Below are 115072 nucleotides of genomic sequence, written 5' to 3'. Positions count from 1 at the left end.
CGATGAGAATCCACCCAAGTTAATGTATAATAATCCCCACCAAGTAACATTGGATTCCACACCTGATCGCTTCCCAAAATGAAAGCATCAAATTTCTTTGTGTAGTCAACAAGCTGTTTTCTGCCACTTAAGCACGGTGTAAATACAAAATTATCTTTGAGAAAATTCGAAAAAGCTCTATTCCTTCCAGAAATAATCGGTTTTAATTTCGGATTAGTTTTTCCTTCAAGTACACGCCAGACATCTTTCGTCTTTGCCATGAGGAGCGGCAGATTAAATATTCTAAGAGCCTGCTTAACAACATTACGCTTTTTATAATAGATCAATTCATTATCAATCCCTGCTGCAAACAGCTCCTGCTGCAAGGCATATGCTTGCAATATACTTCCATAGTTATAGTTTCTCACCGAAACTAGACCAACTTTTTTCATCTTTCCGCCCTCTAGCTTTCTTAATTCTCCAAATACTTCTTTATATAAAACTCTTGTAAATATTCCGCAACATCATGCACGTCATATCCCGCAGCTCGAATTTTATCGATTTCTGCTTTTCTCTTCGGCTTCGTCACTTCGAGAATTTTTTTTGCCCATGCATCTGCCGAATAATCCAGCGACATATAATGGAATTGATTCGTTACCGCAGCTTCTTTTGGAATAACATCAGATCCAACTACTGGCAAACCAGAACACTGTGCTTCTATTGCAACAATACCAAGCCCCTCAAAAAGTGATGGAAACACAAAACAATCCATCACCTGATACAGGCTTGCAATGTCTTTTCTAACCCCTAGAAAAGAAACACGTTCTTCCAAACCATACTCTCGAACTTGTTCCTTTATCCTTTCAAAGGTTTCTCCAGCACCAATCAACAACAAAACCGCATTATTTTCTATATCAGCGATTTTCTTGAAAACATCTATTAAAAATTTATGATTTTTCTGTTCGCAGAACCTTCCTGCATGACCAATGACTATTTTATCCTCAATACCGAGTTCTTTTCTCAGCCGATTTCTTTCATCTTCATTGTAAACAAAATTATTTACAATGATTGCATTCTTCAGAACAATAAACTTTTTATTTGCAAACATAAACTCACCTGCTGTTTGTGAACAAGCAAAGTAATCTGTTGCAAATACTTTATATCGTTTCAAGAGAAGTCCCTTAATTTTCCCCTTGAGTGTATCTTCTGTTGCTGAATTATGACTGTGTGCAACACGCACAGGAACTCCATTCCTTTTTGCAGCCTTAAAATAAAACTGTCCTAGACTTTCCATATGTCCATGTACAATCTTATATTCTGGATGTGCCTTAAAAAACACATCCAGATCTTTCAAATATTTTATAAAATTGTTGTCGTCGCGCACTGATAACTTATATATTCTTCCGCCCAAACTTCTGATTTCATCATCATAAAAGTAGTTTCCGGTATAATGAACCAGAAAGTCAAACTGGACTTTAGTCCTATCTATATTTCTATAGATGTTCATAATTAATGTTTCAAGTCCGCCTGCCTGCATATTAGGCACAATATGTAAAACTCTTATCAGTTCCTTTTCCATAATTGTCCTCAATCTATTTTTATCGCAACAACTTCAAATAGACAGCTTTACGTAATGTATTCGGTAGAACACATACAAATGCCTGCCCCAAACCACTAATGCAAAAATCTGTCAGCGACATATATCCTTTTTTGTGCTGGTTCCATTTAAAGTTCAAAACTGTTCTTGCGTATTTTAATCCACCGCGTCTTTTAAAGAAATCCTCACTTGTTCTAATATAGTACAAATTTTCTTGAATATTATAACTATGCACATTGTATTCCAGCACCATTCTTGCAAAAAGATCATAGTCTTCATATAATGGAACAGAGTGATAGTTTCCGCTTCTGATTACGGCACTTTTCTTGTACATTACTGTTGGATGCAGAATAGCACACCTACGGCGCATAAATTTTGTGATTTCATCATGTGTTTCAGGTACTCGATGAACTGACACAATGTTGTCTTTTTCTCCAATAAATTCCGCCTCGAATGACCCAACCATCTCTAACTTTGAATCCTTTTCAAAGGCAGCAAGTTGTTTTTCGCATCGAGTTTTTTCTGATACATCATCAGAATCCATTCTCGCAATCAGTTCATTTTTGGATACAACAACACCTTTTGCAAGTGCTGGTCCAAGTCCAAGATTTGTTTCATTCGAAATTATAGTAAATAAGCCTGGACATTTCTGATCGTAATATTCCACAACTGCTTCCAGTTCTGTTGTTAACGGACCATCTTTAACAAGAATAAACTCATCAGGCGGAATCGTTTGGTCGAGCATACTCTGAATGCTTAATTTTAAATACTCAGCCTTTTCTTTTATGTACACAGACATTAAAACTGTATATGGGGTATTTTTCATAGTTCTATCCTACCTTCTAGTTTTTTTTTGCTTTAAATCAAAACTTGAAGGTATCCTTCAGTCCCAGCCACTTCTGGTCCTTATCACTCAAATTCAATGCAGTACCATCTTCCAGCATGTAGCCTTCTGCACTTGCACTGCCCTTGTATTCGCCCTCCAGTTTCGGCCACTGGATACCGATCTCAGGGTCATTCCAGCCCAGGCCGCCTTCATCACCAGGATGATAAAAATCCGTTACCTTATAGCAGAACTTCGCTACGTCTGAGAGCACCAGGAATCCATGTGCAAATCCTTCAGAGATATAAAACTGTTTATTGTTTTCCTCGCTTAATTCCACACCAAACCACTGACCATAAGTCTTACTGCCTGATCGCAGATCAACGGCCACATCAAATACTGTTCCCTGGATTACACGTACCAGTTTGCCCTGCGGATACTGCTTCTGGAAGTGTAAACCACGCAGCACACCTTTCGTACTCATTGACTGATTATCCTGAACAAACACCATATCCAGGCCAGCTTCATGCATATCATTCTGATTGTATGTTTCTACGAAATAACCCCGACTGTCTCCATGTACTGTAGGCTCAATCACATACAGCCCATCAATGGGGGCTTTCGTCACTTTAATCTGTCCCATATTTCAATTTTCTCCTTACAATTTTGTCTCTTTCGGATAGCGGCCGACGGCATCACGCCAAGTAAGAAGTGGGGTAAATCCATTCTCTACCAGTTTTTTCTTGTCCAAACGACTGTTAAAGGGTCTTGCCGCTTTACTCAGACCATATTCTTCCGTGGTTACAGGAATTATCTTTGTTTTTAAGCCATACTGCTTATAAAACTCACAGCAGAAGTCATACCAACTGATGTATCCGGATTTGCTTCCGGACTGTTCGGCTTCCTTTTCGCTCAATTCGGCATTTGTCGCATGATAATAGCCATACTTCTCTGTCTCACATATATCGACCAGAAGACGAGCCAGATCATAGGTGTAGGTCGGAGTTCCGATCTGGTCGTTGACCACCCGCACCTCATCATGGGTTTTTCCCACGTTTATCATGGTCTTGATGAAATTCTTACCATTCAGACCAAATACCCAGGCGATACGGACAATGAAGTATTTTTCTAAGGTGCTGCTAACAGCCAATTCTCCTTCCAGCTTGGTCTGGCCATATACATTCAGCGGCTTGTAATCCTTGCAGTCTGGCTCTCAAGGCTCAGTACCCTTGCCGTTGAACACATCAAAAACTGCTTTTTATTTTCCTCGGTCAGCTCAATGCCGTACCACTTACCATAGGTATCGCTGCCAGAACGTAGATCAACTGCTACATCGAACACGCTGCCCTTGATCACACGCACCAGCTTGGTCTGGGGAAAGTTTTTCTGGAAATGCAGACCACGCAGCACCCCCTTAGTGCTCATAGACTGGTTGTCCTGCACAAAGTTAATAATGATACCGTTCTCTTCCATATCCCGCTGGCTATAGGTTTCCATGAAATATCCACGGCTGTCTCCATGCACAGCAGGTTCAATTACACACAGGCCCTCAATGCCTGCAACATTCTTTTCGACTTTAATCTGTCCCATTGTCTTACCTCTATATAAAGCTTTTAATACTCAATTTCCTTCAGATAACGGCTCAGCGCATCCTGCCAAGTAGGAAGCGGCTCAAATCCAGCTTCCACCAGCTTGCTCTTGTCCAGTCGGCTGTTAAACGGACGAGCTGCCTTGCTTAGACCATACTCCTCTGTGGTTACCGGCACCACATTGGTGGTATATCCTGCCTGCTTGAAAATCTCGCAGGTGAAATCATACCAGCTGATGTAACCGCCCTCGTTGGTAGCATGGTAGTAGCCGTACTTCTCGGTTTCGACCATGTCCACCAGCAGTCTGGCAAGGTCATAGGTATAGGTCGGAGTACCAATCTGGTCATTGACCACACGGACAGTTTCAAACTTCTTACCCACATTCAACATGGTCTTGATGAAGTTCTTTCCGTTGACACCAAAGACCCATGCAATACGGACAATGAAGTATTTATCCAGCGTATTAGAAACCGCCAACTCGCCTTCCAGCTTGGTCTGACCATATACATTCAAAGGCTTGTAGTCCTTGCAGTCCGGCTGCCAAGGTTCTGTACCCTGTCCGTCAAACACATAATCGGTGCCGATATAGACCATCTTGCTGTCCAGCTTCTTGCAAACATTGGCAATATTCTGCGTACCACCGGCGTTGATGGCACGAACTTTTTCTACCTTATCGTCATCCTCAGCCATATCTACGGCAGTCCAGGCTGCACAGTGAACCACTACATCCGGCTTTACTTCGGCAATGACCTTTTCTACCATTTCAGCATCGGTAATATCCATCTGAACATAAGGCATAGTGGTCACAGCAGTACCATCCTGTGCGCCGCTGTATTCCGGGGCGATATCCGTACCAACACCCTCATAGCCACGCTTTGCCAGTTCATTCATTACATCGTGTCCGAGCTGTCCGCCGACACCTGTTACGAATACTTTCATTCCACAATCCCCCTCAGACTTTAGCGATTACCGTACATTTTCTCGTAGTAGTTCTGGTACTCGCCGGAAATAATGGTTTCCCACCATTCCTTGTTATCCAGATACCACTGGATAGTCTTCTGAATGCCGTCCTTGAACATAGTCTCCGGCAGCCAGCCCAGTTCATTGTGGATCTTAGTCGGGTCGATGGCATAACGCATATCGTGACCCTTACGGTCGGTAACATGAGTAATCAGGGAATAAGGCTTACCCAGCGCATCACAGATGATCTTAACAATGTCGATGTTCTTCATCTCATTGTGGCCACCGATGTTGTAGACCTCGCCCACACGACCCTTATGGATAATCAGGTCGATTGCCTTGCAGTGATCCTCCACATACAGCCAGTCACGGACATTCAGACCTTCACCGTAAACAGGCAGAGGCTTATCTGCCAGAGCGTTAGCAATCATCAGAGGAATCAGCTTCTCAGGGAAGTGATACGGACCATAGTTATTGGAGCAACGGCTGATGGTCACAGGCAGACCATAGGTACGGTTGTAAGCCATAACCAGCAGATCGGCCGCAGCCTTGGAAGAAGAATACGGACTGCTGGTGTGGATCGGGGTTTCCTCGGTAAAGAACAGGTCAGGACGATCCAGCGGCAGGTCACCATACACCTCATCGGTAGAAACCTGATGATAACGGGTAATGCCGTACTTGCGACAGGCATCCATCAGAGTAGCCGTACCCATGATGTTGGTCTGGAGGAAGATGCCAGGATCTTTGATAGAGCGGTCAACATGGCTCTCAGCTGCAAAGTTGACTACGATATCGGGATGTTCTTCCTCGAACAGCTTGTACACACCCTCACGGTCGCAGATATCCAACTTCACAAAACGGAAGTTAGGATTCTCCATCACAGGAGCCAGCGTGGACAGGTTGCCAGCATAGGTCAGCTTGTCCAAACAGACAATGCGATAGTCAGGGTATTTCTTCAGCATATGGAACACAAAGTTGCTTCCGATAAATCCGGCACCGCCGGTAACAATAATAGTCATAATATGTATCCTCTCTTAATAACGCCTTGCGCGGGTATTTTTTGATTTTTTGTAGTTTAATAATATATGTGCTTAATACAGATGCTCCTGGTACTTACCATCCAGAACATCTTTCAGGTACTGGCCGTACTGGTTCTTCTTGAGCAGTTCATAAACTTCCAGAACTTCTTCTTTGGAAATCCAACCATTCAAGTAAGCGATTTCTTCCAGACAAGCAATCTTACGATGCTGGTGAGTTTCCACCGTCTTGACGAAATTGGTTGCATCCACCAAGCTCTCGTGCGTACCGGTATCCAGCCAAGTGAAGCCCTGACCCAGCAGCTCCACGTTCAAACTGCCATCTTCCAGATAGATACGGTTCAGATCAGTGATTTCCAGCTCACCACGGGCAGAAGGTTTCAGGTTCTTTGCATACTCGACCACACGGTTGTCATAGAAGTACAAACCAGTGACACAATAGTTGCTCTTCGGCTTGACAGGCTTTTCTTCAATAGAAACTGCCTTACCGTTTGCATCGAACTCCACAATACCGAAACGCTCTGGATCATCCACATAGTAGCCGAACACAGTTGCACCCTTGCCGGACTCTGCATTCTCGACAGCAGCCTTCAAACGCTTCTTCAAACCATGCCCTGCAAAAATATTGTCACCCAGAACCATTGCTACCGTATCGTCACCAATGAAATCTGCACCGATGATGAATGCCTGTGCCAGACCATCCGGGGAAGGCTGAACTGCATAAGTCAGATTTACACCAAACTGGTGACCATCGCCCAGCAGATCCTGGAAACGAGGGGTATCCTGCGGTGTAGAAATAATAAGGATGTCGCGGATGCCCGCATTCATCAGAACCGATATCGGATAATAAATCATCGGTTTATCATAAATCGGAAGCAGCTGCTTCGAGGTCACTCTGGTCAGAGGATAAAGACGGGTACCAGAACCGCCTGCAAGAATAATGCCTTTCATGTTGCATTCCTCCTAATTGTTTATGTTTTTACATTTGTGAATTTCAAATTCATTTCTATATAAACTCCCCGGCTGTTAACCGAAGAGAAAACTCTCAAATTTATTGTTTCCTACAAACGACATTGGAAACCAGCGATATTTAAGCTCTGTTTCATCGGAGGTTTTCTATTATTTCTCATGCTGCTACCTCCATATTTTGTGTCCCTATTATCACTCCGGCACCATCCGGATTCAGATAAACCTTTCCGCCCAGCTTATGTATCTTCTTATAAAAATGCCCTATGAACGGTCCAATTCGGCAGGCCAGTATATAGACAATCGGATTCTGAATCCCATTCTTTTCAATGTATTTACAACAATATTTAAGTGCCACTACATCGTAGTAGATTGCCACCGCCGAGCCGATGTTCAGCACAGGAATCTTAAAACAGTGAGCATTCTGAAATTCAAATTCAGAATCGCTTATTTTGGTCACACCCTCAAGTTTACTTTCATCCATGCAACCATCTCCATTTGCCTTACAAGCTACATGGTATTTAATTTTTTCATTATTCTGATGATATTCCGTCAGCTTATAAACAAACGTCTCATACCCACCGTAAGCTCCAAGTGACTTGGAGCCAACTATAAACACATGCTGCATTTCTTTTCTCCTCTTAGCTCTTTATATTTATTTTTTCATTACATTCATCCATTCTCTTCACACTACCTTATCCCTATATGTGTTGCATAATTTTGAGGAATTGATCGCTAGTTGAATTTTCAATCTACGAGTCAACTTCAAAATTTTTCTCCTGACACGGCAAAAAGCCCATAACGGCTGCTATAAAACAGACCGCCACAGGCTCAAGTCAACCTCCCTCTTTTCTATTTTCATGCTCATTTGATTGGGTCAAAACAGAGCAACCAGAAGCCTGCCTCTATCTCAGGTCTCAGCGGCTCTGTTCTTTCCTTGCATGAAAAATTGAAACAGGAAATCAACTTAAGCCGCTGAAACCTTTGTAAATAAAGGCTTTCTTGGATTTGTCCCTATTATAACTCCATCACCAAGCATTGCGATATTTAGTTGTCTATTTTATTCTGCTTATTCATTTTCATCCCACCTAGTATTTTCTATTTTCAGTTTTTACCAACTAAACTTTCTCGGATACACCTACCCACTTGTTGCTATCTTCCTATATTTCTTTCTCCGCAATAAATCATTTTGGATAAACTCCCTGTCGCAGTGAATCCTATTTTTATACACTTCCAAACTGTCCTCATCCGCCAAAACTCTTGATTTCAAGCCATTTTCCAGTCCTCATATGAACATTATCACTATGCTCAATCCTCTATCCAAAATGCAGATTTTCCACGTACTAAATCACTTTGGATAGACCTAAGATACACATAACCACCTGTATCCACCGTCAGAAGATCAATTTTTACCGTTATTTACTGATTCCCCTGTGAAGATGATGCTGAATTACGTGTTCAAATGACATTATCACTATCCACTCTATGTCTATCCAAAATACCAATTTTCACCCATTCCAGCCTCATGAGCACCTCATCCCCCATGATTCTTCCTGTCATTTCCCCTCACTAATATCACAGGGCAGACATTTGTAGGTGCTGCTATTACAACAAAATCCGCATCAGCGTATGCGGTCTTCGCATCCAGCGTTGCGGTCAAATTCAATTTTTTCTTTGCGAGGTACTTCTCAATATAATCATCTTGAATCGGAGACTTGCGGTTGTTAATCAGATCAACCTTCTCCGGAACAATATCAACTGCGGTTACCTGATGGTGCTGAGAAAGCAATGTGGCAATCGACAAACCAACATAACCTTTCTTCTCAATGGTCGGAACAGTTTTCAGTTTCACGCCTTTATACTCAGACTTGACCTCTCCATCAAACTCGGCACCAGAAACATGGTGTCCTTTCCGGTTGTAACAGGTAACGGAATGACCCAGCTGAACCATCCTTGTGGACAGCTCTTCCACAACTATCTCAATTCCACCCTCGCGTGAAGGAATGCGTTTGTGGCCGAGCATCGCAATTCTCAATTTGTCCGTAGAATTCTTACCCGTCATGCTGCACCTCCTGTAATGAGGTTCAAGGCTCCATTGAAAGAAAAGAATGAGCTTTTTTGTGTCCCTATTATGCCTCCAGCACCATGAATCGTTGCGATACATCTCTTACCGAACATCTTCGGCAGCCACAGCACTGCACATGGACCCTCTGCGTGGAAATGAACCACATCATATCTTCCAAATGCAGCTTTTAAAGCGGCAAAAAAAGATGAACTTATTGCAGCAAAGCCCTTCTTATCAATCGTACAGACTGATTTAAGGCGAACACCCTTGTACTCGCTCAATGCACTGTCATCGAATTCTTTGCCACTTACATGATGTCCCTTACGGTTATAGCAGGTCACATGATGTCCCTGTTCAACTATCCGGGTAGATAATTCTTCTACAACGATTTCAATTCCGCCTTCTCTTGACGGAATACGTTTATGGCCCAACATCGCTATTTTCAGTTTTTTGCTGTTTACTTTTCCATTCATCATTTACTATACTCTCCCTCAAATATTCCCACGATGGGAGCGTCTTTATTTCATCCAAACTCCAGTCAAAACCGGTTTTGAAACTTTTTCTTCTTCAGCCACGACAAACAGCGGGTAGATTTTTTATATGCGCTGCGGCATACCTACCCTCCTTATGTCGAACAAAAGTCCCGTGTTTACGGGCTTTTTGTTTATTTTCGGGTAAGAAAATATGAACTAAGAGACGAGCCTTTCTTTCTCTGCTATCTCTTGCTCCAATTATGCCACATCAATATTTACCATAGTCATAATTATATTAAGATTACTGCTGGCTATATGGAGAAATACGAAATGGATTACACGAATTAAGAAAGTGTCAATTGAACACAGATAATGAACAAGTTACTAAATAAAAAGGCCTACTTGCCAAAGTAGACCATTAAACAAATTTCTTTGAACTCTGGTAAATTTCGTTAATTTTTTGAATAATGAAAGATATACGCAATAGTATGACCGGAATCAATGTCAGGAATAAAATATTTTCAAATTTAATTTTCGTTTCTTTTTCTGAATTTTCTTAATCTGATAATGAAAAGTTTTTCCATTGTCTAAAATTTTTCTTGGATTTTCCTCAATCAATTGGAATGCTATGGTATTTCCAAATTCTTCTTCAAGAAATGCTTTTGCTTCTGAGAGTACGCAAGGTCGATGTTCGTTATGCGCGTCGCTGGCTACAAAGCTGACAAAGCCATGTTCGATCATAGAAACAAGAACTTTCTTTGTTTCTTTCTTAAATAAACTATTTTGGTTTGCTTGTAAATAATATCCTTCGTTCAGCCACCGCAAACAGAAGTTCGGGTCTCCCTGAACATAACTATACCGTTCTGGATGCGCGATAATGATTCGATATCTTAGTGCCAGCTCATAAAGAATTTCATCATATTCATCTTTATAATTTTGAAATGGAAACTCGACTAGGATATAATCTGATTCAGCTAAGGTTAAGATTTCACCTTTTTCTAACAGTTCTGGTAAGTCAGGATGAATATAGAGCTCATTCCCAAGATGAAGCTTAATTGGCCCTTTATAAGCCTGTTTCAATTCATTGAATCGTTCTACAAGCTCTGGCGTTTTCATCCGGAACTCTCCATTCTTCATAAAATGAGGAGTAACGATGAGTTCTGTGATTCCATCCATTTCTGCTTGCTTCAATAAAAAAAGTGATTCTTCTATGTCCTGACTTCCATCGTCAACTCCTGAAATCAAATGACTATGAATATCGATCATTTCTTCTTATCACTCTTTTTCGTGATGGATGAAATGATTGAATTCTTCTTTTTCTTCTGTGTTGTCTTTTTCTGCGTATCACTATATCGATAACCATAGCTGTTATAGTATTTTCGATGAACCGGCATCATCGTCATGACGATTCCAATGACATTCACTTGTGTCTGTTCTAATTGATCCTTGACTCGAAGTAATTCTTTCCGGTCATTCCGATTCGAGGCACAGACTAAAATCGTACCATCGCAATACGAAGCTGCCACAATGCCATCGGTAACCAATCCAACCGGAGGGCAATCCAAGAGGATTAAATCATATTCTTTCTTTCTCTCCTCGATGAATTCTTTCAAGGCGTTCGACTGGATAAACTCAGAAGCAAATGGAATCTTCGTTCCTGCGGTAATGACATCCACATTTTCATAAGGTTGTAAAACAACTTCCTCAAATTCAGCTTGATGACCGATGATATCCGAGATTCCTTTTTTATTCTTTAACTTCAGTTTCTTATGAATCGTTGGCATACGTAAATCTAAATCAATGACTAAGACTTTTTTCTGCAACTGAGCGTAAACCATGGCTAAATTGAGGACACAGGTACTTTTTCCTTCTTGAGCTGTTGTTGATATAATATTAATGACCTTCATATCCCGATCAAAGTTCCGCATCAAAATATTGGTTCTCAAAGTTCGGTAAGCTTCGGAAGCGGGTGCATCCGGATCAATTAAGGTAATCAGTTCGTCGCCGACTCTTAACATTACTCTGCACCTCCTGTCCCATGCGTCATATCGGGGATTAAACCGATAATCGGATAATCAAAAATCTGTTTCATTTCTTCTTCGGTCCGGATATTTCGATCATTCAATAAGAGATATACTACAATACAGCCGTCAATAACACACCCAAGTAAGAAACCAATCAATGTATTTTTAATATTCGAAGGACTAGATTTTTTTTCTGGAATCTTTGCGGTATTTAAAACGGTGATATTCTCAATGTTCATAATGGAATAAATCTTATCTCGAAAAACGTCCACAATCTCATTCGCAATCACTGCGGCTTCTTTGGGATCCTTTGACGTTACCGCAATCGTAATGACTTCCGTATCTTTCACAGAGCTGATCTTAACGATTTTCTGATATCCTTCCGTATCTAAATCTTCTAATTTCAGATTCTGAATCACCTCATCACTGATCGCTTCACTCTTCAAAATCTCGCTATAGGTATTCACCAGCTTTTGTGATGTTTGAAGATCGTTATAGCTAATCTGTTGACTGTCCGGATTGGATTTCTGGACAATAATCAGCTTTGCTTCCGCTGTGTATTTCTTAGGTATCAGAAACAGTGTGATCAAAGCAGCCACAATCGAAGCGGCCACGATAATCAGCGCGAAGGGTTTGAAATGTTTTTTGATGATTTCAAATACTTGCGACAGATCAATTTCAATTTCGTCGTTCTCGTTCATTTTTCTTTTCTCCCTTTTCTCTTCTCACTAAAAAAGAACCTTATTCAGGTCCTCCAAATTTCTCATAGATTGACTTCTCAAGTTCAATTACCTTTGTACTTGGCTGATAATTTTCCATTTCATAGATGTTCTCATGAATATCCTTCACCATCTGTTGATAACTATCCATTACATACAAAGGACTGAAATCATTATATTCTACAGTTTTGTAGATAGCTTCCATTCCGGTAGAAGGAATCTGGTATTGATCAATATGCTTTAAATCAAAGGTCAGTAAATTCATAATATAATTCTTAATTTGATCGTTAGTCAGATTCGTTTCGATCCAAGGCATCATGTCTTCGACGATATCCATCAGTTCCCAAAAGTTTTTCGTTCTGAGTTCTGTCAGGATGGCCATAATGACGGTGTTCTGACGTTTCATGCGATGGAAGTCATCATCAATGGTCCGGATCCGGCAATACTCTTTCACTTGTTGACCATTCAGATGATAAACCCCGTCATCGCCGTCAATTTGTAAATCACGAATCTTTTGATGCGTTTCTTCGGCTGTCAGATAAAGATCAATTCCACCGACTAAATCGACCAACTTTACCGTTGCTTCAAAGCTGAATCCAACATATTGCGTAATATCCATATCAAAATTCAAATTGATCGTCTGAATCGCTAACTCAGGACCTCCGCGCCAATGGGCGTGATTCAACTTATCATAATCATTGTAAGGTTCCGGAAGATAGACTAGAGTATCTCGTTGTAATGAAGTGATTTTAATTTTCTTCGCGTTAAAATCTAAAGAGACAATCTTTGTCGCATCTGACCGTTGCATTTCAGTATCAGTCCACTCGTTCCAATCCTGATTGTCGGAACCGAATAAAGCAATATTCACAATTTTATGATCCTGCACTTGATCTTTAACTTCCTGATTCACCATTGCTTGTTCATCGGTCAGTTTCTTTGAACGGTTAGTCTTATTTAATAAAGAATCTACATACAAATTTCCGCTGATGCCAATCACAGCGATTAAACCTATTAACGTACCCGCCACAATCAACAAAATCTTTGTTTTGTTTCTTTTCTGTTTTTTCTTCAATTTTGTCACATCCTTGTCGATTAATAAAAAAAGGTAGGCTTCGCCACCTCAAGCTTCCGATGAGTTTGTAAAAAATAACCATGAAAGTGAATTGGAAGTGCCCATGCAACTATCCAAATCAAATTCAATCATTTTGTTTAACAATCAATCCAAGGTAAAGCAACATCATCTGGCCGCAGATCTGAAACTGAACCTGCGCGGTTCGTTGATGCCGGTCAATCTTCTTTATCCGCGATTCCAATCCTTGCAAAGGTCCGGATTCGACAATTAATTGCCTCTCGTTTAAGACACCGGTTGAAATCGGAATTACATGCTGCTCATTCATTAATGAATTCAGGAAAAGTCGTTCATCTTCCTGCAAGGAGAAATACACTTTTCCTTCTAAATGAATCCGCCGGGATAAATTTGAATGCTGAGAAAGCCATTCGTTGAACTGCTTTGTAAATTCAGCTTGAGGGAAATCGCTGGCAATCATGATCGTTCCTGGAAACAACAGCCGTTCTACCCAGATCACCAATTCCTGCTTTTTGAAATAACGTTGTTTCTTTGGTAAGAAAGCTTCGAAAGGCGAGCTTTTCATTAATTCCAGGACATCTTCTTCATGATGCTTTTCAACTTCAACAAAATACCAGCGCATCACATTGCCCCCTTTCTTAAAAGGACAATCCGCAATGTTTTCAACAAGATCTTGAAATCCCACAGCAAGTTCCAGTTTTCGACATATTCTTTATCCAGCTCGCAGCGGTTGTGGAAACTGAGATCACTTCGCCCTCGGACTTGCCACAACCCGCCCAAGCCAGGTTTGACCTGAATAATCTGATTATAATATTCACCCATATCTTCTTTCTCCCGCGGCAGATAAGGACGGGGGCCAATCAGCGTCATTTCACCCTTCAAAACGTTGATTAACTGTGGAAATTCATCGAGCGACGTCTTTCTTAAAAATTCTCCCGCGGCGGTGATGCGCGGATCCTGTCTTAATTTTTTATGTATTGTATATTCTTCCCGGATCTTGGAATCCGTCTTCATCAACTGTTCAAGGACGGCTTCTGCATTTGGAATCATCGATCGAAATTTGATCATTTCAAACGGTTTGCCATCCTTGCCAATTCGCGTCTGTTTAAAGAACACCGGATCATAATCGCCTTCCTGATGATTTTTATGACGGACATAGAAGTAAAGTGGAATCAGAAGCAGACATCCGACAATCCCCGCCAGGATATCAATGAGACGCTTAATCCCTTTGCTGATCCATTTTTTAATTGATAATGATACCGATATCCTTGTTCTAAGCTCGATGCTTTCTCCTTTGGTCATGCTGCTCCCCCTCTCTCGATGGGAATCAGTTCATAAAAAAAGAACTGCTTCCTTCGCCCCCTGCGAAATCTCTAACAGTCGCTAACCGTCAGATAATATACACTTTTTTTGACAATCAAAATTGAATGAAAAAAACTGATAAAATCGTTTATTTTTAATACATGTCTCATTATAAATGGCTTATTTCCTCATGTCAATAATAGTGTGATTTTTTTGCCATAAAAAAGGGTTTAAATGTAATCAACTGTTAAATTTATGTCCTAAACAGTTATTCATAAGAGATTTTATAACAAAGTAAATCCTAACAAAAATACAAAAAAAGACTCAGAAAAATATACTGAAGTCTCATATAACGCGCTCTAACCTTGAACTAATTCATTCTGAATTTCAACGCGATTGGATTATGAGCAGAATACCGATAGTCCTTCTAGATATTCTCCGCTGTCGCCATAAGATTATCCGAAACTAAGAATTCGTCGACAATTACCTGGTACATGACACCCGCGTCTCAAATGGAATAACCGCGCCACGGCAAGCCGCAGTTTCATCGACGTTATCTACCCGAACAAAGTGATACCCCTCTGCCAGAGATGCAGTGTTCATCACAAAAATCCAATCCGGAACCTGCTTGTGGGAAGGAAAGAAATCCAGCGTATCGGTGATATTGTGATTGAAATCACCTCTCGCGATCATATAATTTCTCTGTTCGCGCTCCTGGATCAGCACCTGGTTGAGCAAAGCCAACTACTTCATGTGAAATTCACATCGACTTCCTGCAAGAATATAAAATCTGGCGATGATTGTTGGATCAGAGCGAGACTGCCCTGCGTATTGGCAATCACTGCTTCCTTGCTTAAAGCCCGGCCATGCTTTCCCCGCGTCGCTTTCCCGTCTTTCATCTTTCCGGTATCCATGAAGAAAGAATAGTCGTCCGAATACGCTCCAAAGCCGAGATTGTACGTCATCAGCGTATACTCCTGATCAACATCGAGCCGCGCCGGCGGATTGTTCACCGTCTCCACGCTTTGAAAATCCGCGATCCGGTAGTAATTGACCTGCATGAAAATCCCATAGCCAATGATCAAAGCGATCAGCCCGGCGATCACCGCGCCGACACCTTTTACAATCTTTTTCAATGTCCCGCACTCCTTCCGCAAAAAGCGAAAGAAGGAAAAACATGAAGTCCTTCCCTCTTTGCCTTATCTTTTAACAACTGTCTTATTTGAAACGTTCTTTTTTGGAATACGTCGTATGAAGCAGCTCATGCGCCAGCGGACTTCCCGGTTCTTTCAGAAATTGATCATACAGCGCGATGATCTGCGGATTCTCATGCGATTTACGCACACTCTGCAGCGCGTCCTCATCATATAACGCCTTTGCCCGTTCCTTCTTCCAGTCAATCGGCTTAAAGCCGTTGCGGATCGACGCGTTGATAATCGGCTGACCGCCGCCGTTGATGCAGCCGCCCGGGCAGCCCATGATCTCGATGAAATGATACGGCGAGGTGCCGGCGCGGATTTCATCCAGCAGCGGCTTGGCACAGCTCATACTGGAAGCGACCGCGACTTTAACCTGCATCCCCGCGACCTCCAGCTCCGCCGTCTTCACACCTTCCATACCCCGGACAACCGTGAAGTCCAGACTATCCAGTGGTTTGTTTTCCAGCGTTTCCTTGACGGTTCTTAACGCCGCTTCCATGACCCCGCCGCTGGCGCCGAAGATCACGCCGGCTCCGGAATATTGTCCGAACATATCCTGATCAAAATCTTCATCCGGCAGATTCTCAAAATTGATTCCATACATCTTGATCAGCCGCCCTAATTCTCTCGTCGTCAGGACAACGTCCACATCCGCCACGCCATCCTTGCGCATTTCCGGGCGGACGACCTCCGCCTTCTTCGCGGTGCACGGCATGATGGAAACGACCGTGATCTTGCGCGGATCCAGATTATGCGTCTGCGCGTAATAAGATTTCAGAATCGCGCCGAACATCATGTGCGGCGACTTGCAGGAACTCAAATGCTCCAGCAGATCCGGATATTCAAATTCACAATACCGGATCCAGCCTGGCGAACAGCTTGTGATCATCGGCAGCACACCCTGATGCTGGACGCGCTCAATGAACTCATGGCCTTCCTCCATGATCGTCAGATCCGCGGCATAGTTGGTATCATAGACGCGGTCAAACCCGATCCGCCGCAGCGCTGCGGCCATCCTGCCGGTAACGCGCGTGCCGATCGGCAGGCCGAACTCCTCGCCTAACGCTGCGCGTACCGCCGGGGCCGTCTGGACGATGACATGCTGATCCGGATCGTTCAGCGCTTCAATGACGCGGTGAATGTCTTCTTTTTCAAACAAAGCGCCGACCGGGCAGGCGTTGACGCATTGACCGCACTGCATGCAGTTGACATCGTTGAAGCTCTTATCAAAGACCGGCGCGACCTTGGTGTTGAAGCCGCGGTTGATAAAGCTCAGAATGCCCAAACCCTGAACCTTCTTGCAGGTTTCAATGCAGCGTCCGCACAGCACGCACTTGGACGTGTCGCGGACGATCCCCGGCGCAACCTCATCAAACGTCGGCGGTGTTTTCTCCCCTTCATAACGCACCTTGCGGATCCCCAGCTGCTGTGCCAGCTTCTGCAGCTCACAGTTCTGGTTGCGGATGCAGGAAAGGCAATCGCCGCAATGGTTGGACAGAATCAGTTCGACGGTGTGCTTACGCGCTTCCAAAGCGCGTTGGGAATTGGTGAAGACCTCCATTCCCTCGCTGACCGGATATACACACGCGGCGCCCAGGCTTTTCGCGCCTTTGATCTCAACTGTGCAGACGCGGCAGGCGCCGGTTTTGTTGACGTCTTTTAAATAACAGAGCGTTGGGATCTGGATGCCTGCGGCCCGCGCCGCTTCCAGGATGGTGGAACCCGGCTCGGCCTGAACCGGGATATTATTGATCTTTAAATTGATTTTCGTCATGTTTCCGCGGCCCTCCTTAATCGCGCTTGACCGCACCGAAGCGGCAGGTCTCCATACAAGCGCCGCACTTGATGCACTTGTCGTGGTCGATCACATATGGTTTCTGGCCCGGAACGCCGCTGATCGCGCCGACCGGACAGTTGCGGGCACACATCGAACATTTGCGGCACTTCTCCGGATCGATCGAATAATGCAGCAGCTTCTTGCAGACGCCGGCCGGGCAGCGTTTTTCTTTGACGTGCGCTTCATATTCGTCGCGGAATAAGCGCAGCGTCGACAGCACCGGATTGGCGGCGGTCTGACCTAAACCGCATAACGCGGTATCCTTGATCATCTTGCCCAGCGTTTCCAGCTCGTCCAGCGTTTCCATCGTTCCGCGGCCTTCGCAGATATCCGTCAGCAGTTCCAGCATGCGCTTGGTGCCGACGCGGCACGGCGTACATTTGCCGCACGATTCGTCGACGATAAACTCCATGTAGAAGCGCGCGACGTCGACCATGCAGTTGTCCTCGTCCAAAACGATCATTCCGCCGGACCCCATCATCGAGCCCAAAGCGATCAGATTGTCAAAGTCAATCGGCGTATCCAGATCCTCTACGGTCAGGCAGCCGCCGCTTGGGCCGCCGGTCTGCACCGCTTTGAACTTCTTGCCGTTCGGGCAGCCGCCGCCGATTTCATAAATCACCTCGCGCAGCGTCGTACCCATCGGAATCTCAACCAGTCCGGTGTTGACGATTTTACCGCCTAACGCAAAGACCTTGGTACCCTTGGATTTCTCCGTACCGATCGCACTGAACCAGCCGGAGCCCTTCAGGATAATCTGTGCCACATTGGCGTAGGTTTCAACGTTGTTGATAATCGTCGGCTTGCCCCAGACGCCGCTGACCGCCGGGAACGGCGGCTTCGGCACCGGCATGCCGCGCTTGCCTTCGATCGACTGGATCAGCGCGGTTTCCTCACCGCAGACAAACGCGCCCGCACCCAGACGGATCTCAATATCAAAGCTGAAGTCCGTACCTAAAATATGCTCGCCGAACAGACCAAGTTCCTTCGCCTGTCCGATCGCAATCTGCAAGCGTTTTACCGCGATCGGGTATTCCGCGCGGATATACACATACCCCTGCTGGGCGCCGATCGCATAGCCCGCGATCGCCATCGCTTCCAACACGGCATGCGGATCGCCTTCCAAAATCGAACGATCCATAAATGCGCCCGGATCCCCTTCGTCGGCGTTGCAGATAACATACTTGTCGCCCGCCGGCTGATCTGCCGCAAACTGCCATTTCACACCGGTCGGGAATCCCCCGCCGCCGCGGCCGCGCAGGCCGGATTTCTTAATTTCGTCGATCACTTCCTGCGGCTGCATTTCATGCAGCACTTTCGCCAGCGCTTCATAGCCGTCGCGGGCGATGTATTCGCGGATATTCTCCGGATCGAGCTGACCGCAGTTTTTCAACGCGATCCGCTGCTGCTTGGCATAAAAGCGGATCTTGTCGATATCAAAGATCTTTTCCTGCGTGATTTCATCAATGTCGTTCATCTCCAGCCGTTTTACCGGCTGACCGCCGATGAAGTGCTGTTCGATGATCTCGCCGACATCGTCCGGTTTGACATGGCAGTAGAAAATTTTATCGGGATAGACCGCGACGATCGGCCCTTTCTGGCACAGACCGAAACAGCCGGTCTTGATGACGCGGACTTCCTGATCCAGACCGCGGGCGGTTAACTGCTGCTGCATCTGCTCCATGATCAGCGCCGAAGATGACGATGTGCATCCGGTGCCGGCACAGACTAAAACATGCAGCCGTTCCGACCCCGCTGCGGCCGAAGCTCCCGGATTGCGCAATGCGATTTCCTTCGCCGCGCTCGCCCGGAGTTCGCGAAGTTCATTCCATGATTTCATGTGCTTCTCCTCTTTCTTCTTTTACTGAACGCCGGACTCGGTTTTAATGATCGCTTTGATCCGGTCCTCCAGCGCGGTGGAGCTGGTCGCGTTGCCGTATACCTGATCGTCCAGAATCGCTACCGGCGCTAATCCGCATGCCCCCAGACAGCGCGTCGCATCGAGCGAAAACAGACCGTCGGCGCTCGTCTGGTTGACCTTCGTTCCGGTCAGATCGCAAATCCGCTGCAGTAAATCCGCCGATCCTTTGACATAACAGGCTGTGCCCATGCACACATTGATGACATGCTTGCCCTTCGGTTCGGTCGTAAACTGCGTATAGAACGTGACGACACCATACACCTCGGCAGCTGAAACGCCTGACGCTGCGGCAATTTTCTCCATTGCTTCAAACGGAATATAGCCCAGCTCTTTCTGGACGTCGTGCAGCATCAGCTTCACCGGTCCCAGCCGGCCGCGATGCCGATCGACGATCCGATCGATGACCTGCACCGACTGTTCGTTGAGTTTCCCCATCCTTTCACCTCCACGTGTTATTTGGGTTTCTATATTGAAAACATCACAGGGATGATTCAACCTTTTTCTGCAGCCAGCTGAACAAGCCGTCCGCCGCCGCGCTGATCAGAATAATCCACAGCGTCCAGGCGAACAACCCCGTCATATCCAGCGCGATCCGCGCCGCATACGACATCTGCCGGCCGATTCCAATTCTCACCTGCGTCAGCACCTCCGCCATGACGCAGACCCGCAAGCCTAAGCCGAAGCCGGTTTTCATCGCCGACAACAGATGCGGCAAAGCCTGCGGAAGACGTACTTTCCAGAAAACAGACACGGATCTTTCCGGGTAGCATCGCAGCACATCCTGCAGCTCGCTGTCCAATAGATCCTGGCTTAACAAAACCGCTGTATAAAAGACCGGGAACAGCACGCAGAAGCTGGTGACCATGACGCTGCCTTCGCTGCCCAGCCAGATCAGGAAAATCATAATGTAGGACAAATTGGGAATCGTTTTGACAATCACCTCAAGCGGTTCGATCAAGCGCCGGATCACCGGCTGCGTCGCCGCCGCAAACCCGCAGACCAACGCGAGGATCAGCGAAATTCCAAAGCCCTTGAGCATCCGCCCCAGAGTACTCAGCGTCTGTGCGTAGAAGGCCGGCTGCGATACATCCGCAAGCATCCGCCGCGCCACGTCCAGAGGCATCGGGATCAAAATGTCGTTATTGACGCTCATCGCCAGCAGCTGCCAGAGGATCATCAGGATCACGATCGTAAGGAATTGTTCTTTTTTCAAACCGGTTCGCTGTTTTCTCATGGATTTATTATATCATCAGTCTGAATGAAAACGCTATCTTTATTTCCCATTTTTCGTCCTTTCCCGACCTTGCGGATCAATGCACAAAAAAGGCGGTCAGCTCCGCCCTTTTGCGATATTTTTCACACTTTATCCAGCCTGAAAACAACATGATTGCTCGCGCCCAGCATCGCCGGCTTCTCGCACATCGCCCAGTGAAACGCAAGCCATTGCTGAAACTGTTCGGCGCTCAGCGCATTCACTTTGTCCGCCAGCAGCTCGGCCATGCCGTCCGCGGCGAAAACCTGAGCCGGTTTCCAGCCGAGCGTAGCCAGCCAGCGGCGAACCTGATCCAGCGTCAGAAAAACAAACGGGAGATCCGCCACCTTAAACGTGCTGCGGTCATACCGGCCGTTGTCCAGAAAATCCGGATTGTAGACCATCGCTTCCGTTATGAACACCATATCGTTATTGATAAAAGCGAAGAATACGGATCCGCCGGGTTTCAGCACGCGCAGCACCTGTTCAAGACAGCGTGTCCGCTGCGCTTCATGCTCAAGATGATAGAGCGGTCCCAAACACAGGACGACGTCGAACGAAGCGGCTTCCAGCATCGTCAGATCGAGCGCGTTGCCTTCCAGGATCGTCAGATCCATGGCCGGCCGGCGTTTCGCCTTCATGAGCGCACAGTGCTTTTTCACCGGTTCCACCGCGGTGACCGCATAGCCCTCCTGGGCATAAGCCAGACTGTAGGCTCCGCTTCCAGCCCCCACATCCAGAATCCGCATTCCCGGTTTCAGCACTTTCGCAATCTGCATTCTCGTCGTCAACAGTTCAATGCTGCGGGCCGGCGTCGCGGTTAAGCGATGTTCCTCGTCAAAATAATCGTAAATCAGATCCAGCTCCATACGCGTCCCCCCTGCCAAGCAAAAACTAATCAGAATAAAGCATTAATCTTCCAGGCTTGCCAACAGCTCGCAAAGCAGGTCGTATGTCCGTTTAAACGACGCCAGGTTCAGCTTTTCCTGCGGCGTATGCGCACCGCTGGCTTCCGGTACGATCGTCACGATATCAATCCCCGGAATCATTTCACAGAACACGCCGCATTCCGTGCCGCCATGGCCGGCTTCCGTTTTTAATTCCTTCCCGGTTTTCTGTTGAACCAGGGCCGCCAGCTTCTGCCGCATCGCGCTCTTTTCACAATAATCCCATGCTGGATAGCCGTTAGCAAAGCTGCAGGTCCAGCCATACAATCCCGACAGAATCGTCAGTTCATCGCTCATTTTTTCAATCCAGCTCTTTTGCGCTGAACGCATCGAGATCGTGACGATCAGACTGGATCCGCGCCGCTTGATCGAGGCCAGATTTTCCGAAGCCCAGGTCAGGCCCGGAATTGCCATGCTTTTGGCACGCAGACCGCTTGGCAGGACGGTGATGAAATTGATGAACGCTTTCGAATCCTGTGCGGAGTAAACCGCGCTGATCGTGGAATCGGCTTCCAATGTAATGGCAACATCCGGATCACTGGCCTTCAGCTCCGCCTTTACCTGTTCCGCTACCTGCTCGACGCACTTCTGAACCTTGCGCGAATCCTGGCTGGCGAACCGAATCCAGCAATCGCGCGGAATCGCGTTGTCCTTATTGCCGCCATCCCAATCCGCGATCCAGACCTCCAGCTCGTTTTTGACCAGTTCCCGCAGACAGCGAACCGCGATTTTGTTCGCATTGCCCAGCTCTTTATCGATATTCGAACCGGAATGTCCGCCTTTCAGTCCGGAAACCGTCAATTTCCAGCCGCTGCCTTCAAAACTTTCCTGCGGCCGCACCATCGTCATCGTACAGACTAACCCGCCCGCGGTGGAAACTACGGTTTTATCTTCGCCGCCGCAGTCCATGTTGATCATCCGTTTCGCCGTAAAATAGTCTTTCTTTAACCCTTGCGCGCCATTCAGGCCGATCTCTTCCATCACTGTGAACACGCATTCCAGCGGCGGATGCGGTTTCTGATCCGCTTCCAGTAGCGCCAGCATCATCGCGACGCCCACGCCGTCGTCCGCCCCCAGCGTCGTGCCGCGGGCTTTCAGCCAGCCGTCTTCCACATAAGTATTCAACGCCTGCGTTTCAAAGTCAAAATCCACGCCCGCTTCCTTCTCGCAGACCATGTCCATATGCGCCTGCAGAATCACCGCGCCCGCCTTTTCCAGACCAGCGGTACCGGCTTTATAAATGATGACGTTGTTCATCTCATCCTGAATCCAGCGCAGGCCGTGATCCTTCGCAAATTGAACGAGCCAGTCGCTCAGCTGTTTTTCGTTGCGGGAACCGTGCGGGATCTTTGTCAGTTCGTTAAAGTAATAAAAAATCCGTTCGTTTAAGTCCATCGTCATTGGTGTACCACCCTTTCTCTGATTTCTATTATATCGCTTTGTTTCATTCGTTTTCAACACATTCTGAAAATTATTTCTTTTCTTAACGAAATTTTTACAATTCATAAAAAAAAGAAGGCCGGCTTGACCTTCTCTCAGTGAATCTCTTGTTTTATTCCGCCAGTATGCCCGCGAGTTCTGTAATCCCAAACAGCGTAAGGAAGGATTCCAGCTCGCTCTGAACTTCCCGTGCGTTAACGATGTTGAGATTCATCCGCGTCCATGTCTTAGCGATCACAGCGCCGCCAGGCACGCCCAGCGTCTGAGCACCCAGTGTTTCAATATCCGCTTCAACGATCGACGAATCCTGTTCCGCCTGATCCAGATAATCGCGCATCGACTGCAGCATGGTTTCAACGGCTGCTTTCTTTTCTTCCGGCAGATCCTGACGGACAAACAGCGCCGCCTGCGGATAGCCCTGGGTTCCGGTGGCCGTCTTCCATTGTTCCTGCAGATCCATGACGATCTTCAGCTCCTGACCGTTCTCCTTCGCCTTGGCGATCGTCGCCGTCGCCGCCGGTTCCGCCATCAGCGCTACGTCGGCTTTTCCCGCCAGCATAGCGCCCTGAACTTCCGCCACACTGGTATACCAGGTGATTTCCGGCGTAACCGGATTAGCCTGCAAAACGGTTTCCAGCACCTTGCCCGGCACCGCACCCTCGCCGAAGGCCGCAAAGACACCCGCGTTTTCCAAGGCCGCTTCATCCGCCGCGACCAGATACAGATTTCCCCAGGTTAAGACGCTTTCCATCCGGTAGGTTGTCTTGCCATTGGCGGCCAGCTTCGCACCCAGGTTGCTCGGCGCGACGATCACGTCATATTCCGGATTCGGATTGACGAACGCGGCCTGCAGCACATCCGTACCGTCGACAAGCGTCACATCCTGTCCCGCCTTCATCGGCGCGATCAAGGTCAGCGCCGGAGCTCCGGTCGGACCCAGGATCGACAAGGAAACCGGCGTGGTTTCCACAGTCGGCTCCGGCGATGTTTCCGGAGTTGCTTCGAGTGTTTTAGGATTGGCGGCGCACCCCGCCGTCAGCGCAAGAACGCTGAGAAAACAGAGCCATTTCTTCATACGCGCGCCTTCGTTTCAATTTCGTTGAGGATGCTTTCCAGCAATTCCTCTTTGCCGAGCGTCACAGAGTCTTTCTTGCCATACCGGCGAACCGTCGCCGTGTTGTTTTCAACCTCGCCGTCGCCGACGACAATCTGCATCGGAATCTTATGCGTCTGCGCTTCACGAACGCGATAGCCCAGCTTTTCGTTGCGGCCGTCGACCTTCACGCGCACGCCCTTGGCCAACAACATCGCTTCCAATTCTTTCGCATAGTCCAGATGCCGTTCATGATGCACCGGAACGATGACGACCTGCTGCGGCGCCAGCCACATCGGGAAAGCACCGGCGTAATGTTCGATCAGAATGCCGATAAAGCGCTCGATCGAGCCAAAGATAACGCGGTGCAGCATGATCGGACGTTTCTTGGAACCGTCCGCGTCGACATAAGTCAGATCGAAACGTTCCGGCAGATTCATATCCAGCTGGATTGTGCCGCACTGCCAGACCCGTCCCAGACTGTCCGTTAAATGGAAGTCCAGCTTCGGTCCGTAGAACGCGCCGTCGCCCGGATTAATCTTGCAGGCCTTGCCCGCCGCATGACACGCCGCTTCCAGCGCCGCCTCCGCTTTATCCCAGATTTCAATCGATCCGATATATTTCTTTTCCGGCCGCGTGGACAGCTCAATTTCATAACTTAAGCCGAACACCGAATACACGCGGTCGATGAAGTTGATCAGGCGAACGACTTCGCTCTCGATCTGATCCTCGCGCATGAAGATATGCGCATCATCCTGAGTGAACGTTCTGACGCGGAACAATCCGTTCAAGGCGCCGCTGGCTTCGTGACGGTGGACCTGTCCCAGCTCGCCGACGCGCAATGGCAGATCCTTATAGGAATGCAGGCCGTTTTTATACACAAGCATTCCGCCCGGACAGTTCATCGGCTTGATCGCGAACTCGCGGTCGTCGATCATCGTCGTATACATGTTTTCCTTGTAATTTGCCCAGTGTCCGCTCAGCTCCCACAATTCCTTGGAAAGCATGATCGGCGTCTTGATGAACTGATAGCCTTCCTTAGTGTGTTCTTCGTACCAGTAGTTTTCCAACACATTGCGCAGGATCATACCGTTCGGTAAAAAGAACGGGAACCCCGGGCCATACTCGCTCATCATAAACAGATCCAGCTCGCGGCCTAATTTCTTGTGATCGCGCTTCTTCGCTTCTTCCAGGAAATTCAGATAGTTCTGAACTTCCTCGTCGGTATCGAAGCAGATGCCGTAAACCCGCTGCAGCATCTTGTTGTTGGCATCGCCCTTCCAGTACGCGCCGCTGACTTTCAGCAGTTTGAAATGCTTCAGCTCCTTGACGCTCTCGACATGCGGGCCGCGGCACAGATCCGTGAAATCCCCCTGGGAGTAGCAGCTGATCACCGTATCGTCTTCGTCCATGTGCCCGATCAGATCGAGCTTGTACGGATCGTCCTTAAACATCTCCAGCGCTTCCGCTTTCGAGATTTCATGCCGGACAATACGCTTGCCATCCTTGGCGATCTTCTTCATTTCTTTTTCAATCTTCGCCAGATCTTCCTCATGCAGCACATCGTCGCCCAAGTCGATGTCGTAGTAAAAGCCGTCGGTAATGACCGGTCCAACCCAGAATTTTGCGTGCGGATACAGATGTTTGACAGCCTGCGCCAACAAATGCGCACAGCTGTGGTTGAGCACATGCAGATGCTCGTCTTCTTTAATGTTGATCATAGTTCCTTCCTCCTGTTTTTCCAAGACCACAAAAAAACGCCCTTGATTAAGGACGTTGTTCAACGCGGTACCACCTTATTTCCTGTTTCTTCCATGAAACAGGCACTCAAGCTCAATAACGATGAGAATCGTCGCTTTTTCAAAAGCGATACTCGCAGGCGGTAACCGTTTCCCTTTTCAGCTTCCTCGCACCTTCCGGAAACCTCTCTGATCCAAGTTCTGAAACGATCATGTCCTGGTCTTTGTATGTACCTCTTTTATACACCGGTTTTCCTGCCTTGTCAATGGAAATGAATTTTTTCCAGAAATTCAGAACGATGAACAGATTTAAGGCTGCACCCAGGTCGTTTGGTCGATCTGTGAAAAATCAACCTGGATATGCAGCTGATCCAGCGTCATCGACAAATCGCCGGAAAGCTCCTCCGTTCCGCCGCTGTCCAGCGTTAAGCGGACGGGTTCCCCGGTTTCCTCCTTTACCGCGAACCGAACAGTCAGCGTTTTTTGACTTTCGATCATCGCGGCAATCGGATCTTCCAGACCCCACTCTTTGAAATAAGCTGCGGCCGTAACTGCATCCAGCGTCAGACTGACCTCGGCACAGCGGACATTCCCGATCGTTTCCTGCATCGACCAGCGGCCGGCTTTCAAAACAGCCAGAATGGCTTTCCAATCCGGCAAGGCTGGTTCGGCCCCCGGCTGATCAACCCATTGTTTCTGATTCAGATCATATTTTTGCCAGCGGTCCTCTTGCCAGCGCCACTGAGCTTGAACATGCAGCGGAATCTGAAACACGCCGCTGCCGCCCTGCCAGCGCAAATCCAGATTGACTGCGGGTTCTTCCATCCGTCCCTGCAGCACACCCTGTCCGGCAACATGATAGGGCAGCCATAGATAGCGGTTGCCAGCCTTGCCTTCAGCCTCAATCGTGATGTCTGCGGTCACGGATTCCATCGTCGTCAGCGCCCGGCTCGTCTTGGCCAGAATCCACAGCTGATCCAGCCAGCCGCAAGCGCTCAGCATCGCCATCATCGCAAGCAATGCGACGATAAAGCTTCCTTTTCTGCGCATCGTCATCCCTGCCTTCTGCTTTCTGCTTTCTGCTTTCTGCTTTCATTATATCACGGGAAAGAAAAGGCAGAGTCTTATTGACCCTGCGTTGTGGAATTGCGGTATTGCGAATAGATTTCCTTCAGGTCTTCGATCATTTCCTTACTGTCGTAGATCAAAGCCGTATTGCCGTTGACATATGCATAGTATTCGGTTTCCTGACCGTTTGCGTTGACCTTCATCCGGCCGTTCTGACTCGCATAATTCAGCATTTTCTGACTTTCCTCGTTGGCCGGATCAAAACGATAAAGGTAATAGACCTGATCGTTGTATTGAAACGAGGTGCCTTCCAGCGCGTTGAAATCCGTGTTTTCAATCGGCGTCACCTGGTTGAAGGTGTAATTGTTATTCTGGAAGTGATCCAGAACATCCTGAATACTGGCAATCGGTTCCACCGTTTCCGTCGGTGTCATCGAGCTTTCCGGCGAGGCCGAAGGGGTCATCGACGGCGTGGGTGTGGCTGAATTGTTGTTTCTGCTGCAACCGCCCAAAATCAAAGCAAATCCCAAGCAGACCACAGCGTACCGCAGAATTGTTTTTTTCATCATTAATTCCTCCTGCCAGTATTCTCGGCGTTTTTTTCCGATTTATACCTGCCGGAAAGGAAAAACTACTGGAACTGAATCGGGGAAGCGATGTTGTTGAGCAAAGCCACAACGCTGTATCCGGCGATCGCGCTGGTGCGGGAATAGATCGCAATTCCCGCCTTGATTTCCTCACCTTCCACCCGGATCGTATGGGTATCACCGATAAAGCCCGGCGTACTTTCGATCTTCACACCGGTATGCTCCGGCCCGTTGGTGGCCAGCGACGTGGCAACGGCGACGTTCACCCGGCGGGGAAGCAAAGCGATCGCTTCCTTAGCAGTGCCTTCAAAAGCGGTCAGCGTCGTTTCGCTGGCCGCCATTTCTTCACGATAGACCGGCGTTGTACGCAGATACTGTGGTCCGGTCTCGGAAGTGATGGACGCTTCGATCGGACTCATCACAGCTGCCGTGCGCATTAAATCAAAGCCCCCGATCGCGCCGGAAGCGATATAAACCTTGCGGCCGGCCGCGCGCGCGACCGCCTGCACTTTTTCATAAAAATCAGCGTCCGCAAACGCCCCAATCGCCAGCGTGACGAAATCCGCTCCGCCTTGTAAAACCGCGATCGCATTGGCTTTCACCGCCTCGACGGAAGCGGCTTCCGCGACGATCTGCGGTTTCCACCTCAGCAGCTCTTCCAGTTGAGTTGTCCAGGCCACGCCGACCTCCGCCGCCAGGGCTTGAGCGGAGTCCGCCGTCCGGCTGAGAATGCCGACCAGCTCATATTCCGGCATCTTGCCGGCTTTCCAGGCCCGGGCCACAATGCTGCCCAGCTTGCCAGCCCCTAAAATCGCAAATTTTGTTTTCATGTTTTTCTCCTCTTCTCCGTACTGAAAAGCTGAAGCACGAAACGTCTTTTTCAGAACGCCGGCTCCAGCCTCACGCTGAAATCATCTTTATTGGTTGTTACTGAGCGCGATCTTCCTTCATCGCCTGCAGCGCGGCAACAGAACCGCCGTCATACAGAATATCGACGCCGGTCAGGTAGGAACATTCATCACTGACCATAAACGCCATCATCTTCGCGATTTCTTCCGGTTCGCCCATCCGGCCTAAAGCACCGCGCTCTGCGAAGGAAGCGGCTTCCTTGCCTTCAATTTCACCCATCGGTGTCTTAAAGGTACCCGGCGAAATTGAGACGATCCGAATTCCCTGCTTGCCAAACTTCACAGCCATCCGCGCAGTATACCAGAGAACAAAGTTTTTGGAAAGGGTATAGGCTGTCCCGGTCTGCTGCTCTGGCGGAACTTGGCTGAGCATCTGATTCACTGCCAGACGGAAGGCCTCCGCATCACTCAGACTCAGTTTATATATCTGTTTTGGCTCCTTATCCGCCGGAAGCATGTACGCCGACATGCTGGAAACATTGAGGATGCAGCTGCCTTCCGGCATGATTTTCACGAATTCCTCATCCATGTTCATCGTTCCGATCGCGTTGATCTCGAAGATTTTCTGCGCATCTGTCATATGCGGAGAAACGCCTGCGGCATGGATCAGCACTTTAACCTCACCCTGCTGCGCCGCATACGCCGCCAATTTTCTGACCGATTCGCGATGACTGGCATCAGCCGGGTAAGCCTCGGCGTCGATTCCCACATCACGCAGCTGTTTAACCGCATTCTCCAGTTTAGCCACCGTTCTTCCCATCAGAATGATTTTATGTTTCCGGCCTAAAATCTTCGCTGCTTCCAGACCCATGCCGCTGCCGCCGCCGCTGATCACACAAATACTTTTCATACTTCAATCACCTATCTTTCCTTGCTTTTATTATAAACGTTTTCTAAAGAGAAAGCGAACTCCCTGCCTTGTGTTTTTTCTTTTTTTCAAAGGACTGAATTTTTTGAACATCCCGTTTTTAATCTTCGAACGAGAAAAAGCAGGCCGTAAATCAGCCTGCCTTTTGAGCCTCTTTAAATTTTAGTGCTTATCGTTCTTAATCGCTGCCTGCGCTGCGGCCAAGCGGGCGATCGGAACACGGTACGGACTGCAGGAAACATAGTTCAGTCCAACGCGGTGACAGAATTCGATCGAACTTGGATCACCGCCATGTTCGCCACAGATGCCCAGCTTGATGTTCGGACGGGTCTTGCGGCCCAGCTCTGCCGCCATCGCGACCAGCTTGCCGACGCCATGCTGATCCAGACGGGCAAATGGGTCCTGCTCGTAAATTTTCTTGTCGTAATAATGCGACAGGAATCCGCCGGCGTCATCTCGCGAGAAGCCGAATGTCATCTGCGTTAAATCGTTGGTGCCGAAGCTGAAGAACTCTGCTTCCTCCGCGATCTCATCCGCTAACAGAGCAGCCCGCGGAATTTCGATCATCGTGCCGACCATGTATTTCATTTCAATACCGGAAGCGCTGATGATTTCATCCGCAACCTTGGTAACGATATTCTTGACATATTTCAGCTCGTTGACGTCGCCAACCAGCGGAATCATGATTTCCGGCGTAATGTGATAATCCGGATGCTTGCGGTTGACGTTAATCGCCGCTTCAATGACTGCGCGTGTCTGCATTTCTGCGATTTCCGGATAGGAGATCGCCAGACGACAGCCGCGGTGACCCATCATCGGGTTGAACTCATGGAGCGAAGTAATGATGCTCTTGAGGTCGTCGATATTCAGGTTCATGTCCTGAGCCAGCGTCGCGATGTCATACGAGGAAGTCGGCAGGAATTCATGTAAAGGCGGATCCAGATAACGGATCGTAACCGGGCGGCCTTCCATCGCCTCATAGATGCCTTCAAAGTCGGAACGCTGCATCGGCAGCAGTTTTGCCAAAGCGGCGCGGCGCTGTTCTTCCGTGGAGGAAACAATCATTTCCCGCATTGCTTTAATGCGGTTGGAATCAAAGAACATGTGTTCTGTTCTGACTAAGCCAATGCCCTGAGCGCCGAAAGCGACAGCCTGCTTCGCATCCTTCGGCGTGTCGGCGTTCGTTCTGACCTGCAGCACGCGGCGTTCATCCGCCCATTTCATAAATGTTTCGAAATCGCCGGAGATCTGTGCAGGAACTGTTTTCACGGCTTCGCCGTAAACGTTGCCAGTCGAACCGTCTAACGAAATCCAGTCGCCCTCTTTATAGGTGTGGCCGCCGACAGTAAAGGTTTTTTCTTCTTCATGGATGTCGATTTCACCGCAGCCGGAGACACAGCAGCGTCCCATGCCGCGCGCGACAACCGCCGCATGCGAGGTCATGCCGCCGCGAACAGTCAGGATCCCCTGAGCGACGTTCATGCCTTCGATGTCTTCCGGCGAGGTTTCCAGACGAACCAGCACGACTTTTTTGCCCTTGTTGGCTTCCGTAATCGCGTCTTCCGCACTGAAGACAACCTGACCACAGGCCGCTCCCGGCGAAGCCGGCAGGCCGCTGGCAATCAGATGCGCCTGTTTCAATTCAGCCGGATCAAACTGCGGGTGCAGCAAGGCGTCCAACGCCTTCGGTTCGACCATCATCAGCGCTTCGTCTTTCGTAATCAGGCCTTCCGCCACCATATCGCAGGCAATCTTTAACGCCGCAGCCGCGGTACGCTTGCCGTTTCGGGTCTGAAGCATGAACAGCTTGCCGTTTTCAATCGTGAATTCCATGTCCTGCATATCGCGGTAATGCTTTTCCAGCTTGCCGCAGATCTCCACGAAGCTGTTGTATGCATCCGGCATAACTTCTTTTAATTCGTCGATCGTCTGCGGTGTACGGATTCCCGCAACGACGTCCTCGCCCTGCGCGTTCATTAAGAATTCGCCGAACAGTTTATTTTCGCCGGTTGCCGGGTTACGCGTAAACGCGACGCCGGTGCCGCAGGTGTTGCCCATGTTGCCGAACACCATCATCTGGACGTTGACGGCCGTTCCCCAGGAACCCGGGATATCGTTCATTTTGCGGTAGTAAATCGCACGCGGATTATTCCAGGAACGGAATACCGCTTCAACGGCGCGGATCATCTGTTCTTTCGGATCCTGCGGGAAGTCCTCGTTCAGGTTTTCCTTGTAGAATTCCTTGAAACGCGCAGTCATTTCCTTCATATCGTCCGCATCCAGTTCCGTATCGAGCTTAACGCCCTTACGGTCCTTGAGTTCGTCGATAATCACTTCAAACTTGCTTTTCGGCAAGCCCATGACGACGTCCGAGAACATCTGAATGAAACGCCGGTAACTATCATAAGCAAAGCGCGGATTCTCCGTCTTTGCCGCGATCGTTTCGACGACTTCGTCGTTGATGCCCAGGTTCAGGATCGTATCCATCATACCCGGCATGGAAGCGCGGGCGCCCGAACGAACGGAAACCAACAGCGGGTTTTCCTTATCGCCCATCTTCTTGCCTGTCATTTCTTCCAGCGTTTTCAGATTGCGGTTAATTTCCTCCGTAATCTCCGGCGCAATTTTTTCTCCATCTTCATAGTAACGCGTGCAGACTTCCGTCGTAACGGTAAAGCCCTGCGGAACAGGCATGCCCAAATTGGTCATTTCTGCCAGATTTGCCCCTTTTCCGCCGAGCAGCTCGCGCATTTTACCATTTCCTTCAGAGAAAAGATAAACATATTTTTCGCTCATTGTTCCTCCTTATAGGCGTATTTTCCAGCCAACTTTCATAGACTTATTATAGCGGAAGTGACCAGGAATTTCCATAGTTTTTGTAAACGTTTACATATATTTGGTCTAACCAGATTCCCTCAAAATGACAAAAAAGCCTTTCAGAACTGGTCTGTTAGGCTTTTTTCAGATTTAAACTTTTTTTCAAATTTGAGGGTCGCCTGCCTGCTTAATGCAGGAAACGGCGGATGAAACGGAACAGCCGCTCGTCATAATGCGGACTGCGGCAGGCTTCGCAATGCCCGGCTGACGGCACGGTGTACAGCTCTTTTTCGCTGGCGCACTCGTAATAGTTCTCAAACACCATGTCATAGGGGACAAAATCGTCCTCTTCGCCATGGATAAACAACATCGGAACACGGCACTGCCGCAGCTGTTCCACCGCGCTGGCTTCCCAAACAGAGTAGCCGCAGCGCATTTTGATCAAGGTCGACAGCCCGATCAGAACCGGCTGAGTCGCGATTCCAAACGCACTGCGCACCTGCTTTTCCGCAATCGCCGGGACGCTGGTATAGCCGCAGTCCTCAATCGCACAGACGACTTGATCGCTGAGATCTTCTTCGCCGCAGGCCATCATCACCGCAGACGCGCCCATCGACAGGCCGAACAAGACGATCTGGCTGGCGGGATGCTCGCTTGCGATGCGGTCCGTCCAGGCGATCAGGTCGCGCCGGTCATTCCAGCCCATGCCGACATAATCTCCCTCACTTAACCCATGCCCGCGCAGATCCGGCAGGAGCACGTTAAAGCCGGCTTCGTCAAACGTTTTCGCTCTTGGCAAAAGCGCCAGACTGTCCGCGCCATAGCCATGCGCCATCACGATCCACTTGTCGCTGTCGGGATGGTTGAGAATCTGAGTTGCGTGCAGCCGCAGCCCGTCAAAAGAAGTCAGCGTCAGATCCAGCACCTGGCTGGCCGCAAACCAGCTCTGCACCGCTTCCTGACGCTGCCGGCGTTCCGCCCGCTGTTCTTCAGTCAGCGCGTCTTCCTGCGGACCCATCGCAAAGAATTTCGGACCGCGGCGGATAAACCGGTTATACGCCAGTTCGCAGACGCCGTAATAGCTGGCAGCCGCGCCTGCGGCGGCGCCGGCCGCAATCATCAATTTCGTTTTTGTTTTCATGGTTATCACCCGTTCCTATTATACCATGACTTCCGATCGCCTGCCTCATCTTTTACTATCCCCATTCCGACAGTTCGCGGATTTTGTCACTTCCTTAAAGCGCACTGCGGCGGCGATAGCGCATCACCACGACACCGTCGTCAATCCAGAACTGTTCCAGATGCAGCATGATCGGCGCGAAGCCTTCATGAAATAACCGCCGCCCCTGCCCCAGCAGAATCGGAATGATCCCGACGATGTATTCGTCGATGGCGTCGGCCCGAATAAACGGATCCACTATGCCAGCTCCGCCGAATAGCCAGATATCCTTGCCCGGCTGTTTTTTCAGCGCCAGCACCGAAGCGACCAGATCCCCGCTGATCCACCGGGCTGGCGGCTCTAATGTCAGCGGCTTGGAGGAGGCGACCCAGAATTGCTTGGTTTGCGGCTCTGCGACAAAGTCCAGCCCACAGTCCTCATAGGCTTTGCGTCCCATCACGATCACGTCAACCTGCCTGGCGAAGGCTTCGATGTCGTAATGAGGAACTGTGTCCAGCCGACGGTCTCCCTGACCGCTGATCCAGGCAAAACCGCCCTCCGGATCACAGATATAACCATCCAAACTCATCGCCAGATTTAAAATAATTTTTCTTTCCGCCATGCTTTTTCCTTTCTGATAAGCGCCTTCGCTTATCCTCTTTTCTCAGTTCTCTCTTTTTATCCTTATCTCTGTCTTCTGTCTTCTGTCTTCTGTCTTCTGTCTTCTGTCTTTAGCTTAACCGATTTTCTGTCTTTGCGCGATCAAATCACAGAAAAACCGCGGCATTTCAGCTTTTATTCTGAAATGCCGCGGCTCTTTCATCCTTTATCATTTATTAAAAACTTTCAAGAAAAGAAGCGCTGGATCTCAAACTTTTCGCTTTACCCTTTTCATTTATTTTTTCTGCATCTGACTATAGCGATATAACGCCACCATCGCGTTAACCGCCTGTTCCGCTGTCGAATACGCCGGGATACCGTGATCGCGCAGCTTCATGATCGCCCGCTGGCATTCCTCTCCGCCCTGGCATTCCATGATAAACGGTTTGCCTAAGCGGCGGTAACGGTCGTGGACTTCGATCACAACGTCGACGACCGCATCGACGTTAGTCACCGCAGTCGGACAGATCGAGCCAAGAATTCCGTCGACTGCGGGATCGCGCATCGCCTGCATGAAGGCGCCTTTGTACTGCGTTGGCGAAGCGGTGCCGGAAATATCGACCGGATTGAGCGGCGAGCCGAACATCGGCATGTACGCGCGAATGCGCCCGGCCAGACTCGGCGAAATTTCCTTTAATTCTTTCAGCGGCAGACCGCAGCGGTCAAAGTGGTCGCAGCTCAGAAGGCCGGAACCGCCGCCGTTGGTAATCATCACGACGTTTTCGCCGCGCAGTGCCGGTTGGGTTCCAAGCGCCAGCGAAACATCGAGAAACTCCTGCCATGTCGTCGCCCGCAGCGCTCCGGCCTGAGCGAAGACCTCATCATAATATGCATCATCTTTCACGTTTTCGCTGGCCGTGTGGGCAAACGCCGCTTTCACGCCGATCGGACTGCGTCCGACCTTGATCGCGACGACCGGCTTGGCCACCGACTGACAGGCTTCAATAAACGCCTCCGGGCTGTCCAGCCCTTCCATATAGACGGCGATGCACTTCGTGTTGTCGTCCTTGCCGGCATAGGCGATAAATTCGCTGAAATCGACGTCAGCCTTATTGCCTAACCCGACGAAGAAGCTCATGCCGTAGTGATCCTTCTGCGAGGTGCCTAACGCCGCCAACAGGTTGGCGCCGGATTGAGAAATCATCGCTACCGGTCCCAGCGTTGGCAGATAGGGGATAAAGCCGCAGTTGAAATTCAGCGCCGGCGATCCCATGCCGACTAAGTTCGGTCCGATCAACGGCAGCTCGTTGGCCCGGCAATATTCTGTCAGCTCATCCTGCAGCTCGCCGCGGCCGATCTCCTTAAAGGCGCTGGTCGCGATCACAACGATTTTTACTTCCTTGGCTACGCAGTCTTCCAGAATCGATTTGACCAGATGCGCCGGCACCGCGATGAACGCCAGATCAACCGGCTCCTCAATCTCCCGCAGGGTCGGATAAGCTTTTAAGCCCGCAACCTTCTCCGCGCGCGGATTCACCGGGTAAATTTTTCCCTGATAGCCCCATTTCTGTAAGCCGTCGATAACCTTATGGCCAACCTTGCCCGGACAGCGGCTGGCGCCGATCACCGCGATGCTGGATGGGTTTAAAGCATATTGCAGCCGATCGACAACATACCCGCGGATCGCATTGGTCTTCATCGTTCTTCACCGCCTTTCTCCTGCCATTCCCCCGCCGGTTCGATCGGCAAGCTCGTGCGGTCCTGCAGGAAATCATCAGTAAAAATACATTCCTCCCACATATCCGCGTCTTTATCCAGCCGCGCCGTCCAACGGCGGAACTGCCGCGGACTGTCAGCTTCCCAGATTTCTTCGATCTCGGCGTAACCGTCTAACATTGTGCGCAAGGCGTCCAGATCTGTCAGCTGCGTATAAGCGCTCACCAGAATGTCGTAAATACCATCAGAGAACTCGAAGATATTGTTGAATTCCGGACACCGGGTCAGCTCATCGACAATTTGTTCCTTGCGGCAGCTGGTCACATTCTGGAACAAGCGGATCAGATAACAGTGCATGTTCAGCCCCAGCGCCTGATAATTAAAATAGAACATCGGCACGACATAGCGCTGATGATCGACGATCCAGCCCAGATCCTTCTTCATCGCCGCCGGATCCAGACCGGACAGCTGGCCGAGCACCTCGTAATCAAAGAAATCTTCGATCGAGGTCACATTGTTCAGAATGTCGATGATCGCAAAGTCCGTAGCGTCCATCTCGTTCTGACTGTTTAAAAAGTTGGCTTTCTGCGCGTCCGACCACAGATAGCGGCGGTAATCCGCTTTCGGAGCGTCCCACAAATTGACGTGGGATTCGCGGACGTCGCGGCGGATCGGACAGAGATGAATGGATTCGACCCAGCGGTTGCGCCGGATCGGTTCGATCACGCCGCAAAGCAGATTGTCCAGCACACGCATGTGATTGCCGCAGAAGAAATCGAAATCACCTTCCGTTAAATAACCGGTGCAGATCTCGTCCTTATTCTGAATCCATTCCGCCAACTGCGTCTTTGCCTGCGGCGGGCAGTCCTCTTTCATTTTCACAATCCAGTAATACAACCCAAAACCCAGAGCGGAAACGGAAGAATTCTTCACAAACATGATCAACCGGCGATCGACCATACGTTTCAGTCGGGCTGCGATCTCACTTTCCGCCACGCCGGTCTTCTCCGCCACAAGTTTTAAGTTAAAAACCTCCGGATGCACCTGATAAAACGATTTGGCCACGTTGAACGCTGAGAATTCCTTCGCGTCCATTCCAAGCACACCGGGTTCTTTGAACCCGATGCCGCGCGGGGCAAACGTGTACTCCTGCATCCATTGCTGCTGCTCATCCGTACCTAAAAGATATTGTTTCTCCGTCATCGAATACCACCTCATTTCAATGTATGCTGAAAGTCTTTCGACTTTGACGGAATCTCAATCTGCTTTCTTGTAAGCGCTATCATTTATTTTATTGTAGTCTTCTCCTCGCCAAAAGACAAGCGCCGGTGACAGCGAAGCCCATGACGATAACGACACTTGCCGCATTTTGTCTAGCCCCGGGCGTAAAACTTTCTGAAAGATTTTAGAAAGCCTGTTTTTGTTTTCCGTCTTATGTTCTCGATGGCGTCTGCGGATCATGCCTGCTTTCAGCGCGTGTTTCTGCCGCAGATCCTGCCTCCCTTCAGATTGATCTGTTTTCTTCCATTTTTGATTTAGGCAAGAAACATCCGGCCTTTCTTTGTGCCCCTTGCGGTGAACATCGCTCAACGTGCTGCCGATGCCGATGCTTTTGAAATCGGTCGCTCCACAAGAAAACCCGGTCCATTGGACCGGGTGATCGTTAATTCTGTCTGGAAGATGAAATTCCTTTGACGGCGTTTATTTCTCAATTTCCTGCAAGCGGGTCTGGACGATTTCCAGCTGCTGCTTATAGGTTTCCAGCTTTTTACGTTCCGCTTCGACTTTCTCAGCCGGAGCCTTGGCGACAAAGCGTTCATTGGAAAGCATGCCTTCCGCACGCTTGATTTCAGCGTTCAGATGCTCGGCTTCTTTTTTCAGTTTGGCTTTTTCTTCTTCCAGATCGACAACGTCGCTCATCGGAATACATACAGATCCACCTAAAATCGGACGAATGAGCATTTCCCCGTCCAGCTCCGCTTTCCAGCTGGCCTTGCACATCTTCTCATAAATCGAAGCAATCGGAGCGTCGACAGCGACCGGCTGGTTCTGCGCATTCCGGATCGTCATCGCCAGCGGCGCGGACGGCTTCAGATTGTAATCGACACGGACCTGACGGATCGTCTTGATAACGGAGATCAACTGATCAACTTCCTCGTTATGGCTTAAGTCCAGGCCTTCCACCGGCGCCGGCCAGGCCGCCAGGCAGCATGCTTTTTCATCATGCGGCAGGACGCTGTAAATTTCTTCGGTGACAAACGGCATGAACGGATGAAGCAGACGGATGATCGCGCGCAGGCAGACGATCAGCGTCGACTGGGTCGCCCGCTTAACCTGGGCATCCTCGCTGTTCAATCCAGCTTTGCTTAATTCGATATACCAACTGCAGAAATCATCCCAGATAAAGCTGTACAGCTCGTTGCCGACCAGCGCGAACTCATACTTGTCCATGTTGGCGGTCACCGAGGCAATCGTTTCATTCAACCGGTTGAGAATCCAGGTGTCGGTGATCGACAGTGTGCTGAGGTCAATGTCCGCGAGCGTGAAATCCTCCGGCATATTCATCATGACGAAACGGGACGCATTCCAGATCTTGTTGATGAAGTTCCAGGACGCTTCCAGCTTTTCCTCAATGTAGCGCATATCCTGACCCGGGGTGGAATTGGTCGTCAGGAAGAAGCGCAGGCTGTCGACGCCGTGCTTGGCGATGACGTCCATCGGATCGACGCCGTTGCCCAGCGATTTCGACATTTTGCGGCCCTGAGCGTCGCGGATCAGGCCGTGGATCAGAACATCCTTAAACGGCCGGGACTTTGTGAAGTAGCGGGCCTGGAACGCCATCCGGGCGACCCAGAAGAAAATGATATCATAGCCCGTGACCAGCACGTCATTGGGATAATAACGTTCCAGATCCGGCGTTTTATCCGGCCAGCCCAGCGTCGAGAAGGGCCATAATGCGCTGGAGAACCAGGTGTCCAGAACATCCTCATCCTGATTCCAGTTCTCAAGATCCTGCGGCGCTTCCGTGCCGACGTAAATCTCGCCGGTTTCCTTATGGTACCAGGCCGGGATCCGGTGGCCCCACCACAGCTGGCGGGAGATGCACCAGTCCTCAATGTTTTCCAGCCACTGCGTGAAGGTCTTTTCAAAGCGCGGCGGGTAGAAGTTGATCTTTTCCTCAGCCAATTCCTGATGCTTCAGAACGTCCTCCGCCAGCGGCTTCATGCGGACAAACCACTGCTTGGAAAGCATCGGTTCGACGATGACGTCGGTCCGTTCGGAATAGCCGACCTGATGGATATGTTTTTCGATGTTGATCAAATTGCCTTCCTGACGGATTTTTTCCGTCAGCTGTTTGCGGCATTCAAAGCGGTCCATGCCTTCAAACTCGCCGCAGCGCTCGTTCATCGTCGCGTCCGGATTCATGCAGATGATCCGCGGCAGATGGTGGCGTTCTGCGATCGCGAAGTCGTTTGGATCGTGGGCCGGCGTACATTTCATCGCGCCGGTTCCGAATTCGATGTCGATGTAGTCGTCGCCGATGATCGGCAGTTCATCCCCATTTGCCGGATTGACGGCGTGCAGGCCGATCAGATGCTTAAACCGTTCATCGTCCGGATGCACAACGACGCAGACGTCGCCGAACATTGTTTCCGGCCGGGTCGTCGCAACCTGGAAGCAGTCGCCGGTTTCAACGACCTTGTAGTTGAACGTATACATCGCGCCTTCGGTTTCCTTATGGATAACCTCGATGTTGCTCAGCGCCGTCTTGGCCGCCGGATCCCAGTTGATGATCCGCTCGCCCTGATAGATCAGGCCGTCGTTGTAGTAGTCGACAAAAACCTTGGCGACGGCTTTGCTTAAGCCTTCGTCCAGTGTAAAACGCTCGCGGGTGTAGTCCAGCGACAGCCCCATCTTCGCCCACTGCTGACGAATATGCCCAGCATATTCTTCCTTCCAGTCCCAAGCCCGTTCCAGAAATTTCTCACGGCCCAGATCATAGCGGGAAACGCCTTCTTTTTTCAGGCGCTCATCCACCTTCGCCTGCGTTGCGATGCCGGCGTGGTCCATGCCCGGAACCCACAGCATGTCGTAGCCCTGCATCCGCTTGTAACGGGCGATGATATCCTGCAGCGTCGTATCCCAGGCATGCCCCAGGTGCAGCTTGCCGGTGACATTCGGCGGCGGGATCACGATACAGAACGGATCCTTGCTTTTGTCGCCGGCTGTAAAATAGCCTTCTTTGATCCAGTTGTCATAGCCCTGCTCCACATCCAGATGGTTATATTTCGGGGCCAGTTCCTTTTTCATCAGTTCTTCCTCCTGTTTTTTTATTTTCCTTCGTTGAACAAAAAAAGCGCCCTGCAACAAGGACGCTTGACGCGCGGTACCACCTTACTTCATCTTTGATCAAAGATGCGCTTTCACCAGTAACGACGGCATTCGGATTTTCCTACTTAAAATTCAGAAAATCAACTTCCGGACGACTGTTCACTGCTTCTTCTGACTCCCTTGCACCTTCCGGGAGCTCTCTGATTTCCCAAAGCCGCTACTTCTTCCGTTCAACGTAGATGGCTTTATTATAGGCATTGGATCTCCGCTTGTCAATCGAATTTCAACGAATTCCGACATCTCCGGAAAGGAAAAAAAGCTAGAATACATCGAAAAAGCAAACCAACGAAGTGATAGACGAAAAGTTCAGCCGCGCTTCTTAAAAAAACTGCGGACATTCCCGTTTCAGCATCGCCAGCGCGTTTTTCCAATACGTTTTTTCAACCTCCGATTCCATCGTGAAGTTCAGCTTATCCCTAGTCCAGTTTTCAGCCAGCGGACCGAAAGGTTCCGCCGGCACTTCGAAGCCCAGTTTCTCCATCACCGCTAAGGCAAACTCACGGAACGCCCCGCCGAAAGCCGTCATGATGTTGCCCTCTACGACGATCGGCTCAAAGCGGAAATTTTCTTTTTCCATAAACGGCAGATCGTCCAGCACTTCCTGATAAAATCCACCGCAGTAACAAATCCCATTTAACAACCCCGCCGCCGCTAATAACACCGGGGACACGGAGATCGCGGCAATCAAAATATCCGGCCGCTCCTTGAACCGGGCTAAAAAGTCCAGCTGGCGCTGATCCTTTAACACTTCCGGAAATTCGCTGATTCCCGGAAGAATCAGGCAGTCGATCTCGTCAAGGTTGACTTCATCGTAGCTGAACTCCGGCAGCACGGTAAAGCCTTCTTCCGTTTTCACCGGTTGATGATCCGCCGCGCAGACGATCATCGGTTTGCCCAATCCGACTAACCAATCGGTCAGGCAGCTGATCTCCTGCATGCAAAACGCCCGGTAGATCATGACCGCTGTTTTTTTCATTCAATACCCCTCCCTTACCTTGTTTACTTCACTGTATCTGAATTTCAGCTGAATCGCAAGCTATTTCCTTCTTTTCGTTCTTGTTAAAAAGACAGATAACTCCGGTTTTGTTCTGATATTACTCAAATCCAGAAAAAAAGGACTGTGTCCAGTCCTCCTTACAACCATGATTGACAGCTTGCAGATTGGCCACTTACAGCGGCAGCAGGATCAGCGTCTTTTCCTCCAGCGGCTTGTTGTGATTGACGGCGATCAACTGCTTTTCATTCACCCCGTAGCGTTGGGCAATCGAAGCATAGGTATCGTTGATCTGTGCCAGCATGTACCGGCTGGTCACGATGACATTCTCCGCGTCGTCAAACAAATCTTCGATTTCTCCGACGTCCTCGTTGACGGCCGCTTCCGCCGGATCGTTCGTTTCTTCGTCCATGACCGTATTTTCTTTGACAGCCGGCCCTTCCGCAGCCAGCGCTTTTTCCTCCTGCACAGATGCCGCAGCCGGAAGGATCGGTGCTGCAGCGGCAGCCGGCTCTTCAGTGACCGACGGAGTCAGCGCTGTGGGTTCCGCCGCTGGCTGTGTAATCTCCGGCAGCGGGGTTGGCTCCGACTCTCGTTTCTCCGGCTGAGTTTCCAGAATTGCGGTTGCCCTTTCCTCTTTCATGCCGTATACATTCAGATAGATTGTCACAATCATCCCGCGGGCTTCGATCCGGGCGTCGTAATGATGCAGCCGGATCCGGAATTGTGACGGTTCCTGCAGCTTATCCAAGGGCGCCAGAACGTCCAGCGTGATTTCTTCGTTCAGCGGATAAGCGCCCTGTTCATCGGCCGCCTGCCCCTTGACCCATAAGGAGCCTAAAGCCCGGATCCCGTCGGCTTCAGTATGATATTGAATCTCGTTGGTGATCTGGCATTGCAGAATTTGATCGACCGGACGGCTGAGCTCCAGTCGTTTCTCAATTTTCATTGGTTTCATCTATGGTTCCTCCCCAGCATTCCTGCTTCAATTTCAGTGTATGCCAAACCGAGGAAAATATGAAAAAAGCCCGAATCACTCGGATTCAGGCTCTTCTGGATTGAATAAGGCGTCAATCGCTTCCAGCAGTTCTTCCCGGCCCTGCTTCGTGATGGAAGAGAACGGAATGATCGCTTCCGGCGCACAGGCCAGAGCCTTGGCGATAACGTTGATCTGTTTGCTTTGCTGAGAGCGCGGCACTTTGTCCAGTTTCGTCGCGGCAACCACAAACGGAATTTCATAATAACGGGCGTAGTCCGCCATCGTGATATCATCCTCCGTCGGCGCGTGCCGCATATCGACTAAGAGAATCAGACCTTTTAGCTGTGAACGGCTGGAGAAATAGTCCTCCATCATCTCGCCGAACTGGATCAGCATCTGCTTGGACGCGTTGGCAAACCCATAGCCCGGCACATCGACGAACATGAAGCGGTGATCAATATCAAAGAAATTCAACAACCGTGTCTTGCCCGGGGTGTTGCCGACATAGGCCAGCGCCTTGCGGCCGCACAGCGTGTTGATCAGCGAGGACTTGCCGACGTTGCTGCGGCCGGCCAGCACGATCTCCGGCAGTTCGCTTTCAGGCCAGTGTGCCTTGGACGGCGCGCTGACGACAAGCTCGGCTTCCCTGATCTCCATTTAGCGAACCAGCGCTTCCTGGATAACCTGGTCGACCGTTTCGACCGGAATGAAATGAATGTCATTCTTAACAATTTCCGGAACTTCGTCAAGATCCTTGACGTTATTCTTCGGAATGATGACCGTCGAGATGCCGCTGCGGTGTGCCGCCAGCGATTTCTCACGCAGACCGCCGATCGGCAGCACGTTGCCGCGCAGCGTGACTTCACCCGTCATCGCCAGATTCGCATGAACCGGCATCCGGGTGATCGCGGAAACCAGTGCCGTAGTCAGCGTGACGCCGGCGCTCGGCCCATCCTTCGGCACTGCGCCTTCCGGACAATGGATGTGGATATCGTGTTTATCGAAGAAAGCCGGATCAATCTTGAATTCGACGGCTTTGCTTTTGACATAGTCCAGCGCGATTTCCGTCGATTCCTTCATGACGTCGCCCAGCTGACCGGTAACGATGAGTTTGCCCTTCCCGTCGAAGTAAGTTACCTCAACCGGCAGAATATCGCCGCCGAAGGACGTATAGGCCAGACCGGTTACCACGCCGATCTGATCTTTTTTCTCCTTGACGCCGTATTCAAATTTTTCTTTGCCCAGCCATTCCACGATCAGCTTCTTCGTGATCTTGACCGAACGCTTGCCATCCTTCATGATCGCCAGGACGCTCTTGCGGCACAGCGAAGCAATCACCCGCTCCAGCTGACGCACGCCGGCTTCCCGGGTGTAATGACGGATCAGATAAATCAGCTCTTCTTCGCCCAATTTAAACTGACTCGGCTTCAGGCCGTTGATTTCAGCCTGCTTCGGAATCAGATGTTCCTTAGCGATGCTGACCTTTTCCACCTCGGTGTATGAGGACAGCTCGATGATTTCCAAACGGTCGCGCAGCGCCGCCGGAATTGTGTCGAGCGTGTTGGCCGTCGCGATAAACATGACCTTCGACAGATCGTACGGTTCTTCCAGATAGTTATCGGAGAACAGCTTGTTCTGTTCCGGATCCAGCACTTCCAGCATCGCGCTGGACGGATCGCCCTTGTAATCGCTGGCCATCTTGTCGATTTCGTCGATCAGGAACACCGGATTGACGACGCCGGCCTTCTTCATCCCCTGGATGATCCGGCCCGGCAGCGAGCCTAAATACGTCCGGCGGTGACCGCGGATTTCAGCTTCATCGCGCACGCCGCCCAGCGATGCCTTGACAAACTTCCGATCCAGCGCTCTGGCCACGGACTTCGCCAGCGACGTCTTGCCGACGCCCGGCGGCCCGACCAGACACAGAATCGGCGCGTTCAGCGAATGAGTCATCTGTTTGACAGCCAGATATTCCATGATCCGGTCTTTGACCTTTTCCAAACCGAAATGATCCTCATCCAGGCGCTGCTGCACCAGCTTGAGGTCTTCGTTATCTTCGGTTTCCTGCCACCACGGCACGCCTAAGAGCCAGTCGAGATAAGTCCGCACAACCCCGGCTTCCCCGGATGCCCCCGGCAGCATTTCATACCGCGCCAGTTCTTCCCGGGCCTTTTCCTTGATCGCTTCCGGATACGGGTTTTCCTCGATCATCCGGCGCAGTTCCTCGGAATCGTCGCTCTGATTGGACACATCGCCCAGTTCTTCTTTAATCGCGCGGAGCTTCTCGCGCAGATAATATTCCTTTTGCGATTCGTCGATCCGCTCCTTGACTTTTTCATTGATGTTATTTTCAATGTCGGACAGCTGCTTTTCTTTTTCCAGCTCCTGGATGATCATCATCAGCCGTTCGTTGACATTCAACGTTTCCAGCAGCACCTGCTTCTTTTCCAAAGGCAGCGGGAAATACTGCGCGAACTGATCGGACAGCGTCGGGGCGGAAACGCCCTTGGTCAGCTGCGCGATGATCTCCGGCGGGAAATTGTTGGCGCTGGATGCGATGTTTTCGAATTCCTTGGCCACCCGGCGGATCAAAGCCATCTCTTCGAGATTATCGCCGGCTTCATCCGCGACCGGCAGCACCGTCGCCATAAACATTTTGTCCTCGTCCTGAATCGAAACAAGCTTTGCCCGTTCCAGGCCGCTGAAGGTAATCCGCATAAAGCCTTCTTTACGGCGAATGTTTTTGATCCGGCACAGCGTGCCAAAGGTGTAGAGATCTGAAGGAGCAGGATTGTCAACCATGATGTCTTTCTGGCAGACGAGCCAGACATGACCATCGAACTTTTCTTCTGCTTCCTCAACGGCACGAATGCTCTTTTCCCGGCCGACCTCAATCATGATGTCCTGCTGGGGAAAAACAATGATTCCTCGTGTAGCGATGACCGGAACACTGATTTCCATTTTTTCGTTGTTCATTGACACCCTCCTTGTCTGAAATAGTACGTGTTATAAAGGTCAAAAAAGACGCGAAGCGTCTTATTTGTTGGTGGAATCCTTAATCAGGTCCAGCGCCTTGCGCAGCCGGACGTCGTAGGAGATCGAAGACGCCGGAATCAGTTCCTTGACCTTCTCTTTTTCCATATTGTACTGAGAGGCGATCAGGCCGTATTCCGTATCAATATCTTCCTCGCCGACTTCCAGATTTTCCTGCGTCGCAATCGCGTCCAGAACTAAGCGCAGCTTGACTTTGCTTTCAGCGTCCTTCGCCATCTGTTCGCGCAGCGTTTCCTCGCTCTGCCCGGTGATCTGGAAGAACTGCGTTAAGGAAATACCCTGCTGCTGCAGACGGTTGGCGTAATCCTGAATCATATCGTCCGTTTCATTCTTGATCATGACTTCCGGAATTTCCACTTCGCAGGCGTCGACGACCGTGCTGATCAGCTTGTTGGTCGCTTCGTTTTCCGCGTTCTGCCGCTTCTGTTCTTCCTGGTTCTTGCGGATCAGCGCTTTTAAGTCGTCCATGGTTTCCACATCCGGAGCGTTGACGTCCTTCGCGAGATCGTCGTTCAGCTCCGGCAGCACCTTCGCTTTGATTTCGTGAACCGTAACCTTGAAGACAACCGGCTGTCCAGCCAGCTCAGCAGCCTGATAGTTTTCCGGGAACGTGACGTTGATGTCCTTCGTTTCTTCCTTCTTCATACCGATGAGCTGTTCTTCAAAGCCCGGGATGAAGCTGTTGGAACCGATCTCCAGCGGATAGTTTTCGCCCTTGCCGCCTTCAAACGCAACGCCGTCCTTGAAACCTTCAAAGTCGATGACCGCGGTGTCGCCGTTTTCGACTTCGCCGTCTTCCTTCACTTCCAGCTCGGCGAAGTTTTCCTGGATCCGCTTCAGTTCCGCTTCCACTTCTTCCTCGCTGACTGAAGTTTCTTCTACTTCGTAAGCTAAACCTTTATATTCGCCCAGCTTGACTTCCGGCTTGATCGCGAACGTAAAGCTCATCGTCGCGGCTTCCTCGCTGATTTCCTCAACGTTCAGCTCCGGCCGGGAGATCGGCCACAGTTTGTGCTCTTCGATGCCCGCGTCCAGCAGACCCTGCGCGCAATGCTCGACGGCTTCCAGCATAATCTTCTGAGCCGGAACATATTTTTTCGCCATGGCAGCTGGGACAGAACCCTTTCTGAAACCCGGGATTTCCAGTTCTTTCGCTAATTTATTAAAAGCTTTTTTCTGAGCCGTTTTCCAGTTTTCACCCTCAATGGTGACTTTCAGTTCGCCTGTTGATTTTTCTTTTAGTGTCCAAGTTGACATAAACTTCTTTGTCCTCCTTATGTCTAGCCTTTCTATTATAACAAAAGTTATCTGAATTTCAAATAAATTGGCTTTTTAAATCGAATAAATTGACATTTTCAAGCTGATGCCGGGACGCGAACTGACGCCAGCCCTCCTCATCATGCATACTGCAGTATACGAGATGAACGCAGCTGGCCGCAAGCGATATGCCCTCCGCTTCTTCAAAGCCCAGCGGCAGCGCCAGATACGCCTCGCGGATCAACACCTGCTCGCACAGATTAAATAAGGAAGGGTTTTCGTTTTCCAGCCATTCGCCGATCAACGCGCGGGCCAAAAGAAAGCCGTCGCTTTCCGCCGCCCCTTCCTGGTAACGGGGAATAAACGTATAGCCTATCCCATCCCGGTTCAGCGTCAGCTCCTCGCTGATCTGTTGATCGATCAGCGAATCGATCAGCAGCGCCGAAGCGAGCGGATCAGGATCGGTTTCCAGATACGCGCGGACCAAATCCAGGCAGGAGCGCAGATTCATCCCATGCAGCGCGTCGACCGCCCGCAGCTGCTGCTCGCGATCGCCTTTCAGGCTCTCCTCTATCTCCTCCAGGCTCATCACCCCAACGCCCGGCTTGCGGTTTTCCGCCGCGATTAAGCGCAGCTGCCGATCAAAATCCTGCAGCGCCGGCAGCACGTCGGAAGGCACATAGGGCATCGCCAGCTCCGTATCCACCTTCGTGCGGGCTTCCTGAATGCGGCCCTGGCGGATCAGCTGTGCGATTTCTTCAAGACATTCCGCATAAAATCCTGAGCTCATCGTCATCACCCCTTGTTCAAAAATAAAAGAAGGAATCCTTCTTTTAGCTGATCTTATTATAGCACACCCCGCTTGCAGCGGCATGTTTTTTGCCTGCGATCGTACAAAAAAATCCTTCAACGAAGGACTTTTGTTTTTCCAAAGTGGCGTCCCGGAAGGGACTCGAACCCCTGACCGTGCGCTTAGAAGGCGCATGCTCTATCCAGCTGAGCTACCGGGACATTGTTTTCTATCATGGTTTGAACGCTCAATCATAATATCAAAAAGTGTTGAAGAATGCAAGCGATTTTGGCATATTTTGTTACTGCTGCAGGGACTGCGGCTATGACACAGGAAAGTTTGGTTCCTTATGCGCAGAACCCGGAAACCTTTGATCTTTTTGTAATTCTCCCTGATGGTCCATGAATAGAAGGCAATGAACGGGATTGCCGCACGCTTTTCAGATCCAGTTTGAAGAATATTCACGCTTAAAGCAAAAGGGATCTGGCGATGTTCAAACGGCTTCGCTCCGTTCGTTCCGTTCATGGCGCTCAATTTGATTCGTCATTCTCCTCAACTTCGCTGAAATCTTCAATCTCTTCCAAATTACCACATCGCTTTAAATATTCATGCCCGCCATCCACGGCGACCGCGCCGCAGCGGCAAAACTTAAAGTCATGGACGGAAAAACTTTCGATGATATCGCCGCATTTCCGGCATCTAATTTTATTAATTTTAATTTTTTTCATGATTGAACTTCTTTCCGCATGACCCTTTGATACATCCGGCGCAAATCAAGCAGACCGGTTCGCAACCGGTCAGTCCTGGCCTTCGCCTTTGATCGGCAAACAGGAAAAGTTGAAAATCAGCGCACTCCGGTGATTTTCAACTTCTTCTCTGCGTGATTGTAAGCGCCGAAGGTCTTCAGTCCCGGGGCCGCGTCCAGTTGACGCGGTCAATACTGACGTCGCTCCCGTCGATCGTAATCACCGCGTAACAGGGCGGCGTACCGTCGCGGTTGCGGGACAGCGCGCCCGGATTCACAAGAATCACGCCGTCGCGCTGCTGGCTGGAAAAGATATGCGTATGGCCGTAAAACACAAAGTCGCAGCCCTGCCGCCGCGCTTTGCTGACCAACATGTCAAGCTGGCCCATATACAGATGATGATGACCATGAACGATCATCATGCGATGACCCTCCAGCTCTAAAATTTTCATCTCCGGATATTCATAATAAAAATCATTGTTGCCCCTGACGCACACATACCCCTGTAAAAACTGCGGCGGCAATTCGCTGTCCCCGCAATGGATAAACACATCTGCATCCCGATGAAGCTCTAAAATCTGCTCCAGCGGTTCACTCCGACCGTGGTTATCGCTCACCACTACTATCTTCATTTTACCACCTGTACTTATAATATCAGATTTGCCGCCTTCCTTAAAGCAATATTTGATTGAGAATTAAGGAATTCAGGTCGATCGGATCGTCGTTGACGCCGCTGAGATTGACCGTGACACCATCGACCTGCAGCTGAACCTGACTGACGCCCAGCGAGCTTTGAATGCTCAGAAGCAGACTGGTAACCAGTTCTTCGTTGACCTTCTTCTCCTCGTCCAGAATCTCGCCGCTGACGTTGATCGTCAACAGGTCTTCGTCCAACGAACAATCCAGTACCGTCAGCGGAGTCCCTGCCAACGGCTGCTTCAGCTGGCTGAACACGCCGATGTCCGCCAGAATGGAAGACAGCTTGTCCTGCAGACTCGTCTGATTGCTGATGCGCAGCGTTTTCGGCACGTAGACGCTGGAGCCGTTTTTCTGACGCGTATAGAACACTGTCAACGAATGGCTGTCGTGCAGGCGGTTGACCGTATTCTCAAAATTATTGATTCCAATCTGCCGGTTTAACGGCATCGGCACCGGCGTCGACAGCTGCGGCATGTGCGTCAGCGGTTCACCGGCCAAATAAAGCAGAACCTCGCTGACTTCGTCAAACTGCGTGACCGCCCATGTCAGTCCTTCCAATAACCGCATTTCCGTCTTGGGATCATAATTACGGAAATTCTCCGGGAAGTAAAGTGAAAGCTGGCTGCCCTGCAGCGCGCAGTTTTCCAGCTGAGCATTGTTTGGCAAAAGTCCGCGCACTCCCTGCACCGGCTCGTTGCCGATCGTCATCAACCGCAGAACCTCGGCTACCTTCTGGTTTAAATCCAGCCCTTCCTCAATCCCCAGCGTATAGGGAATCAGCGTCGCGTCTTCGTCCAGCAAGTAGACTTGAACCATATCCCCACTCGTATCGGATCCGCTGACGGTCTGAACCGGCTGCGAGCGGGAAGGCCACAGCACGGTAGTGAGATAAGCGGCTAACGCGACCGCTCCAAACATCAGAGCCGCGCCCTGCTTCAACGTTTCAGGTTTGATTTTCATGAACATCCCCTCCTGTCACAGTCTATGCACCGATGGCATTCAAAATGATGCCGCAGGGAGTTGAATTTTCGGCATTGGAAATTGGCCATGCTTTCTCCTTCAACAAAAAAAGAACGGGTTTTCCCATTCTTCTTCCAGCTTATTCCAAAGCAACAGGGGCTCGTTCGATTCTCCTGATCCCCCGACAAGACCTCGCTCAGATTTCAATCTGGACATGTTCGCAGGGAACATCCCAGTTCATCAAGCCACGCAGCTGCCGATTTAACAGCTCGACGCTGCCAGTCGTCGCGATCCGCAGCGTGCACTGCCCGGGCTGAGCCGGGGCCTCGAGCGCGATGCTTTCCGAATCGATCAAAGGGATTCCCAGCACCTTCGCAAATTGATCGCGGGCAAACGGAAAATGCGTGCAGGCCAGAACCGCAACGTCGTAGCGATCTCGATAAGCATTCAGTTCACCCTTCAGATACGCTTCAATTTCCTGCTTCGGACAGAGATGCTCGATCATAAACGCCAGACAACTCAAGCCGACTTCCTTGACCTCCGCCTGCGGAAGCTGCCGCGCCAGAACCTGCTGGTAGCGATGCGACTGGGCGGTAAACGGCGTCGCCAGCACGAGAATCTTCGCAGTCGAAGCCGGAATTTGTTCACATGTCTTGGAGATAATCTCCACGATCTGCGCCTGACCGCGATAACGGCGGGCGATGCCGGTCGCGCTGGCCGTGTTGCACGCGACCACGATCCGCTCGGCTCCCTGTTTTTCCAGCCAGTTCAGATTCAGCTGCAACAAATCCAGTAATGTATCGCGGTCCAGCGAACCGTACGGGACGTGTGCCTGATCCGCCAGGTAAACAAAATCTTCCTGCGGCCACCGCTGGCGAAGCTTATCCAATAACCGTAGCCCGCCGATTCCTGAATCAAAAACGCCGATCATTCTGTGCCTTCTTTCAATGTGTGATGTTCCTCAACCAGCTGCCGGGCCAGCGCCGGGCCGACATACCGGTAGTGTTCCGGCCGGGCCAGCTTGTTGGTTTCCGTGACCTTGTCTTCCGTATAGGACTGGACGAAGCCAAACCGCCAGGCGTTTTCCTGCAGCCATTGAGACTGCACAGTCGTGCTGAAATCTTCCGACTGCTTGCCTGTTGCGGCAAAATCGACAGCCAGACCGAGCTGATGCTCGCTGTGGCCGGGATAATCGACATACAGGATCGCCGAGGAACCATATTGTTCCTTCGCCTGCTTATACAATTCTTCCTGTTTTGGATAACTGACGTAACCTTCGGTGACGATCAGCCCGCCGCAGGCCCGCGTGCTGACCTCCGCCTCCGCCGCCTCGCACAGCTGCCGCAGCGGCTGCTGCAGCCGCACGTCTACCAGAATCGGCTTTTCCTCGCCGTTAACTTCGACAGTCAGCTGCGGGATGTCCGCTAACGCTTCCAAATGCAGCGGCACATGCGTGGCGATCGTGTGATCGTCGTCCACCAGCGTATCCAGCGCTGACGGATCGAGCACCAGCGTGGCGCTGCGGTAATACGGATCGCCGCGGTCCAGCCAGTCCTTGACTTCCTCGTAGCTGTACACCAGCATCAGCTGCGCCAGATCCTGCACTGCGATCTGATCGCGCGTTTCCTCTACCATCTTGACGATGAGGGCCGGCGCGTAATTGCGGTAGGAGAATGCCTCCTCCATGTAGTTGTATTCCGGGGCATGATAAACGCTGAACCGCTCCGCCTGGATATACGGTACAAATGTCGAAGGGGCAATCGAATATTCGATGATATACTCGATGTCCTCATCGCTTAAGTATTCGTCGATCAGCGCGCGGCTTTTCGGATCCTGATACGGATAGCGGGAAAGCCGGTCATAGCGGATATTCATCACGATTAAACACCCGGCGCATAACGCGGCAACCGCCGCGACAAAAAGCAAGCGTTTGATTTTCAAAAAAACCACCTCATATCTTAGTATAACATAAATCGAAAAGAATAGCCCCCTCTTGGGGGCTAGATTTCAATTTCGCGGCATCGGATCAGCTCCACCACGGCCTGCGCCCGCCCTTTGACGGCAAGCTTCAGGATCACGTTGGAGATGTGGTTGCGGACGGTTTTCTCACTGATGTTCAGCTGTTCACTGATCTCTTTCGTATCGTAATTGCTGACCAACAGATCAAAGACTTCCTTCTCCCGCCGGGTCAGAATCTTTTTCATCGCTGTCCTCCTCTTGGTTTCTAAACCATAGTATGCAGGACAACGGGGTTAAGGTTCCACATGCAGCGTCTCAAAAATTCTTTCCGCGACTTCCTGCGGCACAACCTGGGCGATCTCCTCAACCGTCGCTTCTTTTAACCGCTTAAAACTTTTAAATGTGTTCATCAGCTTCTTCTTGCGGACTTCGCCGACCCCGTCGATTTCATCCAGAATCGACTTTGTCTGGGCTTTCTGACGCAGCTTGCGGTGATAGCTGATCGCGAAGCGGTGGACTTCGTCCTGCATCCGCATTAATAAGAAGAACAGCGGCGATCCCGGTTCGACGTCGACGATCTCCAGACGTTCGTTCATCAGACTGGACGTCTGATGTTTGTCGTTTTTCACCAGGCCGCAGATCGGGATATCCAGATCAAGCGAACCGAGAATTTCCTTCGCCGCTTCAATCTGAGTCAGACCACCGTCGACTAAAAGCAGGTCAGGAAACCGTCCACCTTCGTTCAACAGCCGGAAATAGCGCCGGTACAGCACTTCCTTCATCGAGTCGACGTCGCTGTTTTCAGTATGCAGCTTAAACAGCCGGTAATCGTTTTTACATGGCAAGCCGTCCTCGAATACGACCATGCCCGCAACGGTGAAGGCGCCGGAAATATGCGAGTTATCGAAGATCTCAATCCGGGACAAGCCGGGTATCCGCAGCTTTTGCGCCAGCTGCCGCATTGATTCCTCCGTCGTTTCATTCTGCCGCTCCATCACTTCAAATTTTTGAAGCAAATTGGTCTTGGCGTTATTGGACGCCATATCCAGCAGCTTTTTGCGGTAGCCCTTGACCGGCTGGATCAGCTTGCAGGTGATGACCTCCTGCAGCGCTTCGATATCCAGCTCCAGCGGCACGATCACTTCCTGAGGCAGCGGGTGATTCTGATAATACTGCATTAAAAAGGAAATCAGTTCTTCCTCCGGATCGCCATACAGCGGCGTCAGCGACAGCTGGCGTTCCAGCAGCTTGCCGGAGCGGATGAAGAAGCCCTGGATCGCAAGGTAGCCCTTATCCGCGTAACAGGCGAATACGTCGCGGTCCTTGTTGTCCTCAACCTGAACCTGCTGCTTGTCGGTGATGTGCTCGATCGACGTGATCAGATCGCGGTACTCGCGGGCTTTTTCAAACGCCAGTTCTTCTACCGCGGCGTTCATCTTGGACTTGAGCTCGCTGACCAGATCCTTGACGTCCCCGCGCAGAAAGCGGGTGATTTTCTCGGAGATTTCCTTGTAGATTTCCGGGTCGACGTTCAGCTCGCAGGGCCCCAGACACTGTCCGATGTGATAGTACAGGCACAGCTTCTTCGGCATTTTATCGCACTTGCGCAGCGGATAGAGCTGGTTGAGCAGCTTCATCGTCTGATGCGCCGCCGAAGCGTCCGGGAACGGACCGTAGTATTTCGCCTTGCGGTCTTTCTTGGCGTCGCGCACAACCCGCAGCGTCGGATAGGCTTCATGGGTCAGCTTGATATAGGGATAAGAGGAATCGTCCATGAACATGATGTTGTAGCGCGGACGATATTTCTTGATCAGATTGATTTCCAGCACCAGCGCTTCCTTCTCGCTGGAGGTGACGATGTAGTCGAAGTCAACGATGTTGCTGACAAGCTTGGTCGTCTTGTAATTGTGCGCGCCTACAAAATACTGGTTGACGCGGTTTTTCAGTTTCTTGGCCTTGCCGACATAGATGATCGTGTCATTTTTGTCCTTCATCAGATAGCAGCCGGGCTCTAACGGCAGCGTCTGCAGCTTGGCCTTCAGTGCGGAGCTGATCATTTCGCTTTCCCCGTCTTCAGCGTGACGACGGTTGCTCCGGCGCCGCCTTCACCCGCACCGCCGATCCGCCAGCTCTCGACGCGCTTGTCGCGGTTAAGCTTCTCCTGAACCGCTTTGCGCAGCACGCCGGTGCCCGCGCCGTGGATAATTCGGACGGAGCCGATCCGGGCGACAACGGCGTCGTCGAGATATTTGTCGACAATTTCCAGCCCATCCTGAACATGGCAGCCGATGATATTGCATTCCAGATTCACGGTCTTCGCGCGCAGCGCCTTCATCGACATGCCGGAGGGCGCCGGCTTGTTTTTCCGCCGCTGGGTCGGCCGCATGTCTTCCAGCTTGACAGTCGTGCGGATGCCGTTGAGATCGACGACAGCCTGATTGCGCTTCAGCTGCAGAATCTCGGCGATCTGACTGGATTTTTTCAATTCCACAAAGGCGCCGACCTGAAACTGCGGTTCCGGCTCGTCATTGGCTTCCTCTTCCAGCTGGGCTTCGCTTTTGCCCAGGGCGTTAAGCTGATGCTGCTTCTCGATGATCTCATGCAGCTTCATCGTCTTTTGACTTTGACGCAATTCTTCCAACAGCGCCTCGCCTTCCGCTTTTACCTCTTCCAGCTGCTTCTGCGCCTGTTTTTCCGCCGCGTCGAGAATCCGCTGTTTTTCTTCGCTCAGCTTCTGCAGCTCGCGCTCCAGGTGCTGCCGCTGCTGCTCCGTCTGCGCGATCAGCGCTTCCTGTTTTTCCTTCAATTGTTGATTTTCCAAAATCTGGGCTTCCAGCTTCTCGATCAGCTCGTCCTCCTGGGAACGCTGCTGGCGCTTTAAAAACTCCGCTTCCCGGATAATTTTCTCTTTCAAACCGAATCGACGGGCAATTTCAAAGGCGTTCGACTGACCGCTCAGGCCTTCGATAAAATGATAGGTCGGCATCATCTTCTCCACGTCGAACTGTACCGACGCGACCAGAATGTCCTCATGCCGCTTGCCATAAAGCTTTAAACGTCCATAATGGGTGGTGACAACGCTTAAGCAGCCCTTCTCGCGCAGATCGTTCAGTACGGCGATCGCCAGACTTTCGCCTTCCTTCGGATCGGTGCCGGAGCCTAATTCGTCCAGCAGAACCAACGATTTTTTCGTTGCGTGCTGAGTCACGTCGGCCAGCTTCGCCAGGTGCGCGGAAAACGTCGACAGCGACTGCACGATCGACTGATCATCGCCGATATCGACAAACACCTGATCAAACAGCGGGATTTCCGCATCCTCGCAGCACACCGGAATGCCGCAGTAGCTCATTAACACAAACAGTCCGATAATCTTTAACGAAACAGTTTTACCGCCGGTATTCGGGCCGGTGATCATCAGCATTTTCTGCGGTTCGATAATCCGATACGTGTTGGCGACGACCGTCTTCGGATCGATCAGCGGATGGCGGGCCTGATTCAGAACCAGCGTCCGCCCTTCCGACAGCTTCGCGACGACGCCGTTATGACGCTGGCCCCACTGAGCCTTGGCGAACAGCGCGTCCAGGATCGCCAGCGTTTCCAGATTAGCTAAATACGGTTCGGCAACGCTTTTTAACAAACGGCTGCATTCGACGAGAATCCGGTCGATCTCATCCTGTTCGCGGGAGATCAGCGTCTGCTTGCGGTTGTTCAGCTCGATCAGACAGCCCGGCTCGACATACGCTGTCGCGCCCGAAGCACTCTCGCCGTGGACAAACCCACCCAGACTGTTTTTCTCCGAAATTTTTGCCAGGACCACGATCCGGCCGTTGCGGGTCGTCGTGATCGAATCCGTCAACAGACTCGCATGCGACTGAACGAAGCGCTGGCTTTCCCGCACCAGCTCGGCTTCCGTCTGATGCAGACTGCGGCGGATCTGCTTCAGCTCCGGCGACGCGCTGTCGAGCACTTCGCCATAGGGCGTAAAACAGCGTTCCAGCTGTTCGGCGACTTCCAGATGCGGCTCCATGGTATCCGCCAGCTCATGGATTTCCTTGCAGGGCAGCTCCACGGATTTCAGATACCCTTGCGCGCCGCTGACACCGCGGGCATGATCGGCCGCCTGAATGAGTTCCTGAGGCGTACAGACGCCGTCCCGCAGCACCGTATGCAAGGACCGCGAAAGATCGCGGATTCCATAAAACGGCATCGGACCGAATTGAATTACAGCCTGCAGCGCTTCCGCGATCCGCCGGTTTTCCTTCACAATGACCAACGGCGAAAAGCTTGGCTGCAATTCCTCAATTTTTTGTTTTCCTAACGAAAAGGCGCAGAGCTGAGCGATTTGCTGCTTAATCAGCGCCAGCTCCAGGCCGTTGCTACTGTTCATCGTTATTCTCCTTTCAGTGAATTCAGTAAAGCTTGAAGATTTTGAAAGGTCAGCTGATTGTCATTCAGCCAGTCTTTTATCAAGGTGCGGTCCTCGTCGGTCAGCTGATCCCAGCCATCCACCAGCTTCTGCAGCTGATTTTCATCCTGCGGCATTTCCAGCAGTTTTTCATTGATTACCGCCGCGGCCTTGCCAGGCATCGACAACAGCGTCGCGTCGATCACTTGCTGCCCGTTTTCAAAAAACGGAAGCATCAGCAGGATCGAAAAGACGACCAGCCAGATCCCGGTATTGACCAACCCGAACAAACCGCCTAACAGCTGATTGGCCTGTTTGACCAGCGGGATTTTCCCCAGCATTTTCACCACCGGACGAACCAGCAACAGAATCAGCTTACAGATGATAAACACGGCGATAAACCAGACGATCTGATTCATCAAGCCATACACCCAGGGTCCCAGCACCGTATCCCGCGCCGGATTCAGCGACGCTGGAACGATCGCGGCCCACTCCGCCAGCACCGGCGAGAACAGCCACGCGGCAAACAGCGACAGAAGCAAACCCACGCAGTCCATCAGCTGGATTAAAAAGCCCCGTTTTACCCCGATCAAAATCTGAATCGCCGCCAGGATCAGCACCGCGGCGTTAATTACCATATAAGTCTGGCTCTCAATTACCATTTTCCATCACTCCTACCTGAGGAACATGATACCGAAAAACAAGCGATTTTGCAAATCCTGTGTTATCATAAGTACCAGAGGTGAATCCATGAACACGATAACACTGCTGCTGACAAGCTCCCAGATCGAGCGTTTGTACGCTGCCTGGAGCGAGTTTGAAGTCAAAGCCCCGGCCTATGCGCGCTATCAGCTCAAGCCGGAAAACTGCACGATTACCGCTTACCAATCCAATAAAGTCGTCTTTCAGGGAAAGGACGCGATGATTTACGCTGCGCCGTTTCAGACCGAAGATCGACTGGAAAATACCAACCTCAGCCAGGGAAAGTCTGATTTTCGACGTTTCGCCAAACAAACCCATGCCGGCAGCGACGAGGTTGGCACCGGCGATTATTTCGGTTCCGTCTGCGTATGCGCCTGCGCCGTCGAGCAGCAGGATCTGGCATGGCTGCAGGAATTAAAAGTCAACGACTCCAAGCAGATCAACGACGAAGTGATTCTGCAGACCGCGCCGCTTTTAATGGAACGGCTAGCGTATTCCTTGCTGATTCTGCCGCCGGTCAAATACAATCAGATCCATACCCAGTGCAATATGAACCAGATCAAGGCGATCCTGCATAATCAGGCGTATGGGCATCTCAAGCGTAAGCGCGGGAGTCTGCCGCAGGCGGCGATCGTCGATCAGTTCACGCCCCAAGCCAGCTATTATCGGTATTGTCAAGGGCAAAAAGAAATCGTCCGCGGCCTGCATTTTGAAACCAAAGCGGAAAGTCATTATCCTGCCGTCGCCTGCGCTTCCATGATCGCCCGCTGCGCATTCCTCAAAGCCTGGGATGCGATGGAGAAACAATGGGATATGTCGTTTTCCAAAGGCGCCGGCAGCGTTGTCGATCAGGATGGTGCGGCCTTCGTCAAAAAACACGGCGAGCAGCATTTAAAAGAAGTAGCGAAGCTGCATTTCAAAAATACGGAGAAAGTCGCCGATTTGTTATAAAGAAGAAAATCGCTGAAGCAGGAGAAATTCTGCTTTTTTTTTATGCGCTGCTATTGAAAAAGACCCGGAACGGGTCTTCTCATGAAAATCAATTTTTGCGATCCTCTGCTGTCTGCCTCTGAAAAGCTCTAATTGATCATCCGATGTTCCAGATCGTAAAATACAGCGGACTAACCGTAACACAGGTTACTGATTTTTTCACCTGATCCCCCTCACTATTTTCAGTCGCTTGCCAGATGGGATTGCTCTGAGTCGTCCTCGATTTGATTGAAACCGGGAACGATTTCTTTCTTTAACTGTTCCAGTTGTTGAAGGCTGATCTTGGTGCAGAGCTGGATGAGCTGATCATCACAATGATTTCTCAACATTTCCCTTGCGGTTTCTAATCGTTGCTTTTCGATGCCTTTCTCAATGCCTTCTTCCAAACCTTCCTGTTTGCCTTCATAGCGCAGCTGCGCCATGTCCATCATCCGCCGGTTATGCTCAAACGCCGCATCCCGCATTGCCGGATCACTGCTCATTCTCTTCATTACGCTGTCCGCCTCCTTAAAGATTTCATCTTCTTCCACTAACCGGACTACCACCGAATCGCTGTGTTCCTCGTCATACCGTTCAAGAAACCAGCACCACTTTTCCGCCCGGCTCAGCTCTTCATAACTGTGATTCATCTGAATTATCTTCTTCATCTCTATGATAACCACCGAGATCAGGTTTGTCAAGATGTCATGATCCAGGATCTCCGCTAACTGATAGACATGTATCGCTTTCTCCGGCTGATCTGCCTTCGCCGGAAAGTCGAAGTCCAGCAGAAACAGCTGATCCACCGGCGTCAGCGCAGTATACGCCAGGCCTTTGTTGTCCGGCCGGTTGACAAGCGTCGCGGCGTAATAAGCGCTGCGGTTGGGAATCTCCATCTTGTTGGAGCCGCACTGCATCTCAAAATCGATCAACCGGTCCGGCGTTAAGCGGGCGCAGATATCCAGACGGATATCCTTGGCCTGGAAACCTTCGGTCAACAGCTCCGTGGAAGTCAGATCGACCTTGTCTACGACATAATCCCGGATACTTTCGGTCAGATCCTTCACCAGCCGTTTTCCAATCTCCGGATCATAAGTCATCAGGGATTTGAACACAAAGTCATTCGTACAGCGCAGCTTGTAGTTGGTTGGAGCCTGAGGTTTAGAACGTTGCTTTTTCGCTTTTATTAAAGTCATAGATTTTATCCCTCCCTTATACCTATTGCGCTTTTTTGCGAAAAGCCCCGCTATTTCTTCATTTTTCATCATTTTTTCACAGAATGAAGACTCTTCTTAACACAAAAAAAGCGAACAACAAGCTCTTTTGTCCGCTTATAACCTCAGATTTCTCGTTTTTCAAGTTTAGTCGGAAATCACTTCGACGTTTAACCGCACGCGTTTCCCCAACCGCACCAGTTCCACGCCCGCCGCGTTGAGCATCTTTTTAGAAGCGATGACGTTATCTGCCGTCGCATATTTATCGTCTTCATAGACGATTTTCCGGATTCCGCTCTGGATGATCGCCTTGGCGCACTCATTGCAGGGAAACAGTGACACATACAGCGTGCAGCCGTGCAGATTACGCGTACTGTTGAGAATCGCGTTCAATTCGGCATGAACGACGAATGCGTACTTCGTTTCCAGCATACCGCCTTCCCGATCCCATGGAAATTCATCGTCGGAACAGCCGATCGGCAGACCGTTATAACCGATTCCGACCACCTTGTGCTCCTGATCGACGATGACCGCGCCGACCTGCGTTGAAGGATCCTTGGACCGCATCGCCGACAGATGCGCCAGGCCCATGAAATACTCGTCCCAGCTTAAAACATGTTCTCGCTTCATCGTTCATTTCCTCCTAAAGTGACGATCCCACGTAAGTTTCGACCATCTTCCTGCTTAAATGATCGCCGTAGAAGTCCAGATGCAGATCTTTCAGCATCTCCACGACCATCCGATCCGTTCCAGGATAGATCGTATCCAGCTCACGGGCCTGCGGCTGAACTGTCTTCAGGCCGAGGAACACAACCGCTACGCACAGCGCCACCATCGTATTCTTACGCAGCTGCGCCCACGAATCATTGCGAGTCAGCACGACGCTGATCAACAAGCCGCCGACAAAGCCGCCGAAATGCGCGGCCAGCGAAACGCCCGGCATCAGACTGATCATCAGGTTGATCATCAGGATCAAAAGGAACTGCGTCCGCAGCTGCGGCTGAAACAGAATCCGCGTCTGTATGCCGTATACCAGAAACGCCGCCAACAGACCGTACAGTCCGCCGCTGATGCCCATCGCCACAACGTTGCCGCTGCCTAAGAAGACAAACGCCGAGCCGAATAAAATCGAACCGAACAGAATGATCAGATAATTCCGCACGCCCATCAGCTTTTCACAAAGCATGCCCATGTTGTAAAGCGCCATCATGTTCATCAACAGATGCCACAGATCGACGTGGACGAACGCGCTCGTCAGCCAGCGCCAGTACTCATGCGCACCGACGACAAACGCTTTATAGTAGCCGCCTAACAAAATCGCGACGGAAACACTCACTTCCCCTGAGCCGCCCAATTCCCTGAACATCCAGGAGAACACCACGCTTAACAAATAAATGACAAGGCAGATGCCCATCAGAATCATCGTCGCTTTCGGCGGCGTCAGCGGTGATTTTGTCTGCGGACTTTGCGCACGCTGCCGCTGCAGCTCGGCCAGCTTCTGGGTGATCTTATTGTATTCCTGCTGCGGATCCTGGATCGGCTGAACCGCGTGGTCCAGACCCGGGAAGACTGCCGTCAGCTGCGGATCGGATACCGTCTGCGGCGAAATCGTCACCAGATCGATTTGTTCCTCCTGATCCTGCACCGCTTCGTCGCTGATATGAATATCCAGCAGATCACAGTTTCGGCGGAATAAATTCCGGATCGACTGATGGATCTTCAAAATCCGCGTCTTATCGAAAAACACCGTGCTCAAACGGGTTTGCGACAGCCGGATGACCGGGTATTCCGGATGCTTGGGATTCCCCAGCCAGATCTCGTCCTGCGCCTCGCGCAGAGAGATAAACTGATATTGGCAGACGGATATAAAGTAATACGCCAGCTGCAGCAACTGCACGTCTTTTTCAGTACAATTCATAGCCCGCTCCTCTCCTGGCGCAGCTGTGTTAACAGCGCTTCAAATTCCGGCGGCAGCGGCGCTTCAAACGTCATCCGCTCGCCGGTGGAAGGATGGGTAAACGACAGCTGGTAAGCATGGAGCATCTGGCCCTGCGTCGGCAGCGTCTTGCGCAGCGAATACTTCGGATCGCCGACGATCGGAAAGCCAATATACTTCATGTGCACGCGAATCTGATGCGTGCGCCCGGTTTCCAGACGGCAGCTGACCAACGTGTAATTGTCAAACCGCTCCACAACCTTGAAATGCGTAATGGCCGGCCGGGAGTTTTTCTCCGTGACCGCCATTTTCTGACGATCCTTTTCATCCCGTCCGATCGGCGCGTCGATCGTTCCGTATTCGTGATTGATCACGCCGTGCACCAGCGCATAATATTGCCGGCCGGCGGTCTTTTCCGCCAGCTGCTGCGCCAGCGACTGATGCGCATTGTCATTCTTGCAGGCGACGATCAGCCCGCTGGTATCCTTGTCGATCCGATGCACAATCCCCGGCCGCAGCACGCCGTTGATCCCCGAAAGATCATGGCAGTGCCAAAGCAGACCGTTGACCAGCGTATGATCCGGATTGCCTGGTCCCGGATGGACGACTAAGCCCTTTGGCTTGTTGATGACGATCACTTCGTGATCCTCATACACGACGTCCAGCGCCATTTCCTGCGGCTGCGCTTCCAGCGCTTCCTCATCCGGCAGCGTGACCTCGATCTCATCCCCGGCTTTCACTTTATAGCTGTTTTTGACTGGCAGGTCGTCGATCCGCACAGCTTCCTGGTCGATCAGCTGCTGAGCGCGGCTGCGCGAACAATCGTCCATCGCTGTGCTCAAGTATTTATCCAGGCGCACGCCCTGGTCTTGTTCCTCAACGATCAAAATGCGTGTTTCCATTAGTGTTTCTCTCCTTCCGGCTGGATCAGCGTGATCAGAATCAGCAATCCGACGCCGACGCACAGCGCCATGTCCGCCACATTAAAAATCGGAAAATCATATCCGAAGATAATAAAATCAAGGAAATCCCGAACATAGTGAAACGCCACGCGGTCGATCAGATTGCCCAGCGCGCCGCCGATCACCAGCACCGTTGCCATCCGCGTCCATGTCTCTTTCTTGTCCGTCTTCCATAAATACCAGGAGAAGCCAACGACAGCAACGGCAGTGATGATGTAGAAAAACATCATCTTCCCTTCGAGCAGACTCCAGGCCGCACCGGTATTCTGCGCGTAGGTAATATTGAAAAAACCGCGGATGACCGGAATGCTCTGGCCGAGCGTCATCGTCGACTGCACCCAGAACTTCGTCAGCATATCCAGCGCCAGCACCCCTGCCAGCAAGACAATTTCTTTTACTTTCATAACTTCCACCATTTTCTATAACGCTAGTATTGTACCATACGCCGATATGTTTTTCAAAGCCTACACTTGCGTGCCTTTGTTGTGTTTTTTTAAATGGATTCAGCGCTTTTTTTCAACTGTCCGCTCCCACAGCCGCACATGCACCCAATCACCGGGTTGTTTGCCGATCTGAGCGCGGATGTCCTTGCGCACGCCGAGAATGTGTCCGGGCGTGCCCATCCGCACCAGACTGCCCGAGTACGGGACACCGTCAAACTCGGCTGAAACCGCGGCCCGGCCGCGGCCGAATTCAGTCCGCACATCCCAGGGAAATTCAATATACGCCCCATCCAGCCCTTCAACCTTCCGGATGACAGCGTCAAACTCATAAATTTTCGGATTCATTTAAAAACCTCCTGCTTCTTAGTCTGGTTCTCAATTACACAGATCAGCCGGAGGAAGCCGCAGAATCCAGAAAATCCGCAATGCAAGAAAACCGCTGGTCAGCGGTTTTCTTGATTTCACTTCATGTCAAAACAGGATGGAAGCCAGCCTAAGCGCAGCGCACGCCAAACTGAACCAGCCGGGCCCGTGCCTGTTCCAGATCACGGTTAACATCTTCCGGATCATGGGCGTCGCTGGCCGTTATGACACGGTTGCCTGCCTCGGCCAGAATTTCCAGCCAGGTATCGGACAAGCCAAGATCTGAATGCGCGTAGCGCCAATGACAGCCGGTATTGCATTCCAGCACGATCCCCCGCAGCTGCGCTTCCTCAGCGATCTCACGGATTCGCGCCGGATCCATCGTCACATCCCAGGCCGCCATTTTCACGGTATCCGGATGGCCGATCTGATCGAATAATCCGCTTTGCACAGACTGCAGCACACAATCCAGATAGCGGTCAACGATCACCTGATGCGCATATTTCTGCCACAGCAGCGGCTGGGAAAACGGCATATCGTACAACAAACCGTCAATCGAATGAACGCTGCCCACCAGAAAATCCAGCGGCAATCCCCGGCAGATCTCCCGTAAGAACAACTCGCTTTCCGGCGTGTAGCAGACCTCCAGACCAAACCGAACCTCCAGCGGCCAGACGTGCTGCTTCATCTGCCGGACCAACTCCAGATATTCTGTTAAAGAATCTTTGAATTTTCCTTTTCCGCTCAGCCATTGCGCCTGCAGCGGATCAGCGTCGATTACGCTTTGATAGGCCGGACGGAATTCGCGGAAGCGATGGGTGTGATCCAAGATTTGCAGACAATCCAGCCCGGCTTTCTGCGCGGCCGCGACAAATTGTTCAACATACGCCACACTCAAAGGTCCGTGTTCCAAATGCACGTGCCCATCAATTTTTTGCATTCTGACCGCCTCCTGCCAAAGTTCTTAATATTCTTTCTTTTCTACGATTTTAACAGAGCAGGTCCAGGAAATCAACAGGCTGCCAAGAAACGCCGCGGCAACTCCGCCGATCATCACCGGCAGTGTGATCCAGTCTGTACTGAGATTCACCATTTCCAGCAACGCTGCCCCGCCGTAGCAGACTCCGAAGATCACGACGATCACCATCATCATCATCATTCGGCTTTTTTCCGCGCCGAATTTATAAATCATCGGGATTAAGACGAAGTCGATCACACACGCCGTCATTGAAATCAGAATTCCGGTGACAAATTGTTCGGCAAAACTGACTTCCGGCTGCATCGCAACTAAAAACAAGGACAACAACCCGTTAACCCCAATCGCCAGCACGCCCAGCAGAAGCAGAAACAGATATTTGGAAGCGACCAGCTTTTTGTGGCTGATCGGCAGCGTCGCGGCAAAGCTGTCCCAATGCGCCAGATCATCGTAGCTGAACGAGGAGATGACCAGCGACACGACGAGCAGCGAAATCATCGCGCCGATGACAGAAAAACCGTCGATCGCCATCATCGAAGCGATGAAGACAATCGCCATCAGCGAGAGCACACGGACAAATTCAGAGACGACAAAGACATCCTTTAACAATAAGCCTTTCATTATCGAACTTCTCCTTTCACCATACAAAGCATAATTTCTTCCAGCGACGCTGCTTCGACGTTCAGCTTCCCGAACGCCTGCCGGACTTCCTCACGGTTGCGGACCAACCCCTGGCAGGTCAAACTCTGCGGCACAATCGCCAGCAGCGAATCGGAATCGATCTTTTCAATCTCTGAACGCGAACCCTTGACAATCCCATATTCGTCATGCAGGACGTCCTTCGGCAGCGAAAACTGCAGCCGGCCCTGATGGATAAACGTCACCGTATCGGCGATCTTCTCAATATCCGTCGTGATGTGGCTGGAAAACAGAATCGAATGCGTTTCATCCTGAATAAAGTCATAAAACAAATCGAGCATCTCGTCGCGGACGATCGGATCCAGACCGCTGGTCGGCTCGTCAAGGATCAGCAGGCGGGCGTTGTGCGAGAGCGCCGCGATGATCGACAGCTTCATTTTCATGCCGGTCGAGAACGTCTTGATCTTCTTATTCAGCGGCAGCCCGAAGCGTTCGCACAGCTGCAGAAACTTCGTTCTTTCCCACTCAGGATAAATGTTGGATAAAATCTGTTCAACGCGTTTGACCGTCAGCGGATCATGGAAGTGACAGCCGTCCAGTACGACGCCGATCTGACCGCGCTCCCGCTCGGTTAACTGTTCGAACGGTTTGCCAAAAATACGAACCTCGCCATCGTGGCGGATTAAGCCGAGAATCGACTTGATCGTCGTCGTCTTGCCCGCGCCGTTCTCGCCGATGAAGCCCATGACTTCGCCGGGGTTGAGCCGCAGACTGATCTTGTTCAATTCAAAACCGGAATATTGTTTATGCAGATGTTCTATTGATAAAATGGCGTCCATGATTACTCCTCCTTATACAGCAGGGTCAGAATCTCAATCATTTCATCCAGGGAAATCTCGCTTAAACGCGCCATGTTCACCGCAGTGAGCAGCTGCTGCTCGATCCGGCGGTAATTCTCCTCGCGAATCAGCTCCACGTTGCGCGCCGCCACATAGCTGCCCTTACCGCTTTGCGTCACGATGAAGCCTTCACGTTCAAGTTCTTCATAGGCTCGCTTGGTTGTAATCACGCTGATTCTTAACTCCTTGGCCAAGATTCGCATTGAAGGCAGGGCGTCCCCTTCCTTTAACGCGCCGTTAAGAATCAGATTTTTGATCTGGGCGGTAATTTGTTCATACAACGGCTTGTCGCTCGTGTTGCTGATAAAGATTTCCATGCCGTCACCCTTTCTCACTGTATATATACAGTATATACGCTATATTCATTCTGTCAATACAAAAACTGAAAAAAATAATACCGCCTCCCAGATCAGATCGGCAAACTTTATCAAATCCCGGTTTTCATGCCCCAAGACAATCCGCCATATAGTTTATCCCGGCATATCCCACGCCGGCTTTTTGGCTTCTGATTCTTTTGCGGCAGTCGGATGAAGCGCGATTGAAAACAACGATGTTCCCGATAGGACTTTTTACCATAGAACCCGATCAGATAAGAGAATCACTTTCATAAAAAAACTGACGTGTCAGTCAGTTCTCAATCAGATTCCGGGTTTTCCATTTGCCCGAGTACCACCGCAGAAGAAACAAGATCGCACGCAGCACTTCGTCGATCATCATGGCCAGCCAGACGCCGACCACGCCCAGATTCATGCCGACCGCAAAGACAAACGAGAGCGTGACCGCGACGCCCCATTGTGAAGCGATGCCCAGCAGAATCGGAAACTGAATGTCCCCTGCCGCCTGCAGCGCCCGCACCTGCGTCATGTTGACCGCCCGGCCGGCTTCCAGGAAAATCTCGATCAACATCACCTGTTTGCCTAAGCGCAGCACGGCCAGATCGTCAGTAAACAGCCCGAACAGCGAATCTGAGAAGATATAGAGCAGCGTTGACACGCCGACGCCGATGATCAGGGAATATATGATCGTGTGCATGACCTGCTTATGCGCGTCTTCCAGTTTTCGGCCGCCGATCAGGACGCCGACAAGGATCTGCGCCGCCTGCGACACCGCGCTGCCGTACATATACGAGACCATGGCGAACATGTTCGCATAGACGCGCGTATTGATGACCGCCGTACCGAAGCCGTTGACAATCTTGGTGATCACCATCTGCGACAGATTGTAGGATACGCTTTCCCCGCCGGAAGGAATCCCGATCGCCAGCAGCTTTTTCAGCTGGCCCCAGGGAAACGGGCTGAGGCTGCGCAGATGGACCTCAATCGTTGTGCGCAGATTAAACAGGACGATCAGCAAGCCCAGGCCGATCAGCCGGCTCACCGTGCTGGAGATCGCGACGCCCGCGATGCCCAGCGGCGGGATCGGTCCGACGCCCTGAATCAAAAGAAAGTTTCCAATGATGTTGAGCACGTTCATCACCGCCGACACCGCCATGGTCTGCTTCATCCAACCCTGTGTGCGAAACATCGCGACATATGTCATAAACAGCGCCTGCAGTACCATGCCCAGACCGATGATTGTAATATAGATTGCACAGTCGTCCAGAATCTGCGCCGGCACATGCATCCAGGCAAAGATCGGACGGTTGAAGAACACCAGCGCGACGCTGATTCCCAACCCGAAAACAAAATTGACAAACAGCGCCAGAGAATAGGTTTCTCCAACCCGTTCGCGGTTGCCGCTGCCGAAATACTGGGTGACCAGAATCGTCATCGCCAGCGAGATCACGCTGAACGTAATGATCAGAACATTGACGATCTGATTGGCATTGCCGATCGCCGCGACGGCGTTCTGCGACACCTGGCTCATCATCATCTGGTCGACATTGCCGACTAACATCTGCAAAAGCAGCTCGATAAAGATCGGCCACGTATAATGAAATAACGACATTTTATGTGTTTGAACTTCCATAAATATACTCCCCCTGAAAGCGAACTTTTTCAGAATACGTCGCAAGGGCGAAGTTGTCAAGCAGAAATGAAAATGGAAGCGGTGTCAATTTTCATCGCTTCCATGCTTCTTTCATTTCCTTTTTTCAAGTTTAGAACGCCGCGGTAAACAGCGCCTTTTCTTCCAGCTCATACGGCTGGTAGCGAGCCTGCGTCTTGTCGATCTGATGGTTTGACACTTCCGCTTCATAACCCGCTTCCAGAATCCGTTTCAGCTGCGCTTTCACCTGCGAGCTTTCCGCATTGCCCAGCGTCAGCTGCCGCAGCGCCAGCACCTCGTCCTGACTTGAGATCAGCGCCAGCGTCACCGGCATTGTTGCCTGAGCCAGAATGGCATCCGTGCTTTCACTTTCCTGAATCACAAACGGCAGATCCGAAGTTTCCAGCACGTCGTCGATATTGACGGTAAAGAACACGACGGTATCCAGTGGCAGAAATGCCAGCCGGCCAAGATTGCGGCGGAAGGCCTTGATTTCCTCATCCTGCCACACAGCGTCTTTGATCAAGATCAGCCACTGATCCTCGACAAAATCGATCATCACGCCTTCTTCAATATGGAACGGACAACGCGTTCCGACTTCCAGTTTCATGGTTTGACTTCCTCTCCTTTAACTGCGGCCGCGGTTAAGCAGCTGGTTCTCCAGGTCTTCGTTGAACTGCGCGGTATACAGCCGGGCATAATAGCCGTTCAACCGCATCAGTTCGCTATGCGTTCCCTGTTCTACTATCTTACCCTTTTTCATGACCAGAATCAAATCGGCGTTGACGATCGTCGAGAGCCGGTGCGCGATGATGAAGCTTGTCCGGCCTTTCATCAGGTGTTCGATGGCATACTGAATCACCTGTTCCGTTTCGGTGTCGATCGAAGCGGTCGCCTCGTCGAGCACGAAGATCCGCGGATCCGCCAGCACGGCGCGGGCAAACGAAATCAGCTGCTTCTGCCCCGTTGACAATCGTGAGCCGCCCTCGCCCACATCCGTGTTGTAGCCGTTTTCCAGACGCAGAATGAACTCGTGCGCGTCGACCATTTTTGCCGCCGCTTCAATTTGTTCGTCGCTGGCATCCAGCCGGCCATAGCGGATGTTCTCCTTTACCGTGCCGGAGAACAGATGCGGCGCCTGCAGCACATAGCCGAGATGGGAGTGCAGCCAGCCCAGCGAGCGTTCGCGCACGTCTTTCCCGTCGATCAGCACCTGTCCGTTCACTGGCTGATAAAACCGGCATAACAGGTTGACGACTGTACTCTTGCCGGAACCGGTTTCTCCGACCAGCGCAACGGTCTGGCCGGCTTTCACCTTCAGGTTAAAATCGGTCAGCACACGTTCGCCCTCAAGATATTCAAAATCGACATGCCGGAACTCCACGTCGCCGGCTAACGGTTCATAGTTCTGCGGCTTCGGCTCCAGCTCCGTTCCATATTTTTCAATGACTTCCGGGGTATCGACAATCTGCGGTTCGCTGTCCAATAGCGACAGCACCCGCTCCGCGCTGGCCTGTGCCAGCTGCAGCTCGGCGATCAGCCGGGCAATCTGCCTCAGCGGCTCAAAAAACTGCGTGGCGTACTGCGTAAACATCATCAGCGTGCCGAACTGCAGCGTCTGCATCAGCACCTGATGGCCGCCCGACCACAGGATCGCCGCGGTCGAGATCGCACCCAGACCCATGACCACCGGCATAAACAGCGCGGACAACGTCGCCGCGCGCACGCTGGCCGCCTTCATCTCAAGCGTTTCTTCATTGAATTCTTTTAAGTTATCATCTTCGATGACCAGCGTCTTCGTCGTCTTGGCGCCGGTGATGCCTTCGTTGAACGCACTGGTAATCCGCGAGTTAATCCGCCGCACGCTGCGGTAATTCTTGAGAATCCGAACCTGAAACCACACGCTCAGCCAGGCCAGCACCGGCACGACCATCAGCACCAGCAATGCCAGCTTCCAGTTGACGATCAGCATGACGATGCTGACTCCCAGCATCACCGCTAAGCCCCAGATCAGATCCATCAGACTCCACGACAGAATTTCCGCCAGCCGGGCAATATCGCTGTTCATCCGCGCCATCAGCCAGCCGATCGGCGTCCGGTCAAAGTAGGAAAACGAGAGCGTCTGCAGCTTGGCGAACGCTTTCTGGCGCACATCGTAGGAGAACGCCATTTCAATTTTGCCCGCCTGCATGAAAAACAGATAGACACTGAACGCCTGAAACAGCACACCCGCCATGTAAACTCCGGAAAACATCCACAGCGAGCTGTCCGGCTGACCGCCTGCGGCAAACGTGTCGATCGCGATTTTGTTAAGGATCGGAAACAGGACGTCGCAGCCGGCGACAGCGACCATCAGGATCAGCAGCCGCACCAGCTCCTTGCGCAGCGGTCTCATCAGTACGAAGATCCGCTTCCACAGGCCGGCATCCAGCGATTCCGTATTGTATTGTTGTTCTTCAAAACGAATCTGACTCATGCTTCCTCCCCTCCTTCATTCATCCGGGCCGTCTGAATCTCAACGATCCGGCGGTACAGCCCGTCTTCCTCAATCAGCTGAGCATGCGTTCCCGCCTGAGTGATCCGGCCTTGTTCCAGCACCAGGATCAGGTCGGCATCCATCGCCGAAGCCACCCGCTGGGTGATGATCAGCGTCGTAGTCTGGCTTTGCACCTCTTTTAAAGCCGCGCGGATCTTCGCGTCGGTCTGGGTATCGACCGCTGACAGCGAATCGTCGAAGATCAGAATCGGCTGCGGCGACAGCACCGTGCGGGCGATCGCGATCCGCTGCTTCTGTCCGCCGGAAAGCGTGACGCCTTTCTCGCCGACTAACGTGTCGTAGCCGCGGTCAAACTCCGCGATGACTTCATGCACCGACGCAATCCGCGCCGCCTGTTCCACTTCCTCGCGATGTGCCCCGCGCCGGGCCAGGTGAATGTTATCGTAAATTGTTTTCGAAAACAGGAACGGTTCCTGCAGGACGATGCCGATGTTCTGGCGCAGCCATGTCCGCTGGATTCCTGTAATGTCATGACCGTCGATCCGAATCTGACCGGACGTCGGATCGTACAGCCGCATCAACAGATGAACCAAGGTGCTTTTGCCTCCGCCGGTCGGCCCGATCAGCGCCACCGTCATGCCCTTTTCAATCGTAAAGGTCAGATCCTTCAGCACCGGCTGACTGTCGCCTTCATATTGAAACTGAACATGATCGAACTCAATCCGGCCCTCAATCGGCGGCGTTTCCCCGCTGGCCACATCTTCCGGAGTTTCGTCAAGAATTTCCTGCAGACGTCCGATGGACACGCTCATTTTACCCATATCGGCAAGAATCCGGCCGAGGTTGCGTACCGGCCACAGGATCATGCCTTCATACGAAATGAACACGAAGAAGCTGCCGACGCTCAGATCGCCCCGAACCGCGGCAAAAATCCCGGCCAGAATGATCACGAAGATCTGCGTCAGGCAGATCAGGTCGCTTGTCCCCCAGTACGCACCCAGATACTGAATCATTTTAAACGTCAGATCCCGGTAGCGGGCATTTTTCTGCTCGAACTTCCGGATTTCCTCCCGCTCATTATTAAACGCCTTAACGACGCGGATGCCGGATAAATTCTCCTGCACCGCCGTACTCAGATCCCCCTCAGCCTCATCCGACGCTAAAAACGCCTTCTGCACGCGGGTAAAAAAGATATACGCGTAGATCACTAACAGCGGCATCGAGATCACCGCCAGCCAGGCCAGCGGCCGGTAGATGGAAAACAGAATCAACAGCGCGGCCAGCGCCGTCGCGACGGAATAGACGACCTCTGAGATCTGTCCCGCCAGAAAGCGCCGGATCTGATCGACATCACTCGTGCACCGCTGCACCAGATCGCCGGTCTTAATCCGCACATGGTAACTGAACGGCAACGACTGCAGATGCGCGTAAAGCCGGTTGCGGACCTTGCGGCAGACTTCCTCTGAAATCACCGCGTTCCAATACCCCCGCAAGAACACGCACACGCAGATCAGCGCATTAATCGCCAGAATCGCCGCGGCGCCGATCCACAAATTCCGCTGTAAATATGCCGCCCCGCCCAAATGATCCAACAGCCACGCCAGAACCGGATTGTTAGCCGGCTGGGCATGGATGACGTTGTCGATCATAAAGCTGAACAACAGCGGTGAACACAGATTCAGAAACGCGTACACGCACACCAAAATGATCATCGCCGCCATCCGTTTCCGGTTGCCTTCTAAAAACTCCCAAATAAAATGAAACTTCCGCATGATTTCCCCTCCTTCCGGAATCCAAAATAAAAAGCACGCTCAGCAGTGCTTTTCATTTGTTTCTGATTCATTTTCATCCATCACTTCTGCCAGATACTCGACCGGCGTCACCTGCGTCATCAATTCGATGACGTCAAACGACAAACCGATCTCCACCAGCGTTTTCGCAACTTCCATCTGCGGTTTTTTCATACGCTCTCACCTGTTCTTAGGCTGAGCGTTCCGCTCTGAAACTATCCTTTAGTTTGATTGGAAGTGTTTGGTTAACGCCGTTGCGATCTGATCAGGACAGGACGTCGGCTTCGCGCCGCAATGAACTCCCTGAAAAGCTTCTACTACTTCTTTGACTGTTTTCCCCTTGATGATTCTGGAAATGCCTAACAGGTTGCCGGGGCAGCCGCCGGTGATCACAACGTTGGTAATAACGTCGCCTTCCAGCTCAAAATCAAAGCGCTTGGAACAAACGCCCTGGGGGATATATGTAAATTTATCTTTTGTCATTGTCATATAAAAAACCTCCTGTCGACTATGGTTATCATGATACCATGGTTCATTTTCCTTCACAAGTCCAAAAATACAGAAAAGCCGGAATTTTCCGGCTTCGATTCAAATTCTGAACAGTGATTCAAATTTCTTGAAGATTTTATTATCCGCGATAACCAGCAGCTGGTCGTTGGCCTCGATCGTGTAGAACGCGTCCGGAGAAATCGAAAGATGTTCCTTCGGATTCTTGCGGATCCCCAAAACGTTAATGCCGTAATTGGTCCGCAGTTCCAGCGCTTTCAGCGTCTTGCCGACCCACTTGGCCGGGGCTGCGATCTCAACGATGCTGTAATCGTCGTCGATGTCGATCAAATCAATGATGTTGCGTGAAACCAACTTCTTCGCTACCCGCTCGCCCATCTCTTTTTCCGGACGAACGACGTAATCCGCGCCGATCTTCTGCAGGATCTGCATGTACTTTTTATTTTTTGCCTTTGCCATGATAAACGGAATTCCCAGCTCGCGCAGATTCATGACGCCCATGATGCTTTCTTCCAGGTGCGATCCCGTCGCCACCACCGCCGCGTCGCAGTCCTGAATGCCGATCGCACGCAGCTGGTCGATATCGGTGAAGTCAGCCTGAATCGCCTGCGTGACAAAATCGCTGACGCGGTCGACGCACGCCAGATCCTTATCAATCGCGATGACTTCGTGGTTGTATTGCGAAAGGGTCTTGGCGATCGTCGATCCGAAGATCCCTAAGCCCAGAATAACATACTGTTTCATTTCCGACATAATTCCTATTCCTCCTACCCGATCAGCACGTCCCCGTGCGGATAAACGAGATTGTTTGTTTTACGGTTTTGTTTCATTCGCATCAACGAAAGCACGATCGTAATCGGACCAACACGGCCAATATACATCAGCGCGATGATCACAATTTTGCCCAGCGCTGACAACAGCGGCGTCACCCCAGCGGACAGCCCGACCGTCGCGATCGCGGAGAACGCTTCAAATGCGATCGGCAGGAAGCCGATTTCCGGATCACTGAGCGTCAGCAGAAAGATCGCCATGATCAACACGCAGGCATAGGTCAGCGTGATCGCGAACGCCTTGTGGAAGGTGCCGGCCGGCAGCGTCCGCTTGAACAGCGTCATATTGCCGGCATCGCGGATCTCAGACACGATCAGCACGAACAGCATCGAGAACGTCGTCGTTTTGATACCGCCCGCGGTACCGCCCGGCGAACCGCCGATGATCATATAGAACAGCATGATGAACAGGGAAGCACCCCGCAGCAGCGAGAAGTCGATGGTACTGAAGCCCGCCGTTCGCAGCGTCGTCGACTGGAAGAACGCCGCCATCACTTTCTGCGGGAAGCTCATCCATCCGAGCGTATCCGGATTGGTAAATTCCACTAACAGGATCAGCAGCGTCCCGCTGCCCAACAACGCTCCGGTCACGACCAGCACCAGCCGGCTGTGCAGGGAGAGCCGCGTCCACAGCCGTTTCCAGCTGAATGTCTTCTTCTCCGGCAGTACCCGCCGCAGGTCAAACCAGACCGCAAAGCCCAGGCCGCCGGTGATGATCAGGCCGCAGACGGTAAAGTTGATCAGCGGATCGGTAGCGTACGCCATTAACGACGACCGCGTCAGATTATCCAGACCCGCATTGCAGAACGCAGAAACGGAAAGGAATACCGAATTGTAAAGCCCCTGCGTCAATCCGTATTCCGGAATGAAGCGCAGCGCCAGCAGCACCATGCCAATGGCTTCAAAAATAAAGGTATAGCGGAAGATGCTTTTTAGAAAGTTGGGAATGTTGTCAGCGTCGTTTTTATTTAACGAGTCCTGCAGCATTTTCTTTTCAGAAAAGTTCAGCTTGCGCCGCATCAGCGTCAGAAACAGCGCCAGCAGCGACATCAGGCCCAATCCGCCGATCTGCATCAGGAAAATGATGACCGTCTGGCCGATCAGATTGTACTGGTCAATCACGGCAAACGGCATCAGTCCCGTCACACAGGTCGCCGAGGTGGCGACGAATAAGCTGTTTAGATAGCTGGCCCGCATGCCGGGATTCTGCGAAAACGGCAGCCACAGCAGGAAGGAACCTACAAGGATAACAAGGACAAAGCTCAGCGCGATCATCCGGGTCGGCCCCAGAAACCGCAGCAGCTTATCTCTGATCGGCAGTTTGAAGTTCATGATCTATTTCCCTCCTTGGAAAGGAATCGAACCAGCGGCATTCCAAACCGCAGCGTTACCAAATCGTTCACAACCTGACATATTTCACTATTGCCCTCCAGGCTCATCAGCATGCCCGCCATTTCCGGCGTACATCCCAACTGGCGCTGCAGCTGGCAATTCATTTTCTGACAACAACGTTTCAGCGCTTCCTCCATCGTCTTGGCGGAAGCCAGCGCATAGAGCTGATCCTGATCTGTAATCCACGGACCTTCGCAGGCTTGCTTGAGGACTTCGACCTTTACCGTGACCTCAGCCGCAATTTCCGCGCCGCTGCCCATCACCTCGCCATCGCCCATGACCGCATGCACATCGCCCAGCGCCAACAGCGCGCCTGGATGAAAAACAGGCAGATAGACCACTGAGCCTTCGCGGATCTTACGGCAGTCCATGTTGCCGCCGTGTTCACCCGGAGTTCCGCAGCCAACTTCTTTTTCCTGCGGGGCTACGCCGATCACGCCGATCATCGGATCCGCCTTGACGATCAGATCGCTGCAAAATTCCAGCTGGTGCTCCTGTACCGGCAGAAAGTGGATCATTCTCCTCGTCACAAGTTCTTTCATCGTTCCGCTGTTGGGATAACTGCCGACCAGCGCCCGCCTTCCCAGCGAGATTTTCTCGATCGTGACCTTCAGCGTATCGCCCGGCATGGCTTCTTCAATCGCCGCCGGCCCGCTTGCCGGATTAATCCGATGACAACGCCTGTCCGGCTCGTCCGGCGTGACCTCGTCACTGTAACAATCCATCGTTTCAAACGTAATCCGATCTCCTGAATGTACGTTGAGTACCGGTTTATTCTCAGAAGACATCGCATAGATCACATGATCTTTCGCAATCTTATTCATAACCAACCCTCTTTAAGCGTATACGATTCTTAGTCTACACCTTTTAATTCAAATACTCAATACTCGAGCTTTGAAAATTTTACAAAAAAGCATAACATTCTTTCTGCACAGAAAAAAGACTATAAGAATTCACTTATAGCCTACTGAATCATTTTTTATTATCAACCTTGCATGCTCCCTCAAATTTTGCAGGGTCTGTTCCACATTCATGCCATTCGTTGTTCGGCGGAGTTGAATTCGTCACATTCGAAGGAGTATACCATGTTTGGTCCAGCAAAACATATTCACCAGAATGATATTCCTTTCCTTTCACATAATTTCCGGATGCAGAAACATTAAATAAACTTGAACTTAACTGTTTTATTATATCATTTGGCTTACTGCCTTGATTTATATACAAACCATAACTCACTCGATATAGGTTACCATTGTAATAAAAATAATCTCCACTTTTTAAACTCTTTCCAGTTTTAACCAGATCCTCAAGGTTGTCCAAATTGTTAAATACGTCAAACAAACCATCGCCCTCTTCTCCGCCTAACATATAGGCCGCATGGATAAAGTTCGGATTATTCTTATCCACTACAATCGGATAGGTGTTCGTTTCTTCTTTCTTGCAGTAACCGGAACCATTCTCTACAATCCATTCACCCCCACTAGCCACACATTTCTGTTGATTGGCTTTTTCCTGATCGAACACGCACATCTTGGTGTTGTCATCAAGGATGAGATCGCCGGAACATGTACAGGTCTGGGTTGTTTTGTCATATGTCCCGCCGCTGCTGATGCACATATATTGTTCGACCGGGATGCAGACCTTATATTCAACGCCGTCTTTCTTCTCCGTTCCTTCCAGAACGTAACCGGCCGGGCATGAACAGGTTTCCGCAACGATGTCAAACTGGCCCTTGCTGGCTTCACAAACCGCCTTGTAAGGCGAAGGAATGTAGGTCGGCATCGGTTTGGACGACGGGTACACCGTCGGTTCCGGCTTCTTTACGTCATCCGGCGTTAACGAACCATCCGGATTGGATGAAGGTTTATAACTGCCGCCGCAGCCTTCCGTGGATTGAACATAGCGGATCCATTTCTGATCGGTAATGTTCCAACAATAATCCCCTTCCCCACTAGGATGCACCGGCTGCTCAATCAGGCCGTCGCTGACCAGCACCTGCTGCCGCGCGGCGTCGTCCCCGACCGATTCAAAAATATCTTTATTTTCGATTTCATGAAACGAAGCGTAGGAATGCGTGGCAAAATTCAACAGCTCTAAATTAGAATCTGAAATCTGATCGCCCACGGATTTCGCGAAGCCTGACATCGTCGGGACCAGTATACTCAAAAGCGTAAATAAAATCGCGACCGTCACGATCATTTCCAATAATGTAAAACCACGTTTCTCTTTCATTGTTTTCACCTTTGTTCTTTGATTAGGATTATTATATCATACTTCTGAATCTGCCTGCTTAATTCGTTTTACTTTTGTCCATAATAATGATATACTCCTAGGCGAGCGATTTTAAGATGAAAGTGAGAAATACATGAAATTTAACGAACTAAACCTGTCCCCTGAGATGAGCCGCGCCATCGCAGACTGCGGCTACACAGAGGCTACCTATATCCAAAGCGCGTGCATCCCGGTCGTCATGAACGGCGGCGACGTCATCGGACAGTCCCAGACCGGCACCGGCAAGACCGCCGCGTTTGCGATTCCTATCATTGAAATGCTGGAGGTCACGGACCGCAAGCGGCCTCAGGCGCTGATTCTATCCCCAACCCGCGAGCTGGCGATGCAGGTCTGCGATGAAATCCGCAAGTTTACCAAATATAAAGAAGGCATCCGTACCGTTGCCGTTTACGGCGGCCAGCAGATCAGCAAGCAGATTCTGGAATTAAAAAAAGGCGCCGACATCGTCGTCGGAACCCCGGGCCGTGTACTCGATCATATCCGCCGCCGCACGCTGCGCTTTGACCAGTGCCGCGTATTAGTACTGGATGAAGCGGACGAAATGCTGAACATGGGCTTCCGCGAGGATATCGAAACCGTCATCGCCGCCCTGCCGCAGCAGCGCCAGACCGTTCTGTTCTCCGCGACGATGCCCAAGCCGATTCTGGAGATCACTTCGCAATATCAGACCAATCCAGTTCATATAAAAACGCCGCAAACACAGATCAACACACCGAAGATCGAGCAGGTCTATTACGTCTGCCCGAAGGAAGCCAAGAAAGAAATTCTGATGCAGCTGATCTCGATGCAAAATCCGCATCTGGCGATGATTTTCTGCAACACGAAGAAAATGGTCGACGAGCTGACCTCGGATTTAGTCTCCAAAGGCTATCCTGCCGCCGCGCTGCATGGCGACATGAAGCAGGAAATGCGCACCGGCGTCATGGAAAATTTCAAAAAAGGCAAGATCAACATTCTGGTGGCGACCGACGTCGCAGCCCGCGGGATCGACGTCGATTCGATGGACGTCGTCTTCAACTACGATCTGCCGCAGGAATCTGAATATTATGTTCACCGCATCGGCCGGACCGGCCGTGCGGGCAAGGAAGGTCTGGCGGTCACGCTGATCACTGCGCGTCAGAAATACGCACTGCGCGATCTGGAGCGCACAACCCGCTCCAAGCTGACGCAGAAGCCGCTGCCGTCGCTGGAAGAAGTCCGCAAGATCCGGCTGGACTTCTTACGCGAAGATCTGGAACACCGGATGACCCGCGATGTCCCGGAGCCGCTGGCGGCGATTATCGACGCCATGAAGGACGACGGCTATTCTTATCGGGAAATGGCTTTAGCCCTGGCCTATCAGATTGCCGGCACGGAGATGTTCGATGAATCGGCCTGGAATGCTTCCGCCCGTCCGGCGCTAACCGTGACGGAAAAAGGCATGAGCGAACTGATTCTGGATATCGGTTCTGATCAGGACGTCAACGCGGCGATCATCGTCAGCGCGATCGCGACCGCAACCGGGCTGCCGGGCAGAGACATCGGCAAGATCCGGATCAGCGCGCAGGAAACGACCGTACAGATTCCGCGCCAGTTTGACCGCGAGATCGCCGACGCAATGAAGAATACGCCGATCAAAGGCCAGACAGTCCACCCGCTTCTGATGGTCCGCAAAGGTAAGGATTATTCCAATCTGCCGCCGAAGCGCCGGACAGCCGCCAAAGGGGCGCGTCAGCGCGGACGCCGCCGCGAAAACCGCGATTAATTTTAAATCATGAAAAAACCCCATACTGCGGATACCGACGCAGGCTGGGGTTTTTCTTTACGCTTCCACTCTCTTTTTAATTTTTTTGCTGAGCTGCGGGTGATCCAGATAACACTGCGTCACGCTGACGATCATGTTGACATCGTAGGATCCGCCGATGGAATAAGAAAGCTTCATAATGTCTCTGGTCAGATCTTCCAGATCATCGCAATCAACCTGACTGGCCTGAAGCTTCCGGGCTACGATTTGTTTGCAGGATTCCAAATCCTGCACGGTCGCAAAATCAAACAGGATTGATTCTTTCATGTCATTTCCCACCCTTTGATTCAATCATAGCATAATATTTTGAAGTTTCAATTAAATTGAGATGACCGGAAGAAATAACCATGGTAAAATAATTCAGGAATTATCGTATTTTTTAGATAGGGGTATTTATGAAGCATATATTCATCGTAAATCCGACTTCCGGCAAAGGGGACGGAAAACGGGCTGCGGCCGCGATTCGAAAAGAAATCGAACAGAATCATCTGGACGGCGAAATCCGACTGACTGAATACGCCGGACACGCTCAGAAGCTGGCGGCGGAAATCCAGCCGGATCCGGAAACGATCGTCTATGCGGTCGGCGGCGACGGTACGATCTGGGAAGTGCTCAACGGTCTGCCGCAGGGATTGCGCATGGGCATCCTGCCCAGCGGCACAGGGAATGACTATTACCGGATGATCGACCGGCGCAAGCTTCCCTTTGCGCAGATGCTGCACGAAACCATTCAGGGCAAACAGGTGGAGGTTGACTTTGGGCAATGTCATCACTGGCGCTTCCACAACTGCACGACGCTGGGCTTAGACGCACGGGTCAACGATCTGGCAATCAAATTATATCAGAATTACCCGCTCCCGCGGTTTTCCGTCTACGGGCTGGCAGCGGTCCTGTGCGCGCTGAAGCCGGCGCCGTTTGAACTGGTGTTAAAAACGAAAACGGAGACTATCCGGCAGAAAGCGATCATCGCCGCCGTGATGAACGGCAGCTGCTATGGCAATGGCTTTATCGCCGCGCCGCAGGCGGATCTTCAGGACGGCTTATTCGACGTCTGCGTCATTGAACCGCTGACGTTATGGGAAACGTTATGGCTGATGCCAAAATACAAACAAGGCAAGCACACCCATTTGAAGCAATGCAAAATGCTGCGAGCCTCTGAAATTGAGATTCATGTCGACAAGCCGATCTTAATGCAGTCGGACGGCGAGGGCTTTACCTCCAATCATGTGCGGATCACGACCGGACCGTACAAGCTGCCGCTGATCGTGCCGCAAGCTTCACCGTTAAAAGCTAAATAAAAATCCTGAATTCTGACTTTCATAAAGCAGCCCTCAGGATTTTTTCTCTGTCTAATCTCCTTTTCAACGCCAGTCATCAGCGGATAATCGCTTCAAAACGTGCATGAATCAAATCAGCTAAGAGCTGCGGCGCCATTTCAATCTGCGTGCCGATCTGACCGCCGCTGAAGAGAATCGTTTCATAATCCAAAGCCGATGAGTGAATCACCGTTGGAAACAACTTTTTCATGCCAATCGGGCTGCAGCCACCGCGGATATACCCGCTGACACCCAGCAGATTTTTAACAGGAATCAATTCGACAGCCTTTTCATTGACCGCCTTCGCGGCTTTTTTTAAATCCAGCTCCGCCGCCACCGGAATCACAAATACATAACAGGCTTTGCTTGACGCCTGTGTGATCAGCGTCTTAAAAACATGCGCCGGATCCTCGTTCAGCATCGCCGCCACGCTCACCCCGTCGACCGCTTCCTTATCGTGGTGCGGATAGGTATGCACCTGATAGGCAAGCTTCTGCTTGTCTAACAGCCGCATCGCGTTCGTCTTGACTTCTTTCATCGCTTACTCCTCTTTCCATTTCATGAATTCCGGATTTATTATAGCACGATCCTCCAACAGGAAAAGAAGGTTCTATAAATTTTGGTGTTGGTGGAAACCAACGCTTTTTTTCTTGAGCATAAAAAAAGAGACATAGGTAAGAATTTCCGTTACAATAAAATCACCACAAATTACAGAAAGGAAATCTCACTATGTCTATTACTCATTCTATCGTATCTGTTCTCAATTTAAAAGACCCTCATCTTCATTTCTCTGAGGATTGTGTCTCTTCTCAGTCGATTCGTGGTGTTGACTCCCTTGTCTTTTCCGGCTCGCTTTCTTATGACCCTCCCTCTTCCTGTCCTCTCTGCGGGTCCTCCAACCCCGGCTCGGCTATCATCAAACATGGTACGAAATCCTCCCTCATCACCCTGCCTTCCGTTTCCCGCCGCCCCGCTTATCTCCGCCTCAAAAAACAACGCTTCCTTTGTAAACATTGCGGCCATACTTTTACTGCTTCGACTTCCATCGTTCTCCCTCATTGTTTCATTTCCAATAACACTCGTCTCTCCATTGCCCTCGACGCCAAGATGAAGACTTCTGAAAAAGATATCGCTTTCCGTCACTCTGTTTCTCATGCTACGGTGAATTCCCTTCTTCAACAGCTCTATCAGGATTTTAAAGTCCAGCGGAATTTTCTTCCCCCTCATCTCTGTTTTGACGAGTTTCGCTCTGTCAAAGGGGTTGATGCTTCAATGTCTTTTCTCTTTCTTAACGCGGAATCCGGTCAGATTCTCAATATCCTTCCTGATCGCAGAATGCCCGTTCTCATCCGCTATTTCATGAGCTATTCCAGGAAAGCCCGCGAAGCCGTTAAAACCGTTTGTATGGATATGTATTCCCCTTACTTCTCTGTCGTTCACCACTGTTTCCCTCACGCCAAGATCATTCTTGACCGCTTCCACATCGTTCAGCTGCTCAGCCGCGCTCTCAATAAGACCCGCGTCAATTTCATGAATCAGAGTAAGCCTCATTACAATAAGCTCAAACGCTATTGGAAACTCCTTCTTAAATTTGAAGATGACCTGAATGATCAGGACTTCAAAAAATGGGTTTGCTTTCCATCTCTGATGCGCGAAATTGACATTGTCCACTTCTTAGTTGAACTGGATCCCGAGCTCAAGGCGACTTATGAGCTCTATCAGAGTCTCCTTACCGCGCTCAACCGGAAAGATCCTGACGCCTTCCTCCAAGCTTGTCTGAATCCCGATCCTTTGATCTCCAAGCCCATGAATACCGCCATTCAGTCCTTAGTGGAACGGAAAGAGGCAGTGATCAACGCCTTGACTTACTCATTTTCTAATGGCATGATTGAAGGTACGAATAATCTGATTAAGGTCATCAAGCGCCTGGCTTTCGGTTATCGTTCTTTCATTCAATTTAAGACCCGCATTTTACTTATTTCTAACACCTTAGTTCCCTGCCATTTTCTCAATTAAAAATGAGTCCCATTTCTGGAACTCATCTGCGTCTTTCTTGTTTCGGTTTTTCTCTCACCAACACTATTTTTGAAAGAGCCGAAAAGAAAAACCATCCCCGCACAGGAGGATGGCTTGCTTTAACCCCAAAAATTAATAGTTGGTCGGGCGCAGCATGAAGTAGCTCTTCGGATGCGCACAAACCGGGCAGACTTCCGGAGCGCTTTCGCCGATGTGCAGATGTCCGCAGTTGCGGCACTCCCAAACCTGTTCGCCTTTGCGGACAAAAACTTCGCCGCTTTCAATGTTCGCCAACAGCTTCAGATACCGTTCTTCATGCGTCTTTTCGATCGCAGCGACGCCTTCCATCGTCTTGGCAATCGCGTCAAAGCCTTCTTCGCGAGCTTCTTCCGCCATCTTCGCGTACATATCGGTCCATTCGTAATTTTCACCGGCTGCCGCGTCTTTCAGATTGTCAACTGTCGAAGGCATTCCGCCATGCAGCAGCTTAAACCACAGCTTCGCATGTTCTTTTTCATTATTGGCCGTATCTTCAAACAACGCCGCGATCTGCTCGTAGCCATCCTTTTTCGCCTTGGACGCATAGTAGGTATACTTGTTGCGGGCCTGGCTTTCACCGGCGAATGCGGTCATCAGATTCTGTTCAGTCTTTGTGCCTTTCAAATCTTTCATGTTAATCTCTCCTTTTCTTTAGCGGCCAACCGATTTACAGTTGGCAATGAGTTGACAGCCCGCTTACACGCGCTGCTCTCTATCCTCTATTTTACCAGAGATTTCCAGAATTGCCAGAGTTAGCCTGAAGAAAGTTCGAATCTCGGCAGGATTACACGCCGGATAATCGGCGCAGCAGCGATTCGCCCCGGCAGAACAGATAGCAGCCCATGCCCGCTGCCAGAGCTGTCATTCCCAATGCAATCACCACCATCATCATAACCGGCTCCAACGGCGCCCAGAACAAGAGTGCGGCAATGATCAAAAAGCTGAACCCCATTCCGGCAAAGACGGTGATCATCGTGCTCAGACTCTGCTTCACCACGACGATTTCCCGATCATAATCAAAGCGCGGAAAGTGCAGGTTGACGATCAAACCGAACAAACCTGAGCACAGCGCCGCCAACAGGGTCAGTGCCAATAAAAGCAAGGTTGTGACTGGCGCAAAATGATACACAAAACTTAAGATCAGAATGCTCAGCCAGCTGACCGGCACGTTAAGCAGCAGGTTCAAAGCCAGCTTCGCGCCCAGATAGCGGTTTGCCGGAATTGGCAGCGATCTTACAATCCAGAAGTTTTTGCCTTCCAGCGAGATCGAAGTCGCCGTGATGGGACAGATCATCGCGCAGAACAGACATGCCGCCAAAAGCAACATCGCAACCGGGTCGGCAAACGCGCCGAAATCAGCGCCGCTTTCCAGCATGACCTGAACCATCAGATCCTTCTGCACCACCAGCAGCACCGCGCACAGCGCCACCATCACCGGGCCGACCATCGTGTTCATCACTAACGATGTCGAACCGAAATACCGCCGCAGCTCCTTGCGCAGCAGCGCCGCGTTCATCGAAGAAGCCTCCAGCTTCACCTTCCCACCGGCTTTGACCGGCGTCGTCCGCGCTTTCTGATTCAGCGCGTTCCAGATCGGCGCGATCAAAACAAGAAACAGAATCAGAACCAGCGAAGAAAGTCCGATCAGCTTCAGCAGCGCAAAGAGATTCCCGTTGATCATCGCCATCGTCAGCCAGTACACCGGAGCCAGCCACGTCTGAATCGGCTGAATCAGCGCGGCAAGGTCCTGCGCCTGCCCGGTCTGTCCCTGAAACAACGTCATGACTGTCATCAAGCCGATCACCATTCCCAACGACAACACGTTGCGGATCAGCACCGGATGTTTGAGACGGCTGGAAATCAGACGCACGGCAACCGCCGCCAGACACGCCACACTCATCGGTACGATCGGCAGAAACAGCTGGCCGATCAGTCCATACAGCAGAAATGTCGCGGGCATCGCATAGCGCAGCTGAAACAGCGCCATCATCGGCAGCGTCAGAAACGCGCTGTAGATCAGCATCATCGCAACTAAAGCGACCAGTTTGGACATCAGGATCTGACGCCGCGTCAGCGGCATGCTTGCCAACAGATCATAATCCTGAAAGTCAAATAAATACCCTTGCGCGTGATAGAAACCAAAAACCAGAATCAACCCGAACGCTGCGCTCAGCATCGACAGCGGGATCAGCATGTTCAGTTCCGTCGGCACACTTTCGATCATCGCCCAGCTGTATAAGCCCGACAATCCGATCAGCATCGCCGCCGCCAAAAGCACCAGCAGGGAACTGAATTTCTTCCGGCCGCCGAAGGTGCGGGCCATCTGCCAGATCAGCTGCTTCAGCGAAAGCCGGATCAGGACAAACGTTCTATTCATGATCGGCCAGCTCCAGGAACACCTGTTCCAGCGACTGGTTGCCCGTGACTTCCTCCATCGTACCCAGCGCCGCCAGACGTCCATCTTTTAAGATCCCGACATGATCGCAAAGCTTCTGCGCGACTTCCAGCACATGCGTCGAGAAAAAGATCGTATTACCGCGGTCGCAATGCTCGCGCATCAGTTTTTTCAATAAGAAGGAAGCTTTCGGATCCAGACCGACAAACGGCTCGTCCAATACCAGCAGTCTTGGTTCATGCAAGAATGCGCTGATCAAAGCCAGCTTCTGCTTCATGCCATGCGAATAACTGCTGATGGGCATCGCCAACGCCCCTTCCAGCTCAAACAATGCCGCATATTTCCGGATCCGCTTCGTCCGGGTTTCTTTGTCAATCTGATAGATGTCGGCCACGAAGTTGAGATATTCATCTCCGCGCATGATATCGTAGAGATCCGGATTATCCGGGATATATGCGAGATTCTGTTTGCATACTAGCGGTTCCTGACGGATCGAATGCCCGTCGATCCAAATTTCGCCCTCGTCGAAGTCCAGAATCCCGACGACCGATTTGATTGTCGTTGTTTTGCCTGCGCCGTTGGGACCGATGAATCCGAAGATCTCGCCGTTTTCGCACGTCAGATCGAGATGATCCACCGCCGCCTTGGCGCCATAGCGCTTCACTAAGCCTTTTATTTCCAGCATTTTACTTCTCCTTTTCCTTTTTCCTGAACAACAGCCAGGAATAACCCATCGGCAGCAGCGCCGCGGTAAAAATCAAAATCAAGATGACCGCCGTCCGCCAGGCCAGCGGCGCAAAACAGCTCAGCAGAAGCAGTACGCCCACCACGCAGAAGCAATACCCACCGAAGCGCTGGGTTTTATTCCAGTTATCGGGATCGTCGAAACTCCAGATCGTCTTCACGCCGACCAGATAGTTCTGCCTGATTTTCGGCATGACGTTGCCCAGCGCCAAAAACATCAAACCGGTCATCACCGGCAGCAGATATTCGCCATTAATGAACGCAACGCCGAAGATCTGACCTAAAATCCAGCCGTACATCAAAAACAGAAAGACTTCCGTCACGCCCAGGATAACGCCGTAGGACTTTTTAAATTTCTCGTAATTACGCCGCCGCGGATCAATCATCGGCGAAATCATCATGAGTGCCGGAAGCAGAAACAGCATCGCCGGGAAAATCCAGATCATGATTTTCGGACCTGTATCGTCCGCCAGTCCCTGAACGTCAAAATGCGTCGGGATTATCTCCGGCAAAGCAGGCCACACGATCAAAGTGATCACGACTGCCAGCGCCGGAAGAATTAACAATTTCCAATTAAAGAACGCTTTCAACTCAATCCCCACTCTCTTTTTCCTTGATGAACCCTAAGGCCCAGCCCAGCACTTCAGAAAACACGCTCATGTTCAATTCATAATAGATGAACTTGCCGTCACGGTCATCGCTGATCAGATCCGCCTTCCGCAGCACTGCCAGATGATGCGATACCGTCGCGTTGGTCATCTGAAAATGCGAGGCGATTTCACCCGCGGTCAGCCGTTTCTCCTTTAACAGCTCCAGAATCTCACGTCGTGTGGGATCGGATAAAGCTTTAAAGGTCTCCTGCATCCCCACTTCTCACTCCTCCATTCATTTAGATAATTATCTAAATGTATTATAGAGGTACCTTCTATCCTTGTCAATTCTTATTTTTCTTCTTTTCTTTCTTCTGCAGAACGATTGCCCGGACTTCCCAATCAGAGTAAAATAAGATTAACGCCAAAACAGGCGAAGGAGAATGTTATGTTGGAATTTAAATTTGACACCCAGCTTTTAATTGAAGGCGAGCATCTTTCCGAAGATGCGATTCATGATTACATCACGGAGAATATCGAAGGCGATTGTCTGTTAGCCGTCGGCTACGACGAATTGATCAAAATTCACTTTCATACCAATACGCCTTGGAAGGTGCTGGAATATTGTGCCAGCCTGGGCGAGATTCATGATATCGTCGTTGAAAACATGGAACGTCAGTCTCAGGGGCTGCAGGGTTAATCGCGGACGGCTCCGTCCGTGAATGAACAGGTACTCGTTATGGAATGGTTAATCGTTCTGTTTTTCTTTTTATTTGGACTGGTGATCGGCTCTTATCTTAACGTCGCAATCTATCGCTTACCTCTGCGGCTGTCGACGGCGAAAGGCCGCAGCTTCTGTCCGCAATGTCATCACACCTTGTCCGCGATGGATCTGATTCCGGTTCTCAGCTGGCTGGGGCTGCGGGGAAAATGCCGCTATTGCCACGCGCCGATCTCACCGCGTTATCCGCTGATCGAAAGCTTAACTGGAATTTTGTATGCGCTGTGTGGTTTCTATTACGGGGCTACGTTCACCGCCGTGCTGCATTGTTTCTTTCTTTCGATCTTGATTGTCATGGCCATGATCGACCTGGATACGATGGAAATCCCCGACCGGCTTTCCGTTTTCATTCTGATTCTCGCCGTGATCGCCCTGGCGCTGGAACCTGCCTCCATCCCCAGCCGGATTCTGGGCGCGCTGATCATCAGCGTCCCATTCTGGATCCTGTCGCGGTTGAACGCGATGGGCGGGGGCGATGTAAAAATCATGTGCGCCGCCGGGTTTTATCTGGGTGCGCCGTTGGTTTTAACAGCGTTTGTCTTAAGCAGTTTCATCGGGGCGATCGCGGCGTTGTATCTGATGATTTGTAAAAAAAAGGACCGGAAATCTGAAATTCCCTTTGGTCCTTTTCTGGCGGTCGGCCTGACGCTCAGCGTGCTTTGGGGCAACGCTCTGATTCAGGCTTATCTCACCTTGTTCTAAACGGCAGCGCAAGCTGTCTTTTTTTAAAAGTAATACGTCGAAGCCGAAGGTGCGTAAGACAGGTATTGCTGCAGATCAGCTTCCTTCAGACAGCGCTCATGCGCTGTTTTTTCAGAGATCTTCCCTTCCTGCACCAAACGTGCCAGATCGTAATCCATCTGCCGCATCCCGGCCTTCTGGCCTGTCTGCAAGACGCTGCTGATCTGATGCGCTTTGTTTTCACGGATCATGGATGCGATCGCATCGTTGGTCAGTAAAATCTCAAAGGCCGCCAACCGGCCCGGCTGATCCTGACGGACTAACAGCTGCTGGGTGACGACGCCTTTCAGCACGCTTGCCAGCTGGACGCGGATCTGCCCCTGCTGGGCTTCCGGAAACACGTCGATAATGCGGTCGATCGTACTGACTGCCGAATTGGTGTGCAGCGTGGAGATGACCAAGTGGCCCGTTTCCGCTGCCCGGATCGCGGCCTGAATCGTTTCAAAATCACGCATCTCGCCGACCAGAATAACGTCCGGATCTTCACGCAGCGCACTGCGCAGCGCATCCGCAAACGAAGAAACATCCACGCCGACCTCACGCTGATGAACAACGCTGGACGCATGTTCAAAGCGGTATTCAATCGGATCCTCAATCGTAATGATATGCGCTTTGCGTTCATGCGAAATCGAATTGATCATGGCGGCCATCGTCGTTGACTTTCCGCTTCCGGTCGGCCCCGTAACCAGCACCAATCCCCGCGGCAGCGTGGAAAGCTTGCGCACAGCTTCCGGAATCATCAAATCATCAAAAGAAGGAATCGTATTGCGCAAAAGACGCAGCGCTGCGCATGGATTGCCTTTCTGATAATAAGCGTTGACACGCACGCTGTAGCCATGCGCATCCTGGAATCCAAAGTCCAGATCCCCTTTCTGATATTCTTCCTGCTGAATCCGGTTCATGACCGTCGCCAGCATCGAGTGAATGTCTTCCTTCGTTAAGGGTTCATCCCCAATGATTGTCAGTTCCCCTAACATTCTTGCCACGACCGGCAGGCCGACCGTCAAATGTAAATCGGTACAGTCCATTGCCCGTCCCCGATCCATCCAAGCTTGTAAATCCATCGTGATCACCTCATTTATACTGTTCATTGTACGCTGAAATGGGGAGAAAGAAAAGAGAGCGGTTACGCTCTCGATTTGAATTATTAGTTTGTTCCTGCAGAAGCTTCAGGTTCTGGCATTGGATAACGTCCCTCAGTATTACCTGTTCCATACTTCACATAATCTTCAGCTGGATTATAGGAACATGTCCCTTTTGGTGCTGCATCTTCCCAAAACACTTTGTATACCTCTACAGTATCATCACACATTTTAACAGTTGCATCATCTTTACCATACATTCCCGTAGATTTCGCAGTTTCTGTAGCTTTGATTGCCGTATAGATTGCTCTAGCATTTGCTGTGTTCGCCGTCTTTGTAGCTTCATCAGTAAATCCTGTCAGCTTCGGCACCAACATCAACATCAAAGCGACCAAAATAGCGACGACGACGATCAATTCAATCAGGGTAAAACCTTTCTTGTTGTTCTTTGCACTCTTCCTCATAATTTTAATATTCCTTTCATATTGAACACTATCATTATATCACGGTTATTGTAAAAGAGTTATGATAACCGTGTAAAAAATTTAAGTTTTTTGTAATAATCCAATTAGGATTCCGAATTAAATCGTATAGATGACCCGCAGCATTTCTTCCATCGACGTCTGTCCCTTGATAATCATCTTCACCATTTCCTCCGACAGCGTTGTCATACCAGCTTTGATAGCGGACTCTTTAATTTTATTCGTATCATTTGAGCTGACGATCAAATCGCGGATCTCAGCGGTCAGCGGAAGGATTTCAAATAACGCCGTCCGTCCTTTATATCCGGTCTGATTGCAGCGGGCGCAGCCATGAGGTTTGTAGATCGGTCCGGTATAGCCGCCAAGCAGCTGACTTTGTTCCGGCGTAGGCATGACCTGCTCCTTGCAATGCGGACATAGCTGACGGGCTAAACGCTGGGCAACGATCCCGACAACGGAAGAAGACAGCAGGTAAGGTTCCACCTTCATGTCTTTCAAACGGGCAATGGCCGTGGCGCTGTCATTGGTATGAATGGTAGATAAAACGTAGTGGCCGGTGATTGCTGAACGGACGGCGATTTCCGCGGTTTCTTCATCTCGGATTTCGCCGATCATGACGATATCCGGGTCCTGCCGCAGAATGGAACGCAGGGCTGAAGCAAAGGTTAATCCGGCCTTAGCGTTGACCTGAACCTGATTGATGCCCATCATTCGTTTTTCAACCGGGTCTTCAATCGTAATGACGTTGACTTCCTCTCTTGCCAGTTCATTTAAAATAGCATACAGCGTCGTGGTTTTGCCGCTGCCGGTCGGGCCGGTAAACAACAGAATGCCGTAAGGCTGATGAATCATGGACTCCATCAGCTCATAGTCTTTCTGCTGCAAGCCAAGATCTTTTAACGTTGTGAGCTGCTGCAGACTGTGACCCAGCAGACGGATGACCATCTTTTCGCCATAAACCGTCGGCAGTGAGGATAAACGGATATCCAGACTCTTGCCGTCGATCTGACTTTCAATATGACCATCCTGCGGGATTCGTTTTTCCGCAATGTTCATGTTCCCCATAATCTTGATTCTCGTAATCAAAGCCTCATGCACGGACTTCGCGATTCGCGTGAATTCATGCAGAACACCGTCGGTTCTGAAGCGGATCACCGTCGTCATTTCAAACGGTTCGATATGAATATCGCTCGCCCCTGTTTCATAAGCCTGACGAATCATGTTGTTGACAAACTTGACGACCGGCGCGTTATCGACACGCTGCGTCAATTCGGAAAGCTCATCGTTCAGCGCCAAGTCCTGATCTTCCGTCAGATCCTTCTCAATTTCGTCGATCGCGCTGCTGACATTGGCCTGCGCGTAGTTCCGCCGGATCGCATTCTCAATCATTTCCTTCGGAGCTAAGACCGGAGATACCGGAATACCGCAGGAAGCCTTGATATCTTCCAGTGCATAGAAGTCAAGTGGATCGCTGGTCGCCAGCTGCAGGGCGTTGTTCTTGATTTCCAGCGGCATGACCTGATACTTCTTCGCAACGTCTTCGGAGATCAGCCGCACGATATCGCTGCTGACATTGATCTGGAAGCCTTCGTAGACCGGAACGTTCAGACGCACGCTCAACGCTTTCAGCTTCTTTTCTTCCGTAATATAGCCTAATTCAATTAAGACGTCGCCCAGACGGTTGCCGGGATGTGCTTTCTGATGCGCCAGCGCGCTGTTCAGCTGTTCCTCTGTAATGTAACCCTGTTCCAGCAGCAGCTGGCCGATCGGAAGATTTTTCACTTGTCTGCGCCTACCTTTCTATCGCGATATAGCCCTCTGACAGGACAATGCTGAAATCCTGGCGGCCATAATCAATATTCATACATTCGACCGCTGATTCCGCGCGATATTTTTCACCATTCTTATTGAAGATCAGAACGATTTTCACTGTCGTCGTATCGCTGTCGTAATCTTTTATCGCTGTGGACAGCTTGATATCCACTTTGTAACCGTTGTAAAAATCTGGAGAATACAGCGCTTTTGGCGTCCCCCCTGGAAAATCCCAGACCTGCAGCTGACCGTTGACAATGCTGTAAACAAGAAAGTTCCGGCCATATTCATCTTTAAATTCCGTAATTGATTTCTTTTCACTGACAAGGGATTTCGCGGTCTGCATCGGCTTGCTGATCTGTTCGATCAGAATTTGCGCTTTGTCTTTGAGATCGGTCTGCAGCGCGCTTTTCTGATAGGTTGCGATCATCGGCCTGAAGATCGCGGTCAAGCCAATCACCAGCGTCGTTAACAACCCGACGACCAACACCATCTCAATCAGCGTAAACCCACGCTTCTTCATGAAGGATCCGCCTCAAAATAACGATAGTTAACACGCCCCTTAGCATCGGAATACGTCTTCATTTGTCCGGAAATGGAATAGCTTTGTCCATCCAGCGAGAAGGTCAGCGACGCGTCCTGCGGCGTGATTTTAACGCCGGCAATTTTTTCACCCGCAATCGCCTTGCGCACTTTTAACTCGCTGCGGCTGAGGCTGTCCGATTCCATCGTCAAGGATACGCCGGAAGTAAAAACCTTCGTCAGCGAAGTCACGATAATCACCAGAATGCCTAACGAGATCACAATTTCCAACAAAGTCATGCCGCGTTTATTCATGGCAGATCCATCCTTTCCTTATGGTTGATAATAGTACAGGTCAAAATAATAGGCATCCTCTCCGCCTAATTTAAATACCTCATAAATATCCGCATTATTTCTCGCCTTCAGGTTGACGCTGCTGACAAGTTCGCTGTGCTCGAACTCACAAGCCTGCAGCCGACCATTCATCGTGATATTTTCAGCCTCAAAAATAATCTTGGGCGCAAAAACACTCACATTGACGTCACCCTGAATTCGAACCGGATGGGTAAAAACGAGGATAATATTTTCGCTGTTCAACAGATTCGTCGAGACCTGATCGCTGAGCACAGGATTTTCATCTTCAATAAAAAAGACCGGCCGATAAAATTTGTTTTCGCTTTCAACGATCAGCTGATGTGGCATTTTGGCTAAATTAACGAACGAAATATCCAGTGTTTTCCCGTTTTTAATCTGTAATTTTTCCAGATTTGGATTTGAAAATTCATAAAATATCGCTGAATCCTCCGTGATTTTAATCTCTATCTCGGCATCCGATGAAGTAACTTTACGATAGCCTTCAATGCTTTCTATTTTTCTGGGGATTACCGAAAGATGAAACAGATACTTTTCAAAAAGAGCGTCTGTGGATTGAATTTGCCGAATTTCTCCAGTATAAGAAGCGTTCTCTGATTTAAAGCTGCCGGTATAATAGATCGCTCCCGTCACCGTGGCATTCTTCAACACAAGATCGCCTTTACAAATGACGTCGCCGTCGATGACGACTTCTCCCGGTGTATCGCTGCCAATCGTCGCTTTTGTGTATTCAGCCGGTTCTAAGACGACATTGCCGTCAATATGTCCGGTGACCACAGGATTCTTAATGTTCCGGTAAATTAAGACAACTTTCGGATCCAGATTTTTCTGTAATTCATCGGGTTTTTCATCTTCAGAACTGATGTTTCCGTTTACATTCTGCTGCGTTAGCGTCAAATCAGAAATCGCATTGATCCAGAAGCTGGCCGAATGATCCGTTGGAATCCGGCATTCGTTAATCAGGACGGCGCGTTTCGACAGGCCATCCTTACCGGTAATCTCTCTTTCGATCCCGTTGGGATCAAAGAACTGATTCATGTATTTTGTTGCCTGCACAACAGCTGTCATCTGGGACGTCTTTCCTTCATATTTCGACTGCGCGCTGATGAGAAGATGCTGCTTTTCCCATAAAAAATACTCATGCGATTCATAGAACGGATCCAGCGTAATCACATACCGGTATTCGCCACGGCCGCCATAGCTGGCCCAATCACTCACAACCTGATCTTGAGTTCTTTGTACAACCTTGATCAGCGTCTGCCGCAGATTTTCTTCATCCAGCTGCGTGATCAGCGCCTCCACTGCGCTTTGGGCAATATAATCCGCCTGCTGCTGGGTCACGTCCGCGGCCGTCTGCTGAAAAGCCCGGCGGGAAAGAGGAATCAGAGCGGCGGCAAAAATCAGAAACACCATAAAAAGACAGATTGTCAGCAACAATGTGCTTCCCTGTTTTGACCGCATTGCGACACCCCCTTTCTCTTTAGTTAATCGTTAAACGTGTAGAACTGGATATGAAACGAACCCTGCATCTGCTTTTCTTTCTCGTTCACCGACAGAGACGTAATCGAAATGACCTGCGGCAGCTGCTGGATCTTATCCATCGCGCCGATCATCTGATCCATCGAACCAGTGACCGTGAAATCCGCTTCCACCATCAGCACGACGCTTAATGCCTGTTCGCTGCCGGGAAGCATCGCATAGGTCAGATCCGAGATCGTCAGAGAATCCCATTGTTTGATAAAATCGGCCATCGTTTCATACAGGTATTCGTCTTTCAATTCCGAATACTTCGGCGGCACGAAGCGGTCGGCCAGATTCTGCAGCTGAACCGCCAGATCCACATGATCCTGATTCAAGGCGTCCAGCATGTCGATCATCAGCTGCTGCTGCGCCAGCTCGTCTTCAATCTGAGCGCGCTCGCTGACTAAATCCTCATGTTTTTGCTGCATCGGGGTCAAAATAAACTGAATGCCAATCACGTTCAATAACATAAACGCCAGGACGACCAGTAAGATTTTCTCACGTTCAGAGAGTTTCATTCCGCGTCCACCCCTTTCAGCGTCAATGTGATCAGGAAATTGTAGTTCTTCTTGCTTTCGTTATAGGTAAAGCCGGTATAATTCACATCCGCAAACCAGTTTGTCGAACGCAGATCCTGCGCGTATTGAGATGGGGAAAGCCGGCTGCCTGCCGTACAGGTCAGCTGAACGGCCAGACCATCCTGAACCTGCAGTCCGCTGATCGCGACGTCCTTGGGACGCAGCGCCTGAATCTGCTCGAACAGCGTCTTGGAAAACTGTTCAGTCTGTTCGCTGTACTGCAGCACCTGAAGCGCGTCTTCAATCTGCTGACGGGTCAGCGTATTTTCACTCGACAGCATCAGCGCGTCGTCATACTGCTGCAGCCGCTCGGGCAGCTGCAGCTGCGCCTGCACCTGCCTGATCGCGTTGTCCTCAATCTGATTCAAAGCGAATTGCCGATAGCAAAGGATCGCAAGAAGGAAGGCGTTAACGACAAACAGCCCGAGAATCACGCGCAGGCTGCGGCGCCGTTGGTAAGCCTCGGTATAGCGCTGATGATCAATTCCCCTGAACAGGTCGTAAGGCCGCGCCAGCATCGCCAGACCATATACCGCGCAGACCTGCGAGGAAACCTCGGATGCGCTCAAGCCGCTGACTGCCGGGAAGATCTCGGTCGGCAGCCGCAGCAGCTGCGTCAGCTCGCCGGCGATTGACTCGGCGTTCTCCGGCACACCGACCCGCACCAGCTCCACGGGCGAATCGGGATTCTTAATCCGCTGGAATTGGACAAGCTGGGAAATCCGCTCGTTCATGACGGCCAGCGGCGTCTGATTGCGATCAAAGCGGAACACGTTGGAAAACATGAAGCGGCCGTTATTGAATAAAACCGACGTGCAGACTTCGTCCGAACACCACGAATAAATCGCGGTCTTTTCTTCATTTAACCGCATTCCCGCCTGGATTAACGCCAGCGTCGAGGTGATCATCCGCTGCGGCTTGAGGCCCGCCGCTTTCAGCGCTTTGCTGTAAGTATCGCCATACGACTGCGGGACGACGACCGTCAGACTTTCGCTGCCGTTTTCCGCCTGCGGCAAAATCGCGTAATCAACGGTATTTTCTGTGATGTTGCCGATCTGGCGGGCCAAATTGAAATAGAGGTTCTTTTCCAATGCCTTCGCCTTGAGTTTCGGCGTTTCGATCTGACGGTAGATCACCGCCGTGCTGTCGGCAATCACCGTTACTTTTTTGCCTTTGAGTCCCAGCTCGGAAACCATCGTTTTCGCCCATTGGGCAAAGGCTTCCTCATTCTGGATAAAGCCGTTGATCAATAAACCTTCGGGAATCGCGCAGGAATGCGTGCGCTGAACCTCCAGCGCATGTTTTTTTGCTTTTCCCCAAACCACAACGGCATGCCGCTGCATAATATGCAATAGTATCATAATGCTTCCCCCTGCTATGCGATCATCCCGTAGGAATCATAAATTGGCATGATGATGGAAATAATAACGAAGAAGATGATGATCGCCAGAATCACGATCATGATCGGCTCCATCAGCGCGACCATCTTCTGCGTCGCGTTGTCCGCTTCCGTATCGTAATAATCCGAGATTGAATTCAGCACTTCCTCCAGCGATCCGGATTCCTCGCCGACATACATCATCGAGTTCAGCAAGGGATCGAACGCTTCAGAAGCTTCAATCGAACGGGAGAGCATCTCACCCCGCCGCACCCGTTCACAGATCCAGTTCACCTTTTCGGTAAAATAGCTGTTATTTAAGACGTCGCCGGATACCTGCAGCGAATCAATGACGGAAATTCCGCTGGAATACAGCGAGGAAAACGTCCGCGCAAACCGCGAGGTCGCAACGATCCGGTTCAGCGTTCCAAACACCGGAAATTTTACTTTAATCTCATCGAAGCCCCGGCGGATTGCCGGCACTTTCAAGGCCATCCGGAAACCGAGGATCGCCACCAGCACGCCTAAGAGCAGAAACGGCCAGTAAGCGACGATGAAATTGCTCATGGAGATCAGCAGCAGCGTATTCCACGGCAGCTCCATATCCCCGACCATGCTCAAAAAGCTCGGCACAACGGAAGTCATCAGCGCAAGGATGACGGCAACGGTCACCACCAGCAGCATAATCGGATAGATTAAAGCAGAGGTGACCTTGTTGCGCAGCTTATATTCTTTGTCGTAATGCCCCGCCATGCGCTCCATGACCGAATCCAGCGTTCCGTTCATCTCTCCAGCCTGCACCAGATAGATCAACAGCGGCGGAAACGCCTGCTGACATTGCTTCATCGCCAGCGTCAGCGAAGAGCCTTTGCGCACTTCCTCGACCAGCTGAGCATACAGCTTCTTCATTTTCTTCTTATCACTTTTCTGCCGCAGCATTTCCAGGGCGTTGACTAACGGAATCCCTGAGCTTAACATCGCTGACAGCTGCTTGCACATCAGAGAAAGCTCCTGATTTTTCGGTTTTACCGTCTGGGTTTCCCATTGTGCCTTGCGGTGGGCGTTGAGACAATACAGCCCTTCGTTATTCAACAGCGAGTAGAGATGCACGACGTCTTCCGCCCGCTTCTCGCCCCGTACTTTTTTCCTTCGTTGTTCACTGCCGTATAAAGATAGGACTCCATTCAACACACATCCTTCATTTCGGTTAGATCATTTTTATTATTATATCATCTTTAAGGATGTCTGCCCAGAATTCAGCCGTAAACTTCTAACATTTTTAAAGGAGAGAGACTATGCGTATTGACTTAAATCTGATTCAGGAGCTTCAACAGAAAAATATTGAACTGCAGCGGCGGGTGACGATGGCGCCGTACACGTCGTTTCATATCGGCGGGCCGGCGGAGTTAGTCGCACTGCCCGACACTGCTGCCAAGCTGCGGGACTGTGTGGTTTGTGCGGCGCGGGCGGAAATTCCCTACCGGATTTTAGGTCAGGCCAGCAACGTTCTGATCCCAACCGCCGGCTATCCGGGGATGATCATCCTGCTGCGGTCCAACTGGGCCGGACTGAGGCGGAAAGGCACGCTGCTGCGGGCGGACGCCGGACTCACGATCAAGCGGCTGTGCAACGGCGCGATGCAGGCGGAATTATCCGGACTGGAACGTTTGTATGGAATTCCCGGCAGCGTCGGGGGCGCGCTGCACAACAACAGCGGTGCTTTCGGCACAGAGCTTTCAGAGATTCTGGAATCCGCCCAGGTTTTAGTCGACGGTGAAGAAAAAACCTTCACCCGCGATCAGCTGCGCTTCGGCTATCGTTCCAGCCTGCTCAATGATCAAAACCATGTGTTAGTCAGCGCCGTCTTTCGTCTGACGCCGGGCCGCCGCCAGGAAATCAAAGCACTCATGGAAGAAACCATGGCCCGCCGCACCGCCAGGCAGCCGCTGGACTATCCCAGCGCCGGCAGTGTGTTTAAGCGCCCCGCCGGTCATTACGCCTCGGCCCTGATCGACCAGTGCGGCCTCAAAGGTAAACAGATCGGCGGCGCGCAGGTTTCGGAAAAACACGCCGGCTTTATCATCAACCGCAATCAGGCTTCCAGCGGCGATGTCACGGCGTTGGTCGCGCACATACAAAAGGAGGTCTTCGATCAGACCTCCGTCGTTCTGGAATGTGAAATTGAAACGCTTTAACGCGCGAATTCTTCCTTGACCTGCCGCAGCAGCTGCGGATCCGAGGCCAGCTCAACCGCGCACATCGCCAGCGCGCTGGCGCCGTTTTCCAACCCTGCGCACCCCTGCGGACTGATCGTCGCGGCCGCCATCTCGCGGGAATGACCTGTCACTTCACATCCGCAGATCTGGATATATCCGTGCAGCGCCGGACAGCGGTAGCTGACCGCGCCGATATCGCTGGAACCGCCCGGCACCTCGTCGACCGGCTGGATGTCGCTTAAGCCCAGTTCGGCATATTGTTTTTCCAGCAATTTGCACAGTGTATAATTGATTTTATTGTCTTCGTACGGACATTCGTACATGCTTGTTTTCAAGGTCGTCCCGGCCATCTGGCAAGCCCCCTCGGCGCACTCCACCGCCCGCTGCGACATCGCCTTCGCCTCCGCCATCGTCGGCGCGCGGAAATAGTATTCCAGCGACGCATAGGCCGGGATGACGTTGGCCGCTTCCCCGCCGTCCTTGACGATTCCGTGAATAAAGCTGCCCGGTTCCATAAACTGCCGCAGCATGTTGATTGCGACAAACGTATTGACCGCCGCGTCCAGCGCGCTGCGGCCTTCCTGCGGGTGGCAGGCGTGTGCGTTTTTGCCAAAGAATTCAAATTTCAGCGGCATCAGCGCGTTGGTTCTGCCGCCCAGCCGGTTTTCCGTGCCCGGATGGATCATCATCGCCGCATCAAGATCGTCGAAGCAGCCCTTCTCGGCCATCCGCACCTTGCCGCCGAAGTTTTCCTCGGCCGGCGTCCCGATTACCCGAACTTCTCCGCCCAGCTGATCGATCACCGCTTTATAAGCGCCGCCCGCCAGCACGCCGATCGCCGCGATCAGGTTGTGGCCGCAGCCGTGGCCGACCTCCGGCAGCGCATCGTATTCGCATAAAAACGCGATTTTCGGTCCCGGCTTTCCAGAATCATAGCGGCCGATGAAGCCGGTCGGAAGCAGATAGCTCCGCTCCACCGCAAACCCCAGCTGTTCCAGTTTTTCGCATAGCAGCGCCATTGATTCAAATTCCTGATCGCCCAGTTCAGGATGCTCATACATCGCCTTGACCAGCTCCATCCCTTCGTCAAGATGCTGCTTAACCCATGTCTTGCATTGTTCTTTCATACCCATTCACCTCATGGTTAAAAATTTATCATGTTCCATCCTGTTTGTCACGTCTTTCCGCTTAAATCCGATCACGATTTCGGATTTCTTTTTCTTTCCGGCAGAGAAAAAGCAGAACATCGTCTCAAAACGAACGCTCTGCTTCATTCTTATTCCACGATCTCGCCCGCCTGCGTCAGCGCCCACTTGGACACGCTCGGACCGATCAGTTCATAAATCAGGGTACCGCACAGGACAACTGCCCGCACGGTTTCCGCGTACTGCGGCACAACGGTCTGCGCGACGACGGTCAGACCAATCGCGACGCCGGCCTGCGGCAATAACGCCCAGCCCAGATACTTCTGCACCGGTTCGCTGGCATGCATGATCTTTGCCCCTGCCCAGGCGCCCAAGAACTTGCCGACCACGCGCATGACGACATAAATGATGCCGACCAGGCCGATCGAAGGCAGGATGCTCAGCTTCAGATCCGCCCCGGAAAGGACGAAGAACGCCATGAAGATCGGCGGCGTCAGGCGGTCGGCAATCGCCATGACCTTGTCGCTTTCGTTAGAGATGTTCGCAAAGACCGCGCCCATCGCCATGCACGTCAGCAGATCCGAGAAGCCAAACGTGCTGGAAACAAACAGCGCAATGAAGATAAACGCGTAGATCAGCGCCTGCCGGTTATCTTCATCATGGAAAAACTTCAGTGGAATCAACATCAGAAAACCCAGAACGGCGCCGCTGCCCAGCGAACCGAGAATCTCGATCACCGGATCCATCAGCTGCATCATCAGATTACCGCTGCCCGGGTTTTCGATCATCTGGGCGATCGCCACCGCGATACCGAAGCCGATTAACGCAACCGCATCGTCCAGCGCGACGACGCTCAGCAGCGTTTCCGTCACCGGCCCCTTCGCACGATACTGGCGGATGACCATGATCGTCGCCGCCGGCGCGGTCGCCGCCGCGATGGCTCCCAGCACAAACGAGAATGCCGGATCAAAACCGAAGGCGATCAGCGAGGCGATAACCAGCACGACCGCCACCATCGCTTCCAGAATCGCGATGACGATCGGCGTCATGCCGACGCGTTTGAAATAGCTGGCCTTGAATTCACTGCCGATTGAAAAGGCGATGAAGCCCAGCGCCACGCTGGAAATAAAGCCGAGCTGACTGAGCGCATCGGCGTGCACAAGATTTAAAATGGATGGACCGACGATCAGACCGCCGATCAGATAGCCGGTGACGTTCGGCATTTTAACCAGCTTCATCAGCCGGCCGAAAACCAATCCCGTCAGCAGCAGGATCGCTAAACTCATTAACTGCTGCATCGTGATTACCCCTTCTTCACAATGCCCTTAACATAGCTGACCGGCACCGTGAAGACGACGCCCGTGTTCGGCTCGTCCAGATTGCCGACGTTCTTTTCGATGATCTGCACCGCGTGTTCGACATCCTCATGATTGAGCACCATGAAGATCGTCTTACTGTTGACCTGCGAGTTGTTTAACAGCGCTCGCAGCGAGCCGAACAGATAATCGTGATCCGCCAACAGCCGCGCCATCCCCGCGCTGTCGATGATCGTCGCGCTGAATTTCTTTTCGTTCGATAAGTCTTTCAGCAGCTGATCTAATTTATCAATCTGATTCATGACAAAAAATAATAATTCCATACAACGTCCCTCTTTTCTTAAAACCTGTTTTATTATAGCACCGGTTTTCTGTTTGACAAGGAATTTCCCCGCAAGAAAACCGCAGATTTGGGAATACTGGAAACGAGGTGATTTTTTTGGAAAAATCAAGCGCTTTCACCGTCGAGTTCTCCGCCGATCTGCACCGGCGGCTGCCGATTGAGGAGAGCTTTGACTGCGTCAGCACCGTCTTTGATCTCAAGCAAGGTCAGGGCGAGCTGATCTTTATCGACGGCTTCGCCAAGGACGAAGTAATGGAGAAAATCATGGAGCACATGATGAAGCTGGATCCGCTGGCGGAGGCTTCCATCAGCGGCTGGCTGGCCCGACAGATCCCCTATCTGGAAGTGGAAGGCACGACCGATCTGGCCAAAGCGGTTGACGCCGTGTTGAGCGGAACGTTGTTGTTTCTGGCCGAGGGCGCGCAGGAAGCGGTGCTGATCGACGCCCGCAGCTATCCGGTGCGCTCGATGCAGGAACCGGAGGATGACCGCGTGCTGCGCGGCTCGCGTGATGCATTCGTTGAAACGCTTATCTTCAATACTGCTTTGATCCGCCGGCGGATCCGCGATCCGAAACTGATCTATGAATATGTTCAGGTTGGCAGCCGGTCCAAAACCGATGTCGTGCTGTGCTATCTGCGCGACAAGGTTGATCGAAAACTGCTGGAGAAAGTACGGACGAAACTGAATGACACCGAGGTTGACGGTCTGAGTCTGTCTCAGGAAAGTCTGGCGGAATGTCTGCTACCCAGGCAATGGCTCAACCCACTGCCGCGGATCCGCTTTACCGAGCGCCCCGATACTGCCAGCGCCAGTATCCTTGAAGGCAATCTGATCGTGCTGACAGACAACACGCCCTCGGCGATGATTCTGCCGACGCATTTCTTCGATTTCTTTCAGGAAGCCAATGATTATTACTTTCCGCCTTTGATCGGAACGTATTTAAAACTGGTGCGGATCCTGATCTTTTTCCTGACGTTATTCTTTACGCCCTGCTGGTATCTGGCGCTGCGCTGTCCCTGGCTGCTGCCGGAAAATCTGCATTTCATCCTGATCGAACAAAGTGCCGCAATTCCGGTATTAGCGCAGCTGTTGATCATTGAGGTGATGATCGACGGTCTGCGGCTGGCGTCGTTAAACACCCCTTCGTCTTTATCCAGCGCCTTCAGCATCCTCGGCGCAGTGATCTTGGGCGAATATGCCGTCAGCACCGGCTGGTTTAACGGCGAGGTCATTTTATATATGGCCTTTGTGGCGCTGAGCAATTATGCCCAGCCCAGCTTTGAACTGGGGTACAGCTTCAAATTCTTCCGGATGAGCTTGTTGATTCTGATCGCGCTGTTCGGCCCGTGGGGGCTGGTTGTGGGAACTGCCGCAATCATCGTGCTGATGCTGAAGACCGACACATTGTCAGGCAACTACTGCTATCCGCTTTATCCCTACGACGGCACAAAGCTGCGCTCGCTGCTTTTGCGCAAACCGGCGGACCATCGCCATCCCGGACAAAAACAATAAATTATTTTCCTTCATTTTCTCTGGAATCAAACGGCTGCGGCATGGATCACTCTCCCATGCCGCAGTCTTATCTTATTCGTTCATTTCATTCTTCAAGACGGAACAAAGCGGCTCCAAGGCGTTCGGATCGCACCAGTCGCAAGCCCCCCGCCCTTCGCTTTCCAGCATTGCCCGTGCCCAGGGCTTTAGAGTAGCCGGATCTTTTTTAAGCAGTGATTTTTTCAGCATCCGGCACAGCGTGCGGTCCATAAAATTCATCTGCTGCTCATCATAACGCCCCCGGCCGTAAAATAACGCCGCATCCGGCAGCCTTTCGTTCAGCCAATGCTGCATCCGATTCAGTTCGTCCGCATCCGCCGGACTGGCGCCCACCGCGAACACGGCGATCATCTTCCCGTTTAAACGCGCCCGGTGTTTTTTCAGAAAATCTACGCCGGCCATCGTTCCAGCATACACGCCGCCCACCAGCACGATCTTTGCATAACGATCAAAATTCTGCGGATCAAAATTTTTTGTTTCCGCCAGATCGCTGGCTATCCGTTCCGCCAGCCACCTGGCATATTGCCGCGAAGCGCCATACTTTGATTGAACCAGAACCAGAACTTTTTTCATGCCCGTTCTCCTTCCAGCGCGTCGATCCCCGCCGCTAATTTAACCAAAAGCTGAAAAAGCTGTTCCGTTTCCGCTTCGCTGAAATCCGCGAACAACGTCGCCAGCCGCTGTTGGAACAAAGTGCTCAGCGAATTAAAATAAGCCTCCAGCGCCGGCGTGGGTTCAATCCGTGAGGCGCGGCTGTCTGCGGCGTCAGGATGCACGCGGACAAATCCTTTGCGCTGCAGCGCTTCCGCCAGCTTTTTCACATTCTGACGCGAACAGCCTGACAATTTGCCTGACTGCGTGAGGGTCAGCTGCTGATCAGACTGCCGGACCATTGTTAAAAGCATGAACTGTTTCAACGTAACCTGCGGTATTTCATGATCAAAAACTGTTTGAAGCCGGTTCGCGGCGATCATCAGCTGGCTGAAGATCGCTTTTCGCTGATGTTCGGGCATATCGGAAAAGCGCCTCACCAAATCGGAAATTTCCATGTTGTTCTCCTTTTACAGGTAACAAGTTACCTTTCTTGTTTCATTGTAACAAGCCGCGGCGCAGCTGTCAATCGCCGCCGGCACGCTTCAAGACGGCAAGGAATAGGGTAGAGGGAAAATAAATTTCGCCCCTCCCATTGCACCGTACGTACGGATCTCGTATACGGCGCTACATATGTATTGCTGTCACGAATAACTTAGATAGTACTCTAAAGGATTGACTAAGCCTTGTCTTTCCTTTTTCTTTATGGCTAGTATTCTGGGATTTAAGATGTAGTTTACCACATTCATTCCACATCTTCGATACCATCCTAGTCTTGAATTTGCTACTTTAAATATGTCTTCCTCTGTAAAGGAAAAATTTTGCAGTTTATTCAGTCTTTGCAGATTTATATAAATCCGTTTCGGTATCTTCCATTGCTTAATAATAACCACTCTTATTTTGTGTCTTAACCATTGTCCGAATTTATCCAAGAATTGTTTCATACTTCCGATACGGAAATAGTTTATCCATCCTCGTATAATTTGGTTTATTCTTTTAAATGTCTCTGCTAATGGTCTTGCTACTGCGTGTTTCCGTTTTAGTATTTCTTTGATTTTCATGCATAACTTCGCTTTCCTGTTATCGCTTGGCCTACACTTCCATCCCATACTTCCTTTCCAGAACGTAAAACCTAGAAAATTACTTTTCGTCGGTCTTACGATTTTGGTCTTTGTCGCACTCACTTTTAAGAATAGTTTTCTTTCTAGCCACCATGTGATTGATTTCATTACTCTTTCTGCTGCCATTTCGCTCTTTACGAAGATGTTACCATCATCAGCGTACCTCACAAAGCGCAGCCCTCTCTCTTCAAGTTCTTTATCAAGCTTATCTAAATATATATTTGATAGTACTGGACTGAGTGGTCCTCCTTGTGGTACTCCTGCTTCATTTGGACTTACTAGTCCATCTTCCATAACTCCTGCTTTTAAGAACGAACGTATCAGATGCAGTATTTCTCTTTCATTCACATGTTCTCTAAGTATTGAGATTAACTTGTCATGATGTACTGTATCGAAATATTTTTCTATATCTATGTCAATAACCCATTCGTATCCTTCGTTTAGATATTCTAATACTTGTTCCATCGCATTATGTGCACTTCTATTGGGGCGAAACCCATAACTGTTTTCACTGAAATGTGGTTCATATATTTCGCTCAGTATCTGCGCTAATGCTTGTTGTATTACTCTATCTGTTACTGTCGGTATACCTAGCGGTCTTTGCTTTCCATCTGCTTTTGGTATATAGACTCTCCTTACTGGCTTTGGTTTATATTTCATATTCATGATTGCGGTTATAATTTCCTCTCCATGTATTTCAAAATATTTGTCAATTTCTTCCACCATCATGTTATCAACACCCGGTGCGCCTTTGTTACTCTTGACTTTCTTTATCGCCAGTTCCATATTTCTTTTACTTAGCATCTTTTCTATCAATCTCATTCGCTGTTCCTCCTCTACTCGTAGATTTATCCAAGACCATCCCCACTACTTTCCTCATCAATGATTACGATTCATTGTTTCAGAGTATCCTCATTTTCGGATTGCTTGAACATTTTCTCATAGTGATTCACACTATACATACATTAAGTCCTTCGTTATCTAGGCTGGATAACTAATATGACCTCAGCTGACTTCTTGTGATAAACCTTTTTCGACCGATGCTACCATCCCTGATTTTAAAGTTTATTGGACTTCATCGTTCACAAGACCTCCCGGGGTAAGACATACATCTCTTTCCTATCTTCACAAGTTCCTGATTTACTGTCTTGGTTTTACGTTTACCTTTTGGACTTTGGTTTGTTTCGCAACCTTATCCACCATTTAGCCTCATCAGGTTTCTGTTCGTAACCTCGAAGATTTTGCTACACCACTTCCTTCACCCTTAACATCACTGCTAACGACTTGTGGTTCACTACACTTGGCGGTAAATACCCGTGGTTGGATTTTCACCAACTAGATGTATGCCATGCCCGGCACACGAAAAAAAACGCAGGCCCTCGTTCACGGCGCCTGCGTCAAAACTGATCTTTATTTTGAAACAAATACTGACAAACATTTCAGTCAACCTGTCAGGAATGTTCCGAAGCACACTTTTCCTGCGGCGCAGACGCCGCAAGCGGAAGCGCAAACCAGAACACCGAGCCCTGACCGACCTGGGAGCGCACGCCGTATCGTGCCTGGTGCAGCTCCAGAATTTCCCGCACAATCGCCAGTCCGATTCCACTGCCGGCGCTGGAACGCTTATGCGTCTTATCAATCTTGTAATACCGGTCCCAGATATAGTTCAGCTTGTCTTCGCTGATCCCTTCGCCATGATCTTCCACTTCCACGCGCACCTGACCATCGACGATTGTCTGACGAATTACAATCCGTTTATCCTCCAGCGAGTAGTTGATCGCGTTGTTAATGAAATTATACAAGACCTGACCTAAACGATCCGGGTCGGCGTTGACCACAACAGATTCGGTGTGTTGAAACTGAATATCAAAGCCGTCCTGTGTCGTAAACTTTTCATATCGGTGCAGCACCGTTTCGATCAACTGCGTCAGATCAAAATTTCGGGCATGCAGCTCTATCTTCTTTTCCTGCAGCTTCGACAGATCCAGCAGATCATTGACCAGATTGGAAAGCCGGTGCGCTTCGTCGATGATAACCTGAACATTTTCAGGCGTGTTTTCACCCGGAAGATCGCGCATCATTTCGCCATATCCGCTGATCATGGTCAGCGGCGTGCGCAGATCATGCGAGACGTTGGCAATCAGATCCCGGCGCATCTGATCTACTTCCTTCAGCTTGCGCGTCGTGTGATTCATCGTATCATTAAGCTGTGTGATTTCCTTATACCCCCGGCCGGTGAAGACAATATCATAATTTCCCTCCGCCATCTGCCGGGCGCTCTGATTGATGTTGACGATCGGTTTGACAATCTTGCGGGACATCAGATAGGCCAGTCCCAGCGAAGCGATGATGACGATCAGCGCGATATAGCTGAGCTGCGTGCGCAGCGTTTCCGTCGTCGCATTGACCGGTGAGATATGCGTATTGACCATAATGATCGTTTTCAGCGCGCTGTTGTCCTCAACAATTTTAAAGTAAATCAAATTCCGCGATCCTTGTTTATTCGAAAAAAGCAAACTCCCGTTGGGCAGTTCACTGACAACCTGCTCCGACTGAATATCCAGATAATCGCCGCCATTGGCCTCCGCTAACGCGATGTAATGAGCGATATCGCTGTTCTTGAGATTATAGATCTGGCAGCCCATCGTATTGGTCGTCTGAATCTGATAGATGCCCTGCAGCACGCGGATGCACGCGTCGTTCTGGCGGGCCTGCTGGGCGACAATTTCCGTAAACTTCTCGCTCTGCAGATTCGCCGCCAGCGTATTGCCGATCTTTTCAATGCCCTCGATCTTAAACCGCTGATAGAAACTGTCCAGAAAAACGACCTGAAACAGCCATAGCAGCGCTAACAGCGCGATCACAAACGCCAGAAGATATTTAACGAGCTTCCATTGCAGACTAGTTTCCGTTTTCAAAACGATAGCCTACCCCTCTGAGCGTCGTAATGTAGCGGCTGTATTCCCGCAGATTCTTACGCAGCAGCTTGATATGCGTGTCCAACGTCCGCTCATCGCCGAAAAAGTCATAGCCCCAGACATTCTGAAGCAGCTTCTCCCGCGTCAGCGCAATCCCGCGGTTTTTAACGAGATAGAATAACAGATCATATTCCTTCGGCGATAAATTCAGTTTCTCATCCTTGATCTTCACAATCCGCCCGGTAAAGTCGATCGTCAGATCGTTGATCTTGATCAGCTCTTTTTTCTCGCTCTGGGAGGTCCGCTTTAAAATCGCGTGAATCCGCATCATCAGCTCCTTCGGCGAGAACGGCTTGACAACGTAATCGTCGACGCCCAAATCGAATCCATGAATTTTATCGTATTCCTCGCCCAATGCCGACAACAGAATAACCGGTACGGTTTCATGCGTTTTGCGGATTTCCCGGCACGCTGAAAAACCGTCCAGATTCGGCATCATGATATCCATGACGATCAGATCATAGTTTTCCTTCAGCGCCTTGTCGACCGCTTCCAGACCGTCGCAGGCTTCATCCACCGCAAAGCCCTCGTATTCAGCATATTTGCGGATCATCTCGCGAATCCGCTGCTCGTCGTCGACCACCAAGATTTTGACCATTGGGATGCACCTCCTGATTTCTTTTTTATTTTACCCTGACGATGTGAATTTTAAGTGAATTTTATTCAGGTTGAATTAATGAGCTGACAAATTCCTGCCACTTCTCGTTCTTCTCGATAAAAATTGCCCCCTGACTTTGCCGCTGGGAATCATAATAGGTGATCGACAGGAATTCTTCTGAAGAGAGCGGCGCTTTCTGCAGCTGAGTCGGCAGATTCTCGTTCAGCCATTGAGACAGCCGGAGATTAAAACTTTCATAATCCAAATCGGTTTGTTGCCGGATCTGTTCAAGCTGATTGTCGTACATGCTGTAAAAATTCAGAAAGCGCACGTTATCGGCATAGGTTTTTAAAAACTGCTGGTTGACAAACGAACTGTACAGCTGAAATACCGACTGATAACGAAGCAGATCGACATTCTGTTCCGTCCGCTCGCCGTTTTCAAACGAGACCAGCGTCAGGCTTAAAAAGCAATAGGACTCGTCGGACTGACGGCAGGCGATCTGTTTTGTTTCATGCAGCAGATCGGCAAAATTCTGCTGCTGTTGTTCCTGCTGCAGCTGTGCGACCAGCTGATCGACCTCGGCTTTATCCAGACCAGCCGAAATCCCGTTGGCCTCAATCCAGTAGACCGATTGCGGATCGAGGCTGCGGTAAAGCAGCTGATATTGATCGTTGGCGCCTAACCGCGTTTCCAGCTGCGGGATTTGTTCCGGCGCGAAGTTAACGTAGAAATCAGAGTAGCCGCGGTCCTGGTAAAACCGGACGATCATATGAATTGAACCTTCGGTGTATTCGCTGTTGACATTGCTTTGAAAAACCAGCCGGATCAGCTCCGGATCGTCCAGTTTGAGCTGTAAAAGCGCCTCATGCTGACGCGATCCCAGCGTGGAGGCCGGGGCCAGCGCGACAGCGCTGACGTCTTCGATTGAAATCTGCCGCGATGCTTCCCGGCGGACCAGAATCCGCATCGGAAAACGGATCAGTGCCGCGATCGCCACGACCGCCAGAAAACTGATCAGCGTCCTGCGCAGGCTGATGAATTCGCGCCGCGCCAGATAATCGTAAAGATGATATAAAATCAACAAGATTCCGGCATATAAAACTGCCGAAACCCAGTCTTTCATGCCCAGCGTATAGAAAATCGGCACAAACGCCGCAATCCGCACCGCTTCATGCGCGGCTTCGCTGATAAAGGAGGTCTCCGCTACCTCGACCTTGCGCCGGATAAACGCCCAGCTGCCCAGCGCCGAGGCGGCAAGCAGATTGATCAGCATGATCCAGCAGCGGCTGTAACTGAACGCTGTGTGGTTGTTGTAATCCGTCACCCTGAACGACTGACGCATCCCGGAAAGACTGCTGATCAACTGATCGAAAGCGATATATGGCAGCGTATCCACCTTTCCCTCATCCTGCACAATCCGCATGGAATAAGGATTGGTCAGCGTTTCCGTCGCTTTCTGACTTGAATAGTCAACCTGGGACAGCTGATCATAATTGTAAAACTGCGTCTGGAACGTATAGTGGAACCACCCCGGCAATAGCGTCAGCACCGCGACCAGCACAAACTGCACAAACCGGTTGCCGGTCAGCGACACCGCCAGGCAGCAGCACGAATACACCATCATCATGCTTAAGCCCCATAAGATCAGAAACCGGATCACGACGCCATTTTCGACGATCAGCTGCGGATTGCGCAGCAGCGTGACATGCAGCATCAGCGAAGCGATCAAAACGTTGATCAACAGAAAAATCATGCCCCCGGCCCAGTTGGACCAGTACAGCGTTTTGCGCGGGATCGGTGAAGAAAACACAAGGTCGCTTTTCTTTTTGCTGAAAAGAAAATCAAACAGCGTCACGCAGGCCGCGATCGGAAGCAGAAAACAGGCGCAGAGACTGATAATTCCCGAGATTTCGGAAAACGCGACGACCCGGGTCATCCCCGGCGTGCGGCTGAACGAAAAACAGTTGATTAAAATTCCGGCCTGGTAGATGATCATCGCCACCAGAAGCAGTCCCTGCGCGCTGCGGAAGTTCTGCCAGAATACTTTAAAATTAAAGACGGAGCGAATCGAACTCATAGCCGTATCCCTCCATTTCATAAATAAACACTTCTTCCAACGACAGCGGAAGCAGATCAAGGATGATCGGCTGCTTGCTGCGAAGTACGTCGGTGACCAGCTCACGGTCGCCTTTGACGATCATCGTTGCGATCGAACCGCTTTTCTTGTAATACAGCACCTTGAGCTGATGGAATTCATCGCGGTCGAACGTTTTGTCCGGCAGCGCGATCTGAACCTTGAACATCTCGGTTTTCAACGAATCAATGTCGCTTTCAAACATGATCCGGCCTTCTACAAGCAAGCCCATGTGATCGCACAGATCTTCCAGCTCCCGCAGGTTATGCGAGGTTAAAAGGACGGTCGAGCTGCGCTGCGCGACGTCCTCGGACAGCACTGATTTCACCAATGAGCGCATGACCGGATCCAGACCGTCAAACGTTTCGTCAAAGAAGAAATAATGGGCCCGGGTCGACAGCGCCAGAATCAGCGCGCCCTGCCGCTTCATACCCTTGGAGAAATTCTGAATCCGCGCCTCAGTGTCGAGCTTGAAATGATCGCACAGCATCTGAAAGCGATGGCGGTCGAAATGTTCGTACAGACTGGCGTAATAATCGGCCATCATGCGGAAATTGTAGTTGGGAAAAAAGTACAGCTCATCAGGGATGAAGACGATCTCCTTTTTAATTTTCGCGTTGTCAAACACCGCTTCCCCATTGATCTCGGCCTTGCCTTCGCTGGGCTGATACACCCCCGCCAACATCCGTAAAAACGTTGACTTCCCCGCCCCGTTGGCGCCGACCAGCCCATAGATGCTGCCCTCTTTGATAGCACAGTTCATCTGCCGGATCACGGTTTTATTCCGGAATTTCTTGCCGAGATTTTCTGCGATGATCATGCGTTTCCCTGCCTGCGCTTTACGGCAGGTTTTACCCAGCAGGAATCAAACTGTTCCGCAAACAGTTCCATCTGGATGCAATCATACCACTGTCCGCCGATCTTCTTCGCCTGATGATAGCGTCCGCATTCTTGAAAGCCCACCTTTTTGTAACAGGCGATGGCCGGCAGATTATACGAATAGACCTCCAGATGAACGCTGTGGCAGTTTAAAAGATTAAAGCAGTAATCGCATAACAACGCCAGCGCTTCGCTGCCGCAGCCCTGATTGTGATAGTTCCGCTCGCCGATCATAATCCCGACGCTGGCCCACTGATTGATTGGATCCCAGTTCGTAATGCCGCAGGTGCCGATCGGCTGCCTGCTGTCGCGGGCCACGATATAAAAATCCCGGCCGCCCTGCTCCATCTGCTTTAACATTTCAGTTTCCTTATCCAAGGTCATGCTGGTAGCGGCCAGCGTCGTGCCCAGCGTTACCTCCAAATCATTGACCCAATGAACAAGCCGCTCCGCTTCCCGACTGTCCAACGGGGATAAAATGACTTTCTCTCCGATCATTTTCTTGATGTTCATCGCAATCTCCTACCTTTGTTTCTTTCATTATAGCCGAGCTGGGAAATGAAAAAAAGGCTCAATTTCTTAAGCCTTTATGACAGGATTCAAATTCTTACGAATGTTTTCCGCAGCTGCAGCTATGACTTTCGTCATGATCATGATGATGCGTGCAGACTGCTTCAGGATCATCCGCAATCCGGCCCTGCGCGTAGCTTGCCAGCACCGCTTCCGCGCTGCCGCTGACGCCGCGGATAACCGCAATGCCCTGCGCCCTCAACGTTTGGTAAGCACCCTCGCCCATGCCGCCGCACAGACACGCTGTGACGCCGTGTTCCTTTAAAAAGCCCGCCAGTTCGCCATGGCCTTTGCCCTGGGTCGGCACAATCGCGCTGGTTACGATTTTTCCTGCTTCAATCGTCGCGATCAGAAATTGCCGCGTCTTGCCGTAATGTCCGAAAACCTGTCCGTTTTCATAAGGAATCGCTGCTACCTGTTCCATTTTTCCAACAATCCTTCCAGTTTTTCGGCGGCTTTCGTCATCCAATCGCCTTCAAAATCTTCGATCCGGCCGGCGTCGCACAGACTGGCAAACTGCGGATTGATCGGCAGCCGCGCCAGAATATCAAGACCCTTTTCAGCCGCGACTTCATCGAGCTTGCTGTGACCAAAGACTTCGATTTTCTTGCCGCAGTCCGGGCATTCCAAATAGCTCATATTTTCCACGACGCCCAATACCGGAATGTTCATCATATTCGCCATGTTGACGGCTTTGGCGACAATCATGGAAACCAGCTCCTGCGGCGAGGTGACGACGACGATGCCGTCCAACGGCAGCGACTGGAATACGGTCAGCGGGACGTCGCCGGTTCCCGGCGGCATATCGACGAACATGAAGTCGACGTCCGACCAGATGACTTCGCCATAAAACTGCTTGACCATGCCGGCTAAAATCGGGCCGCGCCAGATCACCGGTGTTTCCTCATTGTCCAGCATCAGATTGACGGACATGATCTGAATGCCGGTCGAGCTGACGGCTGGCAGAATGCCGTCGTCGTTCCCATACGCCATGCCATGGATCCCGAACACCTTCGGAATCGACGGTCCGGTGATATCGGCGTCCATGACGGCGCTTTGATGTCCGCGCCGCTGCATCGTCGTCGCTAACAACGAAGTGACTAATGATTTGCCGACGCCGCCTTTGCCGCTGACGACGCCGATGATCTTGCGGATCCGGCTGTTCGGATTCGGTTTTTCCAAAAAGCTCTGCGGTTCCTGCCGGCTGGCGCAGTTAGCGCTGCAGCTGCCGCAGTCGTGATTGCATGTTTCGCTCATATCGTAATACCTCAATTCTTTTCTGACGTTATGTATTATATCATTTCTAAGCCGAACAATCCAACGCTGTGCCTGAAATCTTTCAAATTGCTTCCCAAATTTTCTCCCAATTGTTCGAATACGGATTTAAAGGGCGGTTAATTTCCGGTAATTTCCTGACATTTCCAGCTTTTTTTTACATTTTTCAAGATTTACTGCAGATCCTAATCCCTGAGGAATAAAGCCGGAAAACAGGGATAGAATACCACGAAAACCGCTTTTCCTTCACTTAACCGGCTATATTCCTGAATTGTTGGCAATATTAACCTTTTCGTTCACCGCTTAGAATGGTAATGAAATGAGGTGAATTTATGATCGATTACAGTCCATTTTGGAAAACCTTAAAGGAAACCGGCGTAACCCAGTACGATTTGATCTACCATCATAATATCAGCCGCGGTACGATTCATCGCATGCGCAAAAATAAGCCGCTGACCTTAGTCACCGTCGATATCTTGTGTTCGATTCTGGAGGTCCCGATTGAAAAAATTGTCTGTATCCGGCCAGCCGATTCTGATTGCGAAACTTCGCTTTGAGTTTTCTGCACTGAACCAACAAAAAGACCCTTGGATAAGGGTCTTATTTTATCTATGGTGACTCGTACGGGATTTGAACCCGTGAATGACGCCTTGAGAGGGCGCTGTGTTAACCGTTTCACCAACGAGCCAGTGCTTAATTATTATAGCTTATTCCTGCGGCAAATTCAACAAAAAACGGTGCAATTTGCACCGTTTTTTTTTTCATCGGGGTTCTGACTTATTTCGCTAATGCCGTCTTTGCGGTTTCGATGATTGCCTTGAAGCCCTTCTCATCGTGAATCGCGATTTCCGACAACATCTTGCGGTTGATCGTAACGCCGGCCAGCTTTAAGCCGTGCATCAGCTGAGAATAGCTCATATCGTTCATTCTCGCTGCTGCGTTGATTCGTGCGATCCACAGTTTGCGCATATCGCGCTTCAGCTGCTTACGTCCGATATAGGAGTAACGCAGAGAACGCATGACCTGTTCATGAGCTGTACGATACAGCAGGTGCTTCGAGCCGAAATAGCCCTTCGCTAACTTTAATGTTCTTTTTCTTCTTGCGCGGGTTACAGTTCCGCCTTTTACTCTTGGCATGTTCTAACGTCCTCCTCTAATTAGTCCTGAATCAGGTACTTGATCCGCTTCATGTCGGTCTTGTCAACCAGTGCCGACTTTCTCAGCTGTACCTTCTGTTTATGAGTTTTGTTCGCTGCAAAGTGAGAGATATAAGCATGGCTTCTCTTCAGTTTTCCGCTGCCTGTTCTTTTAACACGCTTTGCCAGCGCCTTTTTTGTTTTCATCTTTGGCATAATCAAGTCCTCCTATACTTTTTTATTTCTTCTTCGGTGTCAGAACCACAGACATCGTATTGCCTTCCAGGGCCGGAGCCTTTTCAACGGATGCAATATCCGACATCTGTTCGACGAAGCTATTCATAACCTTTTTACCGACCTCCAGGCGCGTGATCAAACGGCCTCGAAAGCGCATATCGATCTTAACCTTCATTCCATCTTCAACCCAGTTGCGGGCCTGACGAAGTTTGGTTTCAAAATCATGCGTATCAATAACCGGGGATAAGCGCATGGGTTTAACCTCTGTGACATGCTGATTCCGCTTGGCTTCTTTCGCCTTTTTCTGCGCCTCAAAACGATACCGTCCGTAATCGACAATCTTGCAGACCGGCGGATTTCCATTTGGAGCGACACACAGCAGATCAAGTTCATAATCGTAGGCTTTTTCCAGGGCCTCCCGGCGCATCATCACGCCTAGCTGCTCTCCTTTAGGGCCAATGACTAAGACTTCTTTGAAACGAATGTTTTCATTGACCAGATCATCGTTGGTCATGACTTTCTTGCTAATAAACGACACCTCCATACTACAAAAAAGCAGGTACTCCTAGAATACCCGCTTCTACTTACACAGTTCTCTTTGTGTTTGCAGCGTCAACCCAAGTCTGAAGGACATCAGGTGAGAAGGGGCACTTCTACTTTCTACATACTTTTTCTTTGCTTGTTTACTTTACCATGGAACCTGCGGCTTGTCAAAGGTTTTTTCCAAAACTTATCCGAATTTGCTTTGGACATGCAAACGGTCAGCCCGGCGGCGTTTCCCTGCTGAACAAGCCGGATCCATACCGGACTGGACGTTCTCTTCGTCCTGATTTCAGCGTCCCATGAATTCCCGCAGCGCTTCCGCCTGCGCGGCGCCGTCTTCCACACCGGCGCGGTATAAGGCATGCAGCTCACTACGGTTCTTTTCCAGCCGGCCGATCGTGACCGGTTTTTGCGGCTGAATCACAAAGACTTTGCCCTGCTGCTTCAGCGCTTCAATTTCTTCCAATGTTTCGTTATAGCGCAAATGACGGGTCGCCATCAGTTCGATCAGCTTGGGATAGCGGCGGTATTTCGCGCGGATCAATGGCATCAGCTCATTCGGTTTTTTCCGGTATTGGGCGCATTGGGTCAAGACGATAACGTTCTTTTCACAGCCCAGGCGCATCGCTTCCTTAACTGGAATTGAATCGCTGATCCCGCCGTCCAGATATTCCTGTCCCTCAATTTTGACTGTGCGCGACAACAACGGCAGCGAACTGGACGCCTGCAGCCAGATGATATCGCGATGCAGATCTTCGATTACCGGATATTCCGCTTCACCGCTCGCCAGATTGGTGACCACGGCGCGAAACCAGCCGCGGCGTTGTTCAAATGCGGTATGATCATACAAATCCAGCTGATTGGGAATCGTATCGTAAAGCATTTTCGCGCCGAAGAAATCACCGGTGGTCAGCCATGAACGTGCGCTGCAATAGCGCCAGTCATTAAGGTAGCTGACGTTGACGCGGTAAGCCCGGCCGCGCTGTTTCGATAAAAAACTGGCCGCATGGCAGCTGCCGGCGGAAACGCCCAGCGTCCCGTCAAATTCCAGGCCGGCATCTAAAAAAGCGTCCAGCACACCTGCGGTATACACGCCGCGCATCCCGCCGCCTTCCAGTACCAGACCGATTTTCGTTTCTCCCATTACGCTTCACCGATCCTTTCTGCGTTCAGCTCGTCATAACCGGTCGCCGGATCCGGCGTGCGCGTCAGCCGCCATTGATCCAGATGAAGCAGGACGACCTCGGCCGTCGTATTGACGATGCAGCCGGAGGTTAAATGGCCGCCGAAGGTATGCAGCTTTTGGTCGCAGACGCTGATATGCACATGCATTCCCTGTTCGCTGATCGTGCCGCTGAGCGAAACGATCTCCGCATCGACTTGTTTTTCATAGATCGTAACGCCGTCCGCCATCCGAAACCGGACGACGCGCAGGCATCCGGCACAGGCCACAACCGCCGCGGCGGTAATCTGACGCTCAGCGCAATAGCGTTCAATCGTCTTTGCCAGATCCTGTCCCGGCAGCACTCTGAAACATTCTGTATTCATCTTCAATACCTCCTGTAAAAAAGAAAAAACCGGAAGAAATCCGGCTGTTTGTTAAAAGAGAAATCCAACGACCTTGACGTCAACCAGATTGCATTTCAGGCTGGTCATCTGCAGAATATTCTGATAGATCCGATCCTGCAGTGTTTCGCAGACCGCATTCACGTTGGCTCCAAATTTTACTTTGATTTCCGCCATGACGTTTAAACGGTTGTTCGCGATTTTGCATTGAATCGGTTTCTTCAGCGTTGTCGGTTCGATCGCATACGCCTGATCGACGTCGTCGATCGAGATCTGGGCAATCGTTTCAAATACACCTTTTGATAAGGCAAT

General features: G+C 50.7%; 117 protein-coding genes, 2 tRNA genes, 1 pseudogene and 2 other annotated features (2 of these 122 only partly in view). Of the genes and pseudogenes, 9 read left to right on the top strand and 111 right to left on the bottom strand.

The window, feature by feature from the left end; translation table 11 throughout:
* The 55 genes and pseudogenes from BQ7364_RS08885 to BQ7364_RS08620 form a co-directional block, all read right to left on the bottom strand.
* Window positions 1-431, bottom strand: the 5' portion of a protein-coding gene (locus tag BQ7364_RS08885; protein WP_072684387.1) for a polysaccharide pyruvyl transferase family protein. Its footprint begins 730 nt before the window's first position; the window shows 431 of its 1161 coding nt (coding positions 1-431); its start codon is at window positions 429-431; its stop codon lies beyond the left edge, outside the window.
* Window positions 432-451: 20 nt separating this feature from the next.
* On the bottom strand, window positions 452-1558 hold the full coding sequence (locus BQ7364_RS08880; RefSeq protein ID WP_072684386.1) for a glycosyltransferase family 1 protein: 1107 nt from the start codon (window positions 1556-1558) through the stop codon (window positions 452-454).
* Between the two features lie 19 nt (window positions 1559-1577).
* On the bottom strand, window positions 1578-2402 hold the full coding sequence (locus tag BQ7364_RS08875) for a glycosyltransferase (RefSeq protein WP_072684385.1): 825 nt from the start codon (window positions 2400-2402) through the stop codon (window positions 1578-1580).
* Between the two features lie 37 nt (window positions 2403-2439).
* Window positions 2440-3042 carry a dTDP-4-dehydrorhamnose 3,5-epimerase gene (gene rfbC, locus BQ7364_RS08870; protein WP_072684384.1) on the bottom strand — a complete coding sequence of 201 codons (603 nt, stop codon included), beginning with the start codon at window positions 3040-3042 and terminating at the stop codon, window positions 2440-2442.
* A 15-nt stretch (window positions 3043-3057) separates the two neighbouring features.
* The gene (locus tag BQ7364_RS08865) at window positions 3058-3549 is read right to left on the bottom strand and encodes an SDR family oxidoreductase (RefSeq protein ID WP_234973167.1); all 492 of its coding nucleotides are present in this window, start codon (window positions 3547-3549) and stop codon (window positions 3058-3060) included.
* A gap of 32 nt (window positions 3550-3581) precedes the next feature.
* Complete coding sequence (locus BQ7364_RS08860; RefSeq protein ID WP_234973166.1) at window positions 3582-3989, bottom strand: dTDP-4-dehydrorhamnose 3,5-epimerase family protein; 408 nt, start codon at window positions 3987-3989, stop codon at window positions 3582-3584.
* Between the two features lie 23 nt (window positions 3990-4012).
* On the bottom strand, window positions 4013-4927 hold the full coding sequence (gene rfbD, locus BQ7364_RS08855; protein ID WP_072684383.1) for a dTDP-4-dehydrorhamnose reductase: 915 nt from the start codon (window positions 4925-4927) through the stop codon (window positions 4013-4015).
* 20 nt (window positions 4928-4947) lie between these two features.
* A complete protein-coding gene (gene rfbB, locus BQ7364_RS08850; RefSeq protein WP_072684382.1) occupies window positions 4948-5967 on the bottom strand; it encodes a dTDP-glucose 4,6-dehydratase in 1020 nt (339 codons plus the stop codon).
* A gap of 72 nt (window positions 5968-6039) precedes the next feature.
* Window positions 6040-6936, bottom strand: coding sequence for a glucose-1-phosphate thymidylyltransferase RfbA (gene rfbA / locus BQ7364_RS08845; protein ID WP_072684381.1), 897 nt, complete (start codon window positions 6934-6936; stop codon window positions 6040-6042).
* 175 nt (window positions 6937-7111) lie between these two features.
* The gene (locus BQ7364_RS08840) at window positions 7112-7579 is read right to left on the bottom strand and encodes a DUF1972 domain-containing protein (RefSeq protein ID WP_083538506.1); all 468 of its coding nucleotides are present in this window, start codon (window positions 7577-7579) and stop codon (window positions 7112-7114) included.
* 960 nt (window positions 7580-8539) lie between these two features.
* A pseudogene (locus BQ7364_RS08835) lies at window positions 8540-9013 on the bottom strand (hypothetical protein); the annotation flags it as partial.
* Window positions 9010-9492, bottom strand: coding sequence for a glycosyltransferase family 4 protein (locus tag BQ7364_RS08830; RefSeq protein WP_234973165.1), 483 nt, complete (start codon window positions 9490-9492; stop codon window positions 9010-9012). The gene BQ7364_RS08830 and the pseudogene BQ7364_RS08835, both read right to left, overlap by 4 nt.
* Window positions 9493-9993: 501 nt before the next feature.
* Window positions 9994-10755 carry a tyrosine-protein phosphatase gene (locus tag BQ7364_RS08825; protein ID WP_072684380.1) on the bottom strand — a complete coding sequence of 254 codons (762 nt, stop codon included), beginning with the start codon at window positions 10753-10755 and terminating at the stop codon, window positions 9994-9996.
* Window positions 10752-11507, bottom strand: a complete 756-nt coding sequence (locus tag BQ7364_RS08820) for a CpsD/CapB family tyrosine-protein kinase (protein WP_072684379.1) — start codon at window positions 11505-11507, stop codon at window positions 10752-10754. Before BQ7364_RS08820 ends, BQ7364_RS08825 begins: the two co-directional genes overlap by 4 nt.
* Complete coding sequence (locus BQ7364_RS08815) at window positions 11507-12214, bottom strand: YveK family protein (protein WP_072684378.1); 708 nt, start codon at window positions 12212-12214, stop codon at window positions 11507-11509. The genes BQ7364_RS08820 and BQ7364_RS08815 overlap by 1 nt, the downstream gene beginning before the upstream one ends.
* Before the next feature lie 40 nt (window positions 12215-12254).
* On the bottom strand, window positions 12255-13313 hold the full coding sequence (locus tag BQ7364_RS08810; protein WP_072684377.1) for an LCP family protein: 1059 nt from the start codon (window positions 13311-13313) through the stop codon (window positions 12255-12257).
* A 115-nt stretch (window positions 13314-13428) separates the two neighbouring features.
* A complete protein-coding gene (locus BQ7364_RS08805; protein ID WP_072684376.1) occupies window positions 13429-13941 on the bottom strand; it encodes a transcription termination/antitermination NusG family protein in 513 nt (170 codons plus the stop codon).
* Entirely contained in the window at window positions 13941-14621 is a 681-nt protein-coding gene (locus tag BQ7364_RS08800; RefSeq protein ID WP_072684375.1) for a sugar transferase, read from the bottom strand. The genes BQ7364_RS08805 and BQ7364_RS08800 overlap by 1 nt, the downstream gene beginning before the upstream one ends.
* Window positions 14622-15104: 483 nt before the next feature.
* Window positions 15105-15314, bottom strand: a complete 210-nt coding sequence (locus BQ7364_RS08795) for a hypothetical protein (protein WP_234973164.1) — start codon at window positions 15312-15314, stop codon at window positions 15105-15107.
* A 56-nt stretch (window positions 15315-15370) separates the two neighbouring features.
* Window positions 15371-15757 (bottom strand): hypothetical protein, encoded by a 387-nt coding sequence (locus tag BQ7364_RS08790; RefSeq protein WP_072684373.1) that lies wholly within the window; start codon window positions 15755-15757, stop codon window positions 15371-15373.
* A gap of 82 nt (window positions 15758-15839) precedes the next feature.
* Window positions 15840-17594: an NADH-dependent [FeFe] hydrogenase, group A6 gene (locus BQ7364_RS08785; protein WP_072684372.1), complete on the bottom strand. Its 1755-nt coding sequence runs from the start codon at window positions 17592-17594 to the stop codon at window positions 15840-15842.
* Between the two features lie 16 nt (window positions 17595-17610).
* On the bottom strand, window positions 17611-19497 hold the full coding sequence (locus BQ7364_RS08780) for an NADH-quinone oxidoreductase subunit NuoF (RefSeq protein ID WP_234973163.1): 1887 nt from the start codon (window positions 19495-19497) through the stop codon (window positions 17611-17613).
* A gap of 21 nt (window positions 19498-19518) precedes the next feature.
* Entirely contained in the window at window positions 19519-20013 is a 495-nt protein-coding gene (locus BQ7364_RS08775; RefSeq protein ID WP_072684371.1) for an NADH-quinone oxidoreductase subunit NuoE family protein, read from the bottom strand.
* Between the two features lie 43 nt (window positions 20014-20056).
* The gene (locus tag BQ7364_RS08770) at window positions 20057-20812 is read right to left on the bottom strand and encodes an ABC transporter permease (protein ID WP_072684370.1); all 756 of its coding nucleotides are present in this window, start codon (window positions 20810-20812) and stop codon (window positions 20057-20059) included.
* Window positions 20813-20934: 122 nt separating this feature from the next.
* The gene (locus BQ7364_RS08765) at window positions 20935-21699 is read right to left on the bottom strand and encodes a class I SAM-dependent methyltransferase (protein WP_072684369.1); all 765 of its coding nucleotides are present in this window, start codon (window positions 21697-21699) and stop codon (window positions 20935-20937) included.
* A gap of 42 nt (window positions 21700-21741) precedes the next feature.
* Entirely contained in the window at window positions 21742-23178 is a 1437-nt protein-coding gene (pepD, locus tag BQ7364_RS08760) for a beta-Ala-His dipeptidase (protein WP_072684368.1), read from the bottom strand.
* 151 nt (window positions 23179-23329) lie between these two features.
* Window positions 23330-24292, bottom strand: coding sequence for a YajG family lipoprotein (locus BQ7364_RS08755; RefSeq protein WP_072684367.1), 963 nt, complete (start codon window positions 24290-24292; stop codon window positions 23330-23332).
* Window positions 24289-26031 carry a threonine--tRNA ligase gene (gene thrS, locus BQ7364_RS08750; RefSeq protein ID WP_229056834.1) on the bottom strand — a complete coding sequence of 581 codons (1743 nt, stop codon included), beginning with the start codon at window positions 26029-26031 and terminating at the stop codon, window positions 24289-24291. The genes BQ7364_RS08755 and thrS overlap by 4 nt, the downstream gene beginning before the upstream one ends.
* A 45-nt stretch (window positions 26032-26076) precedes the next feature.
* Window positions 26077-26283 (bottom strand) — a binding site (T-box leader).
* 75 nt (window positions 26284-26358) lie between these two features.
* Window positions 26359-27099, bottom strand: a complete 741-nt coding sequence (locus BQ7364_RS08745) for a hypothetical protein (protein WP_139248605.1) — start codon at window positions 27097-27099, stop codon at window positions 26359-26361.
* Window positions 27100-27173: 74 nt separating this feature from the next.
* A complete protein-coding gene (locus tag BQ7364_RS08740) occupies window positions 27174-27683 on the bottom strand; it encodes a hypothetical protein (protein ID WP_072684365.1) in 510 nt (169 codons plus the stop codon).
* 65 nt (window positions 27684-27748) lie between these two features.
* Window positions 27749-28534 carry an aspartate dehydrogenase domain-containing protein gene (locus BQ7364_RS08735; RefSeq protein WP_072684364.1) on the bottom strand — a complete coding sequence of 262 codons (786 nt, stop codon included), beginning with the start codon at window positions 28532-28534 and terminating at the stop codon, window positions 27749-27751.
* Window positions 28535-28631: 97 nt separating this feature from the next.
* A complete protein-coding gene (locus BQ7364_RS08730; protein WP_072684363.1) occupies window positions 28632-29462 on the bottom strand; it encodes an SDR family oxidoreductase in 831 nt (276 codons plus the stop codon).
* Between the two features lie 180 nt (window positions 29463-29642).
* Entirely contained in the window at window positions 29643-32276 is a 2634-nt protein-coding gene (gene ppdK / locus BQ7364_RS08725; protein ID WP_006059200.1) for a pyruvate, phosphate dikinase, read from the bottom strand.
* Window positions 32277-32484: 208 nt separating this feature from the next.
* Window positions 32485-33438, bottom strand: coding sequence for an alpha/beta hydrolase (locus tag BQ7364_RS08720; RefSeq protein ID WP_072684362.1), 954 nt, complete (start codon window positions 33436-33438; stop codon window positions 32485-32487).
* A 94-nt stretch (window positions 33439-33532) separates the two neighbouring features.
* Window positions 33533-34078 (bottom strand): dihydrofolate reductase family protein, encoded by a 546-nt coding sequence (locus BQ7364_RS08715; RefSeq protein ID WP_072684361.1) that lies wholly within the window; start codon window positions 34076-34078, stop codon window positions 33533-33535.
* 273 nt (window positions 34079-34351) lie between these two features.
* Entirely contained in the window at window positions 34352-35755 is a 1404-nt protein-coding gene (locus BQ7364_RS08710) for an acetate--CoA ligase family protein (RefSeq protein WP_072684360.1), read from the bottom strand.
* On the bottom strand, window positions 35752-36975 hold the full coding sequence (locus tag BQ7364_RS08705) for an AsnC family transcriptional regulator (protein WP_072684359.1): 1224 nt from the start codon (window positions 36973-36975) through the stop codon (window positions 35752-35754). Before BQ7364_RS08705 ends, BQ7364_RS08710 begins: the two co-directional genes overlap by 4 nt.
* A 54-nt stretch (window positions 36976-37029) precedes the next feature.
* The gene (locus BQ7364_RS17760) at window positions 37030-37362 is read right to left on the bottom strand and encodes a hypothetical protein (protein ID WP_139248604.1); all 333 of its coding nucleotides are present in this window, start codon (window positions 37360-37362) and stop codon (window positions 37030-37032) included.
* Between the two features lie 111 nt (window positions 37363-37473).
* Complete coding sequence (locus BQ7364_RS08700) at window positions 37474-40083, bottom strand: valine--tRNA ligase (RefSeq protein ID WP_072684358.1); 2610 nt, start codon at window positions 40081-40083, stop codon at window positions 37474-37476.
* 55 nt (window positions 40084-40138) lie between these two features.
* Window positions 40139-40347 (bottom strand) — a binding site (T-box leader).
* Between the two features lie 136 nt (window positions 40348-40483).
* The gene (locus tag BQ7364_RS08695; RefSeq protein ID WP_072684357.1) at window positions 40484-41140 is read right to left on the bottom strand and encodes a DJ-1/PfpI family protein; all 657 of its coding nucleotides are present in this window, start codon (window positions 41138-41140) and stop codon (window positions 40484-40486) included.
* A 193-nt stretch (window positions 41141-41333) separates the two neighbouring features.
* Window positions 41334-42116 carry a LysM peptidoglycan-binding domain-containing protein gene (locus BQ7364_RS08690; RefSeq protein WP_072684356.1) on the bottom strand — a complete coding sequence of 261 codons (783 nt, stop codon included), beginning with the start codon at window positions 42114-42116 and terminating at the stop codon, window positions 41334-41336.
* A gap of 75 nt (window positions 42117-42191) precedes the next feature.
* Window positions 42192-42794, bottom strand: coding sequence for a ribosome biogenesis GTP-binding protein YihA/YsxC (gene yihA, locus BQ7364_RS08685; RefSeq protein ID WP_072684355.1), 603 nt, complete (start codon window positions 42792-42794; stop codon window positions 42192-42194).
* Window positions 42795-45113: an endopeptidase La gene (gene lon, locus BQ7364_RS08680; protein ID WP_072684354.1), complete on the bottom strand. Its 2319-nt coding sequence runs from the start codon at window positions 45111-45113 to the stop codon at window positions 42795-42797.
* Window positions 45114-45173: 60 nt separating this feature from the next.
* On the bottom strand, window positions 45174-46448 hold the full coding sequence (gene tig / locus BQ7364_RS08675; protein ID WP_072684353.1) for a trigger factor: 1275 nt from the start codon (window positions 46446-46448) through the stop codon (window positions 45174-45176).
* A gap of 58 nt (window positions 46449-46506) precedes the next feature.
* Window positions 46507-47238, bottom strand: a complete 732-nt coding sequence (locus BQ7364_RS08670; RefSeq protein ID WP_072684352.1) for a hypothetical protein — start codon at window positions 47236-47238, stop codon at window positions 46507-46509.
* Between the two features lie 144 nt (window positions 47239-47382).
* A tRNA-Arg gene (locus BQ7364_RS08665) sits at window positions 47383-47459 on the bottom strand.
* Between the two features lie 309 nt (window positions 47460-47768).
* Window positions 47769-47966: a DUF7695 domain-containing protein gene (locus BQ7364_RS08660; protein WP_072684351.1), complete on the bottom strand. Its 198-nt coding sequence runs from the start codon at window positions 47964-47966 to the stop codon at window positions 47769-47771.
* 175 nt (window positions 47967-48141) lie between these two features.
* Window positions 48142-48615, bottom strand: a complete 474-nt coding sequence (locus BQ7364_RS08655) for a metallophosphoesterase family protein (RefSeq protein ID WP_072684350.1) — start codon at window positions 48613-48615, stop codon at window positions 48142-48144.
* A gap of 40 nt (window positions 48616-48655) precedes the next feature.
* Entirely contained in the window at window positions 48656-49642 is a 987-nt protein-coding gene (locus BQ7364_RS08650; RefSeq protein ID WP_072684349.1) for a GerMN domain-containing protein, read from the bottom strand.
* A 196-nt stretch (window positions 49643-49838) separates the two neighbouring features.
* Window positions 49839-50573: a glutamate racemase gene (locus BQ7364_RS08645; RefSeq protein ID WP_072684348.1), complete on the bottom strand. Its 735-nt coding sequence runs from the start codon at window positions 50571-50573 to the stop codon at window positions 49839-49841.
* On the bottom strand, window positions 50570-51583 hold the full coding sequence (locus BQ7364_RS08640) for a M15 family metallopeptidase (protein WP_072684347.1): 1014 nt from the start codon (window positions 51581-51583) through the stop codon (window positions 50570-50572). The genes BQ7364_RS08645 and BQ7364_RS08640 overlap by 4 nt, the downstream gene beginning before the upstream one ends.
* 59 nt (window positions 51584-51642) lie before the next feature.
* A complete protein-coding gene (locus tag BQ7364_RS08635) occupies window positions 51643-51846 on the bottom strand; it encodes a helix-turn-helix domain-containing protein (RefSeq protein WP_006059179.1) in 204 nt (67 codons plus the stop codon).
* Window positions 51847-51894: 48 nt separating this feature from the next.
* Window positions 51895-53658 (bottom strand): excinuclease ABC subunit UvrC, encoded by a 1764-nt coding sequence (gene uvrC, locus BQ7364_RS08630; protein WP_072684346.1) that lies wholly within the window; start codon window positions 53656-53658, stop codon window positions 51895-51897.
* The gene (locus BQ7364_RS08625) at window positions 53655-55988 is read right to left on the bottom strand and encodes an endonuclease MutS2 (protein ID WP_072684345.1); all 2334 of its coding nucleotides are present in this window, start codon (window positions 55986-55988) and stop codon (window positions 53655-53657) included. The genes uvrC and BQ7364_RS08625 overlap by 4 nt, the downstream gene beginning before the upstream one ends.
* A 2-nt stretch (window positions 55989-55990) precedes the next feature.
* Complete coding sequence (locus BQ7364_RS08620; protein ID WP_006059176.1) at window positions 55991-56668, bottom strand: CvpA family protein; 678 nt, start codon at window positions 56666-56668, stop codon at window positions 55991-55993.
* A gap of 88 nt (window positions 56669-56756) precedes the next feature.
* On the opposite strand from BQ7364_RS08620, the gene rnhC reads away from it, so the two are divergent.
* Entirely contained in the window at window positions 56757-57659 is a 903-nt protein-coding gene (gene rnhC, locus BQ7364_RS08615; protein ID WP_072684344.1) for a ribonuclease HIII, read from the top strand.
* A gap of 221 nt (window positions 57660-57880) precedes the next feature.
* Here rnhC and BQ7364_RS08610 read toward each other — a convergent pair whose 3' ends face one another.
* The 20 genes from BQ7364_RS08610 to BQ7364_RS08520 form a co-directional block, all read right to left on the bottom strand.
* Window positions 57881-58873, bottom strand: a complete 993-nt coding sequence (locus tag BQ7364_RS08610; RefSeq protein ID WP_072684343.1) for an Rpn family recombination-promoting nuclease/putative transposase — start codon at window positions 58871-58873, stop codon at window positions 57881-57883.
* Window positions 58874-59038: 165 nt separating this feature from the next.
* A complete protein-coding gene (locus BQ7364_RS08605) occupies window positions 59039-59521 on the bottom strand; it encodes a deoxycytidylate deaminase (protein WP_072684342.1) in 483 nt (160 codons plus the stop codon).
* 13 nt (window positions 59522-59534) lie between these two features.
* A complete protein-coding gene (locus BQ7364_RS08600) occupies window positions 59535-60809 on the bottom strand; it encodes a rhomboid family intramembrane serine protease (RefSeq protein ID WP_072684341.1) in 1275 nt (424 codons plus the stop codon).
* A complete protein-coding gene (locus tag BQ7364_RS08595) occupies window positions 60806-61729 on the bottom strand; it encodes an RluA family pseudouridine synthase (RefSeq protein ID WP_072684340.1) in 924 nt (307 codons plus the stop codon). The genes BQ7364_RS08600 and BQ7364_RS08595 overlap by 4 nt, the downstream gene beginning before the upstream one ends.
* The gene (lspA, locus tag BQ7364_RS08590; protein WP_072684339.1) at window positions 61729-62193 is read right to left on the bottom strand and encodes a signal peptidase II; all 465 of its coding nucleotides are present in this window, start codon (window positions 62191-62193) and stop codon (window positions 61729-61731) included. The genes BQ7364_RS08595 and lspA overlap by 1 nt, the downstream gene beginning before the upstream one ends.
* 99 nt (window positions 62194-62292) lie before the next feature.
* Window positions 62293-62577, bottom strand: a complete 285-nt coding sequence (locus tag BQ7364_RS08585) for a DUF1905 domain-containing protein (protein WP_072684338.1) — start codon at window positions 62575-62577, stop codon at window positions 62293-62295.
* Window positions 62578-62725: 148 nt separating this feature from the next.
* Window positions 62726-63535, bottom strand: coding sequence for a PHP domain-containing protein (locus BQ7364_RS08580; RefSeq protein WP_072684337.1), 810 nt, complete (start codon window positions 63533-63535; stop codon window positions 62726-62728).
* A 24-nt stretch (window positions 63536-63559) separates the two neighbouring features.
* On the bottom strand, window positions 63560-64192 hold the full coding sequence (locus BQ7364_RS08575; RefSeq protein WP_072684336.1) for an ABC-2 transporter permease: 633 nt from the start codon (window positions 64190-64192) through the stop codon (window positions 63560-63562).
* Window positions 64192-65049, bottom strand: coding sequence for an ABC transporter ATP-binding protein (locus tag BQ7364_RS08570; protein WP_072684335.1), 858 nt, complete (start codon window positions 65047-65049; stop codon window positions 64192-64194). The genes BQ7364_RS08575 and BQ7364_RS08570 overlap by 1 nt, the downstream gene beginning before the upstream one ends.
* A 2-nt stretch (window positions 65050-65051) precedes the next feature.
* On the bottom strand, window positions 65052-65426 hold the full coding sequence (locus tag BQ7364_RS08565) for a GntR family transcriptional regulator (RefSeq protein ID WP_072684334.1): 375 nt from the start codon (window positions 65424-65426) through the stop codon (window positions 65052-65054).
* A gap of 310 nt (window positions 65427-65736) precedes the next feature.
* Window positions 65737-67077, bottom strand: coding sequence for an MATE family efflux transporter (locus BQ7364_RS08560; protein WP_072684333.1), 1341 nt, complete (start codon window positions 67075-67077; stop codon window positions 65737-65739).
* 130 nt (window positions 67078-67207) lie between these two features.
* Window positions 67208-67705, bottom strand: coding sequence for a hypothetical protein (locus BQ7364_RS08555; RefSeq protein WP_072684332.1), 498 nt, complete (start codon window positions 67703-67705; stop codon window positions 67208-67210).
* Window positions 67706-67723: 18 nt separating this feature from the next.
* Window positions 67724-69571: an ABC transporter ATP-binding protein gene (locus tag BQ7364_RS08550; RefSeq protein WP_072684331.1), complete on the bottom strand. Its 1848-nt coding sequence runs from the start codon at window positions 69569-69571 to the stop codon at window positions 67724-67726.
* Window positions 69568-71364: an ABC transporter ATP-binding protein gene (locus BQ7364_RS08545; RefSeq protein WP_072684330.1), complete on the bottom strand. Its 1797-nt coding sequence runs from the start codon at window positions 71362-71364 to the stop codon at window positions 69568-69570. Before BQ7364_RS08545 ends, BQ7364_RS08550 begins: the two co-directional genes overlap by 4 nt.
* Window positions 71365-71403: 39 nt before the next feature.
* Window positions 71404-71556: a hypothetical protein gene (locus BQ7364_RS17970; RefSeq protein WP_006059159.1), complete on the bottom strand. Its 153-nt coding sequence runs from the start codon at window positions 71554-71556 to the stop codon at window positions 71404-71406.
* Between the two features lie 48 nt (window positions 71557-71604).
* Window positions 71605-71871: a TIGR03905 family TSCPD domain-containing protein gene (locus tag BQ7364_RS08540; RefSeq protein ID WP_006059158.1), complete on the bottom strand. Its 267-nt coding sequence runs from the start codon at window positions 71869-71871 to the stop codon at window positions 71605-71607.
* A 99-nt stretch (window positions 71872-71970) separates the two neighbouring features.
* Window positions 71971-72642: a potassium channel family protein gene (locus tag BQ7364_RS08535; protein WP_006059157.1), complete on the bottom strand. Its 672-nt coding sequence runs from the start codon at window positions 72640-72642 to the stop codon at window positions 71971-71973.
* Between the two features lie 14 nt (window positions 72643-72656).
* Window positions 72657-74051: a TrkH family potassium uptake protein gene (locus BQ7364_RS08530; protein WP_072684329.1), complete on the bottom strand. Its 1395-nt coding sequence runs from the start codon at window positions 74049-74051 to the stop codon at window positions 72657-72659.
* Entirely contained in the window at window positions 74048-74935 is an 888-nt protein-coding gene (locus BQ7364_RS08525) for an acetamidase/formamidase family protein (RefSeq protein ID WP_072684328.1), read from the bottom strand. Before BQ7364_RS08525 ends, BQ7364_RS08530 begins: the two co-directional genes overlap by 4 nt.
* A gap of 148 nt (window positions 74936-75083) precedes the next feature.
* On the bottom strand, window positions 75084-76343 hold the full coding sequence (locus BQ7364_RS08520; RefSeq protein ID WP_072684327.1) for a type II secretion system protein: 1260 nt from the start codon (window positions 76341-76343) through the stop codon (window positions 75084-75086).
* A 133-nt stretch (window positions 76344-76476) separates the two neighbouring features.
* Between BQ7364_RS08520 and BQ7364_RS08515 the strand changes: the two genes are divergently transcribed.
* A complete protein-coding gene (locus BQ7364_RS08515) occupies window positions 76477-78147 on the top strand; it encodes a DEAD/DEAH box helicase (RefSeq protein ID WP_072684326.1) in 1671 nt (556 codons plus the stop codon).
* 57 nt (window positions 78148-78204) lie between these two features.
* Here the strand turns inward: BQ7364_RS08515 and BQ7364_RS08510 are convergent, their stop codons facing one another.
* Window positions 78205-78453: a hypothetical protein gene (locus tag BQ7364_RS08510; RefSeq protein WP_072684325.1), complete on the bottom strand. Its 249-nt coding sequence runs from the start codon at window positions 78451-78453 to the stop codon at window positions 78205-78207.
* 128 nt (window positions 78454-78581) lie between these two features.
* On the opposite strand from BQ7364_RS08510, the gene BQ7364_RS08505 reads away from it, so the two are divergent.
* Window positions 78582-79484 (top strand): diacylglycerol/lipid kinase family protein, encoded by a 903-nt coding sequence (locus BQ7364_RS08505; RefSeq protein ID WP_072684324.1) that lies wholly within the window; start codon window positions 78582-78584, stop codon window positions 79482-79484.
* Window positions 79485-79560: 76 nt separating this feature from the next.
* Here the strand turns inward: BQ7364_RS08505 and ybaK are convergent, their stop codons facing one another.
* Window positions 79561-80040, bottom strand: coding sequence for a Cys-tRNA(Pro) deacylase (gene ybaK, locus BQ7364_RS08500; protein ID WP_072684323.1), 480 nt, complete (start codon window positions 80038-80040; stop codon window positions 79561-79563).
* A gap of 191 nt (window positions 80041-80231) precedes the next feature.
* Here ybaK and BQ7364_RS08495 point away from each other — a divergent pair, with 191 nt between their 5' ends.
* Window positions 80232-81518 (top strand): ISL3 family transposase, encoded by a 1287-nt coding sequence (locus BQ7364_RS08495; protein WP_072684322.1) that lies wholly within the window; start codon window positions 80232-80234, stop codon window positions 81516-81518.
* A gap of 132 nt (window positions 81519-81650) precedes the next feature.
* Here the strand turns inward: BQ7364_RS08495 and rbr are convergent, their stop codons facing one another.
* From rbr to BQ7364_RS08470, 5 genes are all read right to left on the bottom strand, one after another.
* Entirely contained in the window at window positions 81651-82190 is a 540-nt protein-coding gene (gene rbr / locus BQ7364_RS08490) for a rubrerythrin (protein WP_006059148.1), read from the bottom strand.
* Window positions 82191-82341: 151 nt separating this feature from the next.
* Complete coding sequence (locus BQ7364_RS08485) at window positions 82342-83934, bottom strand: hypothetical protein (protein ID WP_072684321.1); 1593 nt, start codon at window positions 83932-83934, stop codon at window positions 82342-82344.
* On the bottom strand, window positions 83927-84637 hold the full coding sequence (locus BQ7364_RS08480; RefSeq protein ID WP_072684320.1) for an ABC transporter ATP-binding protein: 711 nt from the start codon (window positions 84635-84637) through the stop codon (window positions 83927-83929). The genes BQ7364_RS08485 and BQ7364_RS08480 overlap by 8 nt, the downstream gene beginning before the upstream one ends.
* 1 nt (window position 84638) lies before the next feature.
* Window positions 84639-85298, bottom strand: coding sequence for an SdpI family protein (locus BQ7364_RS08475; protein WP_072684319.1), 660 nt, complete (start codon window positions 85296-85298; stop codon window positions 84639-84641).
* Window positions 85288-85566, bottom strand: coding sequence for an autorepressor SdpR family transcription factor (locus BQ7364_RS08470; protein ID WP_039864372.1), 279 nt, complete (start codon window positions 85564-85566; stop codon window positions 85288-85290). Before BQ7364_RS08470 ends, BQ7364_RS08475 begins: the two co-directional genes overlap by 11 nt.
* 168 nt (window positions 85567-85734) lie before the next feature.
* Between BQ7364_RS08470 and BQ7364_RS08465 the strand changes: the two genes are divergently transcribed.
* A complete protein-coding gene (locus BQ7364_RS08465) occupies window positions 85735-85986 on the top strand; it encodes a kinase to dihydroxyacetone kinase (RefSeq protein ID WP_072684318.1) in 252 nt (83 codons plus the stop codon).
* Window positions 85987-86025: 39 nt separating this feature from the next.
* Window positions 86026-86769 carry a prepilin peptidase gene (locus BQ7364_RS08460; RefSeq protein WP_072684317.1) on the top strand — a complete coding sequence of 248 codons (744 nt, stop codon included), beginning with the start codon at window positions 86026-86028 and terminating at the stop codon, window positions 86767-86769.
* Between the two features lie 23 nt (window positions 86770-86792).
* On the opposite strand, the gene BQ7364_RS08455 is transcribed toward BQ7364_RS08460, so the two are convergent.
* The 9 genes from BQ7364_RS08455 to BQ7364_RS08415 all read right to left on the bottom strand — a co-directional run bounded on the left by BQ7364_RS08455 (window position 86793) and on the right by BQ7364_RS08415 (window position 95746).
* Window positions 86793-87899 (bottom strand): type IV pilus twitching motility protein PilT, encoded by a 1107-nt coding sequence (locus tag BQ7364_RS08455; RefSeq protein WP_083538502.1) that lies wholly within the window; start codon window positions 87897-87899, stop codon window positions 86793-86795.
* A gap of 56 nt (window positions 87900-87955) precedes the next feature.
* Entirely contained in the window at window positions 87956-88354 is a 399-nt protein-coding gene (locus BQ7364_RS08450; protein WP_072684315.1) for a type II secretion system protein, read from the bottom strand.
* A 117-nt stretch (window positions 88355-88471) separates the two neighbouring features.
* Entirely contained in the window at window positions 88472-90154 is a 1683-nt protein-coding gene (locus BQ7364_RS08445; protein WP_072684314.1) for a GspE/PulE family protein, read from the bottom strand.
* Between the two features lie 10 nt (window positions 90155-90164).
* A complete protein-coding gene (locus BQ7364_RS08440) occupies window positions 90165-90707 on the bottom strand; it encodes a PilW family protein (RefSeq protein ID WP_072684313.1) in 543 nt (180 codons plus the stop codon).
* Window positions 90704-91021, bottom strand: a complete 318-nt coding sequence (locus tag BQ7364_RS08435) for a type IV pilus modification PilV family protein (protein ID WP_072684312.1) — start codon at window positions 91019-91021, stop codon at window positions 90704-90706. Before BQ7364_RS08435 ends, BQ7364_RS08440 begins: the two co-directional genes overlap by 4 nt.
* A gap of 18 nt (window positions 91022-91039) precedes the next feature.
* Complete coding sequence (locus tag BQ7364_RS08430; RefSeq protein ID WP_072684311.1) at window positions 91040-92539, bottom strand: hypothetical protein; 1500 nt, start codon at window positions 92537-92539, stop codon at window positions 91040-91042.
* Window positions 92540-92562: 23 nt separating this feature from the next.
* Window positions 92563-93117: a type II secretion system protein M gene (locus BQ7364_RS08425; protein WP_072684310.1), complete on the bottom strand. Its 555-nt coding sequence runs from the start codon at window positions 93115-93117 to the stop codon at window positions 92563-92565.
* Window positions 93114-94538 carry a pilus assembly protein PilM gene (pilM, locus tag BQ7364_RS08420; protein ID WP_139248603.1) on the bottom strand — a complete coding sequence of 475 codons (1425 nt, stop codon included), beginning with the start codon at window positions 94536-94538 and terminating at the stop codon, window positions 93114-93116. The genes BQ7364_RS08425 and pilM overlap by 4 nt, the downstream gene beginning before the upstream one ends.
* 14 nt (window positions 94539-94552) lie before the next feature.
* The gene (locus BQ7364_RS08415; protein WP_139248602.1) at window positions 94553-95746 is read right to left on the bottom strand and encodes a type II secretion system F family protein; all 1194 of its coding nucleotides are present in this window, start codon (window positions 95744-95746) and stop codon (window positions 94553-94555) included.
* 104 nt (window positions 95747-95850) lie between these two features.
* Here BQ7364_RS08415 and murB point away from each other — a divergent pair, with 104 nt between their 5' ends.
* On the top strand, window positions 95851-96750 hold the full coding sequence (gene murB, locus BQ7364_RS08410; protein WP_072684307.1) for a UDP-N-acetylmuramate dehydrogenase: 900 nt from the start codon (window positions 95851-95853) through the stop codon (window positions 96748-96750).
* On the opposite strand, the gene BQ7364_RS08405 is transcribed toward murB, so the two are convergent.
* The 3 genes from BQ7364_RS08405 to BQ7364_RS08395 all read right to left on the bottom strand — a co-directional run bounded on the left by BQ7364_RS08405 (window position 96747) and on the right by BQ7364_RS08395 (window position 99555).
* Window positions 96747-97904 carry a M20 family metallopeptidase gene (locus tag BQ7364_RS08405; RefSeq protein WP_072684306.1) on the bottom strand — a complete coding sequence of 386 codons (1158 nt, stop codon included), beginning with the start codon at window positions 97902-97904 and terminating at the stop codon, window positions 96747-96749. The genes murB and BQ7364_RS08405 overlap by 4 nt on opposite strands.
* 143 nt (window positions 97905-98047) lie before the next feature.
* Window positions 98048-99214: a cation:proton antiporter gene (locus tag BQ7364_RS08400; RefSeq protein WP_072684305.1), complete on the bottom strand. Its 1167-nt coding sequence runs from the start codon at window positions 99212-99214 to the stop codon at window positions 98048-98050.
* A gap of 5 nt (window positions 99215-99219) precedes the next feature.
* Window positions 99220-99555, bottom strand: a complete 336-nt coding sequence (locus BQ7364_RS08395) for a hypothetical protein (RefSeq protein ID WP_006059125.1) — start codon at window positions 99553-99555, stop codon at window positions 99220-99222.
* A 107-nt stretch (window positions 99556-99662) separates the two neighbouring features.
* On the opposite strand from BQ7364_RS08395, the gene BQ7364_RS08390 reads away from it, so the two are divergent.
* Window positions 99663-101090, top strand: a complete 1428-nt coding sequence (locus tag BQ7364_RS08390) for a spore germination protein (RefSeq protein WP_083538501.1) — start codon at window positions 99663-99665, stop codon at window positions 101088-101090.
* A gap of 72 nt (window positions 101091-101162) precedes the next feature.
* Here the strand turns inward: BQ7364_RS08390 and BQ7364_RS08385 are convergent, their stop codons facing one another.
* From BQ7364_RS08385 to BQ7364_RS08335, 10 genes are all read right to left on the bottom strand, one after another.
* On the bottom strand, window positions 101163-101702 hold the full coding sequence (locus tag BQ7364_RS08385; protein WP_072684303.1) for a flavodoxin domain-containing protein: 540 nt from the start codon (window positions 101700-101702) through the stop codon (window positions 101163-101165).
* Complete coding sequence (locus tag BQ7364_RS08380) at window positions 101699-102178, bottom strand: MarR family winged helix-turn-helix transcriptional regulator (RefSeq protein WP_072684302.1); 480 nt, start codon at window positions 102176-102178, stop codon at window positions 101699-101701. Before BQ7364_RS08380 ends, BQ7364_RS08385 begins: the two co-directional genes overlap by 4 nt.
* 186 nt (window positions 102179-102364) lie before the next feature.
* A complete protein-coding gene (ltrA, locus tag BQ7364_RS08375; RefSeq protein WP_072683574.1) occupies window positions 102365-103663 on the bottom strand; it encodes a group II intron reverse transcriptase/maturase in 1299 nt (432 codons plus the stop codon).
* A 629-nt stretch (window positions 103664-104292) separates the two neighbouring features.
* Entirely contained in the window at window positions 104293-105759 is a 1467-nt protein-coding gene (locus tag BQ7364_RS08365; protein WP_072684301.1) for a sensor histidine kinase, read from the bottom strand.
* Complete coding sequence (locus BQ7364_RS08360) at window positions 105743-106417, bottom strand: response regulator transcription factor (RefSeq protein WP_072684300.1); 675 nt, start codon at window positions 106415-106417, stop codon at window positions 105743-105745. Before BQ7364_RS08360 ends, BQ7364_RS08365 begins: the two co-directional genes overlap by 17 nt.
* A 61-nt stretch (window positions 106418-106478) precedes the next feature.
* Window positions 106479-108497 carry a hypothetical protein gene (locus tag BQ7364_RS08355; RefSeq protein WP_072684299.1) on the bottom strand — a complete coding sequence of 673 codons (2019 nt, stop codon included), beginning with the start codon at window positions 108495-108497 and terminating at the stop codon, window positions 106479-106481.
* Window positions 108472-109374 (bottom strand): ABC transporter ATP-binding protein, encoded by a 903-nt coding sequence (locus BQ7364_RS08350; protein WP_072684298.1) that lies wholly within the window; start codon window positions 109372-109374, stop codon window positions 108472-108474. Before BQ7364_RS08350 ends, BQ7364_RS08355 begins: the two co-directional genes overlap by 26 nt.
* Window positions 109371-109946: a GNAT family N-acetyltransferase gene (locus BQ7364_RS08345; protein ID WP_072684297.1), complete on the bottom strand. Its 576-nt coding sequence runs from the start codon at window positions 109944-109946 to the stop codon at window positions 109371-109373. The genes BQ7364_RS08350 and BQ7364_RS08345 overlap by 4 nt, the downstream gene beginning before the upstream one ends.
* Window positions 109947-110040: 94 nt before the next feature.
* Window positions 110041-110427: a NifB/NifX family molybdenum-iron cluster-binding protein gene (locus BQ7364_RS08340; RefSeq protein WP_072684296.1), complete on the bottom strand. Its 387-nt coding sequence runs from the start codon at window positions 110425-110427 to the stop codon at window positions 110041-110043.
* Window positions 110415-111260 (bottom strand): Mrp/NBP35 family ATP-binding protein, encoded by an 846-nt coding sequence (locus tag BQ7364_RS08335; RefSeq protein WP_072684295.1) that lies wholly within the window; start codon window positions 111258-111260, stop codon window positions 110415-110417. Before BQ7364_RS08335 ends, BQ7364_RS08340 begins: the two co-directional genes overlap by 13 nt.
* A 350-nt stretch (window positions 111261-111610) precedes the next feature.
* Between BQ7364_RS08335 and BQ7364_RS08330 the strand changes: the two genes are divergently transcribed.
* Complete coding sequence (locus BQ7364_RS08330; RefSeq protein ID WP_072684294.1) at window positions 111611-111835, top strand: helix-turn-helix domain-containing protein; 225 nt, start codon at window positions 111611-111613, stop codon at window positions 111833-111835.
* 55 nt (window positions 111836-111890) lie between these two features.
* Here the strand turns inward: BQ7364_RS08330 and BQ7364_RS08325 are convergent.
* From BQ7364_RS08325 to BQ7364_RS08295, 7 genes are all read right to left on the bottom strand, one after another.
* Window positions 111891-111966, bottom strand: a tRNA-Glu gene (locus BQ7364_RS08325).
* 89 nt (window positions 111967-112055) lie between these two features.
* Window positions 112056-112415 carry a 50S ribosomal protein L20 gene (rplT, locus tag BQ7364_RS08320; protein WP_072684293.1) on the bottom strand — a complete coding sequence of 120 codons (360 nt, stop codon included), beginning with the start codon at window positions 112413-112415 and terminating at the stop codon, window positions 112056-112058.
* A gap of 20 nt (window positions 112416-112435) precedes the next feature.
* Entirely contained in the window at window positions 112436-112630 is a 195-nt protein-coding gene (gene rpmI / locus BQ7364_RS08315; protein ID WP_006059109.1) for a 50S ribosomal protein L35, read from the bottom strand.
* 22 nt (window positions 112631-112652) lie between these two features.
* Complete coding sequence (gene infC / locus BQ7364_RS08310; protein ID WP_072684292.1) at window positions 112653-113195, bottom strand: translation initiation factor IF-3; 543 nt, start codon at window positions 113193-113195, stop codon at window positions 112653-112655.
* Between the two features lie 288 nt (window positions 113196-113483).
* Entirely contained in the window at window positions 113484-114338 is an 855-nt protein-coding gene (locus tag BQ7364_RS08305; protein WP_072684291.1) for a patatin-like phospholipase family protein, read from the bottom strand.
* Window positions 114338-114742: a PPC domain-containing DNA-binding protein gene (locus BQ7364_RS08300; protein ID WP_072684290.1), complete on the bottom strand. Its 405-nt coding sequence runs from the start codon at window positions 114740-114742 to the stop codon at window positions 114338-114340. The genes BQ7364_RS08305 and BQ7364_RS08300 overlap by 1 nt, the downstream gene beginning before the upstream one ends.
* Window positions 114743-114793: 51 nt before the next feature.
* A protein-coding gene (locus BQ7364_RS08295; protein WP_159432779.1) for an Asp23/Gls24 family envelope stress response protein crosses the window boundary here: on the bottom strand, window positions 114794-115072 show its 3' portion. 60 nt of this gene lie beyond the right edge of the window; the window shows 279 of its 339 coding nt (coding positions 61-339); its start codon lies off the right edge, out of view; its stop codon occupies window positions 114794-114796.

Source organism: Holdemania sp. Marseille-P2844 (genome assembly GCF_900120005.1).
Classification (GTDB): domain Bacteria; phylum Bacillota_I; class Bacilli_A; order Erysipelotrichales; family Erysipelotrichaceae; genus Holdemania.
The sequence above is the reverse complement of the archived record's forward strand: the minus strand, read 5'-3'. Positions and strand labels throughout refer to the sequence as shown.

Excerpts from the sequence above, each read along its gene's own strand:
- BQ7364_RS08880 (WP_072684386.1), bottom strand. The coding sequence starts at position 1,558 with ATGGAAAAGGAACTGATAAGAGTTTTACATATTGTGCCTAATATGCAG.
- BQ7364_RS08875 (WP_072684385.1), bottom strand. The coding sequence starts at position 2,402 with ATGAAAAATACCCCATATACAGTTTTAATGTCTGTGTACATAAAAGAA.
- rfbC (WP_072684384.1), bottom strand. The coding sequence starts at position 3,042 with ATGGGACAGATTAAAGTGACGAAAGCCCCCATTGATGGGCTGTATGTG.
- BQ7364_RS08860 (WP_234973166.1), bottom strand. The coding sequence starts at position 3,989 with ATGGGACAGATTAAAGTCGAAAAGAATGTTGCAGGCATTGAGGGCCTG.
- rfbD (WP_072684383.1), bottom strand. The coding sequence starts at position 4,927 with ATGAAAGTATTCGTAACAGGTGTCGGCGGACAGCTCGGACACGATGTA.
- rfbB (WP_072684382.1), bottom strand. The coding sequence starts at position 5,967 with ATGACTATTATTGTTACCGGCGGTGCCGGATTTATCGGAAGCAACTTT.
- rfbA (WP_072684381.1), bottom strand. The coding sequence starts at position 6,936 with ATGAAAGGCATTATTCTTGCAGGCGGTTCTGGTACCCGTCTTTATCCT.
- BQ7364_RS08840 (WP_083538506.1), bottom strand. The coding sequence starts at position 7,579 with ATGCAGCATGTGTTTATAGTTGGCTCCAAGTCACTTGGAGCTTACGGT.
- BQ7364_RS08830 (WP_234973165.1), bottom strand. The coding sequence starts at position 9,492 with ATGATGAATGGAAAAGTAAACAGCAAAAAACTGAAAATAGCGATGTTG.
- BQ7364_RS08825 (WP_072684380.1), bottom strand. The coding sequence starts at position 10,755 with ATGATCGATATTCATAGTCATTTGATTTCAGGAGTTGACGATGGAAGT.
- BQ7364_RS08820 (WP_072684379.1), bottom strand. The coding sequence starts at position 11,507 with ATGTTAAGAGTCGGCGACGAACTGATTACCTTAATTGATCCGGATGCA.
- BQ7364_RS08815 (WP_072684378.1), bottom strand. The coding sequence starts at position 12,214 with ATGAACGAGAACGACGAAATTGAAATTGATCTGTCGCAAGTATTTGAA.
- BQ7364_RS08805 (WP_072684376.1), bottom strand. The coding sequence starts at position 13,941 with ATGCGCTGGTATTTTGTTGAAGTTGAAAAGCATCATGAAGAAGATGTC.
- BQ7364_RS08800 (WP_072684375.1), bottom strand. The coding sequence starts at position 14,621 with ATGACCAAAGGAGAAAGCATCGAGCTTAGAACAAGGATATCGGTATCA.
- BQ7364_RS08795 (WP_234973164.1), bottom strand. The coding sequence starts at position 15,314 with ATGATCGCGAGAGGTGATTTCAATCACAATATCACCGATACGCTGGAT.
- BQ7364_RS08785 (WP_072684372.1), bottom strand. The coding sequence starts at position 17,594 with ATGACGAAAATCAATTTAAAGATCAATAATATCCCGGTTCAGGCCGAG.
- BQ7364_RS08780 (WP_234973163.1), bottom strand. The coding sequence starts at position 19,497 with ATGAAATCATGGAATGAACTTCGCGAACTCCGGGCGAGCGCGGCGAAG.
- BQ7364_RS08775 (WP_072684371.1), bottom strand. The coding sequence starts at position 20,013 with ATGGGGAAACTCAACGAACAGTCGGTGCAGGTCATCGATCGGATCGTC.
- BQ7364_RS08770 (WP_072684370.1), bottom strand. The coding sequence starts at position 20,812 with ATGAGAAAACAGCGAACCGGTTTGAAAAAAGAACAATTCCTTACGATC.
- BQ7364_RS08765 (WP_072684369.1), bottom strand. The coding sequence starts at position 21,699 with ATGGAGCTGGATCTGATTTACGATTATTTTGACGAGGAACATCGCTTA.
- pepD (WP_072684368.1), bottom strand. The coding sequence starts at position 23,178 with ATGACGATGGACTTAAACGAACGGATTTTTTATTACTTTAACGAACTG.
- BQ7364_RS08755 (WP_072684367.1), bottom strand. The coding sequence starts at position 24,292 with ATGAAGAAATGGCTCTGTTTTCTCAGCGTTCTTGCGCTGACGGCGGGG.
- thrS (WP_229056834.1), bottom strand. The coding sequence starts at position 26,031 with ATGATCAACATTAAAGAAGACGAGCATCTGCATGTGCTCAACCACAGC.
- BQ7364_RS08745 (WP_139248605.1), bottom strand. The coding sequence starts at position 27,099 with ATGCGCAGAAAAGGAAGCTTTATCGTCGCATTGCTTGCGATGATGGCG.
- BQ7364_RS08740 (WP_072684365.1), bottom strand. The coding sequence starts at position 27,683 with ATGAAAAAAACAATTCTGCGGTACGCTGTGGTCTGCTTGGGATTTGCT.
- BQ7364_RS08735 (WP_072684364.1), bottom strand. The coding sequence starts at position 28,534 with ATGAAAACAAAATTTGCGATTTTAGGGGCTGGCAAGCTGGGCAGCATT.
- BQ7364_RS08730 (WP_072684363.1), bottom strand. The coding sequence starts at position 29,462 with ATGAAAAGTATTTGTGTGATCAGCGGCGGCGGCAGCGGCATGGGTCTG.
- ppdK (WP_006059200.1), bottom strand. The coding sequence starts at position 32,276 with ATGAGCGAAAAATATGTTTATCTTTTCTCTGAAGGAAATGGTAAAATG.
- BQ7364_RS08720 (WP_072684362.1), bottom strand. The coding sequence starts at position 33,438 with ATGAAAACAAAAACGAAATTGATGATTGCGGCCGGCGCCGCCGCAGGC.
- BQ7364_RS08715 (WP_072684361.1), bottom strand. The coding sequence starts at position 34,078 with ATGGCGGAAAGAAAAATTATTTTAAATCTGGCGATGAGTTTGGATGGT.
- BQ7364_RS08710 (WP_072684360.1), bottom strand. The coding sequence starts at position 35,755 with ATGAAGACCAATGCGATCCGCGGGTATGTTGTCGATCGGCTGCAATAT.
- BQ7364_RS08705 (WP_072684359.1), bottom strand. The coding sequence starts at position 36,975 with ATGACGGAGAAACAATATCTTTTAGGTACGGATGAGCAGCAGCAATGG.
- BQ7364_RS08700 (WP_072684358.1), bottom strand. The coding sequence starts at position 40,083 with ATGAAAAAGGAACTGGCCCCGAAATATAACCATCTGGATGTGGAGCAG.
- BQ7364_RS08695 (WP_072684357.1), bottom strand. The coding sequence starts at position 41,140 with ATGAAAAAAACAGCGGTCATGATCTACCGGGCGTTTTGCATGCAGGAG.
- BQ7364_RS08690 (WP_072684356.1), bottom strand. The coding sequence starts at position 42,116 with ATGAAACCAATGAAAATTGAGAAACGACTGGAGCTCAGCCGTCCGGTC.
- yihA (WP_072684355.1), bottom strand. The coding sequence starts at position 42,794 with ATGGAGATCAGGGAAGCCGAGCTTGTCGTCAGCGCGCCGTCCAAGGCA.
- lon (WP_072684354.1), bottom strand. The coding sequence starts at position 45,113 with ATGAACAACGAAAAAATGGAAATCAGTGTTCCGGTCATCGCTACACGA.
- tig (WP_072684353.1), bottom strand. The coding sequence starts at position 46,448 with ATGTCAACTTGGACACTAAAAGAAAAATCAACAGGCGAACTGAAAGTC.
- BQ7364_RS08670 (WP_072684352.1), bottom strand. The coding sequence starts at position 47,238 with ATGAGCTCAGGATTTTATGCGGAATGTCTTGAAGAAATCGCACAGCTG.
- BQ7364_RS08660 (WP_072684351.1), bottom strand. The coding sequence starts at position 47,966 with ATGAAAAAAATTAAAATTAATAAAATTAGATGCCGGAAATGCGGCGAT.
- BQ7364_RS08655 (WP_072684350.1), bottom strand. The coding sequence starts at position 48,615 with ATGAAGATAGTAGTGGTGAGCGATAACCACGGTCGGAGTGAACCGCTG.
- BQ7364_RS08650 (WP_072684349.1), bottom strand. The coding sequence starts at position 49,642 with ATGAAAATCAAACCTGAAACGTTGAAGCAGGGCGCGGCTCTGATGTTT.
- BQ7364_RS08645 (WP_072684348.1), bottom strand. The coding sequence starts at position 50,573 with ATGATCGGCGTTTTTGATTCAGGAATCGGCGGGCTACGGTTATTGGAT.
- BQ7364_RS08635 (WP_006059179.1), bottom strand. The coding sequence starts at position 51,846 with ATGAAAAAGATTCTGACCCGGCGGGAGAAGGAAGTCTTTGATCTGTTG.
- uvrC (WP_072684346.1), bottom strand. The coding sequence starts at position 53,658 with ATGATCAGCTCCGCACTGAAGGCCAAGCTGCAGACGCTGCCGTTAGAG.
- BQ7364_RS08625 (WP_072684345.1), bottom strand. The coding sequence starts at position 55,988 with ATGAACAGTAGCAACGGCCTGGAGCTGGCGCTGATTAAGCAGCAAATC.
- BQ7364_RS08620 (WP_006059176.1), bottom strand. The coding sequence starts at position 56,668 with ATGGTAATTGAGAGCCAGACTTATATGGTAATTAACGCCGCGGTGCTG.
- rnhC (WP_072684344.1), top strand. The coding sequence starts at position 56,757 with ATGAACACGATAACACTGCTGCTGACAAGCTCCCAGATCGAGCGTTTG.
- BQ7364_RS08610 (WP_072684343.1), bottom strand. The coding sequence starts at position 58,873 with ATGACTTTAATAAAAGCGAAAAAGCAACGTTCTAAACCTCAGGCTCCA.
- BQ7364_RS08605 (WP_072684342.1), bottom strand. The coding sequence starts at position 59,521 with ATGAAGCGAGAACATGTTTTAAGCTGGGACGAGTATTTCATGGGCCTG.
- BQ7364_RS08600 (WP_072684341.1), bottom strand. The coding sequence starts at position 60,809 with ATGAATTGTACTGAAAAAGACGTGCAGTTGCTGCAGCTGGCGTATTAC.
- BQ7364_RS08595 (WP_072684340.1), bottom strand. The coding sequence starts at position 61,729 with ATGGAAACACGCATTTTGATCGTTGAGGAACAAGACCAGGGCGTGCGC.
- lspA (WP_072684339.1), bottom strand. The coding sequence starts at position 62,193 with ATGAAAGTAAAAGAAATTGTCTTGCTGGCAGGGGTGCTGGCGCTGGAT.
- BQ7364_RS08585 (WP_072684338.1), bottom strand. The coding sequence starts at position 62,577 with ATGAATCCGAAAATTTATGAGTTTGACGCTGTCATCCGGAAGGTTGAA.
- BQ7364_RS08580 (WP_072684337.1), bottom strand. The coding sequence starts at position 63,535 with ATGCAAAAAATTGATGGGCACGTGCATTTGGAACACGGACCTTTGAGT.
- BQ7364_RS08575 (WP_072684336.1), bottom strand. The coding sequence starts at position 64,192 with ATGAAAGGCTTATTGTTAAAGGATGTCTTTGTCGTCTCTGAATTTGTC.
- BQ7364_RS08570 (WP_072684335.1), bottom strand. The coding sequence starts at position 65,049 with ATGGACGCCATTTTATCAATAGAACATCTGCATAAACAATATTCCGGT.
- BQ7364_RS08565 (WP_072684334.1), bottom strand. The coding sequence starts at position 65,426 with ATGGAAATCTTTATCAGCAACACGAGCGACAAGCCGTTGTATGAACAA.
- BQ7364_RS08560 (WP_072684333.1), bottom strand. The coding sequence starts at position 67,077 with ATGGAAGTTCAAACACATAAAATGTCGTTATTTCATTATACGTGGCCG.
- BQ7364_RS08555 (WP_072684332.1), bottom strand. The coding sequence starts at position 67,705 with ATGAAACTGGAAGTCGGAACGCGTTGTCCGTTCCATATTGAAGAAGGC.
- BQ7364_RS08550 (WP_072684331.1), bottom strand. The coding sequence starts at position 69,571 with ATGAGTCAGATTCGTTTTGAAGAACAACAATACAATACGGAATCGCTG.
- BQ7364_RS08545 (WP_072684330.1), bottom strand. The coding sequence starts at position 71,364 with ATGCGGAAGTTTCATTTTATTTGGGAGTTTTTAGAAGGCAACCGGAAA.
- BQ7364_RS17970 (WP_006059159.1), bottom strand. The coding sequence starts at position 71,556 with ATGAAAAAACCGCAGATGGAAGTTGCGAAAACGCTGGTGGAGATCGGT.
- BQ7364_RS08540 (WP_006059158.1), bottom strand. The coding sequence starts at position 71,871 with ATGACAATGACAAAAGATAAATTTACATATATCCCCCAGGGCGTTTGT.
- BQ7364_RS08535 (WP_006059157.1), bottom strand. The coding sequence starts at position 72,642 with ATGTCGGAAATGAAACAGTATGTTATTCTGGGCTTAGGGATCTTCGGA.
- BQ7364_RS08530 (WP_072684329.1), bottom strand. The coding sequence starts at position 74,051 with ATGAACTTCAAACTGCCGATCAGAGATAAGCTGCTGCGGTTTCTGGGG.
- BQ7364_RS08525 (WP_072684328.1), bottom strand. The coding sequence starts at position 74,935 with ATGAATAAGATTGCGAAAGATCATGTGATCTATGCGATGTCTTCTGAG.
- BQ7364_RS08520 (WP_072684327.1), bottom strand. The coding sequence starts at position 76,343 with ATGAAAGAGAAACGTGGTTTTACATTATTGGAAATGATCGTGACGGTC.
- BQ7364_RS08515 (WP_072684326.1), top strand. The coding sequence starts at position 76,477 with ATGAAATTTAACGAACTAAACCTGTCCCCTGAGATGAGCCGCGCCATC.
- BQ7364_RS08510 (WP_072684325.1), bottom strand. The coding sequence starts at position 78,453 with ATGAAAGAATCAATCCTGTTTGATTTTGCGACCGTGCAGGATTTGGAA.
- BQ7364_RS08505 (WP_072684324.1), top strand. The coding sequence starts at position 78,582 with ATGAAGCATATATTCATCGTAAATCCGACTTCCGGCAAAGGGGACGGA.
- ybaK (WP_072684323.1), bottom strand. The coding sequence starts at position 80,040 with ATGAAAGAAGTCAAGACGAACGCGATGCGGCTGTTAGACAAGCAGAAG.
- BQ7364_RS08495 (WP_072684322.1), top strand. The coding sequence starts at position 80,232 with ATGTCTATTACTCATTCTATCGTATCTGTTCTCAATTTAAAAGACCCT.
- rbr (WP_006059148.1), bottom strand. The coding sequence starts at position 82,190 with ATGAAAGATTTGAAAGGCACAAAGACTGAACAGAATCTGATGACCGCA.
- BQ7364_RS08485 (WP_072684321.1), bottom strand. The coding sequence starts at position 83,934 with ATGAATAGAACGTTTGTCCTGATCCGGCTTTCGCTGAAGCAGCTGATC.
- BQ7364_RS08480 (WP_072684320.1), bottom strand. The coding sequence starts at position 84,637 with ATGCTGGAAATAAAAGGCTTAGTGAAGCGCTATGGCGCCAAGGCGGCG.
- BQ7364_RS08465 (WP_072684318.1), top strand. The coding sequence starts at position 85,735 with ATGTTGGAATTTAAATTTGACACCCAGCTTTTAATTGAAGGCGAGCAT.
- BQ7364_RS08460 (WP_072684317.1), top strand. The coding sequence starts at position 86,026 with ATGGAATGGTTAATCGTTCTGTTTTTCTTTTTATTTGGACTGGTGATC.
- BQ7364_RS08455 (WP_083538502.1), bottom strand. The coding sequence starts at position 87,899 with ATGAACAGTATAAATGAGGTGATCACGATGGATTTACAAGCTTGGATG.
- BQ7364_RS08450 (WP_072684315.1), bottom strand. The coding sequence starts at position 88,354 with ATGAGGAAGAGTGCAAAGAACAACAAGAAAGGTTTTACCCTGATTGAA.
- BQ7364_RS08440 (WP_072684313.1), bottom strand. The coding sequence starts at position 90,707 with ATGAAGAAGCGTGGGTTTACGCTGATTGAGATGGTGTTGGTCGTCGGG.
- BQ7364_RS08435 (WP_072684312.1), bottom strand. The coding sequence starts at position 91,021 with ATGAATAAACGCGGCATGACTTTGTTGGAAATTGTGATCTCGTTAGGC.
- BQ7364_RS08430 (WP_072684311.1), bottom strand. The coding sequence starts at position 92,539 with ATGCGGTCAAAACAGGGAAGCACATTGTTGCTGACAATCTGTCTTTTT.
- BQ7364_RS08425 (WP_072684310.1), bottom strand. The coding sequence starts at position 93,117 with ATGAAACTCTCTGAACGTGAGAAAATCTTACTGGTCGTCCTGGCGTTT.
- pilM (WP_139248603.1), bottom strand. The coding sequence starts at position 94,538 with ATGATACTATTGCATATTATGCAGCGGCATGCCGTTGTGGTTTGGGGA.
- murB (WP_072684307.1), top strand. The coding sequence starts at position 95,851 with ATGCGTATTGACTTAAATCTGATTCAGGAGCTTCAACAGAAAAATATT.
- BQ7364_RS08405 (WP_072684306.1), bottom strand. The coding sequence starts at position 97,904 with ATGGGTATGAAAGAACAATGCAAGACATGGGTTAAGCAGCATCTTGAC.
- BQ7364_RS08400 (WP_072684305.1), bottom strand. The coding sequence starts at position 99,214 with ATGCAGCAGTTAATGAGTTTAGCGATCCTGCTGCTGACGGGATTGGTT.
- BQ7364_RS08395 (WP_006059125.1), bottom strand. The coding sequence starts at position 99,555 with ATGGAATTATTATTTTTTGTCATGAATCAGATTGATAAATTAGATCAG.
- BQ7364_RS08385 (WP_072684303.1), bottom strand. The coding sequence starts at position 101,702 with ATGAAAAAAGTTCTGGTTCTGGTTCAATCAAAGTATGGCGCTTCGCGG.
- BQ7364_RS08380 (WP_072684302.1), bottom strand. The coding sequence starts at position 102,178 with ATGGAAATTTCCGATTTGGTGAGGCGCTTTTCCGATATGCCCGAACAT.
- ltrA (WP_072683574.1), bottom strand. The coding sequence starts at position 103,663 with ATGAGATTGATAGAAAAGATGCTAAGTAAAAGAAATATGGAACTGGCG.
- BQ7364_RS08360 (WP_072684300.1), bottom strand. The coding sequence starts at position 106,417 with ATGGTCAAAATCTTGGTGGTCGACGACGAGCAGCGGATTCGCGAGATG.
- BQ7364_RS08355 (WP_072684299.1), bottom strand. The coding sequence starts at position 108,497 with ATGAGTTCGATTCGCTCCGTCTTTAATTTTAAAGTATTCTGGCAGAAC.
- BQ7364_RS08350 (WP_072684298.1), bottom strand. The coding sequence starts at position 109,374 with ATGATCATCGCAGAAAATCTCGGCAAGAAATTCCGGAATAAAACCGTG.
- BQ7364_RS08345 (WP_072684297.1), bottom strand. The coding sequence starts at position 109,946 with ATGAACATCAAGAAAATGATCGGAGAGAAAGTCATTTTATCCCCGTTG.
- BQ7364_RS08340 (WP_072684296.1), bottom strand. The coding sequence starts at position 110,427 with ATGGAACAGGTAGCAGCGATTCCTTATGAAAACGGACAGGTTTTCGGA.
- BQ7364_RS08335 (WP_072684295.1), bottom strand. The coding sequence starts at position 111,260 with ATGAGCGAAACATGCAATCACGACTGCGGCAGCTGCAGCGCTAACTGC.
- BQ7364_RS08330 (WP_072684294.1), top strand. The coding sequence starts at position 111,611 with ATGATCGATTACAGTCCATTTTGGAAAACCTTAAAGGAAACCGGCGTA.
- rplT (WP_072684293.1), bottom strand. The coding sequence starts at position 112,415 with ATGCCAAGAGTAAAAGGCGGAACTGTAACCCGCGCAAGAAGAAAAAGA.
- rpmI (WP_006059109.1), bottom strand. The coding sequence starts at position 112,630 with ATGCCAAAGATGAAAACAAAAAAGGCGCTGGCAAAGCGTGTTAAAAGA.
- infC (WP_072684292.1), bottom strand. The coding sequence starts at position 113,195 with ATGGAGGTGTCGTTTATTAGCAAGAAAGTCATGACCAACGATGATCTG.
- BQ7364_RS08305 (WP_072684291.1), bottom strand. The coding sequence starts at position 114,338 with ATGGGAGAAACGAAAATCGGTCTGGTACTGGAAGGCGGCGGGATGCGC.
- BQ7364_RS08300 (WP_072684290.1), bottom strand. The coding sequence starts at position 114,742 with ATGAATACAGAATGTTTCAGAGTGCTGCCGGGACAGGATCTGGCAAAG.